General features: G+C 71.7%; 100 protein-coding genes, 5 tRNA genes and 1 riboswitch (1 of these 106 running past the window's edge). Of the genes, 26 read left to right on the top strand and 79 right to left on the bottom strand.

The genetic code is table 11. The features are described from left to right. The 3 genes in view from ACFQQJ_RS05380 to ACFQQJ_RS05370 are tightly spaced (each overlapping or abutting the next) and all read right to left on the bottom strand, a layout consistent with a single transcriptional unit that may run on beyond the window. Positions 1-434, bottom strand: partial view of a ferric reductase-like transmembrane domain-containing protein gene (locus ACFQQJ_RS05380; RefSeq protein WP_377104862.1) — the 5' portion only. The gene continues 109 nt to the left of window position 1, outside the view; the window shows 434 of its 543 coding nt (coding positions 1-434); the start codon lies at positions 432-434; its stop codon lies beyond the left edge, outside the window. Further along, on the bottom strand, positions 431-1,357 hold the full coding sequence (locus tag ACFQQJ_RS05375) for an FAD:protein FMN transferase (protein ID WP_377104859.1): 927 nt from the start codon (positions 1,355-1,357) through the stop codon (positions 431-433). The genes ACFQQJ_RS05380 and ACFQQJ_RS05375 overlap by 4 nt, the downstream gene beginning before the upstream one ends. Beyond that, positions 1,354-1,707, bottom strand: coding sequence for a hypothetical protein (locus tag ACFQQJ_RS05370; protein ID WP_377104857.1), 354 nt, complete (start codon positions 1,705-1,707; stop codon positions 1,354-1,356). The genes ACFQQJ_RS05375 and ACFQQJ_RS05370 overlap by 4 nt, the downstream gene beginning before the upstream one ends. A 140-nt stretch (positions 1,708-1,847) precedes the next feature. Here ACFQQJ_RS05370 and ACFQQJ_RS05365 point away from each other — a divergent pair, with 140 nt between their 5' ends. After that, complete coding sequence (locus ACFQQJ_RS05365; protein WP_377104855.1) at positions 1,848-2,216, top strand: hypothetical protein; 369 nt, start codon at positions 1,848-1,850, stop codon at positions 2,214-2,216. Positions 2,217-2,222: 6 nt separating this feature from the next. Here ACFQQJ_RS05365 and ACFQQJ_RS05360 read toward each other — a convergent pair whose 3' ends face one another. Together ACFQQJ_RS05360 and gltX are read right to left on the bottom strand one after the other, a co-directional pair. Continuing rightward, positions 2,223-2,957: an SDR family NAD(P)-dependent oxidoreductase gene (locus ACFQQJ_RS05360; protein ID WP_377104853.1), complete on the bottom strand. Its 735-nt coding sequence runs from the start codon at positions 2,955-2,957 to the stop codon at positions 2,223-2,225. Then, positions 2,954-4,348: a glutamate--tRNA ligase gene (gene gltX, locus ACFQQJ_RS05355; RefSeq protein ID WP_377105467.1), complete on the bottom strand. Its 1,395-nt coding sequence runs from the start codon at positions 4,346-4,348 to the stop codon at positions 2,954-2,956. Before gltX ends, ACFQQJ_RS05360 begins: the two co-directional genes overlap by 4 nt. 253 nt (positions 4,349-4,601) lie before the next feature. Here gltX and ACFQQJ_RS05350 point away from each other — a divergent pair, with 253 nt between their 5' ends. Genes ACFQQJ_RS05350 through ACFQQJ_RS05340 form a run of 3 tightly spaced genes read left to right on the top strand, consistent with a single transcriptional unit; the run spans position 4,602 to position 8,137 of the window. Continuing rightward, the gene (locus tag ACFQQJ_RS05350) at positions 4,602-6,284 is read left to right on the top strand and encodes a glutamine--tRNA ligase/YqeY domain fusion protein (protein ID WP_377104851.1); all 1,683 of its coding nucleotides are present in this window, start codon (positions 4,602-4,604) and stop codon (positions 6,282-6,284) included. A 2-nt stretch (positions 6,285-6,286) separates the two neighbouring features. After that, complete coding sequence (locus tag ACFQQJ_RS05345; protein WP_377104849.1) at positions 6,287-7,201, top strand: SDR family NAD(P)-dependent oxidoreductase; 915 nt, start codon at positions 6,287-6,289, stop codon at positions 7,199-7,201. 9 nt (positions 7,202-7,210) lie between these two features. Then, positions 7,211-8,137, top strand: coding sequence for a carbohydrate kinase (locus ACFQQJ_RS05340; protein WP_377104847.1), 927 nt, complete (start codon positions 7,211-7,213; stop codon positions 8,135-8,137). Between the two features lie 9 nt (positions 8,138-8,146). Here the strand turns inward: ACFQQJ_RS05340 and ACFQQJ_RS05335 are convergent, their stop codons facing one another. The 5 genes from ACFQQJ_RS05335 to rpsL form a co-directional block, all read right to left on the bottom strand. Further along, positions 8,147-8,659 carry a flavin reductase family protein gene (locus ACFQQJ_RS05335; protein WP_377104845.1) on the bottom strand — a complete coding sequence of 171 codons (513 nt, stop codon included), beginning with the start codon at positions 8,657-8,659 and terminating at the stop codon, positions 8,147-8,149. 208 nt (positions 8,660-8,867) lie between these two features. After that, positions 8,868-10,061, bottom strand: a complete 1,194-nt coding sequence (tuf, locus tag ACFQQJ_RS05330; protein ID WP_377104843.1) for an elongation factor Tu — start codon at positions 10,059-10,061, stop codon at positions 8,868-8,870. A 132-nt stretch (positions 10,062-10,193) separates the two neighbouring features. Then, on the bottom strand, positions 10,194-12,305 hold the full coding sequence (gene fusA / locus ACFQQJ_RS05325) for an elongation factor G (RefSeq protein ID WP_377104841.1): 2,112 nt from the start codon (positions 12,303-12,305) through the stop codon (positions 10,194-10,196). Positions 12,306-12,442: 137 nt separating this feature from the next. Then, positions 12,443-12,913, bottom strand: a complete 471-nt coding sequence (gene rpsG / locus ACFQQJ_RS05320; RefSeq protein WP_377104839.1) for a 30S ribosomal protein S7 — start codon at positions 12,911-12,913, stop codon at positions 12,443-12,445. Further along, complete coding sequence (rpsL, locus tag ACFQQJ_RS05315) at positions 12,913-13,284, bottom strand: 30S ribosomal protein S12 (RefSeq protein ID WP_020488528.1); 372 nt, start codon at positions 13,282-13,284, stop codon at positions 12,913-12,915. The genes rpsG and rpsL overlap by 1 nt, the downstream gene beginning before the upstream one ends. Positions 13,285-13,579: 295 nt before the next feature. Between rpsL and ACFQQJ_RS05310 the strand changes: the two genes are divergently transcribed. Further along, entirely contained in the window at positions 13,580-16,771 is a 3,192-nt protein-coding gene (locus tag ACFQQJ_RS05310; protein ID WP_377104836.1) for a [FeFe] hydrogenase, group A, read from the top strand. Here the strand turns inward: ACFQQJ_RS05310 and ACFQQJ_RS05305 are convergent. The 7 genes from ACFQQJ_RS05305 to ACFQQJ_RS05275 form a co-directional block, all read right to left on the bottom strand. Beyond that, entirely contained in the window at positions 16,764-17,360 is a 597-nt protein-coding gene (locus tag ACFQQJ_RS05305) for an ATP-binding cassette domain-containing protein (protein ID WP_377104834.1), read from the bottom strand. The genes ACFQQJ_RS05310 and ACFQQJ_RS05305 overlap by 8 nt on opposite strands. After that, the gene (locus ACFQQJ_RS05300) at positions 17,347-18,201 is read right to left on the bottom strand and encodes an ABC transporter permease (protein WP_377104832.1); all 855 of its coding nucleotides are present in this window, start codon (positions 18,199-18,201) and stop codon (positions 17,347-17,349) included. The genes ACFQQJ_RS05305 and ACFQQJ_RS05300 overlap by 14 nt, the downstream gene beginning before the upstream one ends. Further along, positions 18,134-19,186: an ABC transporter substrate-binding protein gene (locus tag ACFQQJ_RS05295; RefSeq protein WP_377104829.1), complete on the bottom strand. Its 1,053-nt coding sequence runs from the start codon at positions 19,184-19,186 to the stop codon at positions 18,134-18,136. The genes ACFQQJ_RS05300 and ACFQQJ_RS05295 overlap by 68 nt, the downstream gene beginning before the upstream one ends. A 9-nt stretch (positions 19,187-19,195) precedes the next feature. Further along, positions 19,196-19,657, bottom strand: coding sequence for a ribose 5-phosphate isomerase B (gene rpiB / locus ACFQQJ_RS05290; RefSeq protein WP_377104827.1), 462 nt, complete (start codon positions 19,655-19,657; stop codon positions 19,196-19,198). A 13-nt stretch (positions 19,658-19,670) separates the two neighbouring features. Beyond that, entirely contained in the window at positions 19,671-23,552 is a 3,882-nt protein-coding gene (locus ACFQQJ_RS05285) for a DNA-directed RNA polymerase subunit beta' (RefSeq protein WP_377104825.1), read from the bottom strand. A 74-nt stretch (positions 23,553-23,626) separates the two neighbouring features. Further along, positions 23,627-27,100, bottom strand: a complete 3,474-nt coding sequence (gene rpoB, locus ACFQQJ_RS05280) for a DNA-directed RNA polymerase subunit beta (protein ID WP_377104823.1) — start codon at positions 27,098-27,100, stop codon at positions 23,627-23,629. A gap of 585 nt (positions 27,101-27,685) precedes the next feature. Further along, entirely contained in the window at positions 27,686-28,960 is a 1,275-nt protein-coding gene (locus tag ACFQQJ_RS05275; protein ID WP_377104821.1) for a helix-turn-helix domain-containing protein, read from the bottom strand. Between the two features lie 112 nt (positions 28,961-29,072). Between ACFQQJ_RS05275 and ACFQQJ_RS05270 the strand changes: the two genes are divergently transcribed. Further along, the gene (locus ACFQQJ_RS05270; protein WP_377104819.1) at positions 29,073-29,219 is read left to right on the top strand and encodes a hypothetical protein; all 147 of its coding nucleotides are present in this window, start codon (positions 29,073-29,075) and stop codon (positions 29,217-29,219) included. A 207-nt stretch (positions 29,220-29,426) separates the two neighbouring features. Here the strand turns inward: ACFQQJ_RS05270 and rplL are convergent, their stop codons facing one another. From rplL to ACFQQJ_RS05185, 17 genes are all read right to left on the bottom strand, one after another. Further along, positions 29,427-29,819 (bottom strand): 50S ribosomal protein L7/L12, encoded by a 393-nt coding sequence (gene rplL, locus ACFQQJ_RS05265; RefSeq protein ID WP_377104817.1) that lies wholly within the window; start codon positions 29,817-29,819, stop codon positions 29,427-29,429. Positions 29,820-29,839: 20 nt separating this feature from the next. Next, entirely contained in the window at positions 29,840-30,427 is a 588-nt protein-coding gene (gene rplJ, locus ACFQQJ_RS05260) for a 50S ribosomal protein L10 (protein WP_377104815.1), read from the bottom strand. 284 nt (positions 30,428-30,711) lie between these two features. Then, complete coding sequence (gene rplA / locus ACFQQJ_RS05255) at positions 30,712-31,416, bottom strand: 50S ribosomal protein L1 (RefSeq protein WP_377104813.1); 705 nt, start codon at positions 31,414-31,416, stop codon at positions 30,712-30,714. 92 nt (positions 31,417-31,508) lie between these two features. Further along, positions 31,509-31,940 (bottom strand): 50S ribosomal protein L11, encoded by a 432-nt coding sequence (gene rplK, locus ACFQQJ_RS05250; protein ID WP_377104811.1) that lies wholly within the window; start codon positions 31,938-31,940, stop codon positions 31,509-31,511. A gap of 69 nt (positions 31,941-32,009) precedes the next feature. Further along, positions 32,010-32,828, bottom strand: coding sequence for a transcription termination/antitermination protein NusG (gene nusG, locus ACFQQJ_RS05245; protein ID WP_377104809.1), 819 nt, complete (start codon positions 32,826-32,828; stop codon positions 32,010-32,012). A gap of 24 nt (positions 32,829-32,852) precedes the next feature. After that, positions 32,853-33,269: a preprotein translocase subunit SecE gene (gene secE / locus ACFQQJ_RS05240; protein ID WP_377104807.1), complete on the bottom strand. Its 417-nt coding sequence runs from the start codon at positions 33,267-33,269 to the stop codon at positions 32,853-32,855. A gap of 65 nt (positions 33,270-33,334) precedes the next feature. Further along, positions 33,335-33,407 (bottom strand) — tRNA-Trp (locus ACFQQJ_RS05235). Between the two features lie 117 nt (positions 33,408-33,524). Then, positions 33,525-34,724 carry an amino acid aminotransferase gene (locus ACFQQJ_RS05230; RefSeq protein WP_377104805.1) on the bottom strand — a complete coding sequence of 400 codons (1,200 nt, stop codon included), beginning with the start codon at positions 34,722-34,724 and terminating at the stop codon, positions 33,525-33,527. Between the two features lie 33 nt (positions 34,725-34,757). Further along, positions 34,758-35,795, bottom strand: a complete 1,038-nt coding sequence (locus tag ACFQQJ_RS05225) for a UDP-N-acetylmuramate dehydrogenase (protein ID WP_377104803.1) — start codon at positions 35,793-35,795, stop codon at positions 34,758-34,760. After that, entirely contained in the window at positions 35,788-36,198 is a 411-nt protein-coding gene (locus tag ACFQQJ_RS05220) for a MaoC/PaaZ C-terminal domain-containing protein (RefSeq protein ID WP_377104801.1), read from the bottom strand. Before ACFQQJ_RS05220 ends, ACFQQJ_RS05225 begins: the two co-directional genes overlap by 8 nt. Further along, positions 36,195-36,623, bottom strand: a complete 429-nt coding sequence (locus ACFQQJ_RS05215; protein ID WP_377104799.1) for a MaoC family dehydratase N-terminal domain-containing protein — start codon at positions 36,621-36,623, stop codon at positions 36,195-36,197. Before ACFQQJ_RS05215 ends, ACFQQJ_RS05220 begins: the two co-directional genes overlap by 4 nt. A gap of 4 nt (positions 36,624-36,627) precedes the next feature. Continuing rightward, positions 36,628-37,218, bottom strand: coding sequence for a dienelactone hydrolase family protein (locus ACFQQJ_RS05210; protein WP_377104797.1), 591 nt, complete (start codon positions 37,216-37,218; stop codon positions 36,628-36,630). Positions 37,219-37,347: 129 nt separating this feature from the next. Beyond that, positions 37,348-37,518: a 50S ribosomal protein L33 gene (rpmG, locus tag ACFQQJ_RS05205; protein ID WP_377104795.1), complete on the bottom strand. Its 171-nt coding sequence runs from the start codon at positions 37,516-37,518 to the stop codon at positions 37,348-37,350. Between the two features lie 37 nt (positions 37,519-37,555). Beyond that, positions 37,556-37,628 (bottom strand) — tRNA-Met (locus tag ACFQQJ_RS05200). Between the two features lie 58 nt (positions 37,629-37,686). Continuing rightward, positions 37,687-37,759, bottom strand: a tRNA-Thr gene (locus tag ACFQQJ_RS05195). Positions 37,760-37,780: 21 nt separating this feature from the next. Further along, positions 37,781-38,704 (bottom strand): uracil-DNA glycosylase, encoded by a 924-nt coding sequence (locus tag ACFQQJ_RS05190; RefSeq protein ID WP_377104793.1) that lies wholly within the window; start codon positions 38,702-38,704, stop codon positions 37,781-37,783. Further along, positions 38,701-38,997: an MGMT family protein gene (locus ACFQQJ_RS05185; protein ID WP_377104791.1), complete on the bottom strand. Its 297-nt coding sequence runs from the start codon at positions 38,995-38,997 to the stop codon at positions 38,701-38,703. Before ACFQQJ_RS05185 ends, ACFQQJ_RS05190 begins: the two co-directional genes overlap by 4 nt. An 86-nt stretch (positions 38,998-39,083) precedes the next feature. Between ACFQQJ_RS05185 and ACFQQJ_RS05180 the strand changes: the two genes are divergently transcribed. Next, positions 39,084-40,508, top strand: a complete 1,425-nt coding sequence (locus tag ACFQQJ_RS05180; RefSeq protein WP_377104789.1) for a class II fumarate hydratase — start codon at positions 39,084-39,086, stop codon at positions 40,506-40,508. A 23-nt stretch (positions 40,509-40,531) separates the two neighbouring features. On the opposite strand, the gene ACFQQJ_RS05175 is transcribed toward ACFQQJ_RS05180, so the two are convergent. Next, a tRNA-Tyr gene (locus ACFQQJ_RS05175) sits at positions 40,532-40,613 on the bottom strand. Positions 40,614-40,732: 119 nt separating this feature from the next. On the opposite strand from ACFQQJ_RS05175, the gene ACFQQJ_RS05170 reads away from it, so the two are divergent. Genes ACFQQJ_RS05170 through ACFQQJ_RS05160 form a run of 3 tightly spaced genes read left to right on the top strand, consistent with a single transcriptional unit; the run spans position 40,733 to position 43,081 of the window. Then, entirely contained in the window at positions 40,733-41,224 is a 492-nt protein-coding gene (locus ACFQQJ_RS05170) for a YajQ family cyclic di-GMP-binding protein (protein WP_377104787.1), read from the top strand. Positions 41,225-41,231: 7 nt separating this feature from the next. Then, positions 41,232-42,260 (top strand): alanine racemase, encoded by a 1,029-nt coding sequence (locus tag ACFQQJ_RS05165; protein ID WP_377104785.1) that lies wholly within the window; start codon positions 41,232-41,234, stop codon positions 42,258-42,260. Further along, a complete protein-coding gene (locus ACFQQJ_RS05160) occupies positions 42,260-43,081 on the top strand; it encodes an exodeoxyribonuclease III (RefSeq protein WP_377104783.1) in 822 nt (273 codons plus the stop codon). Before ACFQQJ_RS05165 ends, ACFQQJ_RS05160 begins: the two co-directional genes overlap by 1 nt. Before the next feature lie 19 nt (positions 43,082-43,100). Here ACFQQJ_RS05160 and ACFQQJ_RS05155 read toward each other — a convergent pair whose 3' ends face one another. Continuing rightward, positions 43,101-44,036 (bottom strand): enoyl-CoA hydratase/isomerase family protein, encoded by a 936-nt coding sequence (locus ACFQQJ_RS05155; RefSeq protein WP_377104781.1) that lies wholly within the window; start codon positions 44,034-44,036, stop codon positions 43,101-43,103. Next, on the bottom strand, positions 44,033-45,472 hold the full coding sequence (mptB, locus tag ACFQQJ_RS05150; protein WP_377104779.1) for a polyprenol phosphomannose-dependent alpha 1,6 mannosyltransferase MptB: 1,440 nt from the start codon (positions 45,470-45,472) through the stop codon (positions 44,033-44,035). Before mptB ends, ACFQQJ_RS05155 begins: the two co-directional genes overlap by 4 nt. 523 nt (positions 45,473-45,995) lie before the next feature. Between mptB and ACFQQJ_RS05145 the strand changes: the two genes are divergently transcribed. The 7 genes from ACFQQJ_RS05145 to nhaA all read left to right on the top strand — a co-directional run bounded on the left by ACFQQJ_RS05145 (position 45,996) and on the right by nhaA (position 55,313). Further along, on the top strand, positions 45,996-47,672 hold the full coding sequence (locus ACFQQJ_RS05145) for a nitrite/sulfite reductase (protein ID WP_377104777.1): 1,677 nt from the start codon (positions 45,996-45,998) through the stop codon (positions 47,670-47,672). Then, positions 47,669-48,397, top strand: a complete 729-nt coding sequence (locus ACFQQJ_RS05140; protein WP_377104775.1) for a phosphoadenylyl-sulfate reductase — start codon at positions 47,669-47,671, stop codon at positions 48,395-48,397. The genes ACFQQJ_RS05145 and ACFQQJ_RS05140 overlap by 4 nt, the downstream gene beginning before the upstream one ends. Continuing rightward, positions 48,394-49,122, top strand: coding sequence for a sirohydrochlorin chelatase (locus ACFQQJ_RS05135; protein ID WP_377104773.1), 729 nt, complete (start codon positions 48,394-48,396; stop codon positions 49,120-49,122). Before ACFQQJ_RS05140 ends, ACFQQJ_RS05135 begins: the two co-directional genes overlap by 4 nt. Continuing rightward, positions 49,119-50,972 carry a 2-oxoacid:acceptor oxidoreductase subunit alpha gene (locus ACFQQJ_RS05130; protein WP_377104771.1) on the top strand — a complete coding sequence of 618 codons (1,854 nt, stop codon included), beginning with the start codon at positions 49,119-49,121 and terminating at the stop codon, positions 50,970-50,972. Before ACFQQJ_RS05135 ends, ACFQQJ_RS05130 begins: the two co-directional genes overlap by 4 nt. Then, a complete protein-coding gene (locus ACFQQJ_RS05125; protein WP_377104769.1) occupies positions 50,969-52,021 on the top strand; it encodes a 2-oxoacid:ferredoxin oxidoreductase subunit beta in 1,053 nt (350 codons plus the stop codon). Before ACFQQJ_RS05130 ends, ACFQQJ_RS05125 begins: the two co-directional genes overlap by 4 nt. 65 nt (positions 52,022-52,086) lie before the next feature. Further along, a complete protein-coding gene (locus tag ACFQQJ_RS05120) occupies positions 52,087-54,003 on the top strand; it encodes a M13 family metallopeptidase (RefSeq protein WP_377104767.1) in 1,917 nt (638 codons plus the stop codon). Beyond that, entirely contained in the window at positions 54,000-55,313 is a 1,314-nt protein-coding gene (gene nhaA, locus ACFQQJ_RS05115) for a Na+/H+ antiporter NhaA (RefSeq protein WP_377104765.1), read from the top strand. Before ACFQQJ_RS05120 ends, nhaA begins: the two co-directional genes overlap by 4 nt. 111 nt (positions 55,314-55,424) lie before the next feature. Here nhaA and ACFQQJ_RS05110 read toward each other — a convergent pair whose 3' ends face one another. From ACFQQJ_RS05110 to ACFQQJ_RS05025, 18 genes are read right to left on the bottom strand one after another with little or no spacing between them, the layout of a single operon-like run. Beyond that, on the bottom strand, positions 55,425-56,849 hold the full coding sequence (locus ACFQQJ_RS05110; RefSeq protein ID WP_377104763.1) for an amidase: 1,425 nt from the start codon (positions 56,847-56,849) through the stop codon (positions 55,425-55,427). Beyond that, positions 56,849-58,204, bottom strand: a complete 1,356-nt coding sequence (locus ACFQQJ_RS05105; protein ID WP_377104761.1) for an NAD(P)/FAD-dependent oxidoreductase — start codon at positions 58,202-58,204, stop codon at positions 56,849-56,851. Before ACFQQJ_RS05105 ends, ACFQQJ_RS05110 begins: the two co-directional genes overlap by 1 nt. 52 nt (positions 58,205-58,256) lie before the next feature. Next, positions 58,257-59,270 (bottom strand): polyprenyl synthetase family protein, encoded by a 1,014-nt coding sequence (locus ACFQQJ_RS05100; protein WP_377104759.1) that lies wholly within the window; start codon positions 59,268-59,270, stop codon positions 58,257-58,259. Positions 59,271-59,274: 4 nt separating this feature from the next. Then, complete coding sequence (gene nuoN / locus ACFQQJ_RS05095) at positions 59,275-60,834, bottom strand: NADH-quinone oxidoreductase subunit NuoN (protein WP_377104757.1); 1,560 nt, start codon at positions 60,832-60,834, stop codon at positions 59,275-59,277. Continuing rightward, positions 60,831-62,336, bottom strand: coding sequence for an NADH-quinone oxidoreductase subunit M (locus ACFQQJ_RS05090; protein WP_377104755.1), 1,506 nt, complete (start codon positions 62,334-62,336; stop codon positions 60,831-60,833). The genes nuoN and ACFQQJ_RS05090 overlap by 4 nt, the downstream gene beginning before the upstream one ends. A 14-nt stretch (positions 62,337-62,350) precedes the next feature. After that, the gene (gene nuoL / locus ACFQQJ_RS05085; protein WP_377104753.1) at positions 62,351-64,252 is read right to left on the bottom strand and encodes an NADH-quinone oxidoreductase subunit L; all 1,902 of its coding nucleotides are present in this window, start codon (positions 64,250-64,252) and stop codon (positions 62,351-62,353) included. Between the two features lie 13 nt (positions 64,253-64,265). Beyond that, entirely contained in the window at positions 64,266-64,565 is a 300-nt protein-coding gene (gene nuoK / locus ACFQQJ_RS05080) for an NADH-quinone oxidoreductase subunit NuoK (protein ID WP_377104752.1), read from the bottom strand. Beyond that, positions 64,562-65,368 (bottom strand): NADH-quinone oxidoreductase subunit J, encoded by an 807-nt coding sequence (locus ACFQQJ_RS05075; RefSeq protein ID WP_377104750.1) that lies wholly within the window; start codon positions 65,366-65,368, stop codon positions 64,562-64,564. Before ACFQQJ_RS05075 ends, nuoK begins: the two co-directional genes overlap by 4 nt. Then, a complete protein-coding gene (nuoI, locus tag ACFQQJ_RS05070; RefSeq protein ID WP_377104748.1) occupies positions 65,365-65,928 on the bottom strand; it encodes an NADH-quinone oxidoreductase subunit NuoI in 564 nt (187 codons plus the stop codon). The genes ACFQQJ_RS05075 and nuoI overlap by 4 nt, the downstream gene beginning before the upstream one ends. After that, on the bottom strand, positions 65,928-67,223 hold the full coding sequence (gene nuoH / locus ACFQQJ_RS05065; RefSeq protein ID WP_377104746.1) for an NADH-quinone oxidoreductase subunit NuoH: 1,296 nt from the start codon (positions 67,221-67,223) through the stop codon (positions 65,928-65,930). The genes nuoI and nuoH overlap by 1 nt, the downstream gene beginning before the upstream one ends. Then, positions 67,220-69,652 (bottom strand): NADH-quinone oxidoreductase subunit G, encoded by a 2,433-nt coding sequence (locus ACFQQJ_RS05060; RefSeq protein WP_377104744.1) that lies wholly within the window; start codon positions 69,650-69,652, stop codon positions 67,220-67,222. The genes nuoH and ACFQQJ_RS05060 overlap by 4 nt, the downstream gene beginning before the upstream one ends. Then, positions 69,649-70,971 carry an NADH-quinone oxidoreductase subunit NuoF gene (nuoF, locus tag ACFQQJ_RS05055; protein ID WP_377104742.1) on the bottom strand — a complete coding sequence of 441 codons (1,323 nt, stop codon included), beginning with the start codon at positions 70,969-70,971 and terminating at the stop codon, positions 69,649-69,651. The genes ACFQQJ_RS05060 and nuoF overlap by 4 nt, the downstream gene beginning before the upstream one ends. Beyond that, the gene (gene nuoE / locus ACFQQJ_RS05050; protein ID WP_377104740.1) at positions 70,968-71,687 is read right to left on the bottom strand and encodes an NADH-quinone oxidoreductase subunit NuoE; all 720 of its coding nucleotides are present in this window, start codon (positions 71,685-71,687) and stop codon (positions 70,968-70,970) included. The genes nuoF and nuoE overlap by 4 nt, the downstream gene beginning before the upstream one ends. Then, complete coding sequence (locus ACFQQJ_RS05045) at positions 71,684-73,030, bottom strand: NADH-quinone oxidoreductase subunit D (RefSeq protein WP_377104738.1); 1,347 nt, start codon at positions 73,028-73,030, stop codon at positions 71,684-71,686. Before ACFQQJ_RS05045 ends, nuoE begins: the two co-directional genes overlap by 4 nt. After that, positions 73,027-73,797: an NADH-quinone oxidoreductase subunit C gene (locus tag ACFQQJ_RS05040; RefSeq protein ID WP_377104736.1), complete on the bottom strand. Its 771-nt coding sequence runs from the start codon at positions 73,795-73,797 to the stop codon at positions 73,027-73,029. The genes ACFQQJ_RS05045 and ACFQQJ_RS05040 overlap by 4 nt, the downstream gene beginning before the upstream one ends. Further along, positions 73,794-74,351, bottom strand: coding sequence for an NADH-quinone oxidoreductase subunit B (locus ACFQQJ_RS05035; RefSeq protein WP_377104734.1), 558 nt, complete (start codon positions 74,349-74,351; stop codon positions 73,794-73,796). Before ACFQQJ_RS05035 ends, ACFQQJ_RS05040 begins: the two co-directional genes overlap by 4 nt. 22 nt (positions 74,352-74,373) lie before the next feature. Beyond that, the gene (locus tag ACFQQJ_RS05030; protein ID WP_377104732.1) at positions 74,374-74,733 is read right to left on the bottom strand and encodes an NADH-quinone oxidoreductase subunit A; all 360 of its coding nucleotides are present in this window, start codon (positions 74,731-74,733) and stop codon (positions 74,374-74,376) included. 43 nt (positions 74,734-74,776) lie between these two features. Further along, positions 74,777-76,072, bottom strand: a complete 1,296-nt coding sequence (locus ACFQQJ_RS05025) for a geranylgeranyl reductase family protein (protein WP_377104730.1) — start codon at positions 76,070-76,072, stop codon at positions 74,777-74,779. A 112-nt stretch (positions 76,073-76,184) separates the two neighbouring features. Here ACFQQJ_RS05025 and ACFQQJ_RS05020 point away from each other — a divergent pair, with 112 nt between their 5' ends. Continuing rightward, on the top strand, positions 76,185-77,450 hold the full coding sequence (locus ACFQQJ_RS05020; protein ID WP_377104729.1) for an isochorismate synthase MenF: 1,266 nt from the start codon (positions 76,185-76,187) through the stop codon (positions 77,448-77,450). A gap of 30 nt (positions 77,451-77,480) precedes the next feature. On the opposite strand, the gene ACFQQJ_RS05015 is transcribed toward ACFQQJ_RS05020, so the two are convergent. The 6 genes from ACFQQJ_RS05015 to ACFQQJ_RS04990 form a co-directional block, all read right to left on the bottom strand. Then, positions 77,481-78,440, bottom strand: coding sequence for an alpha/beta hydrolase family esterase (locus tag ACFQQJ_RS05015; protein ID WP_377104728.1), 960 nt, complete (start codon positions 78,438-78,440; stop codon positions 77,481-77,483). Between the two features lie 39 nt (positions 78,441-78,479). Next, positions 78,480-79,112 carry a transcriptional regulator gene (locus ACFQQJ_RS05010; RefSeq protein WP_377104727.1) on the bottom strand — a complete coding sequence of 211 codons (633 nt, stop codon included), beginning with the start codon at positions 79,110-79,112 and terminating at the stop codon, positions 78,480-78,482. Beyond that, positions 79,109-82,321: an SNF2-related protein gene (locus tag ACFQQJ_RS05005; RefSeq protein WP_377104726.1), complete on the bottom strand. Its 3,213-nt coding sequence runs from the start codon at positions 82,319-82,321 to the stop codon at positions 79,109-79,111. The genes ACFQQJ_RS05010 and ACFQQJ_RS05005 overlap by 4 nt, the downstream gene beginning before the upstream one ends. Next, positions 82,318-83,289, bottom strand: coding sequence for a CPBP family intramembrane glutamic endopeptidase (locus ACFQQJ_RS05000; protein ID WP_377104725.1), 972 nt, complete (start codon positions 83,287-83,289; stop codon positions 82,318-82,320). The genes ACFQQJ_RS05005 and ACFQQJ_RS05000 overlap by 4 nt, the downstream gene beginning before the upstream one ends. A gap of 287 nt (positions 83,290-83,576) precedes the next feature. Then, positions 83,577-85,298: a DUF6297 family protein gene (locus ACFQQJ_RS04995; protein WP_377104724.1), complete on the bottom strand. Its 1,722-nt coding sequence runs from the start codon at positions 85,296-85,298 to the stop codon at positions 83,577-83,579. Continuing rightward, on the bottom strand, positions 85,291-85,950 hold the full coding sequence (locus tag ACFQQJ_RS04990; RefSeq protein ID WP_377104723.1) for an ATP-binding cassette domain-containing protein: 660 nt from the start codon (positions 85,948-85,950) through the stop codon (positions 85,291-85,293). The genes ACFQQJ_RS04995 and ACFQQJ_RS04990 overlap by 8 nt, the downstream gene beginning before the upstream one ends. A 130-nt stretch (positions 85,951-86,080) precedes the next feature. On the opposite strand from ACFQQJ_RS04990, the gene ACFQQJ_RS04985 reads away from it, so the two are divergent. The 3 genes from ACFQQJ_RS04985 to ACFQQJ_RS04975 all read left to right on the top strand — a co-directional run bounded on the left by ACFQQJ_RS04985 (position 86,081) and on the right by ACFQQJ_RS04975 (position 89,307). Continuing rightward, entirely contained in the window at positions 86,081-86,785 is a 705-nt protein-coding gene (locus ACFQQJ_RS04985) for a demethylmenaquinone methyltransferase (RefSeq protein WP_377104722.1), read from the top strand. Further along, positions 86,785-88,461 carry a TM0106 family RecB-like putative nuclease gene (locus ACFQQJ_RS04980; RefSeq protein WP_377104721.1) on the top strand — a complete coding sequence of 559 codons (1,677 nt, stop codon included), beginning with the start codon at positions 86,785-86,787 and terminating at the stop codon, positions 88,459-88,461. The genes ACFQQJ_RS04985 and ACFQQJ_RS04980 overlap by 1 nt, the downstream gene beginning before the upstream one ends. A 105-nt stretch (positions 88,462-88,566) precedes the next feature. Next, positions 88,567-89,307, top strand: coding sequence for a GntR family transcriptional regulator (locus ACFQQJ_RS04975; protein ID WP_377104720.1), 741 nt, complete (start codon positions 88,567-88,569; stop codon positions 89,305-89,307). A 4-nt stretch (positions 89,308-89,311) separates the two neighbouring features. Here ACFQQJ_RS04975 and ACFQQJ_RS04970 read toward each other — a convergent pair whose 3' ends face one another. From ACFQQJ_RS04970 to ACFQQJ_RS04950, 5 genes are read right to left on the bottom strand one after another with little or no spacing between them, the layout of a single operon-like run. Beyond that, positions 89,312-90,055 carry a sulfite exporter TauE/SafE family protein gene (locus ACFQQJ_RS04970; protein ID WP_377104719.1) on the bottom strand — a complete coding sequence of 248 codons (744 nt, stop codon included), beginning with the start codon at positions 90,053-90,055 and terminating at the stop codon, positions 89,312-89,314. A 52-nt stretch (positions 90,056-90,107) separates the two neighbouring features. Beyond that, positions 90,108-91,727: a 2-succinyl-5-enolpyruvyl-6-hydroxy-3-cyclohexene-1-carboxylic-acid synthase gene (menD, locus tag ACFQQJ_RS04965; RefSeq protein WP_377104718.1), complete on the bottom strand. Its 1,620-nt coding sequence runs from the start codon at positions 91,725-91,727 to the stop codon at positions 90,108-90,110. Further along, positions 91,724-92,719, bottom strand: coding sequence for an o-succinylbenzoate synthase (locus ACFQQJ_RS04960; RefSeq protein WP_377104717.1), 996 nt, complete (start codon positions 92,717-92,719; stop codon positions 91,724-91,726). Before ACFQQJ_RS04960 ends, menD begins: the two co-directional genes overlap by 4 nt. Position 92,720: 1 nt before the next feature. Then, positions 92,721-93,599, bottom strand: coding sequence for a 1,4-dihydroxy-2-naphthoate polyprenyltransferase (locus tag ACFQQJ_RS04955; RefSeq protein WP_377104716.1), 879 nt, complete (start codon positions 93,597-93,599; stop codon positions 92,721-92,723). Further along, the gene (locus tag ACFQQJ_RS04950; protein ID WP_377104715.1) at positions 93,583-94,677 is read right to left on the bottom strand and encodes an AMP-binding protein; all 1,095 of its coding nucleotides are present in this window, start codon (positions 94,675-94,677) and stop codon (positions 93,583-93,585) included. Before ACFQQJ_RS04950 ends, ACFQQJ_RS04955 begins: the two co-directional genes overlap by 17 nt. A 137-nt stretch (positions 94,678-94,814) precedes the next feature. Between ACFQQJ_RS04950 and ACFQQJ_RS04945 the strand changes: the two genes are divergently transcribed. Next, the gene (locus ACFQQJ_RS04945) at positions 94,815-95,393 is read left to right on the top strand and encodes a lytic transglycosylase domain-containing protein (protein WP_377104714.1); all 579 of its coding nucleotides are present in this window, start codon (positions 94,815-94,817) and stop codon (positions 95,391-95,393) included. Between the two features lie 82 nt (positions 95,394-95,475). Here ACFQQJ_RS04945 and ACFQQJ_RS04940 read toward each other — a convergent pair whose 3' ends face one another. The 5 genes from ACFQQJ_RS04940 to ACFQQJ_RS04920 all read right to left on the bottom strand — a co-directional run bounded on the left by ACFQQJ_RS04940 (position 95,476) and on the right by ACFQQJ_RS04920 (position 100,630). After that, the gene (locus tag ACFQQJ_RS04940) at positions 95,476-96,123 is read right to left on the bottom strand and encodes a LuxR C-terminal-related transcriptional regulator (RefSeq protein WP_377104713.1); all 648 of its coding nucleotides are present in this window, start codon (positions 96,121-96,123) and stop codon (positions 95,476-95,478) included. A gap of 11 nt (positions 96,124-96,134) precedes the next feature. Beyond that, positions 96,135-98,345 carry a sensor histidine kinase gene (locus ACFQQJ_RS04935; protein WP_377104712.1) on the bottom strand — a complete coding sequence of 737 codons (2,211 nt, stop codon included), beginning with the start codon at positions 98,343-98,345 and terminating at the stop codon, positions 96,135-96,137. A gap of 2 nt (positions 98,346-98,347) precedes the next feature. Continuing rightward, positions 98,348-98,791 (bottom strand): deoxycytidylate deaminase, encoded by a 444-nt coding sequence (locus ACFQQJ_RS04930; protein ID WP_377104711.1) that lies wholly within the window; start codon positions 98,789-98,791, stop codon positions 98,348-98,350. 65 nt (positions 98,792-98,856) lie between these two features. Beyond that, complete coding sequence (locus tag ACFQQJ_RS04925) at positions 98,857-99,867, bottom strand: ABC transporter substrate-binding protein (protein ID WP_377104710.1); 1,011 nt, start codon at positions 99,865-99,867, stop codon at positions 98,857-98,859. A 1-nt stretch (position 99,868) separates the two neighbouring features. Next, entirely contained in the window at positions 99,869-100,630 is a 762-nt protein-coding gene (locus ACFQQJ_RS04920) for an ABC transporter permease (protein ID WP_377104708.1), read from the bottom strand. Positions 100,631-100,718: 88 nt separating this feature from the next. Next, positions 100,719-100,850: riboswitch (FMN riboswitch) on the bottom strand. 148 nt (positions 100,851-100,998) lie between these two features. Here ACFQQJ_RS04920 and ald point away from each other — a divergent pair. Both ald and ACFQQJ_RS04910 read left to right on the top strand, forming a co-directional pair. Continuing rightward, complete coding sequence (ald, locus tag ACFQQJ_RS04915; protein ID WP_377104706.1) at positions 100,999-102,114, top strand: alanine dehydrogenase; 1,116 nt, start codon at positions 100,999-101,001, stop codon at positions 102,112-102,114. 8 nt (positions 102,115-102,122) lie between these two features. Then, positions 102,123-103,610, top strand: a complete 1,488-nt coding sequence (locus tag ACFQQJ_RS04910) for an amidohydrolase (protein ID WP_377104704.1) — start codon at positions 102,123-102,125, stop codon at positions 103,608-103,610. Between the two features lie 6 nt (positions 103,611-103,616). Here ACFQQJ_RS04910 and ACFQQJ_RS04905 read toward each other — a convergent pair whose 3' ends face one another. Both ACFQQJ_RS04905 and ACFQQJ_RS04900 read right to left on the bottom strand, forming a co-directional pair. Next, positions 103,617-104,738 (bottom strand): trypsin-like peptidase domain-containing protein, encoded by a 1,122-nt coding sequence (locus ACFQQJ_RS04905; protein WP_377104702.1) that lies wholly within the window; start codon positions 104,736-104,738, stop codon positions 103,617-103,619. Positions 104,739-104,778: 40 nt separating this feature from the next. Continuing rightward, positions 104,779-106,104, bottom strand: coding sequence for an MFS transporter (locus tag ACFQQJ_RS04900; RefSeq protein ID WP_377104700.1), 1,326 nt, complete (start codon positions 106,102-106,104; stop codon positions 104,779-104,781). 117 nt (positions 106,105-106,221) lie between these two features. On the opposite strand from ACFQQJ_RS04900, the gene ACFQQJ_RS04895 reads away from it, so the two are divergent. Beyond that, positions 106,222-106,294 (top strand) — tRNA-Lys (locus ACFQQJ_RS04895). Between the two features lie 84 nt (positions 106,295-106,378). Here ACFQQJ_RS04895 and ACFQQJ_RS04890 read toward each other — a convergent pair. The 5 genes from ACFQQJ_RS04890 to ACFQQJ_RS04870 form a co-directional block, all read right to left on the bottom strand. Then, positions 106,379-107,653 (bottom strand): extracellular solute-binding protein, encoded by a 1,275-nt coding sequence (locus tag ACFQQJ_RS04890; protein ID WP_377105465.1) that lies wholly within the window; start codon positions 107,651-107,653, stop codon positions 106,379-106,381. A 125-nt stretch (positions 107,654-107,778) separates the two neighbouring features. Continuing rightward, positions 107,779-108,675: a carbohydrate ABC transporter permease gene (locus tag ACFQQJ_RS04885; protein WP_377104698.1), complete on the bottom strand. Its 897-nt coding sequence runs from the start codon at positions 108,673-108,675 to the stop codon at positions 107,779-107,781. After that, positions 108,672-109,652, bottom strand: coding sequence for a carbohydrate ABC transporter permease (locus ACFQQJ_RS04880; protein ID WP_377104696.1), 981 nt, complete (start codon positions 109,650-109,652; stop codon positions 108,672-108,674). The genes ACFQQJ_RS04885 and ACFQQJ_RS04880 overlap by 4 nt, the downstream gene beginning before the upstream one ends. Before the next feature lie 83 nt (positions 109,653-109,735). Next, entirely contained in the window at positions 109,736-111,124 is a 1,389-nt protein-coding gene (locus ACFQQJ_RS04875) for an ABC transporter substrate-binding protein (RefSeq protein ID WP_377104694.1), read from the bottom strand. Positions 111,125-111,453: 329 nt separating this feature from the next. Continuing rightward, on the bottom strand, positions 111,454-111,747 hold the full coding sequence (locus ACFQQJ_RS04870) for a DUF3618 domain-containing protein (protein WP_377104692.1): 294 nt from the start codon (positions 111,745-111,747) through the stop codon (positions 111,454-111,456). A gap of 69 nt (positions 111,748-111,816) precedes the next feature. Here ACFQQJ_RS04870 and ACFQQJ_RS04865 point away from each other — a divergent pair, with 69 nt between their 5' ends. Continuing rightward, positions 111,817-112,293 (top strand): peroxiredoxin, encoded by a 477-nt coding sequence (locus tag ACFQQJ_RS04865; protein WP_377104690.1) that lies wholly within the window; start codon positions 111,817-111,819, stop codon positions 112,291-112,293. Between the two features lie 10 nt (positions 112,294-112,303). Here the strand turns inward: ACFQQJ_RS04865 and ACFQQJ_RS04860 are convergent, their stop codons facing one another. Beyond that, positions 112,304-113,368: a potassium channel family protein gene (locus ACFQQJ_RS04860; RefSeq protein ID WP_377104688.1), complete on the bottom strand. Its 1,065-nt coding sequence runs from the start codon at positions 113,366-113,368 to the stop codon at positions 112,304-112,306. Between the last annotated feature and the right edge of the window lie 214 nt (positions 113,369-113,582).

Raw genomic sequence — 113,582 nt, 5'->3', positions numbered from 1 at the left:
TCGGTGCCGATCCCGAGACCGTGGACCATGGCGATGGCCCAGGCCGGGTAGCTGGCCAGGTGGATGACCCTCCACAGGGCACGGGGCATCCGTGTGCGCAGCGCGCTGGTGATCGCGATCGCCACGGTCAGGTCGAGGGCGAGGGCACCGAGCCCGAGCCATACCGGCTGGTAGAGGCCTCCCCACGGCACGAACGCGTCCCACCAGCGGATGTCGACGTAGGTGTCGACCACGGCGGAGACGACGTGCACGGTGAGCATGGCCATGGAGAGGACGGCGACGTTGCGGTGGACAACACCGCGGACGAAGCCCGGCGTCCCCCGGCCCACGCGGGAGCGCGCGCTGAGGATGCCGAGCACCACCGACAGCGTCATCAGGACGAGGAGGACCACCCCGGTCGCCCGGTTGAGGAACCACAGCTCGGGACCGTTCATTCACCGTCTCCTTCCGCCGGCCACCCGCCGGTCGTCGTCACGCGGCCCTCGATCGACACCAGCCGTGCCGCCACGCCACGCGCGGCGAGCCAGGCGACAGCCTCCTCGCCCAGCACGACCGCCGCGGTGCTGGCGACGTTCGCCGCGGTCGCCGACGGGCCCGTCGCGCTAACGGTCCGCCAGCAGGTGCGCGCCGGGGCTCCCGTCCGGGGGTCGACCACGTGGTGGTGGTCGACACCGGCGACGGTCCAGCGGCGCAGCCGCGTGGACGAGGTCGCCAGGCCCCCGTCCTCGATGGCCACCTCGGTGTCCGCCGCGGCCTCCGGGTCGTCATGGATGCGCACCGGCCACGCGGTGGGCCGGCGTCCCCCGGTAGCGACCGACACGTCCCCGCCGAGGCTGACGATGACGTTGGTGCGGTCCTCAGCGGCGATGGTCGTGCTGATCAGGTCGCCCGCCCAGGCCTTGGCCGTCGCCCCCAGGTCGAGGGCCGTGCCCGCGGGGATCCGGATCGCCTCGTCCTCGCACTCGATCGCCCGCCAGGCGTCCAGCGGCGGCGGGTCGACCCGTGTCCAGGACGCGCGGCCCGGCTGGAGGTCGGTGAAGGTCCTGTCGTAGCCGAGGCCGACGACCACGCGACCCAGAAGGGGGTGAACGAGGCCGTCGGTGTGGCCGGCGGCCTCCACGGCGGCCGCGGTGGCCGCGACGAGCAACGGATCGGCCCGGACCCAGGTGCCGGCCCCGGCGTTCACCCGGGCGAGGTCGGAGTCGGGCCGGAAGCGGCTGCAGGTCCGGTCGATCGCGGCGAGCAGGCCGCGGGCGCGCTCCTCCGCAGCGGCCACCGCCGCCGCGTCGGAGACGCTGAGCTGCACGTAGGTCCCCAGCGCGCGCCACTGCACCTGCACGGGCGCGGCTGCGGTCACGACCCGGAGGAGGTGGTCGGCGGCTTGGACGGCTTCTTCGTCGACCGGGTGCCCGTGCCCGCCTTGCCACCGCCGACGCGGATGACGCGGACGGCGGGACCGGGCCCCGGCTTGGTGACCGTCTTGATCCGGGTCACCGTGACCGCGGGTCGTTCGAGCTCCTCCAGGATCGGCTGCGCGTCGATGGCCCGCTGCCGGGCGACGGCCTTGTCGTGCTCGCGCTGGGAGTTCGCAGCGGACGCCGTCCCCATCACCGCCCCCGTGCCGGCCACGCACGCCGCGGCGACGGCTCCGGTCACGACGGAGGACACCGCGCGGTAGCGATCCCGGGTACGGGCGGAGTAGGCCATGTCCAATCCCTTCAATGGTTCCAGCCAACGCTCCCGGGACCGGCGGCAAGCCTTCCTCATGACGACGTTAAGCCCTCCTTAAGTGGGGTGACGCGCGGGCGGCGTGCCGGAAGACTGGCCCGCGAGTGAAGGAGTCACGCATGCATCTGCTCAACCCGGCCGTGGCCGTGGTGTCGGCGGTCCTGGGCACGGCGGGCGCCGCCGTCGCCTACGACGCGCTGGACGTCGCGCCGATCGTCCACCCGCAGCCGGCGGTCACGCCGGAGCGCTACACCGTGTTCCTCCCCTGCGAGCCGCCCGCGGTCCTGAAGGACGGGGCCTGCGTCACCACCGTCGTGAAGACGGTGGTGAAGACCCCCGAGCCCAGGGTTGTCATCGTGGACGTCCCGAGCCGCCCGAAGAAGGGCGGCGGTTCCTCCGACAAGGCGTCCTCCCGTCACCACGACGACGATGACGACCACGAGGACGAGGACCACGAGGACCACGAGGAGGAGGAGGACGGCGACTGATCCCGGTTACCGGGGCATGCGCCGCCACAATGCGCGCGGCACCAGCCGCGCGATCGCGAACAGCACCCGCAACGGCCAGGGGATCCACAGCTCGACGCCACGGCCGGCCCGGATCCGGCGCACCACGGCGTCGGCGACCTGGTCGGGGGTGGAGGAGAACGGGGCCGGCTCCATGCCGGCCGTCATGCGCCCGATGACGAAGCCGGGCCGGGCGATCACGAGGTGCACCCCACTGCCGTGCAGGGCGTCCGCCAGCCCGGAGGCGAACCCGTCGAGTCCGGCTTTCGCCGAGCCGTAGACGTAGTTCGCCCGGCGGACGCGCGCGCCCGCGACCGAGGAGAAGGCGACGAGCGTGCCGCTCCCCCGCGTCCGCATGCGGTCGGCGAGGACGGTGAGCAGCGCGGCCTGGGCCGTGAAGTCGGTGTGCAGGATGGCGGCCGCGGCCCGGGCGTCCCGCTCGGCGAGCGCCTGGTCGCCCAGCACCCCGAAGGCGAGGACGGCGATGTCGATCGGCCCCACGAGGCGCTCGACCGCGTCCACGACGCCGGGCTGGGCGGCGATGTCGTCGGCGTCGAAGTCGATGGTCTCGACCCGCGCGGCGCCGGCAGCGCGGCAGGCGGCGACGGCCTCGTCCATCGGGCCCGGTCGGGCCGCGAGCACGACCGTCGCACCGGCCGCGAGCCGGGTGGCCACCGCCACCCCGATCTCGCTGCGTCCCCCGAAGACGGCGACGACGCTCACAGCAGCCCGAGCAGTCGCTTCAGGCGGGTGATGCTCGAATCGCGCCCGAGCAGCTCCATCGACTCGAACAACGGCGGCGAGACGTTCGAGCCGGTGATGCCCAGGCGGACCGGGCCGAAGGCGAACTTCGGCTTGATGCCCAGGCCTTCGACCAGCGCGTCACGCAGCGCGGCCTGGATGGTGTCGGTCGTCCACTCGCCCAGGTTCGTGAGGGCCGCCAGCGCGGCGGTGACCACGCCCGCCGCGTCCGGGCCGGCCTTGGCCAGGGCATCGGGGTCGATCACCAGGTCGGCGTCCGCAGTGAACAGGTAGGACAGCTTCGGCACGGCCTCGCCCAGCAGCACCAGTCGCTCCTGCACGAGCGGGACGGCGCGCCGCAGCAGGTCGACGTCGGCCGGGGACGGCTGCGTCCACTGGCCCTCCCGGACGGCGTGGGCGACGATCCGGTCGGCGAGCTCGGCCGCATCCAGGCTGCGGATGTAGTGGCCGTTGAGCGCGTTGAGCTTGGTGAGGTCGAAGATCGGGCCCGTCGTGTTCACCTTCGCCCAGTCGAAGGCAGCGACGAACTCATCGAAGCTCGCGACGTCTGTGCCCTCGTGCACCGGCGGGTAGGCCAAGAGCTGGAGGAAGTTCCGCAGCGCCTCCGGCAGGTAGCCCTGCTCGAGGAACCAGGTGAGCCTCGCGGCCGGGTTCTTGCGCTTGGAGATCTTGGACTTGTCGGTGTTGCGCAGCAGCGGCATGTGGGCGAAAGCGGGCGCCGTCCACCCGAGCCAGCGGTACAGCAGCAGGTGCTTGGGGGTGGAGGAGATCCACTCCTCCCCGCGCACGACGTGGGTGATGCCCATCAGGTGGTCGTCCACCACTACAGCGAGGTGGTAGGTCGGGAACCCGTCCGCCTTGAGGATCACCTGGTCGTCGGGACACGGCGCGCTCACCGGGCCGCGGATGAGGTCGGTGAACTCCAGCGCCACGTCGTCGGGGATGAGCATCCGCACCACCGGCGTCTCGCTGAACCCGGGCAGCGACGCGCGCTCCTCGCGGGTCCTGCCCAGGCAGAGCCGGTCGTACCCGGTGTCCGAGGTCCGGGACGCCTGCTGCTCGGCCCGCAGCGCCGCGAGCCGCTCGGTGGAGCACCAGCAGTAGTAGGCGTGGCCGTCCGCGATCAGCCGGTCGACGAAGGGACGGTAGGTGTCGAGCCGTTCGGACTGGCGGTAGGGCGCGTACGGCCCGCCGATGTCCGGCCCCTCCGTCCAGTCCAGGCCCAGCCAGTGCAGCGTGTCGAAGATCTGCTGCTCGGAGCTGGCGACATAGCGGGCCTGGTCGGTGTCCTCGATCCGCAGCACGAAGGCGCCGCCGGTGGCCCGGGCGTAGGCGAGGTTGAACAGGGACATGTACGCCGTGCCGACGTGCGGGTCGCCGGTCGGCGACGGCGCCACGCGGAGGCGGGCTGGGCTGGCAGTCATAGCCGGATCAGCCTACCGAATCACCACCCGCCCACCCGCCCTGCATCCTCCCGCCCGCACCCCGTCCCGTTCCTGCCCCCGATCGCCACTCCCGCTACCGGAATTCCGGTGGCGGGAGTGACGATCGGGGGCAGGAACCGCGTGGGCGGGACGGGGGTGGCAGCGTGCTAACTTTTCGGCCATGACCGAGCCAGTTGCCGCCAACGACTTCATCCGTGACATCATCCGGCGCGACAACGAGCAGGGCACCTACGGCGGACGCGTCCAGACCCGGTTCCCGCCGGAGCCGAACGGCTACCTGCACATCGGGCACGCGAAGGCGATCACGGTCGACTTCGGCACGGCAGAGGAGTTCGGCGGGCTGTGCAACCTGCGCCTCGACGACACCAACCCCGACACCGAGGAGACCGAGTTCGTCGAGTCGATCGTCGCCGACATCGAGTGGCTGGGCTTCCACCCGCACCGGCTGCTGCACGCGTCCGACTACTTCGGACAGCTCTACGAGTGGGCGGAGTACCTCGTGCAGCAGGGACTGGCCTACGTCGACGACCAGGACGGCGAGACGATCTCCGCCCAGCGCGGCGGGTTCGGCAAGCCCGGGGTGGACAGTCCGTTCCGTGACCGCGGCATCGAGGAGAACCTCGACCTGCTGCGCCGGATGAAGGCCGGCGAGTTCGCGGAGGGCAGCCGGGTGCTGCGCGCGAAGATCGACATGAACCACGAGAACATGGCACTGCGCGACCCGGTGATGTACCGGATCCGGCACAGCCACCACTTCCGCACCGGCGGCGACTGGTGCATCTTCCCGACCTACGACTGGGCCCACGGCCAGAGCGACGCGATCGAAGGGGTCACCCACTCGATCTGCACGCTCGAGTTCGACACCCACCGTCCGCTCTACGACTGGTACCTCGAGCACCTGCCACTGCCGGGCGACCAGCCGCGGCAGATCGAGTTCGCGCGCCTGGAGTTCACCCACACCGTCACCAGCAAGCGGCGCCTCGCCAAGCTCGTGGCCGACGGCACGGTGGACGGCTGGGACGACGCCCGCATGCCGACGCTGCGCGGGCTCCGCCGCCGCGGCTACCCGGCGAGGGCCATCCGCGCCTTCTGCACCGAGATCGGCACCACCCGGACCAACAGCCGCCAGTCGATCGAGGCGCTGGAGGCCTACGTCCGGCGCGAGCTCAACGCCACGGCCCAGCGGCGGATGGCCGTGCTGCGCCCGCTGCGCCTGGTGATCGACAACTGGCCGACCGACGCGTCCGGTGCACCGGTGGTGGAGTACTTCGAGGTGGCGAACAACCCGGAGAACCCGGCCGACGGCACCCGCCAGGTCGCCTTCAGCGGCGAACTCTGGATCGAGCAGGACGACTTCGCCGAGGTCCCCCCGCCGAAGTACTTCCGGCTGAGCCCGGGACGCGAGGTGCGCCTGCGCGGCGCGTACCTGGTCACCGCGACCGGCGTCGACAAGGACGAGGACGGCACCCTCACCGCCGTGCACGCGACCTACGACCCGGCGACCCGGGGTGGTGACGCGCCGGACGGCCGCAAGGTGAAGTCGACCATGCACTGGGTCTCGGCCCCCCACGCCGTGGACGTCGACGTCGCGCTCTACGAGCGGCTGTTCACCGCCCAGGTCCCCGGTGAGGCCACCGGGGAGGCCCTCGACGACCTGAACCCGAACTCGCGCGAGATCGTGGTCGGCAGGGCAGAGGCCGCCGTCGCGGACGCCGCGCCCGGGCAGGTGCTCCAGTTCGAGCGGCTCGGCTACTTCGCCGCCGACCCGGACACCGCCGGGCTGTTCCACCGCACGGTCGGCCTGCGCGACGAGTGGGCGGCGATCCAGAAGCGACAGGGCTGAGCGTGGCCGCCCGGCCCGTGGTCGGCGACCGCCTGCCGCCGCTGGCCCTGCCCGACCTCACCGGCCGGCGGGTCGTGGTCACCGGCGCGAGCGCGGGGATCGGCCGGGCGACGGCCACCGCCCTCGCGGGAGCGGGCGCCGAGGTCGTGCTCGCGGTGCGCAACACCGGCAAGGGGGAGGCGACCGCCGCGGAGATCCGTCGGGGACACCCCGGCGCGCAGGTGGTCGTCGAGGAGCTCGAACTGGGCTCGCTGGCCGGCATCGCCGCGTTCGCCGCGCGGGTCGGCGCGAGGCCCGTCCACCTGCTGGTGAACAACGCCGGCACCAGCACCTCTGACCGTGACGCGCGCACCAGCGAGGGGTTCGACCTCCAGGTCGGCGTGAACTACCTCGGCGCGTGGGCCCTCACCGCGGGCCTGTGGCCGTCCCTGCGCGCCGCCGGCGACGCCCGGGTCGTGATGCTCGGTTCGATCATGGCCACCCGGGGCCGCATCGGCCCCGACTTCGGCGGGCCGGGATCGACCTACCGCTCCTACAGCGACTCCAAGCTGGCCGCGGTCGTCCTCGCCGGAGAGCTGCGCCGCCGCTCGGCCCGTGCGGACGCGGGGGTCAGCGCCGTGGCCGCCCACCCCGGCTGGTGCCAGACGGCGATCTTCGACACAGCCGGCCCGCCCGCCTGGGTCGAGACTGCCGGACGCGTCCTGCGGGCCATCCAGTCGCCCGCGGACGGCGCCCAGCCGGTGCTGCTGGCCGCCACCGACCCCCGCCCGGCCGCGTACTACGGGCCGACCCGCCTCGGCGGCTCCGCCGGCCCCGCCGGACCGGCGAAGCTGCCACCCGGCGCTCTGGAGCCCGGCGTCGGCGATCGGCTGTGGCAGGTTTCGGCGCGGCTCACAGGAGTCCCGTTCGAGCCCTAAGGTATGGCCATGAACTCCCCGGTCACCGTCGTCGGCGAAGCACTCATCGACATCGTCATCCCGCCCACCGGCGACATCGTCGAGCACGTGGGAGGGAGCCCGGCCAACGTCGCGATCGGGCTCGCCCGCCTCGGCCACGCCACCCGCCTGGCCACCCACATCGGCACCGACGAGCGCGGCGCGCGGATCTCCGCCCTGATGGACGCGGAGAACGTCGAGCTCACCGCCGGCAGCACGGACGCCGCTCGCACGCCGACCGCCGCTGCCCGCCTGGACGCGGCCGGCGTGGCGACCTACGAGTTCGACCTCGAGTGGCGGCTCGACCCCGCCCAGGTGGTCGTGCCCCGCGACGCTCACGTCCACACCGGCTCGATCGCGGCCACCCTCTCCCCCGGCGGCGACGCCGTGCTCGAGATCGTCCGCTCGGCACGCGACCACGCGACCGTCTCCTACGACCCGAACGCCCGGCCGACGCTCATGGGCAGCCCGGACGCCGCCCGGCCGGTGATCGAGAGGCTCATCGCCCTTTCCGACGTCGTGAAGGCCTCAGAGGAGGACGTCCGCTGGCTCTACGGGACCACCCCGGTGACCCAGGTGCTCGCCCACTGGGCGGCGATGGGCCCGTCCGTGTGCGCGGTCACCCAGGGCGGGGACGAGCTGGTCGTGCTGGCCGGCGGCGAGCTCCAGCGCTTCCCGACGCTGCCGACCCGCGTCGTCGACACCGTCGGCGCCGGGGACTCGTTCATGTCCGGCCTCATCTCCGGCCTGCTGGACGCGGGCCTGCTGGGCGGGCCGGACGCGCGGGAGCGCCTGCGGTTCGCCGAGTGGCCGGCCATCACGGCCGCCGTCGAGCGGGCCCTGGCCTGCGCGGCGATCACGGTGTCGCGCGCCGGGGCGAACCCGCCCACCCGCGCCGACCTCGAGATCGAGGTCTGACCCCCCGCGTCAGCCCAGCCGCGGGTAGCGCCCGCGGTGGTGCACCAGCGGTGCGCCGCCCTCGCCGGTCACGACGTGCTCGACGACGCAGGTGACCAGCTGTGACCACCCGACCTCTGCTGCCGACTCCAGGCGGACGCCGGCCCACGTGACCGCACCGGTGGGCACCGGGCCCCATTCCGTGTCGCTGAACGCGGCCTGCCGGAAGGCTCCCCCGGGCGCGGGGGCCGCCCCCCCGAACACCTCGGCGAGCCGCTCCTGTCCCTGCTCGAGGACGGTGATCGCCGCCCGCCCCGAGAACGCGAGCGCGTCGGCCAGGTCCGACAGCGGGTCGATCAGGGCGAGCACGCGTGCCGGCGTCCCGTTGGCGACCATCAGCGACGAGACGGTCAGCCCCGCCGGCCGGCGCTCGCCCGTCGCCGTCCACAGCGTCACAGCTGAGGCGAGGCGGCCGCGGAACGCGCGCACCGCGTCCCTGGCAGACGGCGGGTCCGCGAACGGGTGGGAGGAGTGGATCGTCACGTCCGGCAGGCTACCCCCACCCGTCGAGGGCCAGCCTTCGCGCCGAGGGCTCGTCCCTGGGGTGGGGCCCTCGGCGGTAAGGCTGGCCCTCGGCGGGTGGGGACGCAGAACGGCCCCTGCCGCGGGGCAGGGGCCGACAGGTGGGGACGCAGAACGGCCCCTGCCACGGGGGCAGGGGCCGAACTGAGGGATCTACGAGTGAGTCAGCTCACTTGATGATCTTGGTCACGCGGCCGGCGCCGACGGTACGACCACCCTCGCGGATGGCGAACTTCAGGCCGTCCTCCATGGCGATCGGCTTGTTCAGGTGCACGGTCATGTCGGTGTTGTCACCGGGCATCACCATGTCGGTGCCCTCGGGCAGCTGAACGACGCCGGTCACGTCGGTGGTGCGGAAGTAGAACTGCGGGCTGTAGTTGGAGAAGAACGGCTTGTGACGGCCACCCTCCTCCTTGGTCAGCACGTAGACGTTCGCGTCGAAGTCGGTGTGCGGGGTGGTCGAACCCGGCTTGATCACGACCATGCCGCGCTCGACGTCGTCCTTCTTCGTGCCACGCAGCAGCAGGCCGACGTTCTCGCCCGCGCGACCCTCGTCGAGGATCTTGCGGAACATCTCCACACCGGTGATGGTGGTGGACTGCTTCTTGTCGTGGATGCCGATGATGTCGACGGTCTCGCCGGTGCGGACGATGCCGCGCTCGATACGACCGGTGACGACGGTGCCACGACCGGTGATCGTGAAGACGTCCTCGATCGGCATCAGGAACGGCTTGTCGGTCTCGCGCTCGGGCTGCGGGATGTACTCGTCGACAGCGTCCATGAGCTCGAGGATGCTCTCGCTCCACTTGGCGTCGCCGTTCATGGCCGGGAAGGCGGCCACGCGCACGATCGGGCAGTTGTCGCCGTCGAACTCCTGCGCGCTGAGCAGCTCGCGCACCTCGAGCTCGACGAGCTCGATGAGCTCCTCGTCGTCGACCATGTCGCACTTGTTCAGCGCGACCACGATCGCCGGCACGCCCACCTGACGGGCGAGCAGCACGTGCTCACGGGTCTGCGGCATCGGGCCGTCGGTCGCGGCGACCACCAGGATCGCGCCGTCCATCTGGGCGGCACCGGTGATCATGTTCTTGACGTAGTCGGCGTGACCCGGGCAGTCGACGTGAGCGTAGTGACGCTTCTCGGTCTGGTACTCGACGTGCGCGATCGAGATCGTGATACCGCGCTGGCGCTCTTCCGGCGCCTTGTCGATCTGGTCGAACGCCGACACCGCATTGAGCTCGGGGTACTTGTCGTGGAGCACCTTCGTAATCGCCGCGGTGAGCGTGGTCTTGCCGTGGTCGATATGCCCGATGGTGCCGATGTTGCAGTGCGGCTTGGTCCGCTCGAACTTGGCCTTTGCCACTTGGGCTCCTTTTCGGATGGTCGCCACGCGGGCTCGCGGGGCGTTACTGATTCTTTGACTGCATGGTCACGGTCCGGGCCTTAGGGCACGGACCATGCCAAGTTTTCTCTACCGTGATGCCTGAGGTCAAACTCAGGCGCCGCCGCGTCCCTTCGCGATGATCTCGTCGGCAACCGACTTCGGGCATTCGCCGTAGGAGTCGAATTCCATCGAGTAGGACGCCTGGCCGGAGGTCTTCGACCGGAGGTCGCCGACGTAGCCGAACATCTCGCTCAGGGGCACCAGGGCGCGGACGACCTGGTTGCCGTGGGCCTCGGTCATGGACTGCACGTGGCCGCGGCGGCTGTTGATGTCGCCGATGACCGTACCGAGGTAGTCCTCGGGGGTGGTCACCTCGACGGCCATCAGGGGCTCGAGCAGGGCCGGGTCGGCCTTGCGCGCAGCCTCCTTGAAGACCATGGAGCCGGCGATCTTGAAGGCGAGCTCGGAGGAGTCGACGTCGTGGTAGGCGCCGTCGAGCAGCGTCACCTTGATGTCCTCCACCGGGTAGCCCGCCAGCGGGCCGAAGGCCATGGCCTCCTTGATGCCCTGGTCGACCGCGGGGATGTACTCCTTGGGGATGCGACCGCCGGTCACGGCGTTGACGAACTCGTACCCCTTGCCGGCTTCCTGCGGCTCGAGGGCGATGATCACCTTGCCGTACTGGCCCGAACCACCCGACTGCTTCTTGTGGGTGTACTCGACCTTCTCCACCGGGCGGCGGAGGGTCTCGCGGTAGGCCACCTGCGGCTTGCCGATGTTGGCCTCGACCTTGAACTCCCGCTTCATGCGGTCGATCATCACCTCGAGGTGGAGCTCGCCCATCCCGGCGATGATCGTCTGCCCGGTCTCCTCGTCGGTGTGGACGCGGAAGGTCGGGTCCTCCTCCGCCAGCCGCTGGATGGCGGTGGAGAGCTTCTCCTGGTCGGACTTGGTCTTCGGCTCGATGGCCTGCTCGATGACCGGGGCCGGGAAGTCCATCGACTCCAGCACGACCGGGTTCTGCGGGTCGCACAGGGTCTCACCGGTGGTGGTGTCCTTCAGGCCCATCACCGCGATGATCATGCCTGCGCCGATCGACTCGATCTCCTGACGCTTGTTGGCGTGCATCTGGTAGATCTTGCCGATGCGCTCCTTGCGTCCCTTGGTCGCGTTGAGCACCTGCTGACCGGCCTTCAGCACGCCGGAGTAGATCCGGATGTAGGTCAGCTTGCCCAGGTGCGGGTCGGCCGCGATCTTGAACGCGAGCATGGCCAGCGGCTCCTCGTTGGAGGTGTGCCGCTCGATCACCTGGTCGGGGTGGCCCGGCTTGAAACCCTCGATCGCCGGGATGTCCAGGGGCGAGGGCAGGTAGTCGATGACCGCGTCGAGCATGGGCTGGACGCCCTTGTTCTTGAACGAGGTGCCACAGATCACCGCGGTGATCTTGTTGGCGATCACGGCGCGCCGGATGGCGGCCTTGATCTGCGCGACGGTCAGCTCCCCGCCGGTCTCCTCGGCCTCCAGCCACGCCTCGGCGAACTCGTCGTCGTGGTCGGCCAGGGTGTGGATGAGTTCCTCGCGCGCGGTCGCGGCGGCGTCCGCCAGGTCGGCCGGGATCTCCTCGACGGTGTAGTCCTCGCCGATCTGGGTCTCGCCACGCCACATCAGCGCGCGCATCCCGACGAGGTCGACGACGCCCTGGAACCGGGACTCGGCGCCGATCGGCAGCTGAAGGACGGCGGCGACGGCGTTCAGCCGCTCGCGGATCGTCTTCACGCAGTAGTCGAACGACGCACCGGTGCGGTCCAGCTTGTTGACGTAGCAGATGCGGGGCACGCCGTACCGGGTGGCCTGGCGCCACACCGTCTGGGACTGCGGCTCCACGCCCGCGACACCGTCGAACACGGCGACCGCGCCGTCGAGGACGCGCAGGGAGCGCTCGACCTCGATGGTGAAGTCCACGTGGCCGGGGGTGTCGATGATGTTGATCTGGACGCCCTTCCAGAAGCAGGTCGTCGCGGCGGACGTGATGGTGATGCCGCGCTCCTGCTCCTGCTCCATCCAGTCCATCGTCGCGGCGCCGTCGTGCACCTCGCCGATCTTGTAGTTGATGCCGGTGTAGAACAGGACCCGCTCGGTGGTGGTGGTCTTGCCGGCATCGATGTGGGCCATGATGCCGATGTTGCGTACCTTGGCCAGATCCTGGTTGGAGTCGATCGCCACTTTGGGCTCAACCTTCCGTTCTGCTGAGAGAAGACGTCCTGCTGCGGGAGGTCCTGCGACCAGGACGCCCTGCGGTCAGGGGGCAGGGCACGGCGTGGGTCTGCCGTGCCCTGCGTGGGTTCATGCGCAGGTGTGGGTCACCAGCGGTAGTGGGCGAACGCACGGTTCGCCTCGGCCATCTTGTGGGTGTCCTCGCGCCGCTTCACCGAAGCGCCGAGGCCGTTGGAGGCGTCCAGCAGCTCGTTCATCAGCCGCTCGGTCATGGTCTTCTCGCGACGGGCGCGGGAGAAGCTCACCAGCCACCGCAGGGCGAGGGTGTTGGCCCGCGCGGGCTTCACCTCGACCGGCACCTGGTAGGTGGCGCCACCGACGCGGCGGCTCTTCACCTCGAGGGCGGGACGGATGTTGTCGAGGGCCTTCTTCAGCGTCTGGACGGGATCGACGCCGGTCTTGGCCCGGGTGCCCTCGAGCGCGTCGTAGACGATGCTCTGCGCGGTGGTCTTCTTGCCGTCCAGCAGGATCTTGCTGACCAGCTGGGAGACCAGCGGCGAGCCGTAGACCGGGTCGACGACGACGGGACGCTTCGGGGCGGGACCCTTGCGAGGCATTACTTCTCCTTCTTCGCGCCGTAGCGGCTACGGGCCTGCTTGCGGTTCTTGACGCCCTGGGTGTCGAGCGAGCCGCGGATGATCTTGTAGCGCACGCCCGGGAGGTCCTTCACACGGCCGCCGCGCACCAGCACCATCGAGTGCTCCTGCAGGTTGTGGCCGACGCCCGGGATGTAGGCGGTGACCTCCACGCCGGAGGAGAGCCGCACGCGGGCGACCTTGCGCAGCGCCGAGTTCGGCTTCTTCGGGGTGGTGGTGTACACGCGGGTGCACACGCCACGGCGCTGGGGCGAACCCTTCAGCGCCGGCGTCTTGTTCTTGCTGACCTTGTCCGTACGGCCCTTGCGGACCAACTGCTGGATAGTGGGCACCGGCTGGTATCTCTTTCCGTGAGGCTTTTGCGGGGCGCGCGCCGAGCGCCACCAGCCACCCTTGCAGGCTCAGGGGTTCCCCGAACTCGTCGAAGGGGCGGGCCGGACGCGGCGCACGCACGCATGGTTCGGTCGCCCGAACACAACGGTCAAGGCTACCGTGATGGCCCCGCAAGCGCAAAAACAGGTGCTCCGCGGACACTTCCCCGTCGCGATCGGCGCCCTGCGTCGTTGTCCATAGGAGAATATGCGTAGTGGCCGCAGCGGCGCGGCCCGGTCTCGGCGGGAGGCTGTCATGCAGGACCTGACTGGCAACGCACGCATCACGGTCACGGTGGACGGCCGCGAGGTCCACGTCAACGGCGGGCTCACCGTCCTCGAGGCGCTCCAGGCCGAGGGCATCGAGATCCCGTCGCTGTGCAACGACGTCCGGCTGGAGAGGGCCAACGGCAACTGCGGGCTGTGCGTGGTCGAGGTCGGGGCCGACCACCGCGAGGTGAAGTCCTGCATCACGCCGGTCACCGCGGGCATGGTCATCCGCACGCGGTCGGACACCATCGACGCCTACCGCAGGGTCCGCGTCGAGCAGCTGCTGTGCGACCACAACGCCGACTGCGAGCCGCCGTGCCAGCAGACCTGCCCGGCCCACATCGACATCCAGCGCTACCTCGCGCTGGTCACCGACGGGAACTTCGAGGCCGCGGTGCGGGTGATCAAGGACCGCAACCCGTTCCCGTCCGCCTGCGGCCGGGTCTGCCCGCACGCCTGCGAGGGCCAGTGCCGCCGCTCGCTGGTGGACGCGCCGGTGGCGATCAACCACGTGAAGCGCTTCGCCGCCGACTGGGACCTCGCCCGCGAGCACCCGTGGGTCCCCACCGCCGCCGAGCCGACGGGCAGGCGCATCGCCGTCGTCGGCGCCGGCCCGTCCGGGCTGAGCGCGGCCTTCTACGCCGCGATCGCCGGTCACGACGTCACGGTCTTCGAGCGCCAGCCACGTCCCGGCGGGATGATGCGCTACGGCATCCCGGAGTACCGGCTGCCCAAGGAGACGCTGGACGCCGAGATCGCGACCATCACCGCGCTCGGGGTGAAGATCATCTGCGGCAAGTCGCTGGGCACCCACCTGCGCCTGGAGGACCTGCAGCAGGACTTCGACGCGGTCTACCTGGCCATCGGTTCCTGGACCCCCACGCCGATGGGCCTGGAGGGCGAGAACTCCGAAGGCGTGTGGACGGGCATCCGCTACCTCGAGCAGGTCACCAAGGGCGTGGACCCCGACCCCGGGCCCGCCGTCGTGGTCGTGGGCGGCGGCAACACCGCGATCGACTGCGCGCGGACGGCGCTGCGGCGCGGCGCACGGCAGGTGACACTGCTCTACCGGCGCACCAGGGACGAGATGCCGGCCGAGCCGCACGAGGTCGCCGACGCGGAGGCCGAAGGCGTCGTGCTCCGCTTCCTCGCCGCCCCCACGGCCATCCGTCGCGAGGGACCGGGCCTGGTCCTGCGGTGCATGGAGATGACGCTCGGCGAACCCGACCGGTCGGGACGCCGCCGCCCGATCCCGGTGGAGGGCAGCGACTTCGAGATGTCGGCGTCGATGATCATCGGCGCGATCGGCCAGAGCACGAACACCCAGTTCCTCTACAACGACCTCCCGGTGCGGCTGAACAAGTGGGGCGACATCGACGTCGACGGCTCGACCATGGAGGCCTCCGAGGCCAAGGTGTTCGCCGGGGGCGACTGCGTGACCGGCCCGGCCACCGTCATCGAGGCCGTCGCCGCGGGTCGCCGTGCCGCCTGGGCCATCGACCAGTTCGTCACCCGCGGCTACGTCCGCGGCGAGCCGGCGGCGTACAACTGCAGCCGCGGGTCGCTGGAGGACCTGCCCCGCGACGAATTCTCGTCCCGGCCGCGGCTGGAGCGCCACCCCATGCCGTCGGTGCCCGTCGAGGAGCGCCTGGCGGGCTTCGTCGAGGTCGAGACGGGCTACACCACTGCCGAGGCCAGGGCAGAGGCGGCCCGCTGCCTGCGCTGTGGCTGCAAGGCCCGGTTCGTCTGCGACCTGCGCAAGGTCGCCACCGGTCAGCTGGTCACCTACACCGAGCCGCTGCACCTGCGTCCGCGGATCCCGGTCGTGCGCGACCACCCCTTCATCATTCGCGACCACAACAAGTGCATCTCCTGCGGACGCTGCGTCGCGGCCTGCGCGGAGATCGAGGGGCCCGGGGTGCTGGCCTTCCAGTTCCGCAACGGGCACCTGACCGTGGGCACGCACGACGGCCGCCCGCTCATCGAGACCGACTGCGTCTCGTGCGGGCAGTGCGTCACCGCCTGCCCCTGCGGCGCCCTCGACTACGTGCGGGAGCGGCCCGCGGTGTTCGCCGCGATCAACGACCCGACCAAGCTGGTCGTCGGCTTCGTCGCGCCGGCGCCGCGCAGCGTCCTCGCCGCCAAGTACGGCAAGAAGCCGGAGGAGGCCTCGCCGTTCGTGGCCGGCCTGATGCGGGCGATCGGCTTCGACCGCATCTTCGACTTCTCCTTCGCCGCCGACCTGACGATCATGGAGGAGACCACCGAGTTCCTGAACCGGGTGGCCACCGGCGGCGTGATGCCGCAGTTCACGTCCTGCTGCCCGGGCTGGGTCAACCTCGTGGAGAAGCGCTACCCAGCCCTGATCCCCCACCTGTCCAGCTGCAAGTCGCCCCAGCAGATGATGGGCGCAACGGTGAAGTCGCACTTCGCCCAGCTCTACGGGGTGTCGCTGGACGACCTCTACGTCGTCTCGATCGTGCCCTGCCTGGCCAAGAAGTACGAGGCCGCCCGGCCGGAGTTCGCCCCGGAGGGGATCCGGGACGTCGATGCCGTGCTCACCACCACCGAGTTCATGGAGATGATGGACATGGTGCGGCTCGACCCGGACGCCGTCGCCCCCGACGCCTTCGACGAGCCGTACTCGCGCGTGACCGGCGCGGGGGTGATCTTCGGCGCCTCCGGCGGCGTCGCGGAGGCCGCGCTGCGGATGGCCGTGGAGAAGCTCACCGGGCAGAAGCACCCCGACCACCTCGAGTTCACCGCCGTGCGCGGGCTGGCGGGCGTGCGCGACGCGACGATCACCGCCGGCGGCCGGACGGTGCGCGTGGCCGTGATCTCCGGCCTGGGCAACGCAGAGCCGCTCGTCGAGCGCGTGGTCGCCGGCGAGGACACCGGGTACGACCTGATCGAGATCATGGCGTGCCCCGGCGGCTGCATCGACGGGGCGGGCAACCCCGCGCCGGCCAAGGTCGGCGAGCTCCGCGAGCGCACAGAGGTGCTGTTCGACATCGACCGCACCAGCACCTACCGCCGCTCGCAGGACAACCCGGACATCCTCCGGCTGTACGAGGACTTCTACGAAGAGCCGAACTCCGAGCGGGCGCACCACCTGCTGCACACGACGTACGCGCCGTTCGCGACGGAGGCGGCCCCGCCCGTCCTGCCGGTCAACTGAGGACGGCCAGCGGGGGCCCGGCCAGCCGCACCACCCGGGCGCCCATGGCCGCCGCCTGCTCCGGCAGGTGGGTGACCAGCACGGCCAGCCGGTCCGCGCCCGCCTGCGCGACCTGGCCGGCCGCAGCGGCCCAGGCCGGCTCGTCCAGTCCGGCGAACGGCTCGTCGAGCAGAAGCAGGTCGTGTTCGGCGGCCATGGCGCGGGCGATCGCCACCCGTCGCCGCATCCCGCCGCTGAGCTCGCGCGGGAAGCGGTGCAGGCTGTCCCCCAGCCCGAGCCGGGTGAGCCACTCGCGCGCCCGCTCCCGTGCCCCGGCGTCCTGCCCGGTCACGGCGTTCTGCCAGGCGGTCTCCCACGGCAGCAGCCGGTCCTCCTGGAAGACCACCGCGACGCGGCGTCCCTCCAGTCCCGTGACGCGGCCCGACGACGGCACCTCCAGTCCGGCGAGGACCCTCAGCAGCGTGGTCTTGCCGCAGCCGGACGGGCCCAGCAGGCACACCACCCCGGTCTCGGGGAGCACGAGCGAGAAGTCCTCCAGCACCGGGCTCCCGGCACGGTAGCCGAAGCTCACCCGCTCACACGCCGGCATGGTCCCCCCTGCCCCGCGACTCCTCGGGTGCGCCCACCGACGGCAGCCACCGCCGCGCGGCCAGCCGGAACAGCCTCTCCAGCGCCAGGCTGAGCGCGACGGCGGTGATCGTCCAGGCGAACACCGCCGGGGTGTCGAGGTAGACCCGCGCGTCCTGGAGCTCCCGGCCGATCGACACCTCGGGACGGCTGATCACCTCCGCGGCCACCCCGGACTTCCAGGCGAGCCCCATGCCGGTCGTGCACGCGGACAGCAGGAAGGGGGCCAGCGACGGGATCCGCACCCGCCGCAGCGTCTGCCACCGTCCCAGGCCGAACACGCGGGCCATCTCGAGAAGTTCCGGGTCCTGGCTGCGCAGGCCCTGGGCCATCGTGTCCCAGACGACCGGAACGACCATCGCGAAGGCGATGAACGCCGGCAGCCGGCCGGTCGGGATCCAGACGAGGGCCAGGATCACGAAGGACGCGACCGGTGCGGCCCGCACCACCCTCAGTGCCGGGGAGAGGAGCGCGTCCACGACGCGGGAACGCGTGGTGAGCACGGCCGCCGCCGTTCCGGCCACGACGCCGGCCACGAACCCCGCAGCCATGCGGAGCAGCGAGAGCCCCATGACCTGCCAGAACTCCGCGGTGCCGGCCAGGCCGGCCAGCGTGGCGGCCACGACGGCCGGGGACGGCACGAGGAGCTCCTGCCCGACGACAACGCTGGCGAGCTGCCACAGGACGAGCCAGAACGCCGCCGCGGCGACGCCGGGCGCCGCGCGACGCAGCCGCTCACCGGCCGGTGACGTAGAACCGCGAATCGGGGATCGCTCCTCCCACGGAGGCCGGATCGGCGTCATGGAGCACCCGGAGGTAGCCGCGGGCGCCCGCCGCCATCTCCTCGCCGGTGAGGAAGGTCAGGTTCAGCCGCGGGATCGCCGCGCGGGCGACGGCCGCCGGGATGATGTCGAAGCGCTCGCACTCCCGGGCGGTCGCCTCCACGTCTGCGGTCGCCTGCGCCACAGAGGCGCGGTACTCGCGGAGGAAGGCATCCACCGCCTCCGGATGCCGCTCGAGGAAGTCGGAACGGACGACCACCGCGCCCATCATCAGCCGGCTGCCGTCGGTGACCGTCGCCGACCACTCCCTGGTGAGGTCGAGGGCCACCCTGACCCGGGGGTTCTTCATGGTCACCGTCGTGACGAACGGCTCGGGGAGAAGCGCGAGCCCTGCCGTGCCGTTGGCGACGAGCGTGGCGAGCTCCTCGTGCTGGGCCTTGAACACCAGGTGCACGTCGGCGTCGGGGTCGAGGCCGTTGCTGCGGAGCAGGAAGCGCAGGACGTACTCGGGGTTGGCGCCCTGGCCCGTGGCGTAGACCGTCCGGCCACGCAGATCGGACAGGGCGTGCACGCTGTCCCCGTCCTCCACGATGGAGAGCACGCCGAGAGTGGTCACCGCGAGCAGGCGGACCGCACCGCCGGTTCTCGCGTACAGCACGGCGGCGACGTTCGTGGGCAGGGCGGCGATGTCGACGTCCCCGCTGGCGACCTTGGCCGCGACCTCCTCCGGCGAGGCGGACACGGTGAAGACGTCGTCGGTGGCGGTGGTCCCGGCCGCCTGGGCTGCCATCAGGGCGACCATCCCGACCGCGGTCGGGCCCTTCAGCGCGGCCACGCGGACGGTGGGTCGCTGCGCCGCGGCCGGCGTGCCCGGGGTCGCCGCACAGCCGCCGAGGACGGCGGGCAGGAACAGGAGGACGAGGCCGAGCAGCGCGCGGGTGGCCGCCGGGGACCGGCGCGGCCGGACGGCTCCGGCGCGGGTGCCCGTGCCCGAGTCTGTCCGCACCAGCGAAGTCTAGGAGAGCTGTTCGCCTGCCGTGGCGGAATCCGACGGTTCGATGAGCCCGACGCGGCGGGCGTGGCGCCCACCCTCGAACTCGGCGGTCAGCCACTCCCGCACGATCAGGCGGGCCAGGCCCGGGCCGACCACGCGGGCGCCGACAGCGAGCACGTTGGCGTTGTTGTGCTGGCGGGCCAGCTTGGCCGAGTACGGCTCCGAGCACACCACGGCACGGATGCCGCGGATCTTGTTCGCCGCGATCGAGATCCCGACCCCGGTGCCGCAGACCAGCATCCCGAGGTCGTACTCCCCGGCCGCGACGAGGCGTCCCACCCGGGCCCCGTTCACGGGGTAGTCGACGGCCTCGCCAGGGGCGGGGCCGAGGTCGACGACCTCGTGCCCCAGCTCCCTGGCCTCGTCAGCCATCTCCTGCCGGAGGTCGACCCCGGCGTGGTCGGACGCGACGACGATCCTCACCGTGAGCCTCGGCTCAGCGGAGTTCGCCGGTGTCGTACTCGTCCAGCCCGACCGCCGTCCCGCCGACCGACAGGTCGTAGTCGTACGGATCGTAGGAGAGGTCGTACGCGGCGGCGCGGGCCTCCGCGGTGGGCTCCACCCGGATGTTCCGGTACCGGTCCAGGCCGGTGCCGGCCGGGATCAGCTTGCCCAGGATGACGTTCTCCTTGAGGCCGACCAGCGAGTCCGACTTGGCGTGGATCGCCGCGTCGGTGAGCACCTTGGTGGTCTCCTGGAAGGAGGCGGCCGACAGCCACGACTCCGTCGCAAGGGAGGCCTTCGTGATGCCCATGAGCACCGGACGGCCCTGGGCCGGCGTGCGACCCTCGGTGACCATGCGGCGGTTCTCGGACTCGAAGTGCTTCCGGTCCACGAGCTCGCCGGGCAGCATCGTCGTGTCGCCGGACTCGATCACCGTGATCCGGCGGAGCATCTGCCGGATGATGATCTCGATGTGCTTGTCGTGGATCGGGGCGCCCTGCGTCCGGTACACGGCCTGCACCTCCTCCACCAGGTGCTCCTGCACCTTGCGGAGGCCGGAGACGCGGAGCACGTCCTGCGGGTCGGGCGTGCCGGCGTAGAGCTGCTGCCCGGCCTGCACGTGGTCGCCGTCGCCGATCGAGTGGCGCACGCCGGTGGCGTCCTCCCACTCCAGGCGGACGCGCCGCGGCAGCGGGTACTCCAGGTCGGCCTCGCCGTCGTCGCGGACGATGACCAGCTTGCGGGTGCGCTCGCCCTCCTCGATCCGGACCCGGCCGGCGGACTCCGCGATCGGAGCCTTGCCCTTGGGCTGACGGGCCTCGAAGAGCTCGACCACACGCGGCAGACCCTGGGTGATGTCGTCGCCGGCCACACCACCGGTGTGGAAGGTACGCATCGTCAGCTGGGTGCCGGGCTCGCCGATGGACTGCGCCGCGACGATTCCGACGGCCTCGCCGACGTCGACCAGCTTGCCGGTGGCCAGCGAACGGCCGTAGCACATCGCGCAGGTGCCGGTGGCGGCCTCACAGGTGAGGACCGAACGGACCTTCACCTCGGTGACGCCGTTCTTCAGCAGCTTCTTGATGTTCACGTCGCCCAGGTCGACCCCGGCCTTCAGCAGCACCTTGCCCTCCGGCGTCACCACGTCGGAGGCGAGGGTGCGGGCGTAGACCGCGGTCTCGTTGTTCCGTGCCGCGCCCAGCTTGCCGGTGCGACCCTCCGCAGCGATGGCCTTGGTGAGGCCACGCTCGGTGCCACAGTCCTCCTCGCGGATGATGACGTCCTGGCTGACGTCGACCAGGCGACGGGTGAGGTAACCCGAGTCGGCGGTCCGCAGCGCGGTGTCCGCCTGACCCTTCCGTCCGCCGTGGGTGGAGATGAAGTACTCCAGGACCGAGAGGCCCTCACGGAAGTTGGACTTGATCGGGCGGGCGATGATCTCGCCCTTCGGGTTGGCCACCAGGCCCCGCATGGCGGCGATCTGGCGCATCTGGGTCATGTTCCCTCGGGCACCGGAGTGCACCATCATGAAGATGGGGTTGTCCTTGGTGAAGTTGGCCTCCATCGCACCGGTGAGCTCGGCCGTGGCGTCGGTCCACAGCTGGATGAGCTCCTGGTGACGCTCCTCCTCGGTGACCTTGCCGCGCTCGTACTGCTTGGTGATCTTGTTCGCCCGCGCCTCGTAGGACGCGATGATCTCCGGCTTGTTCGGCGGGGTCTGGACGTCGGCGATCGACACCGTGACACCGGAACGGGTGGCCCACTTGAAGCCGAGGGCCTTCAGCCGGTCGAGGGTGACCGCAACTTCGACCTTCGGGTAGCGCTCGGCCAGGTCGTTGACGATCTGGCCCAGCTTCTTCTTGCCGACCTCCTCGTTCACGTACGGGTAGTCCGTCGGCAGGGCCTCGTTGAACAGGGCGCGACCGAGCGTGGTCTGCAGGATCACGCTGCCGTCGGGACGCAGTTCCTCGCCGTCCGGCGGGACGATGCCCGTCAGGCGGATGCGGCACGGCGCGCCGATGCCCAGCTCGTGGCGGTCGAAGGCCATGTAGGCCTCGGCCACCGACGAGAACGCGCGGCCCTCGCCGGGCAGGTTCTCCCGCGCCAGCGTCAGGAAGTAGTGACCGATGATCATGTCCTGAGTGGGCAGGGTCACCGGCCGGCCGTCGGCCGGCTTGAGGATGTTGTTCGTCGACAGCATCAGGATGCGGGCCTCGGCCTGCGCCTCCGCGCTCAGCGGCAGGTGCACGGCCATCTGGTCGCCGTCGAAGTCGGCGTTGAAGGCGGTGCAGACCAGCGGGTGGAGCTGGATGGCCTTGCCCTCGATCAGCTGCGGCTCGAACGCCTGGATGCCGAGGCGGTGCAGGGTCGGTGCACGGTTCAGCAGCACCGGGTGCTCGGCGATGACCTCTTCGAGGACGTCCCACACCACGGGGCGCTGGCGCTCGACCATCCGCTTGGCGCTCTTGATGTTCTGCGCGAGGTTGAGGTCGTCCAGCCGCTTCATCACGAAGGGCTTGAACAGCTCAAGGGCCATGTTCTTGGGCAGGCCGCACTGGTGCAGCTTCAGCTGCGGGCCGACCACGATGACCGAACGGCCGGAGTAGTCGACGCGCTTGCCCAGCAGGTTCTGGCGGAACCGGCCCTGCTTGCCCTTCAGCATGTCCGAGATCGACTTGAGCGGACGGTTGCCCGGCCCGGTGACCGGACGGCCGCGGCGGCCGTTGTCGAACAGGCTGTCGACGGCCTCCTGGAGCATCCGCTTCTCGTTGTTCACGATGATCTCGGGCGCGCCCAGGTCGAGCAGACGCTTGAGCCGGTTGTTCCGGTTGATCACGCGGCGGTACAGGTCGTTCAGGTCGGACGTCGCGAAGCGGCCGCCGTCCAGCTGCACCATCGGGCGCAGGTCCGGCGGGATGACCGGGACGGCGTCCAGCACCATGCCGAGCGGGGAGTTGGTGGTGTTCAGGAACGCCGCCACCACCTTGAGCCGCTTCAGGGCGCGGGTCTTGCGCTGGCCCTTTCCGGTCTGGATGATCTCGCGCAGGTTCTCCGACTCGGCCTGGAGGTCGAAGGTGGCCAGGCGCTTCTTGATCGCCTCGGCGCCCATGTAGCCCTCGAAGTACTTCCCGAACCGGTTCTTCATCTCCCGGTAGAGGATCTCGTCACCCTCGAGGTCCTGGACCTTCAGGCCCTTGAACCGCGTCCAGACGGCCTCGAGGCGGTCGAGGTCGCGCTGCGCGCGGTCGCGCAGCTGCTTGACCTCGCGCTCGCCGCCCTCACGGACGCGCTTCTTGATGTCGGCCTTGGCGCCCTCGGCCTCGAGCTGGGCGAGGTCCTCCTCCAGCTTCTGCAGCCGGTTCTCCACGTCCGCGTCGCGGCGGTTCTCCAGCTGCTTGCGCTCCACCTCGACCTTGGCCTCGAGCGAGGGCAGGTCGCGGTGACGGGCCTCCTCGTCGACCATGGTGATCATGTACGCGGCGAAGTAGATGACCTTCTCCAGGTCCTTCGGCGCCACGTCCAGCAGGTAGCCCAGCCGGCTCGGCACGCCCTTGAAGTACCAGATGTGGGTCACCGGGGCGGCGAGCTCGATGTGCCCCATCCGCTCGCGACGCACGTTGGAGCGCGTCACCTCGACGCCACAGCGCTCGCAGATGATGCCCTTGAAGCGCACCCGCTTGTACTTGCCGCAGTAGCACTCCCAGTCCCGGGTGGGGCCGAAGATCTTCTCGCAGAACAGGCCGTCCCGCTCGGGCTTCAGCGTGCGGTAGTTGATCGTCTCGGGCTTCTTCACCTCGCCGTGCGACCACTCCCGGATCTGGTCGGCCGTGGCCAGCCCGATGCGCAGCTCGTCGTAGAAGTTCACGTCCAGCACGTTGCTTCTCTTTCTCCTGTTGCCAGGAATCCCTTGAGGGTTGATGTGGGGGGAGCCGGAGCCCTTTGGAAGGATCAGACCTCGTCGACCGAGCGGAAGGAATCCGCACCGGGTCGACGGGACAGGTCGATGCCGAACTCCTCGCTGGCGCGGAAGTCGTCCTCGGAGTCGCGGAGTTCCACCACGGTGCCGTCACTGGAGAGGACCTCCACGTTCAGGCACAGCGACTTCATCTCCTTGACCAGGACCTTGAACGACTCCGGGATGCCGGGCTCGGGGATGTTCTCGCCCTTGACGATCGCCTCGTAGACCTTCACGCGGCCGGGGACGTCGTCGGACTTGATGGTGAGCAGCTCCTGCAGGGCCCACGCGGCGCCGTAGGCCTCCAGGGCCCACACCTCCATCTCGCCGAAGCGCTGGCCGCCGAACTGTGCCTTGCCGCCCAGCGGCTGCTGGGTGATCATCGAGTACGGGCCGGTCGACCGGGCGTGGATCTTGTCGTCCACCAGGTGGTGCAGCTTCAGCATGTAGATGTAGCCGACGCCCACCCGCTCCGGGTACGGCTCGCCGGAGCGGCCGTCGAAGAGCTGGGCCTTGCCGCCGGCGTCCACCAGCTTGAGGCCGTCGCGCTGCGGCAGCCCGTGCTCGAGCAGCCCGGCGATCTCCTCCTCGTTGGCACCGTCGAACACCGGCGTCGCCAGCCGTGCGTTGCCCTCGACCCGCTCCAGGCCGACCTCGCGCAGTCGCTCGGCCCAGGCCTCCTTGATCCCGCTGATGTCCCAGCCGGCCTTGGCCACCCACCCGAGGTGGGTCTCCAGCACCTGGCCGACGTTCATCCGGGACGGCACGCCGAGCGGGTTCAGCACGATGTCGACGGGGGTGCCGTCCTCGAGGAACGGCATGTCCTCCACCGGCAGGATCTTGGAGATGACGCCCTTGTTGCCGTGACGACCGGCGAGCTTGTCACCGTCGGAGATCTTCCGCTTCTGGGCCACGTAGACGCGCACCATCTGGTTCACGCCGGGGGGAAGCTCGTCGTCCTCCTCGCGGTCGAACACGCGGACGCCGATCACGGTGCCGGTCTCGCCGTGCGGCACCTTCATCGAGGTGTCGCGGACCTCACGGGCCTTCTCGCCGAAGATGGCGCGCAGCAGGCGCTCCTCCGGGGTGAGCTCAGTCTCGCCCTTGGGCGTGACCTTGCCCACGAGGATGTCGCCGGTGCCGACCTCTGCGCCGATGCGGATGATGCCGCGCTCGTCGAGGTTGGCGAGCATGTCCTCACCGATGTTCGGGATGTCGCGCGTGATCTCCTCGGCACCCAGCTTGGTGTCGCGGGCATCGATCTCGTGCTCCTCGATGTGGATCGAGGTGAGCACGTCGTCCTGCACCAGGCGCTGGGACAGGATGATCGCGTCCTCGTAGTTGTGGCCCTCCCACGGCATGAACGCCACCAGCAGGTTGCGGCCCAGCGCCATCTCGCCACCATCGGTGCAGGCACCGTCGGCGAGCGGCGTGCCGACCTCGACCCGGGCGCCCGCGGCGACCAGCGGACGCTGGTTGATGCAGGTGGCCTGGTTCGAGCGGCGGAACTTGTCGAGCCGGTAGCTGGTGTAGGTGCCGTCGTCGTTGGTGATGTCGATGATGTCCGCGCTCACCGAGGTGACCACGCCGGCCTTGTTGGCCACCGTCACGTCACCGGCGTCCACCGCACCGCGGTACTCCATGCCGGTGCCGACCAGCGGGGCCTCGTTGCGGATCAGCGGCACGGCCTGGCGCTGCATGTTCGCGCCCATCAGGGCCCGGGACGCGTCGTCGTGCTCGAGGAACGGGATCAGGGCCGTGGCGACCGACACCATCTGGCGCGGCGACACGTCCATGTACTGCACCTCGGCCGGCGGCACCTCGTCGGCGTCGCCGTGCTTCTTCCGCACGAGCACGCGGTCCTCGAGGAAGCGTCCGTCCCCACCGACCCTGGCGTTGGCCTGGGCGATGACGAACCGGTCCTCCTCGTCGGCGGTCAGGTAGTCGATCTGGTCGGTGACGTGGCCGTCGGTGACCTTGCGGTACGGCGTCTCGATGAAGCCGAACGCGTTCACCCGGGCGAAGGACGCCAGCGAGCCGATCAGGCCGATGTTCGGGCCTTCAGGGGTCTCGATCGGGCACATGCGGCCGTAGTGGCTGTGGTGGACGTCGCGCACCTCCATGCCGGCGCGGTCCCGGGAGAGACCGCCGGGGCCGAGCGCGGACAGGCGTCGCTTGTGCGTCAGGCCGGCGACCGGGTTGGTCTGGTCCATGAACTGCGACAGCTGCGAGGTGCCGAAGAACTCCTTCAGCGCAGCCGACACCGGACGGATGTTGATCAGGGTCTGCGGCGTGATCGCCTCGATGTCCTGGGTGGTCATCCGGTCGCGGACGGTGCGCTCGAGGCGGCCGAGGCCGATGCGCAGCTGGTTCTGGATCAGCTCGCCCACGGTGCGCAGCCGGCGGTTGCCGAAGTGGTCGATGTCGTCGGTCTCGACGGGCATGTCGCCCATCTCGGTGCGGCCCTCGTGCAGCGACACGATGTAGCGGATCGCGGCGACGATGTCGTCGATCGTCAGGACCTGGGTGTCGAACGGCAGTCCGGTGCCCAGCTTCTTGTTGATCTTGTACCGCCCGACCTTCGCCAGGTCGTAGCGCTTCGGGTTGAAGTAGTAGTTCTCCAGCATCTGCTGGGCCGCCTCACGGGTCGGCGGCTCGCCCGGGCGCAGCTTCCGGTAGATGTCCAGCAACGCCTCGTCGGTGTTGGCGGTGTGGTCCTTCTCCAGCGTGAGCCGGATGGACTCGAACTCGCCGAACTCCTCCAGGATCTGCTCGTTGGTCCAGCCCAGGGCCTTGAGCAGCACGGTGACGTTCTGCTTGCGCTTGCGGTCGACGCGGACGCCCACCATGTCGCGCTTGTCGATCTCGAACTCCAGCCACGCGCCACGGCTCGGGATGATCTTGCAGGTGAAGATGTCCTTGTCCGAGGTCTTGTCCGCGGTCTGCTCGAAGTAGACGCCCGGCGAGCGGACCAGCTGGCTGACGACCACGCGCTCGGTGCCGTTGATGATGAACGTGCCCTTGTCCGTCATCAGCGGGAAGTCACCCATGAACACCGTCTGGCTCTTGATCTCGCCGGTGTCGTTGTTCATGAACTCGGCGGTGACGAAGAGCGGCGCGGCGTAGGTGAAGTCCTGGTCCTTGCACTCCTCGACGGTGTGCTTGGGCTCCTCGAACCGGTTGTCGCGGAACGACAGCGACATGGTCTGGGAGAGGTCCTCGATCGGCGAGATCTCCTCGAAGATCTCCTCCAGCCCCGACTTCGTGTTGACGTCGGTGCGGCCCTCGGCGCGAGCGGCGGCGACCCTGGCCTGCCACGTCTCGTTGCCGATCAGCCAATCGAAGGACTCGACCTGGAGATCCAGCAGATTGGGAACCTCGAGCGGTTCGTGGATCTTCGCGAAGGAGATCCGTCCGCTCGGTGAGACAACATTGGTGTTCTTCGACGCAGTGCGCGAGACGGCCAAGGTGGAGTCCTTCCGCAAGTCCCGGCGTTGAACCGGTTTCTTTGCACGCAGAACGGCCCGCGTCAAGTTCACGGGTCGTCGATGGCAATGGGCAAAGCGATAGCTTACCTTGCCCGGCGGGGCCTCGCAAACCGGCGTCCTTGCCGGCCGACCTGGCCGCCCTGGCGGTACCCGCGCGGCCACGACGGACGCTACCGCGAACCCGGCCCGTCCGCCAGACGACACGGGCCACCGCGTCCTCCCCCGCGGGCCGGCGCCGGCGGCGGCCGCAAGGGTGGGGGGTGCGGGGAATTGCGCCTCGTGGCGCCAAGGAGGAGGCCCGACCCGACCGGTGCGACGGGGATCCCAAAACAATGCCCGCACCTCATCGGTGCCGACACGTCATCGGTGCAAGGAATCGGGGCGGAAGTCCCGGACGCACGCCTCCGAAAAGGAAAGGGGTCCAGGGACGCCACAAGGCCGGTGTCTGCGGCAGGCACGGGAGGGGTATCCATACGCTGCAGAACACCGGCCCAAGTGGTGTACTCATCCGACGCATTGGGGGGGCGCCGACAAGTAGATTCCATCAGACTTGACTGGGACCTGTCAAGTCGTTGTCAAAAAATCTTTCGGGACTTCTTGCCTGGCCGCCTTCCGCCACGCGTCGACGGCCGCCCGGAGGCGTCCTTCCGACTCGTACTCGCGGGCAGCGAGCTCGAACCGCTCCCTCGCCGCGGCCGTCCGGCCCATCGCCTGGAACGCCTCGGCGAGGATCTCCTCCGAGCTTCCCCGCGAGATGTCCGCGGCACCCAGGACGGGGTCGTCCAGGACATCGGAGATGATGCGGGCCGCTTCGACGGCATCACCGTCCAGAAGGGCCAGCTTGGCCTCCACCTGCCTCAGCTCGACCACGTCGTGACTGTTGCCGAGAATCTCCAGGCCGAGCGAGGCCGTCCGCACCAGGTCCCTCACGCCGTCCTCGATACCCGCGTCCAGCAGGCATCGGGCGGCGGAGCGGTGGAAACGGAGCCACAACCGGAGGTCTCGCCGGGCGTCCAGCTGCCCTTTCGGCCCTTTCGCGCGGGCGTGGTGCTCACGCCCGACCTCCACCTTGCCCGCCATGAAGGCGGCCGTTCCGATCGTCCAGGCGATCATCCCCCGGGAGTGCTCGGAGTTCAGCCGGGGCGAGAGTTCGGCGAGGCGCAGCAGGTAAGGATCGCTCTCCTCTGCCGAGTGCCCCGCCTCGAACATTGCGCTGACAAGGGCCATCAGTGCTTCGGCGAGGATGATCGGCGGCGCGGCGGACGCCGCTTCGACCGCGCGGGCACCCAGCGCGACCGCCCAGCCGAGGTGGTCCGACGCGCGATTCGCGACCGACGCGAGGCTCAACGCCTGCGCCCGGGCCACGCCGAACTTCCGGGCCGTCTCATGCTCCGCCAGCTCCTCGGCCAGCCGCGCGGCACCGACGAAGTCACCGGAGGAGAACCGGGCCTGGGCCTGCACGTACAGGGCCTCCCAGTGGCGCCCGGTGTCGCCGGCCGCCAGCGCGATCGCTGCCGCCTGGGCCGAGTGCTGGATCGCGGCAGCCCAGTCGTGCTCCGACCAGGCCCGCTCCGCGACCAGCAGGTCCTCGATCGAGTCGGACGAGACGAGCCCGCCCGGGTCCCCCTGCGGGGACACGCCCCACTCCAGCGGCGACACACCCAGCCGGCGGGAGAGGAACTCGATCACCTCGGGTGTGGCGACCCTCCGGCCGCTCTCCAGATGGGAGATGTAGCTGCCGGAGTACTTGTCACCACCCAGCTCGGCCTGGGACAGCCCCTGCCGACGACGGGCATCCCGCAACAGCGAGCCGAACTGCACCGCGCTCGACGCGTCCACACGACCTCCTGACAAATGGTCCTCAGAAAACTCTGTCAAATGTTGACAAGCCAGTCAAGTGCCGGGTACCTTCTTGCCATTGAGCCAGTCAAACTAGGAAGGCTTTGGGGACATGACCATCGTTCGTAGGATTATCGCCGCCGCCGCGGTCGCAGGCACCCTCGCCGTGCTGCCGATCAGCGTGATCGCTACCAACAGCCAGGACGCCGGAGGCATCGTCAGCATCAACGGACAGGGCAACTGGCCGCTCAAGAGCTGAGGCGAAGCCCCTCCCCCGGGCCAACCCCCTGGCCCTTCCCCAGAAAACGTTTGAATCCACCCCCAGTAGAGTCAGAACGGCGGTTGCCTGCGAAAAGCAGACAACCGCCGTTCTGTTGTTCCGTCCGGTATTCCTGTGAGCACCAATTGCGAAAGTGGTGGCGGGCCCGAGGGCCCACCACCACTTTCTGCGTTACCGGTCAGACGGTCACTTGACGGAGACCGCGGCGCCGGCGGCCTCGAGGGCCTCCTTGGCCTTGGCGGCCGCGTCGCGCGTGACCTTCTCGAGCACGACCTTGGGAGCGGCCTCGACCAGGTCCTTGGCCTCCTTCAGGCCGAGGTTGGTGAGCGCGCGCACCTCCTTGATGACCTGGATCTTCTTGTCGCCGGCGGACTCGAGGATCACGTCGACCTCGTTGCTGACCTCTTCCTCCTCGGCAGCGGCGTCGCCACCGGCGGCGGCCGGGGCAGCGGCCACGGCGACCGGGGCGGCCGCGGTGACACCGAAGGTGTCCTCGAACAGCTTCACGAACTCGGAGAGCTCGATCAGGGTCATCTCCTTGAAGGCGTCAAGGAGCTCGTCAGTAGTGAGCTTCGCCATGTTGGGCGTCCTTTCTCTTCTTACTCGGATGCAGCGTCAGCCGCGTCGGTGGTGGCCTCAGCAGCGGGTGCTGCATCGGGTGCCGGGGTCTCCCCGGCCTGCTTCTGGGTCCTGAGGGCGTCCAGGGCGCGAGCGGCCTGGGACAGCGGCGCGGCGAACAGACCGACGGCCTTGGCCAGGTTCCCGTTCATCGCACCGGCGAGCTTGGCGAGGAGGACCTCGCGAGACTCGAGATCGGCCAGCTTCTTGACCGACTCGGCGTCCAGGACACGACCGTCCATGACGCCACCCTTGATCACCAGATGCGGGTTCGCCTTGGCGAAGTCGCGCAGACCCTTGGCCACGGTGGCAACGTCACCGCGGATGAAGGTGATCGCGGTCGGGCCGGCGAGCTGGTCGTCCAGGCCCTCGATGCCCGCTTCACGGGCCGCGATCATGGTCAGCGTGTTCTTCGTCACGGCGTAGCTGGCGTCCACACCCAAGGACCGGCGCAGAGCCTTCAGGTCCTTGACGGTGAGTCCGCGGTACTCGGTCAGCACGGCTGCCGCGGAGGTGCTGAACTGCTCGGTCAGCTCCGCGACGGCGGCTGCCTTGTCCGGCTTCGCCATGGGTCTCCTTCCCACTTCTCTTCGGATCGCCGTCGACCACGGGAAACGGAAAAGCCCCGGTGCGCGCAGGCAACCAGGGCGAAGACTCAGAGTCGAGCATTCAGGTTTCACCTGCGCGGGGTTTACCTGCCTGGCGAGCCAGGACGAGAACCAGCGGTCTACGGCGAGAGCCATCCTACGGGTCGGCCCGCTCCCCCGCCAAATCGGCCCCACAAGCCACGAGCTGTGCGTCGGCCGGTGGGCACCGGGCAACGCACAGCTCGTGGGTGGAACAGGGAGTCAGCTCACTCCGCGGCGGACGGCTTCACCTTGGTGGGGTCGACGGGGACGCCCGGGCCCATCGTCGAGGCGATGGTGGCCTTCTTCACGTAGCGGCCCTTCGAGGCGCTCGGCTTGAGGCGCAGGACCTCCTCGATGGCGGCGAAGTAGTTCTCCGCGAGCTGCTGCTCGGTGAAGGACGCCTTGCCCACGATGAAGTGGAGGTTGGCGTGGCGGTCGACGCGGAACTCGATCTTGCCGCCCTTGATGTCGGTGACCGCCTTGGCCACGTCCATGGTGACGGTGCCGGTCTTCGGGTTCGGCATCAGGCCGCGCGGGCCGAGCACGCGGCCCAGGCGGCCGACCTTGCCCATCAGGTCGGGGGTGGCGACCACGGCGTCGAAGTCGAGGTAGCCGCCGGCGATCTTGTCGATCAGCTCGTCGGCCCCGACCTCGTCTGCGCCCGCCGCCACCGCGTCCGCCGCCTTCTCACCGGTGGCGAAGACGAGGACCCTTGCCGTCTTGCCGGTGCCGTTGGGGAGGTTCACGGTGCCACGGACCATCTGGTCCGCCTTGCGGGGATCGACGCCGAGACGGAGGGCGACCTCAACGGTCTCGTCGAACTTGGCCGAGGCGTTCTTCTTGACGATCCCCAGCGCAGCCTCGGGGCTGTAGAGCTGGTCTGCGTCGAAGGTGTCGGATGCGGCCCGGTAGGCCTTGCTGCGCTTCATTCTGGTCTCTTTCAGGATGGCCGGCCCTCGTGTGGACCGGATGCCAGGCGTGGTACGGGCTCAGCGTGCCCTGCCACTGTTTCGTGTGTCGGTCAGGCCTCGACGTTGACGCCCATGGAGCGGGCGGTGCCGGCCACGATCTTCATCGCGGCGTCGATGTCGTTGGCGTTGAGGTCGGGCATCTTCGTGGTGGCGATCTCGCGCACCTGGTCCGCGGTCAGCGTGCCGACCTTGTCCTTGTGGGGACGGGCGGAGCCGCTCTTCAGCCCGGCAGCCTTCTTGATCAGTTCCGCGGCCGGCGGGGTCTTCGTGATGAAGGTGAAGGTGCGGTCCTCGAAGATGGTGATCTCGACCGGGATGATCGTGCCACGCATGGCCTCGGTCTCGGCGTTGTACCGCTTGCAGAACTCCATGATGTTCACGCCGTGCGGGCCGAGCGCGGTGCCGACCGGCGGTGCCGGAGTAGCCGCGCCCGCGTTCAGGGCCACCTTGACGATGGCGGCCACTTTCTTCTTGGGAGGCATTCTTGGTTGGGTCCTTCTGGTTGTTCCTCTTGTGCCGACCGACCGGGTGGCCGACGGCGATGCGAGCGCCTAGACCTTCTGGATCTGGCCGAGCGTCAGGTCGACCGGGGTCTCCCGGCCGAGGATCTCGACCAGCGCCTTGAGCCGCTGGCTGTTCGCATTGATCTCGGTGATGGTGGCGTGCACCCCGGCGAAGGGGCCCTGGACCACCATGACGGAGTCACCGACCTTGAAGTCGGCGATCTCGATCTTCTTGTTCGTCCGCTTGGGACCGGTGGAGGCTGCGGCCGCGCGGGCCAGCGCGGCCGGGGCGAGCATCTTCTCGACCTCGTCCAGGCTCAGCGGGACCGGGGCGTTCGCGTGGGCGACGAACCCGGTGACCGACGGGGTGTGCCGGACGGCGGCCCAGGAGGCGTCCGTGAGCTCCATACGCACCAGCACGTAGCCGGGCAGCACGGTCCGGGTGACCGACTTGCGTGCGCCGTTGCGGGTCTCGATGACCTCTTCTGTGGGCACGACGGCCTCGTAGATGTAGTCCTCCATACCGAGCGTCTTCACCCGGTTGTCCAGGTTCTGCTTCACCCGGTTCTCCATACCGGAGTACGTGTGGATGACGTACCAGTCGCCGACCTGGCTGCGCAGCTGGGTGCGGAGCTCCTCGAGGACGGCCTCCTCGTCGGTGTCGAGCACCGCCGGGACGGTGGAGTCCTCGGGCTCGACCTCGCCGAGGTTCCGCAGCATGTCGTCGGTGTCGGTGTCGGTGTCGGACGGTCCGCCGAAGTCGAGGTTCAGCTCGATGTCGTCCTCGGTACCGACCTCGGGCAGGCCGAGGTCGATCTCGATGTCGTCCGCGCCGAAGTCGTCGGTGGGCGGGGTGTTCTCAGTCACGTCCAAAACTCGCTTCCTCGTTCGTCAGCCCAGCAGCTTCAACATGAGCGTGCCGAAGCCGAGGTCCAGCACGGACACGATGGCGATCATGATCAGCACGAAGACCAGAACCACGACGAAGTACTGCTGGAGCTGGCTGCCGGTGGGCCAGACCACCTTCTTGAGCTCGGCCACGGACTCGCGGACGAACTGGACCGGCGTGGTGCGCCGGCGCTCCTCGCCCGGCTTGGCGCGCCGCTGTCGAGGCGTCGGGCGGCCCTTGGCGGACGGCTCCGCACCACCCTCGCTCCGGCGGACCGGACGAGCCTTCGCCGCGGCCAGGGCGACCTGCTCCTCCTCGGTCAGCTCCACGTCCTCCAGCCCCATGGCCTCCAGGTCGAGCTCGTCGGCGGTGGGGTCGCCAGGGACATCGGCATCCGCCAACTCCGGTTCGTCCGCCACGGGGCCGTCCTTCACTCTCGCTGTCGTGGGTGGTGCTGGCCGGTCGTCGCGAAACGGCTGCCCAGCAGGGCAAGAGGGACTTGAACCCCCAACCTGCGGTTTTGGAGACCGCTGCTCTGCCAATTGAGCTATTGCCCTTGGTGGCGACCCCACCGGCACCACCGCCGCCTTGTGGGCGCGGTCGAGCAGGTGATGGTCACCAAGTACAGGATTGTACGGGTCGGGACTGGCGAAGTCGAACCGGCGCGGACCCCCTCAGCCGATCACCGCGGCGATCGCGCGGGCCACCGTGTCGACGTTGCCGGGGTTCAGCGCGGCGACGCAGATGCGGCCCGCGTCCGTGCCGTAGACACCGTGCACCTCCCGCAGCTGCTGCATCTGGGAGACGGACAACCCGCAGTAGCTGAACATCCCGACCTGGTCGGCGATGAAGCCGAAGTCGCGGGCAGCGCCGGCCGCGGCGAGCGCCTCCACCATGGCGCCGCGCATTTCGCGGATGCGGAGCCGCATGCCCTCCAGCTCCCGCTCCCACCCCGCCCGCAGCGCGGGGTCGCCCAGCACGGTCGAGACGACGGCCGCGCCATGGGTGGGCGGGTTGGAGTAGGTGGTCCGGATCGTCACCTTCAGCTGGGAGAGCACCCGGGCGGCCTCCTCCGCGTCCGCGGCGACGACGCTGAGGCCGCCGACGCGCTCGCCGTACAGGCTGAAGCTCTTGCTGAACGAGGACGCGACCAGCATCGGGACGCCCAGCGCAGCGAAGCTGCGCACGACGGCCCCGTCGGCCTCGATGCCCTGGGCGAAGCCCTGGTAGGCGAGGTCGAGGAACGGCACGAGGCCCGCCTCGACGACCACCTCAGCCACCCGCGCCCACTCGTCCTCGGCCAGGTCGTAGCCGGTGGGGTTGTGGCAGCAGGCGTGCAGCACGACCACGGTGCCGGGCGCAGCGGCGCGCAGGTCGGCCACCATGCCGTCGACGTCCACGCCGCCGCGGGCCGCGTCGTAGTAGCGGTAGCTGCGCACCTCGAAGCCTGCGCGGGTGAACAGCGCCTGGTGGTTCTCCCAGGACGGGTCGGAGATCAGGACGGTGGGGGCGGCGTCCGTGCGGCGCAGGAACTCGGCCCCGATCCTCAGCGCGCCGGTGCCGCCCAGCCCCTGGACGGTGACCACGCGGCCGGAGGTGACCGGCTCGGAGTCCGCGCCGAAAACGAGTTCCCGGACGGCCCTGGTGTAGGCCGGCAGCCCGTCGATCGGCAGGTAGCCCCGCGGCCCGGGCGACGCGGCGAGCGCGGCCTCTGCCGTGCGGACGCAGTCCAGGAGCGGGATCTTCCCGTCCGGCCCGAGGTAGACCCCGACGCCCAGGTGCACCTTGCCCGGGCGGGTGTCAGCGACGAAGGCCTCGGTCAGGCCGAGGATCGGGTCGCGCGGCGCCAGGGGGATGTTCGCCAGGATGCTCACGGGTTGTCTTCCTTTCACGGGCCGCGGGCCAGTCTACGTGTCGAGCCCCGCGCCGATCAGCACCGGCTCGGGCACCAGACGGATTCCGTAGGCCCGCTCGACGCCGTCCCTGATCTCGGCCGCCAGCGCGAGCACGTCCGCCGTCGTCGCGCCCCCGCGGTTGGTGATCGCCAGCGTGTGGCGCGTCGACAGCCGCGCCAGGCCCGACCCGTAGCCACGGCTGAACCCGGCGTGCTCGATCAGCCACGCCGCGCTGGTCTTCACCCGTCCGTCGGGCTGCGGGTAGCGCGGTGCCTCGCGCGGCAGCCCGTCGGCGACCGCCGGCTCCACCACCGGGTTGGTGAAGAAGCTGCCCGCGCTCCAGGTGTCCCTGTCCTCGGGGTCCAGCACCATGCCCTTCCCGCGGCGCAGCGCCAGCACGGCCTCGCGCACCTCGGTCATCGGCGCCCGCGCTCCGGGCTCGACACCGAGGGTGCGGGCCAGTTCCGCGTACCGGATCGGCGTGGACAGCGTGCCGAGGCGGAACTGGAAGCTCACCGTGAGCACCACGAAGCGGTCGGGGACGGCCTTGAACAGCGAGCTCCGGTAGCCGAAGTGGCACTCGACGGCACTGCGGGTGACCACCCGCTGTCCCGCCCGGTCGAACACGCGCACCCGGGCGATCGTCTGGCTGACCTCCTGGCCGTAGGCGCCCACGTTCTGGATCGGCGTCGCGCCCACCAGCCCGGGGATGCCGGACAGGGCCTCGATGCCGACCTGGCGCGTCGCGATCGTCGTGGCGACGAAGGCGTCCCAGGGCTCGCCCGCCGCGACGGTCATGAAGGCGCCGGAGCAGGCGGCGACGTCGTCGGTGTGGACGCCGCGCAGCCGTCCGGTGTGCACCACGGTGCCGTCGAACCCGGCGTCGGCGACCACGACGTTGGAGCCGCCGCCGAGCACCAGCAGCGGGACGCCGGCGGCGTCCGCCGTCCGCACGACCTCGATCAGCTCGGCCTCGGACTCCGGCTCGACCCAGGTCCTCGCCTCCCCGCCCGTGCGGAGCGTGGTGTGGTCGGCGAGGCGCTCAGCCAAGGAGGACCTCCGCGACCGCCGCACCGAGCACCTTGGTGTCGCCGCACACGGCCTCGATGGCCACCGTCGCCACCCCGTCTGCCACCTTCGTGACGGTGCCGGCGAAGCGCACGTCCGCCCCGCCGTCCGCCGGCACGACCACGGGCTTGGTGAAGCGGACCGAGTAGCTCAGGACGCGTCCGGGGTCGCCCGCCCAGTCGGTGACCACGCGCAGCGCCGTGCCCATGGTGAGCATGCCGTGCGCGATCACGTCCGGCAGCCCCAGTGACGCGGCAGCGGCGTCGGACCAGTGGATCGGGTTGAAGTCGCCGGACGCGCCGGCGTAGCGCACCAGGTCGGCGCGGGTGAAGGTGCGGGTGAAGCCGGCCAGCGCCTGGCCCTCGGTCGCCTCGAGCGTGGTCATGCCGCCTCCTGCGCGGTGTGCATCAGGGTGGACGTCGCCGTGCACAGGGGCTCTCCCGCCGTCGTCGCCAGGTCCACGGCGATGGTGATGATCGCGGTCGCCCCCCGTGCGCGGACCTTCTCGATGGTGAGGGTCGCGGTGACCTCGTCGCCGGCCCGCAGCGGACGCCGCCACGCGAAGCGCTGGTCGACGTGGACGGTCCGGCTCAGGCTGAGGCCGAGCTCAGGGTCGGCGAACATCGCGTCCCAGGCCGCCGAGGAGAGCACCACAGCGAAGGTCGGCGGCGCGACGGCGTCGTCGCCGCCGTAGGCGGGACAGGCCGCGTCCCCGAGGGCTGCGGCGAACTCGGCGATCTTGGCGCGGCTCACCTGGTAGGCAGCGGTGGCCGGGTAGGTGCGCCCGACGTGGTCTTCGCTGATCGGCATGCGCTCAGGCTAACGGGCCGCCGACGTCCGCGAGGAACTGCCTCACCCTGCGGGTCAGCAGCTCCGCCGCCTCTGGCCGGTGGGACGGCAGGTCGGCGTCGACGAAGTAGTGCTGGTCGCCCGGGTAGAGGAACAGCTCCGCCGGCGCACCGGAGGCGACCAGCTCGCGGGCGGCGTCGAGGTCGCCCTCGTCGACGAACAGCGGGTCGGCGTCCATGCCGTGCACCTGGACCGGCACGTGGTCGGGCCAGCGCCCGAAGGTGTCGGCCGGCACGCAGGAGTAGCACAGGACGGCGCCCCGGGCACCGGGACGCGTCTGGGCGAGCATCTGCGCCCCCACCACCCCGAGGGAGAAGCCGATGTACACCAGCGCGTCCGGCAACGGCTCGGCCGCGGCCGCCGCGCGGTTGAGGACCTCGCCGAAGCCGCCGATCCGCTCCACGTGGGCGAGGCCGTCGTCGATCGTGGTGAAGGTGTGCCCGGTGAAGAGGTCGGGGAGGTGGACGGTGTGGCCGTCGGCGGCCAGCGTGTCCGCGAAGGCGCGGACGCCGGGCGTCACCCCCAGGGCGTGGTGGAACAGCAGGACCTCGGCCATCGGAGCCTCCTCTTCGGCGTGCGAGGAGAACCTACCCAACCCGGGCACGGGCGGGACGTCAGCAGTTGCCGTACCGGCCCGGAGAACGACAAAGCCGCCCGCGGTGCGGGCGGCTCGGCGTGCGAGGACTCAGCGGGTCTCGCGGTGCGCGGTGTGCGTGTGGCACTTGGGGCAGAACTTCTTCAACTCCATGCGATCGGGGTCGTTGCGCCGATTCTTCTTGGTGATGTAGTTGCGTTCCTTGCACTGGGTGCACGCCAAGGTGATCTTCGGCCGGATGTCGGCTTGCTTCTTGGCCATCGGATTCCTCTTTCCCTACGTCTGCCAACTCGCTCGGTAGCGGGAGCGGGACTTGAACCCGCGACACAGCGATTATGAGCCGCTTGCTCTACCGCCTGAGCTATCCCGCCCCAGTTCGGACTCCAGGATCGCTGGCTGACGGGCGGTAACTCCGTCGTCCGAACTCAGAGCCCCCATGCGGAATCGAACCGCAGACCTTCTCCTTACCATGGAGACGCTCTGCCGACTGAGCTATAGGGGCCGGACGGGGGTTGACACTACCTCAATCCGGCGCGCCCCCCAAATCGGCCGGACCGTCGGCTCCGGGAGGGGCCGCCGCCAGCCGGAGAGCCGTGGTCAGCACGTCGTCCAGCATGGCCGGGGTGAGCCGTCCGGTGAAGGTGTTCTGCTGGCTCGGGTGGTAGCAGCCGACCAGCGTGGTGTCGCCGATCCGCGCGACCGCGCCGTGGCCGAACCGCGGCCGGGGGCGGGGAACCACCCGTCCGGTCGACGCCAGCAGGCGCAGTGCCGCGTCCCAGGCGAAGCCGCCCAGGCAGACGACGACGCGGACCCGGGGCAGCAGGGCCAGCTCTGCCGCCAGCCATGGGGCGCACGCGTCCCTCTCCTCCGGGGTGGGGCGGTTGTCCGGTGGGGCGCACCGCACCGCTGCGACGATCCGGGCGCCGTCGAGCGCCTGCCCGTCGGCGGCGTCCACGGAGTCCGGCGTCCGGCTGAGCCCTGCGCGGTGGAGCGCGGCGAACAGCCAGTGGCCACTGCGGTCGCCGGTGAAGACGCGGCCGGTGCGGTTGCCGCCGTGGGCGGCGGGGGCGAGCCCGAGCACGAGCAGCCGGGGGTCCGCGTCGCCCCAGCCCGCGACGGGGCGTCCCCAGTAGGGCTCGGCGGCGAAGCCGGCGCGCTTGTGCACGGCGACGTCCTCGCGCCACGCCACGAGCCGCGGGCACGCCCGGCACACGCTGACCCTCGCGCTCAGCCCGGCCAGGTCGCACCCGGACGCCAGAGCGGCAACCTCCGCCGGGTCGTGGGCGACCGGCGTGGCCGCCGTGGCCGGATCGCCGGGCCAGCCGGTGCCCGGCGGGACCGGGGACGGGAACGGCACGGACGTGGCCGGGTGCGGCAGGGGAGCCCCCGGCACGACGGTGGAGCCCGAGGACGGGTCCGGAGCGGGACGGCGCGGCGGCGGTGTCATTCGAGCTCGGCCCGGAATCTGGCCAGGTCAACGCGCCCCGCCCGCACCGCGACACCCTCCTCCACCAGGCGGGCCGTCCCCTCCGCCACCAGGTGGGCGGCGATCGTCCCGTCGGCGCGCACGACCCGCCACCAGCAGGCTTCTCCCCCGCTGCCGGCGAGAACCCTGGCCACGAGTCGGGGCCCGCAGCCGACCACCCGGGCGACGTCGCCGTAGGTGCTCACGCGCCCGGCCGGGATCGCGTCCGTCGCCAGCAGGATGCTGTCGGCCAGCTCGGCCATCGTGGGCGCCATGGCCGCACTCTAGATCGTCGCCCCCGCACCCTCCAGACCGGCCCCGTCGGCCGACCTAGGGTGGGAGGGGAGGAGAGGAGCAGGCGATGGAGTACCGGATCGAGCACGACACGATGGGCGAGGTGCGGGTCCCTGCGGACGCGCTCTACGCTGCGCAGACCCAGCGGGCGGTGGAGAACTTTCCGATCTCGGGACGCGGGCTGTCGCGCCACCACATCGCCGCGCTGGCCGAGATCAAGCGGGCAGCCGCGATCGCGAACGCCGAACTCGGCGTGCTCCCCCGACGGGTGGCGGACGCGATCGTCGCCGCCGCGGACGAGGTGATCGCAGGGGACCACGACGGGGACTTCCCGGTCGACGTCTTCCAGACCGGCTCCGGGACGTCCTCCAACATGAACGCCAACGAGGTGGTCGCGACGCTGGCGACGCGCCGCCTGGGTGAGCCGGTGCACCCCAACGACCACGTGAACGCCTCGCAGTCGTCCAACGACGTGTTCCCCTCCTCGATCCACATCGCGGCCGTCGGGGCCGTGACCGGGGAACTGCTGCCCGCCCTGGACGTGCTCGCCGCCGCGCTGGAGGCGAAGTCGACGGAGTTCGCCGGGGTGGTCAAGGCGGGCCGGACGCACCTGATGGACGCCACCCCGATCACGCTCGGGCAGGAGTTCTCCGGCTACGCCGCGCAGGTGCGCCACGGCATCGACCGCGTGCGCGGCACCCTGCCGCGCCTGGCCGAGCTCCCGCTGGGCGGAACGGCCGTGGGCACCGGCATCAACACCCCGCCGGGCTTCTCGCCCCGGGTGATCGCCCTTGTCGCGGAACACACCGGTCTCCCCCTGGTCGAGGCGGCCAACCACTTCGAGGCCCAGGCCGCCCAGGACTCGCTCGTCGAGGCGTCCGGCGCCCTGCGGACGGTCGCCGTGTCGCTGGTGAAGATCGCCAACGACCTGCGCTGGATGGGTTCCGGGCCGCGGACGGGGCTGGCCGAGATCCGCCTTCCCGACCTGCAACCCGGGTCCTCGATCATGCCGGGCAAGGTGAACCCTGTGCTGCCGGAGGCCACCGTGATGGTGGCAGCCCAGGTGATCGGGAACGACGCGGCGATCACCTTCGCCGGTGCCCAGGGCAACTTCGACCTGCTGGTGATGCTTCCGGTGATGGCGCGGAACCTGCTGGAGTCGGTCACGCTCGTCGCGAACGTGTCGCGGCTGCTGGCCACGCGCTGCGTCGACGGGGTCGAGGCCGACGTCGAGCGCTGCCGCGTCCTCGCCGAATCCTCGCCGTCGATCGTCACGCCGCTGAACCGGCTGATCGGCTACGAGGCGTCGGCGCGGATCGCCAAGCACGCGGTGAAGCGCGGACTGACGATCGCCGACGCCGTGCGCGACCTCGGCCACGTGGACCGCGGAGAACTCAGCGAGGAGCAGCTCGCGACCGCCCTCGACGTGACGGCGATGACCGGTGCCCACGCCCCGTCACTGAGCCAGGAAAAGGCCCCTGACCAGGGGTGATACCTGATCAGGGGCCTCGCGCGTGGCAGGTGTAGGGTTCGAACCTACGTAGGCTTAGCCGACGGTTTTACAGACCGCTCCCTTTGGCCACTCGGGCAACCTGCCGTGCCCGGACACTGTAGCAAAACAGCGTCCCGGCAACGAATCGGGGCGGGCGGGCTCCGATTGCGGTCCGGGCTGGGATTCTGGTGGCATTGGGCGGTACCCGGAGGCAGGAGACGCAGGTGGCAGCAGAGAGCTCGTTCGACATCGTCAGCAAGGTCGACCACCAGGAGGTGGACAACGCCCTGAACATGGCCGCCAAGGAGGTGCGCACCCGCTTCGACTTCAAGAACGTGGACGCGTCCATCCGGTGGTCGGGTGAGGCGATCGAGATGGAGGCCAACGGCGAGGAGCGGGTGAAGGCGATCCTCGACGTGTTCCAGACCATGCTCGTGCGCCGAAAGATCGACCTGCTGGCCCTCGACGCCGGGGAGCCGCGGCTGTCGGGGAAGCTGTGGAAGCTGACCGCCACCGTCAAGCAGGGCATCGACCGGGAGACCGCGCAGAAGATCTCCAAGCTGATCCGCGACCAGGGCCCCAAGGGCGTGCGCACCCAGGTGCAGGGTGAGGAACTGCGCGTGTTCTCCAAGAAGCGGGACGACCTCCAGGCCGTGCAGAAGCTCGTCCGCGACGCCGACCTCGGCGTCGCCGTGCAGTTCGACAACTACCGCTGAGCCCGGCATGGGCGACACCCCCCACCTCCGGCTGGACGTCGAGGTCCTCGACCGGAACATCGCGGCGATGGCGCAGCGTGCGGGTGCGGCCGGCGCCCGCCTGCGGCCGCACGCCAAGACCCACAAGTGCCCGCAGGTCGGACGCCGCCAGCTGGCGGCGGGCGCGGACGGCCTCACGGTGGCGACCATCGGCGAGGCCGAGGTCTTCGCCGACGCCGGTGTCACCGACCTGTTCATCGCCTACCCGCTGTGGGTGGACGCGGACGCGGCGTCCCGGCTGCGGGCCCTCGCCGGCCGCGTGCGGCTGGCCGTGGGCTGCGACTCCGCCGTGGCAGGGGCCAACCTCGCCGGGCTACCGCTGGAGGTGATGGTCGAGGTCGACTCCGGCCACCACCGCACCGGCGTCCGCCCGGCCGACGCGGGCACCCTCGCCGCTGCGCTGGCCGGCTCAGGGCTGACCGTCCGCGGCGCCTTCACCTTCCCCGGCCACAGCTACGCCCCCGGCGCGGGCCGGGGAGCGGCGCAGGAGGAGGCGGCTGCCCTGGCCGAGGCTGCCCGGGCGATGGCCGCCGCCGGCGTGCCGGCCGGCGTCACCAGCGGGGGCTCCACCCCGTCGGTGGCGTTCGCCGGGCCAGGGGTCGTGGACGAGCTGCGGCCCGGCGTGTACGTGTTCGGGGACGCCCAGCAGGTGGAGCTCGGCACGATCGGGTTCGACGAGGTCGCGCTCACCGTCGTGGCAACCGTCGTGTCGCTGGCCGGCGGTCGCGTGGTCACCGACGCCGGAAGCAAGGCGCTGGGGGCCGACCGCGCCGGGTGGGCGTCCGGCTACGGGCGGGTGCTCGGCGAGCCGGACGCGCGCGTGGTCGCGCTGTCGGAGCACCACTCGACGATCAGCTGGCCGGGGCCGCTGCCCGCCCTCGGCAGCCGGGTGCTCGTGGTTCCCAACCACGTGTGCAACACGGTGAACCTCGCCCGGGAGTACCACCTGTCGTCCGGCGGGACGTGGCCCGTCGCGGCGCGCGGGCGCAACTGCTGATGCGGGTCGCCACCGTCAACGTCAACGGCATCCGGGCAGCCGTGCGCCGCGGGTTCGCCGACTGGCTGGCCACCCGCGACTGCGACCTCGTCGCCCTCCAGGAGGTGCGTGCCCCCTCGGACCTGGTGCCGCCGGAGGCGCTGGCCGGCTACCACTACTGCTACCACCCCGGGGACCGCGCGGGGCGCAACGGCGTCGCACTGCTCAGCCGGGCCGCGCCGCTCGCGATCCGCGAGGGCTTCGGCAACCCGGCCTTCGACGCCGAGGGCCGCTACGTCGAGGCCGACCTCGACCTCAACGGCTGGCGGCTCACCGTGGGCTCGCTGTACCTGCCCAAGGGCGGGCGAGCCGACGACAGCGCGGCCGAACTCGCCCGCTACACCAGGAAGCTGCGGTTCCTGCGTTCCTTCCGTCCCTACCTCACCCGCGCGCGGCTGCGCGCCCGCGAGCAGGGCAGGGAGTTCCTGGTGATGGGCGACTTCAACATCGCCCACACCCGGCTCGACCTGCGCAACTGGCGTACCAACGGCCGCAGCGTCGGCTTCCTGCCGGAGGAACGGGAGTGGTTCGGCTCGGTCCTCGGCCCGCGGCGGCTGGTGGACGTGGTGCGCCGCCTGCACCCCGGCGAGGACGGCCCCTACTCGTGGTGGAGCTGGATGGGCAACGCGTTCACCACCGACACCGGCTGGCGGATCGACTACCAGCTGGCGACGCCGGCCCTGGCGGCCGCAGCCACCGCCGCCGGCACCGACCGCGCGGCGAACTACGACGCCCGGATGAGCGACCACGCCCCCGTGGTCGTCGACTACGCCGACCGCTGACCCGGCGGGCGGCGTCTGGTCACAGGGGGGCGAAGTAACCGAGGACCTCGTCGCGCGGCACGTCCTCGACGCGCGCGTGCGACCAGCGCGGCGACCGGTCACGGTCGACGAGCTGGGCGCGGACGCCCTCGGCGAAGTCCGGCCCGGTCGAGAGGCGGACGGCGAGCGCGAGCTCCTGCGGCAGGAGGTCGGGCAGCGCGGTGATCGTCGCGGCCCTGCGGAGTGCCTCGAGGCTGACCGCCACCGACAGCGGGCTGCGCCGGCGCAGCTCCGCGGCGGCCGCCCGCGCCCCGGCCGACGGGTGCTCCTCGAGCCGGGCCAGGATCACCGCCGGGTCGTTCCCGGCGTAGCACTCGTCGATCCACTCCCCCGCCAGCCCGGGGTCGGGGGCCGGCAACGGGCCGGAGGCCTCGTCGGCGAGCCCGAGGCGGAGCGCGTCCGCGGCGTTCACCGACGCTCCGGTCAGCGCGAGGTGCGTGCCCACCTCCCCGGGCATCCGGGCCAGCAGCGGGGTCATGAACACGTCGGGAAAGAGCCCGATCTGCGTCTCCGGCATGGCGAGCCGGCTGGTCGCGTCCACGACACGGTGCGAGCCGTGCGCGCTCAGGCCGAGCCCGCCGCCCATCGTGATGCCGGTCATGACCGCCCGGTACGGCTTGGGGAAGCCGGCGATCTTCAGGTCGACCCCGTACTCGGCGTCGAAGAACTCCCGCACGCCGCTGCCCGCCAGCGCGCGCTCGCGCAGCGCCCGGACGTCCGCACCCGCGCACAGCCCGCGGTCCCCCGCGCCGGTCAGTTCGACGGAGGCCACCGCGTCGTCGCCGGCCAGCTCGTCGAGCACCCGGTCCAGGGTGTGCATCATCGGCACCGTGAGGGCGTTGATCTGCCGGGGGCGGTTGAGGCGGACGTGCGCGACGCCGTCCACCACGTCCACGAGCAGTTCCTGGTCGCTCACGGGCTCTGGGTCCCTCCCCCGGCGGACGCCAGGTGCAGCTTGCGGTCCTGCCCGTGCCGGTACAGCAGGACGAGGATCAGCGCGAGGCCGGCGAAGCCGAGGGCGAACGCGTCGTTGCGCCAGGCGAGGTTGCCGGCACCGTAGGCCAGCAGCACCGTGGTCAGCGTGACCGCCGTGCCCGTGATGCGCTCGGTCGGCTTGGTCAGGGGCAGCAGCAGGCCGCCCCAGGTGAGGTACCAGCTGTTGAGGGCGATGCCGCCGAAGGCGAACAGCAGGTAGGCCCAGCTGAGGAAGGTGACCGGCCGCCGCCGGCCGACGGTGAGGGCCAGCCAGCCGATGCCGACCACCGTGAGCAGCAGCCCGAGGTAGCGCAGCACGTCCATGGCCACCTGGCCCGCCGCGGGCTGGCCGAGGAACTCCAGCAGGTACTTCAGGCCCGCCCCGACGAGGGTGAACGGGGCGAGGGTCACGACCTTGCCCGGGACATCGGCCGCCGACACCCAGCCGAAGCCCAGCCCTGTGGCCAGGGAGATCGCCACGAAGGTGGCGACCGCCACGCCGAGGGAGAGGCTCAGCCGCCAGAGCGCGCGCGAGGTGTCCCGCCAGCGGAACGTCCGCCAGGGGTGACCGATCAGCGCGACAGGGTAGAAGGCGAGGATGGCCGGCTGCTTGATGCAGGCCGCCACCCCGACCAGCGCCGCCGCCCACCAGAACTTGCCGTTGTACGCCCACCACAGGGCGAGCACGACCAGGCCCATCATCAGGGCGTCGTTGTGCGCCCCGCCGACGAAGTCGATGATCACCAGCGGGTTCACCGTCGAGAACCAGGCGACCATCTGCACGTCGGCACCCATCCGGTGGCCGAGGCGCGGCAGGTAGTAGGCGATCAGCGCCACCCCGAGCAGCGCCGGGATGCGCATGGCCATCGCCGAGTAGTACGGGTTGTTGCCGGCCAGGATGACCAGGCCGTGGAACATCTCCAGGCTGAGCGGCGGGTACATCGCTGTCGTGTAGCGCCACAGCCACGCTGCCTGGTCGGCGAACGGCCCAGGGAGTACGGAGATCGGGTTGGTGTAGGGGTTCAGCCCGTTGCGCAGGAGCCAGCCCTCCGCGGCGTAGGCGTACGCGTCGTGGCTGAAGATCGGCGGCGCCAGCAGCAGAGGAAGGCTCCACAGCAGGGTGATCGGCCAGTGCTTGACCTCGTGGTAGAGGCTCGGACGCAGCCGGAACCACGCCTCGACGAGCAGGGCGACACCGGCGACGACCAGCGCCGTGCCGAAGGTCTCTGCCACCGGGTTGTCCAGGCCGAGGGCACGCATCGGGTCCCACCACGGGCTGTTCTGCGGCAGGTAGGCGGGCGTCAGCGAGCCGACGAACAACAGCGCGGAGCCCAGCAGCCCGCGGCGGACGGGGCGGTACTCCCACGCACGGGCCACGTCGGCCCGCCAGCCGGCCCAGCGCGCGCGTCGCCACTCCCGGCGGGCACGGCGATCCCCGCGACGACTCCCGGGGGCCCCGGGCGACCGGGTCGCCGCCTCTCCCGCCGTTCCTGGTGGCACGCCCCGCAGCTTACCGAGGGCCGCTGCCCGCGTCCGGCACGGGCGGCGCCCGTTCCGGACCGGAGCGCCACTGCCCGGGGTTCCCACGAAGGCGCGGCCCGGCACCGGTCGCCCCCGTGATCGAGCGAAGCGCCGAGCGCCTGGCCGCAGTTCCGTGCCAACGCCGTCCGTCCACCCCTCGAACGGGCCGTGCACGGATCCGGATGCTGCCGTGTTAGGGTCTCGCCCATGGTCGAGCCCGCCTTCGTGGTGTCCGCGCTGGGGAATAACCCCGCCGGTTCGATGTGTTGCGCGTCCTGACGCGCCCGTAACCCCTTTCGGAACCCCGGGCTGAGCAGCCCGGTGCGGTGACTCCCACCCTGCTGGGCCGAACAGTCCACGACAGCCTCGGTGAGGAACCATGACCACCAGCACCCCCGCAGCCCGGAGCAACGGCCAGTGGGCCGTCGACGGCACCACCCCGCTGAATGCGAATGAGGAATTCAAGGCCGCCGACAACGGGCTGAGCGTCCGGCAGCGCGTCCTCGACATCTACGCCCGCGAGGGCTTCGACTCCATCCCCGCTGACGACCTGCACGGGCGGCTGCGCTGGTGGGGCCTGTACACCCAGCGTCGCCAGGACATCGACGGGAGCCGCACCGGCACGCTGGGGCCGGACGAACTGTCGGACCGCTACTTCATGATGCGCGTCCGCCTCGACGGCGGGGCGGTCACCACCGGCCAGCTGCGCACCCTCGCCGGAATCTCCACCGACTTCGCGCGGGGCACCGCCGACATCTCCGACCGCCAGAACATCCAGTACCACTGGATCCGCATCGAGGACGTCCCCGCGATCTGGGAGCGCCTGGAGGCCGCCGGCATGCAGACCACGGAGGCGTGCGGCGACACCCCCCGGGTGATCCTCGGCTCCCCGGTCGCCGGCATCGCGGCGGACGAGATCGTCGACCCGACTCCGGTGATCGCGGAGATCGTCGAACGGTTCATCGGCGACCCCGCACTGTCCAACCTCCCGCGCAAGTTCAAGTCGGCGATCACCGGGCACCCCAGCCTCGACGTCGTGCACGAGATCAACGACATCTCGCTGGTGGGTGTCGTGCACCCGGAACTCGGTGCCGGCTACGACCTGTGGGTGGGCGGCGGGCTGAGCGTGAGCCCGCGGCTGGCCGAGCGCCTGGGCGCCTTCGTCACCCCCGCCCAGGCCGCGGAGGTCTGGCACGGGGTGATCTCGATCTTCCGGGACTACGGGTACCGCCGGCTGCGGAACAAGGCCCGGCTGAAGTTCCTGCTCGCCGACTGGGGCGCCGCGCGGTTCCGCGAGGTGCTCGAGACCGAGTACCTGGGCTACCGGCTCGCCGACGGCCCGGCCCCCGCGGTCAACGGGGGGCCCGGCGACCACATCGGCGTGCACGCCCAGAAGGACGGGCGCCGCTACGTGGGCCTCGCCCCGACCGTGGGACGCGTCTCCGGCGACATCCTCTCCGCCCTCGCGGACGCCGCCGAGGCTGCGGGCTCCGCCCGCGTCCGGTTCACGCCCCACCAGAAGCTGCTCGTGCTGGACGTCGATCCCGGCCGGGTCGACGCCCTGCTGGCGGCGGTCGAGCCCCTGGGCCTCACCGCGAACCCGAGCCCGTTCCGCCGCTCGACGATGGCCTGCACGGGCATCGAGTACTGCAAGCTGGCGTTCGTCGAGACCAAGCAGACGGCGGCCGACACCATCACCGCCCTCGAGCAGCGGCTCGCCGACGTGGAACTCGACCGGCCGATCAGCCTGCACCTCAACGGCTGCCCCAACTCCTGCGCCCGCATCCAGGTGGCCGACATCGGCCTGAAGGGCCAGCTGATGAAGAGCGCGGACGGCGCGGACGAGTTCGCCTACCAGGTGCACCTGGGCGGCGGCCTGGCGTCGGTCGACCGCGAGGACGCCGGCCTGGGACGCACCGTCCGCGGCCTCAAGGTGGCCGCCGCCGACCTGCCGGACTACGTCGAGCGGGTGACGAGGGCCTTCGTCGCCGGCCGGGAGCCCGGGGAGTCCTTCGCCGCCTGGTCGCACCGGGCCGCAGACGAGGTGCTGCGATGACGACGCTCACCACCCACGGTCCCGGGCGCACCCGGACGCCCGACGAGCTGCGCACCCTCGCGGAGGAGGCCGGGCGCGAGCTGGCCGGCGCCCCGGCCACAGAGGTCGTCGCCTGGGCCGCCCGCACCTTCGGCGACGCGCTCGCTGTGGCCTGCTCGATGGCCGGCGACACCGTGCTGCCCCACCTGGTGTCCCAGGTGGCCCCGGGCGTCGACGTGCTGTTCCTCGAGACCGGCTACCACTTCGCGGAGACGATCGGCACGAGGGACGCGCTCGCCGGCGTGATCGACGCCCGGATCATCGACGTCCTTCCGCTGCAGAGCGTCGCGGAGCAGGACGCCGAGTACGGGCCGCGGCTGCACGACCGCAACCCGACCCTGTGCTGCCAATTGCGCAAGGTCGACCCGATCAACGCCGAACTGGCCGGGTACGAGGCGTGGGTGACCGGGATCCGTCGGGAGGACAACGCCCTGCGCGCCAACGCGGGAGTGGTGGAGTGGGACGCCGCCCACCAGATGGTGAAGGTGAACCCCCTGGCGGCCTGGACCTTCGACGAGCTGCTCGAGTACGCCGGAACCCACCAGGTGCCGGTGAACCTCCTGCTCACCGACGGCTACCCGTCCATCGGCTGCGCGCCCTGCACCCGCCGGGTCGAGCCCGGCGAGGACCCGAGGGCCGGCCGCTGGGCCGGCCTGGCCAAGACCGAGTGCGGGCTGCACCTGTGAGCCGCCAGGACGGGCCGGACCTGGTCCTCGCCCTGCACGGCACCCGCAGCGAAGCCGGCCAGCTGGTCGCCGGCGCGCTGGTGGCCGCGGTCGCGTCCCGGCTCCCGGGAGTGCGCGTGCACCTCGGCTGGGCCGACGTGCTGACCCCGACGCTGACCGACGTGCTCGCCCGCCTCGGCGACGCGGTGGTCGTGCCGTGCTTCCTCACCGCCGGCTACCACGTGACCAGCGACCTGCCGGCAGCGGTGGAGGCCGCGGGGGGCCGCGCGATGCTCGCGCCGCTGATCGGTCCCGGCCTGCTCGCCGCGGTGGCGGACCGGGTGCGCGAGGCCGGCGTCGGCGACGCGGTCGTGCTCGCCGCGGCAGGCTCGCGCCGGGCCCGGTCGGTGGCTGAGGTCGGGCGGGCCGCCGGTGCGCTCGCGCTGCTGCTCGGCGTGCCGGTCGTCCCCGCGTTCGTCACCTCCGCCCGCCCCGGCGTCGGCGAGGCCGTCGCGGCCCTGCGGGCGGACGGGCACCGGCGCGTGGTGGTCGCGTCCTATCTGCTCGCGCCGGGCGTCTTCGCCGACCGGCTGCACGAGGCGGGCGCCGACGCGGTGTCGGCGCCCATCGGCGTCCACCCCCTCGTGGTGGAAGCCGCGATCAGCGCCTACTCTTGCGTGGTTGCTGAGGAACACGACACGGCCGCCGCGCTGGCGACGGCACCAGGAGTTGAACGCATCGCATGACCACCGTGACCACCGTCGACCATGTCGTGATCCGCTTCGCCGGGGACTCCGGCGACGGCATGCAGCTGACCGGCGACCGCTTCACCCACGACACGGCCGCGGCCGGCAACGACTTCTCGACCCTGCCCAATTTCCCGGCGGAGATCCGCGCGCCGCAGGGCACCGTCGCGGGGGTGTCGAGCTTCCAGCTGCACTTCGCCGACTTCGACATCCGCACCCCCGGCGACCGGCCCGACGTGCTGGTCGCGATGAACCCCGCCGCGCTCAAGGCCAACCTGGGCGACCTGCCCCGGGGTGGGCTGATCATCGCCGACACCGCCGACTTCACCCCCCGCAACCTCGCCAAGGTCGGCTACGCCTCCGATCCGCTCGCCGACGGAAGCCTCGCCGACTACCAGGTGCACGCGCTCGACCTGTCCGGTCAGGCCACCGCTGCGGTCGCGAGCCTGGGCCTGGGACGCAAGGACGCCGCGCGCACCAAGAACATGTACGCCCTCGGGCTGCTCGACTGGCTGTACCACCGCCCGGTGGAGGGCACGATCGCCTTCCTGGAGAAGAAGTTCGCCGCGGCGCCGCAGGTACGCGACGCCAACATCGCCGCACTGAAGGCCGGCTACGCCTTCGGCGAGACGACCGAGGTGTTCGCGAACCGCTACAAGGTGGCGCCCGCGCCGGCCCCGGCCGGCACCTACCGCCAGGTGTCCGGCAACCGTGCGCTCGCCTACGGCCTGATGGCCGGTGCGGCGAAGGCGGGGCTCCAGCTGTTCCTCGGCGCCTACCCGATCACGCCCGCGTCCGACGTGCTGCACCACCTCGCGGCGGCCAAGGACGCCGGTGTGCTCACCTTCCAGGCTGAGGACGAGATCGCCGCCGTCGGCGCGGCCCTGGGCGCGTCCTTCGCCGGCCAGCTGGGCGTGACGGCGACCTCCGGCCCGGGCCTGGCGCTGAAGATGGAGACGATCGGGCTGGCTGTGATGCTCGAGCTGCCGCTGGTGATCTGCGACATCCAGCGGGCCGGTCCGGCGACCGGCATGCCCACCAAGACCGAGCAGGCCGACCTGACCCAGGCGCTGTTCGGACGCCACGGCGAGGCGCCGCTGCCGGTCATCGCCGCCCAGTCGCCCGGCGACTGCTTCGCGGCGGCCTACGAGGCGGTGAAGATCGCGATCGACTACCGCACCCCGGTGATCCTGCTCTCCGACGGCTACCTCGCCAACGGTGCCGAGCCGTGGCCGGTGCCCGACCTCGCGGCCCTCCCGCCGATCGACCCGGCGTTCGCGACCGGGCCGAACCGCCCCGACGGCGGGTTCTGGCCCTACCTGCGCGACGACAAGCTGGCCCGCGCCTGGGCCGTGCCCGGCACCCCGGGCCTGGAGCACCGGATCGGCGGGATCGAGAAGGCGGACGGCACCGGTGCGGTGTCCTACGACCCGGCGAACCACGAGTTCATGGTGAACCTGCGCAAGCAGAAGGTCGACAACATCCAGGCCGTCGTGCCGCCGGTGGAGGTCGACGACCCCAGTGGCCGCGCCAAGGTCCTCGTGCTCGGCTGGGGTTCGACCTACGGGCCGATCTCCGCCGCCGCGCGCCGCGTCCGTACTGCCGGACGCCGGGTCGCCACCGCCCACCTGCGGCACCTGAACCCGCTGCCGGCGAACCTGGGCGAGGTGCTGCGTGCCTACGACCGCGTGATCGTGCCGGAGATGAACCTGGGCCAGCTGGCCATGGTGCTGCGTGCCACCTACCTGGTGGACGTCCAGAGCTACAGCCGGGTGCGGGGACTGCCGATCTCGCTGTCGGAGCTGGCGGCAGACCTGGTCGCCCTGATCGACGAGGAGGACGCGGAATGACCGCCACCACACCGGCCGGCACCGGCCTGGCCGGAGTGCCGCTCAGCGTCACGCCGCTCAGCCGCAAGGACTTCACCTCCGACCAGGAGGTGCGCTGGTGCCCCGGGTGCGGCGACTACGCCGTCCTGGCCACCTTCCAGGGCCTGATGCCGACGCTCGGCATCCGCAGGGAGAACACGGTCATCGTCTCCGGCATCGGCTGCTCCTCGCGGTTCCCGTACTACGTCGACAGCTACGGCATGCACTCGATCCACGGCCGTGCGCCGGCGATCGCCACCGGTGTGGCCATGACGCGCCCGGACCTGGCCGTCTGGGTGGTCACCGGCGACGGTGACGCGCTCAGCATCGGCGGCAACCACCTGATCCACGCGCTGCGCCGGAACGTGAACATCACGATCATGCTGTTCAACAACCGCATCTACGGCCTGACCAAGGGCCAGTACTCGCCCACGTCCGAGCAGGGCAAGGTGACGAAGTCGACCCCGGCCGGCTCCGTGGACCGCCCGTTCAACCCGCTGTCGCTCGCGCTGGGCGCGGAGGCGACCTTCGTCGCGCGGACGGTGGACTCGCACCGGGCGCACCTCACCGAGGTGCTCACCGCAGCGATCAGCCACCGCGGCGCCTCGATCGTCGAGATCTACCAGAACTGCCCGATCTTCAACGACGGCGCCTTCGACGCCCTCAAGGGCGCGGACGGCGGGCTGATCCCGCTGCGCCACGGCGAGCCCATCACGTTCGGACAGGACGGCTCCCGCGGCGTCGTCCGCGGCCCGGACGGCACGCTGCGCATCGTCGACGTCGCCGAGGTGGGCCTGGGGAACGTCCTGGTGCACGACGCGCACGCCGACGACCCGGGGACGGCGTTCGCCCTGTCGCGGCTCACCGACACCGAGGCACTGCACACGTCACCGATCGGCATCCTGCGCGACGTGGAGCGTCCGACCTACGACGACCTGGCCAGGGAACAGCTCACCGTGCACGAGGATCCGGAAGAGCGGTTGGCCGGCCTCCAGGCGATGATCACCGGCGGCGACACCTGGACCGTCTAGGGGACGCTGTCCGCGCCCACGCCGAGCCGAGCGACCCGGCGAGCAGTACCGGCTAGCCTTTCGGGGTGACCAGCTTCGACCTCGACCCGACCGTCCGGCCCCAGGACGACCTCTTCCGCCACGTGAACGGCCGGTGGCTCGCCGACGTGGAGATCCCGGCGGACAAGCACGCCGCCGGCGCCTTCGTCGACCTGCGGGACGCCTCCGAGCGGGCCATCCGCGACATCGTCACCGGGCTGTCCGGCTCCGCTCCCGGCACGGAGGCGTACCTGGTGGAGCACATGTACGGCAGCTTCATGGACACCGAGCGCATCGACGCCGCCGGCCTGGAACCGCTGCGCCCGTTGCTCGCGGAGATCGACGCCATCGGCACGGTGGACGACCTGCTCGACTACTTCGGACGCAGCCTGCGGCGCGGCACCGGCGCCCCGATCGGGCTGGACGTGGACGCCGACCCCGGCGATCCGACGCGGTACGCGCTGTTCGCCGGGCAGTCCGGCATCGGACTCCCCGACGAGGAGTACTACCGGCTGGAGCAGCACGCGGCCATCCTGTCGGCCTACCGCGACCACGTGGACGAGACGCTGACCCTCGCCGGTCTCACCTCCAGCGGTGCCGGGCCGATCGTCGCGCTGGAGGCCGCTGTCGCCGCCCTGCACTGGGACAAGGTGCGCACCCGCGACCTGCGCCAGATGTACAACCCGACCTCCCCTGCCGACCTCGACGCCTCCGGCGTCCCCTGGACCCGGGTGCTCGCGGCGGCGGGGGTTCCCGCCGTCGACCAGGTGATCGTGGCGCAGCCGTCCTTCTTCAGCGAGGTCGCCGCCCTGCTCACCGCGTCCCGCCTGGACGACTGGAAGCAGTGGTGCCGCTGGTCGCTGGTGTCGGCCCTGTCGCCGTACCTGCCCGATCCGCTGGTGCAGGCCCGCTTCGACTTCTACGGCACGGTCCTCCAGGGTGTCCCGCAGCTGCGGGAGCGCTGGAAGCGGGGTGTGGACCTGGTCGAGCGCACGCTCGGCGAGGCCGTCGGCAAGCTGTACGTCGAACGGCACTTCCCCCCGGCGGCCAAGGACCGGATGGACACCCTCGTGGCGAACCTGCTCGAGGCCTACCGCCGCTCGATCTCCGACCTGGACTGGATGACCGCTGACACGCGGGCGGAGGCACTGAACAAGCTGGCCCACTTCACCCCGAAGATCGGCTACCCCGACGTGTGGAAGGACTACTCCGCGCTGGAGATCGCCCCCGGCGACCTCCTGGGCAACGTCCTGCGGGCGGCCGACTTCCACACCAGTGACGAACTGGGCAAGCTCACCGGGCCGATCCGCTCCTGGGAGTGGCTGATGACCCCCCAGACCGTCAACGCCTACTACCACCCGCTGCGCAACGAGATCGTCTTCCCCGCGGCCATCCTCCAGCCGCCGTTCTTCGACTTCGAAGCCGACGACGCCGTGAACTACGGCGCGATCGGCGCGGTGATCGGCCACGAGATCGGGCACGGGTTCGACGACCAGGGCTCCACGTGCGACGGCGAGGGACGCCTGCGGGACTGGTGGACGCCGCAGGACCGCGAGGCCTTCACCGAGCGGACCAGCGCGCTCATCGGCCAGTACTCCGCCCTGGCGCCGCGGCAGCTGCCGGACGTGCACGTCAACGGCGAGCTGACCATCGGCGAGAACATCGGCGACCTCGGGGGCGCGGCGATCGCCTACGACGCCTGGCAGCTGTCCCTCGACGCCGAGCCCGGGCCGATCGACGGCATCCCCGCCCCCCAGCGCTTCTTCCTGTCCTGGGCGCAGGCCTGGCAGACCAAGCGCCGCGACGAGGCGCTGCGCCAGCAGATCGCGACCGACCCGCACTCGCCGGAGGAGTTCCGGTGCAACCAGGTCGTCCGGAACCTGCCGTCGTTCTATGCGGCGTTCGGCGTCACCGAGGCCGACGCCCTGTGGCTGCCGACGGAGGAGAGGGTGAAGATCTGGTGAGCAACCGACCGGTCCCCGTCACCCTCGCGCGGGGTGCCTACGCAGAGTTCCTCCGCGTCCGCGAGATCCTGCGACGGGAGTCGGTCGGCGGCATCCTGCTCCTCGTGGCGGCCCTCGCGGCCATGCTGTTCGCCAACCTGGCCCCCGAGACGTACTTCGGGCTGCGCGACGCCCACGTCGGCGGCACGGTGCTGGGCATCGACCTCGACCTGTCCCTGGGCCACTGGGCAGCGGACGGGCTGCTGGCCGTCTTCTTCTTCCTGGTCGGCCTCGAACTCAAGCACGAGTTCGTGGTCGGCGACCTGAGGGACATCCGCACCGCCCTCGTCCCTGTGGTCGCCGCCTTCGGCGGCGCGGCCGTCCCCGCGGTGATCTTCGTCGCGTTCACCGCGGCCGACCCGGCGGCCCGGGCCGGCTGGGCCATCCCTGCGGCGACCGACATCGCCTTCGCGCTGGCAGTGCTGGCGGTGATCAGTTCGCACCTTCCGGCCGCCCTGCGCACGTTCCTGCTCACGCTGGCCGTTGCCGACGACCTGATCGCGATCGCCATCATCGCGGTGTTCTACTCCAAGGACCTCCAGCTTCCCCTCCTGGCCGCGGAGTTCGTCCCGCTGGCGCTGTTCGCCGTGGTCGCGTACCGGTTCCAGGGCTTCCTGGCCCGACACTGGTGGGCGCCGTGGCTGCTGCTGGCGCCGCTCGCCGCGGCCACGTGGGTGCTGAGCTACGCCTCCGGCGTCCACGCCACCGTCGCGGGCGTCCTGCTGGCCTTCTGCGTGCCCGTGCGGCCGCCGGCCGGCAGTGACCACGACCACGGCCTGGCCGGCATCCTCGAGCACCGGATCCGGCCGTTCTCCGCGGGCGTCGCCGTCCCGGTGTTCGCGTTCTTCTCCGCCGGCGTGGCGCTCGGCGGCTGGCAGGGCTTCTTCTCTGCCGTCACCAGCCCGCTCGGGCTGGGCGTCATCGTGGGCCTGGTGGTGGGCAAGGCGGTCGGCATCACGGGCTCCACCTGGCTGGTCACCCGGTTGCGGCACGCCCGCCTCGACCCCGACCTGGGCTGGATCGACGTGTTCGGCATCGCGGTACTGGGCGGCATCGGCTTCACGGTCTCGCTGCTGGTCAGCGAACTGAGCTTCGGCCAGGGCTCGCCGAACGACGACATCGGCAAGGTGTCGATCCTCACCGCCTCCGTGCTGGCGGCCGTCCTGGCCTCCGTCGTGCTCGGCCTGCGCAACCGGCACTACCGCCAGGTGGAGGCCGAGGAGGCCCGCGACGACGACGCCGACGGCGTACCAGACAAGTTCACGTCGTGACGCGCGAGCGTCGCGACGGGGACGCAGTCTCGACGAGGGCCGCGCGAGCGGGCCGAGGAACAGACACCTTCACGTCGTGACGCGCGAGCGTCGCGACGGGACGATCGAGCATCAGGTGGGGTCCGCGGCCAGGAACGGGTGGTGCCAGCCGACGGTTGCCTCGAGCTGGGCGGACACCGCGAGCAGGGTGTCCTCCTCGCCGAAGCGACCGCCCAGCATCACGCCGATGGGGAGCGTCCGCCCGTCCACCACCGCCGTGTGCAGCGGCAACGAGATCGCCGGGCGGCCGGTGAGGTTGTAGACGCTGGTCCAGGGCGTGAAGCGGGTCTGGGCGGCGAAGTCGGCGGCCGGGTCGTCGTCGTCGCGCAGGGAACCCACCGGTGCCGGGGGCTGGGCGAGCGTCGGGGTGAGCACCAGGTCGAACCCGTCCCAGGCCAGGGCGGTGTCGACCGTCAGGCGCTGCACGGCGCCGAGGGCGTCGGCGAAGGCCACCCCTCCGGTTCGCCGGCCCTCCTCGCGCAGCCACCGGGTGAGCGGACGCAGCAACGCCTCGGCCTCGGGCGGCAGCGGGATCGACGCCGCGCCGACCGACCACAGCGCGCCGAACGCCTGCCAGCGGTCGACGGCGAACGGCACGGGCGCCTCGTCGACGTCGTGGCCGAGCCCGGCAAGGGTGACCGCGGTGGCGCGGACGGCGTCCAGGCACGCGGGGTGGACGTCGGCCTCGGCGATCACCGGCGTGGTCAGGACGCCGACCCGCAGGCGGCCGGGATCCCGGCGCGTGGCCTCGAGGAAGCTGGTCCGGGGCGCGGGCACCCGGTACGTCTCCCCCACCCCGTGCCCCGACAGCACGTCGAGCGCGACGGCCGTGTCGGCGACCGTCCGGCTCAGGACGCCGTCGGTGGCGAGGCCGGCCCCCGGCACCCGGAGCCTGCCGGCACTGACACGCCCACGGCTGGCCTTCAGCCCCACCAGACCGCAGGCCGAGGCCGGGATGCGGATCGACCCGCCGCCGTCGGAGCCGTGGGCGATCGGCGCCAGGCCCGTCGCCACCGCCGCCGCCGCGCCCCCGCTGGAGCCCCCGGCCGAGCGGCGCAGGTCCCACGGGGTGCGGGCCGGGGGCGCCCCGTCCGGCTCGGTGTAGCAGGGCAGCCCGAACTCGGGCGTGGCTGTCTTGCCAGTCATCACGGTGCCGGCGGCCGCCAGCCAGCCCACGATGTCGTCGTCGACGTCGGCGACCGTGCCGCGCATCGCTGCCGACCCCGCCTCCCAGCCGACGCCGGCGACCGGATTGAGGTCCTTGACCGGGCACGGGACGCCGAGCAGGGGCGCGTCCGAGCCCCCGCGGGCGACGGCGTCGTCGAGGTGCGCCGCACGCTCCAGGGCGAGCTCCGGGGTCAGGCGGGCGAAGGCGCCCACGACCGGGGAGAGCCGCTCGGAGCGGGCGAGGTGCGCACCCGCGACCGCCGTCGCGGTGAGGTCTCCCTCGCGCACCGCGCGGGCGGTGGCGAGCGCGTCGAGCTGAGTGGGTTCCATCAGTGCTTGATCTTGCCAGGCTCCAGCGTGCCGCCGATCGTCGGCTGGAACTCCGGCCCGAGCTGCTTCACCGCGAGGCGCCCGACGAGCTGCTGCTCGGTGGTCACACGCTCCGAGCGCCCCCGTCCGACGAAGGTGATGAACCAGTGCAGGAGCGTGGTCACCCGGTTCTTGAAGCCGACCAGGTACAGCAGGTGGACGAACAGCCAGGCCGACCACGCGACGAAGCCGGTGAGCCGCAGCCGGCCGACCTTCGCGACCGCGCCGAAACGGCTGATCACCGCCATCGAGCCCTTGTCGTGGTACCGGAACGGCGCCGTCACCGGACGACCGGTCACCTCACCGGCGATCTTCGACGCGGCGTACCGGCCGCCCTGGATGGCCACCTGGGCCACCCCGGGGAGCCCGTTCAGGCTGATCATGTCGCCCACGACGAACACCTCCGGGCGGCCCGGCAGCGTGAGGTCGTCGTTCACCTCCACCCGGCCCGCCCGGTCGATCCCCGCGCCCGACTGCTCGGCGAGCGTCCTGCCCAGCGGGCTGGCCTGCACCCCGGCGGCCCAGACCTTGCAGCCCGCGCTGATCCGCTCGGTCCGCCCGTCGGAGTACTTCACGTCCAGCCCCGTGGCGTCGACGTTGGTGACCAGCGCGCCCAGCAGCACCTCGACGCCGTTGCGCTCGAGTTCCGCGCGGGCGGCTGCCGACAGCTCCGGGCCGAACGGCGGCAGCACGGCGTCCGCCCCGTCGAGCAGGAGCACCCGGGCCGTCGTCGTGTCGATGCGGCGGAAGCTGCGGCGCAGCGTGTGGTGGGTGAGCTCGGCGATCTGGCCGGCCATCTCGACCCCGGTCGGCCCGGCGCCCACGACGACGTAGGTGAGCAGCCTCCGGCGCTCGTCCGCGTCCTCGCTGAGCTCGGCCATCTCCAGGGAGCCGAAGATCCGGGCGCGCAGCTCGAGCGCGTCGTCGATGCTCTTCATGCCGGGGGCGAAGGTCGCGAACTGGTCGTTGCCGAAGTACGACTGGCCGGCGCCGGCGGCGACCACGAGGTAGTCGTACTTCAGGGCGATGGTCTTCGACAGCTTCTCGGCCACGACCACCCTGCTGTCGAGGTTAATCCGGGTCACCTCGGCGAGCAGCACCGTGGCGTTGCGCTGGTTCCGCAGGATGTCCCGGGTGGCCGGCGCGATCTCGCCGGTGGACAGGATGCCGGTCGCGACCTGGTAGAGCAGCGGCTGGAACAGGTGCGCCACCGTCCTGGAGACGAGGGTGACGTCGACCTCGGACTTCGCCAGCGCCTGGGCGGCGAAGAGCCCGCCGAAGCCGGAACCGATGACGACAACGTGTGGACGGGCCATGGGACCTCCGTTCGTGGAACTGGTTCCCGGAACTGAGGCAACCCTAACCCGGTCAGGAGGATCGCGATATGACCCCGTCGCACAGGGCGGACAGCGCAGCCTTCGCCGGGCCCTCCGGCAGCGGGTCCAGCAGCGAGCGGGCCACCTCCGCCCGACGGGTCACCTCGTCGCGGGCCTCGGTCATCGCGGGGTGGGCCCGCATCAGGCCGAGAGCCTCGGCGAGGTCGGCCTCCGCGGACAGGTCCGCGTCCAGCAGGGAGAGGAGGCGCGCGTCCCCCGCGTCCGAGCTGCGGCGGGCCAGCAGCGTGGGCAGGGTCGGGACGCCGGCCCGCAGGTCGGTGCCCGGGGTCTTGCCCGAGGAGTCGCTGTCGATGTCGATGATGTCGTCACTGAGCTGGAAGACCACGCCGATCTCCTCGCCGTAGGCCGCCAGCGCGTCGAGCACCGGACGCGGGGCGCCGGCCACCATGCCGCCGAAGATCGCGGACGCGGCGATCAGAGAGCCCGTCTTGTCGGCGAGCACGTTCAGGTAGTGGTCGAGCAGGTCGGCCCCGGGCAGCGGCCCGCGGGTCTCCGCGATCTGGCCCTGGACCAGGCGGGCGAAGGTGTCCGACTGGAGGCGCACGTAGTCGGTGCCGAGCGTCGACACGATCGAGGAAGCCCGGGAGAACAGGAAGTCGCCGACGAGGATGGCCACCGTGTTGTCCCAGCGACGGTTGGCCGTCGGGGCCCCGCGGCGCAGCTCGGCCTCGTCCATGACGTCGTCGTGGTAGAGGCTCGCGACGTGGGTGAGTTCCATCACCAGGGCCGCGCGGACGATCGCGTCCTCGTCCGGCTCCTCGGCGATCAGGCCGGCCAGCACCACCAGCAGCGGACGGAACCGCTTGCCGCCGGCCTGGATGATGTGCCGGGCGGCCTCGGTGACGAAGTCGGTCTCTGCGACCGCGGCCTCGGCCAGGCCCTCCTCGATACGCTCGAGCAGGCCGTTCACCCGCTCGACGAAATCGCCAGGCAGGTCCCCGACGAGGTCTGCTGGCTGGGTCGCGACGGGCACGCCGGAAAGCATAGCCTCAGCGCAGGAACGTGCTGGCCGAGGTCACCAGGTCCAGCAGCGGCCCGGGGAACAGTCCGAGGTAGGCCGACAGGGCGGCACCCAGCGCCACCGGCACCCAGGTCAGGCCACTGGCCCGTCCGACCGCCACGCCTGCGACCGGCTCGGAGAAGAACATCAGCACGATCACGCGCAGGTAGACGTACGCCGCCACCAGGCTGGCCGCCACCGCGGCGATGACCAGCCACGAGTAGCCGCCCTGCCAGGCCGCGGAGAACACCGCCCACTTGCCGATGAAGCCACCGGTCAGCGGGATGCCCGCGAAGCTCAGCATGAGCAGGGCGAAGATGCCCGCCAGCAGCGGGTTCTTGCGTCCCAGGCCGGCCCAGCTGGAGATGGCGTGGGCCTCTCCGGTGGAGTCGCGCACCATGGTGACGATGGCGAACGCCGCCACGGTCGCGAAGCCGTAGGCGATCAGGTAGAAGACGATCGAGCCGAAGCTGTTCACGCGTCCCTGCACACCCGCGGTGGCGCCGACCACCGCGACCAGGATGAACCCGGCGTGCGAGATCGAGCTGTAGGCCAGCAGGCGCTTGATGTCGGTCTGGGTCAGCGCCACCACGACGCCGAGCGCCATGGTGAGCACCGCGACGACGGCCAGCAGCGGCTGCCAGCTCCACCGCTCGGCGCCGAGGGCGACGTAGAACACGCGGACGGTCGCACCGACCGCGGCGAGCTTCGTGCAGATCGCCATGAAGCCCGTGACCGGCGTGGGCGCGCCGACGTACACGTCCGGCACCCAGTTGTGGAACGGAACCGCGCCGATCTTGAACAGCAGCCCGATCGCCAGGAACGCCATGCCCGTGTACAGCAGGCCGCGCCCGTAGACCGGGTTCGCGATGGCGTCGTTGATCGCGCCGAGCTCGAACGAGCCGGAGAAGCCGTAGACCAGCGCGACGCCGAACAGGAAGAACGCGGAGCTGAGCGCCCCGAGCAGGAAGTACTTCAGCGCGGCCTCCTGGCTGAGCAGGCGGCGACGGCGCGCCATCCCGCTGAGCAGGTACAGCGGCAGCGACATGACCTCGAGGGCGATGAAGGCGGTGATCAGGTCGTTGGCGGCGACGAAGACCATCATCCCGGCGAGGGAGAACAGCGCGAGCGGGAAGACCTCGGTGTGCTCGTGGCGCGCGGTGGTGGCCTCGGCCTCGGCCGGGCTGCCCGGCACGGACGCCGCGGAGGCGGCGAACGCGGTGACCCCGTTGCCGAGGTCACGCTCGGCGAAGACCAGCAGGCTGAGCAGGCCGAACACCAGCAGGGACGCCCACATCAGGTAGCTCGGGCCGTCCAGGCTGATCGCACCCATGGCCATCAGGCCCAGGCTGTTGCGGGGCTGCGACCAGCTCAGCACCAGCAGCACGAACGCGGCGAGGATCGACAGCTCGAACAGCACGACCTGCGCGAGGAAGCGCCACACGCGGGGCACGAGGGCCTCGATCAGGATGCCGACGCAGGCGGCCAGGAGCACGACCAGGACGGGGCTCAGCTGCAGCCACTCGAAGGTGGGCGCGGTGATGGTCACTTGGCTTCCTCTCCCGGCTTCGGGTCCGTTACCCCGACGTGGCTCATGGTGGACTGCGCGACCGGCTCGATGACGGTGAGCGCCAGGTTCGGCAGGAAGCCGAGCAGCAGGATCAGCGCCAGGACGGGAGCGGCCACCCACTTCTCGCGGGCCGTCGCGTCACGGGTGAACGTGCGGGCGACGTCGTCGGTGACCGGGCCGGTCATGCTGCGCTGGTACATGCGCAGGATGTAGACCGCTGCCAGCACGGTGCCGAGGGCGGCGATCGCCGCCACCACCGGCTGCCGCGACCAGGTGCCGGCCAGCACCATGAACTCGGAGACGAAGCTCGACATGCCCGGCAGCGCCAGGCCCGACAGGCCCGCCATCAGGAACAGCCCGGTGAGCACCGGCGCGACCTTCTGGACACCACCGAAGTCGCTGACCAGCGCTGAGCCGCGACGGCTGATCAGGAACCCGATCACCAGGAACAGCGCCGCGGTCGAGAAGCCGTGGTTGACCATGTAGAAGATCGAGCCGGAGATGCCGGTGCTGGTGAAGGTGTAGATGCCGAGCACCATGAACCCGAAGTGGCTGATCGAGGTGTAGGCCACCAGGCGCAGCAGGTTGTTGCTGCCGATGGCGGCAACCGCGCCGTAGATGATGCTGACCAGCGCGAGCACGACCATCGCCGGGGCCACCCACTGGCTCGCCTCGGGGAACAGCCACAGGCAGAACTTGATCATCCCGAAGGTGCCGATCTTGTCCAGGATGCCGACCAGCAGCACGGACGTGCCCGGCGTCGACTCCTCCGCCGCCGTCGGCAGCCAGGTGTGCACCGGCACCATCGGGGCCTTCACGATGAACGCGAACAGGAACCCGGCCATCAGCCACCGGCCGACCTCCGGGCTCAGCGTGAGCTGGGAGAGCTCGCCCAGCAGGTAGGTCGGGGAGCCCGTGAGGTCCGCGGAAACCGCGTACAGGCCCACGACGGACGCCAGCATGACCAGGCCACCGGCGAGGCTGAACAGCAGGAACTTGACCGCGGCGTAGGAACGCCTCGCGCCGCCGAACCCGCCGATCAGGAAGTACATCGGGATCAGCGTTGCCTCGAAGAAGAGGTAGAACAGCAGGACGTCCTGGGCGAGGAAGACGAACAGCGAGAGGCTCTCCAGGGCGAGGACGAGGCCGAAGAACGCCTGCGGCGTCCAGCGTCCGCGGGTGCCCACCTTCCACTCCGCCAGCAGCACCACGGGCACGAGGATGACGGTGAGCAGCACCATCACCAGCGACATCCCGTCGAGCCCGACCGCCCACCAGGCGCCGAACGCCGGGATCCAGGGCGCCAGCTCGCCGAGGGTGGCGCCCCCGGCGTAGAGCACAGCCACGGCCACGCCGACGACGGCGGTGAGCAGGGCGAACACCATGCCGACGCCGCGCGCGATCTGCTTCACCGGCAGGCACAGGACGGCGGCACCCACCAGCGGCACGAGGCCGAGGAACGTGAGCCAGGGGAACGTCATGATCATCTCCTCCCTCAGCCCAGCTGGGTGAGGATCAGCACCGCGCCGACCAGCAGGACGCCGATCGTCATGGTGAGGGCGTACGCGCGGACCTGGCCGGTCTGCAGGCGCCGTGTCCGGGCGGACAGGCCCGAGAACACCGTGCCGATGCCGTCCGCGCCGACGTCGAGGACCCGGCTGTCGTTGGCCACCAGGCCGCGGGCGAGCACGAGCGTGGGCTGCACCACCAGGGCGTCGTTGATCGCGTCGCCGAACAGGTCGTTGCGTCCGGCGATCGTGATCGGGTTGCGGGAGGCGGGCGCGGTGTCGGGCACCGGCTTCGTCCCGAACAGCCACCACGCCAGGCCGACGCCGGCGGCGACGAGCAGCATGGTGAGCCAGCCGATCGGCGTGGGCAGCCACTCGACCTCGTGCGCGTGCGCGCCGGTCGCGGGCTCCAGCCACTCCTGGATCCAGCCGTTCATGACCACGCCGGCCACCACGCTGAAGAACGCGAGGATGACCAGCGGCACCGTCATCACCTTCGGCGACTCGTGCGGGTGGACGCCGTCACGCCAGCGCTTCTCGCCGAAGAAGGTCATCAGCATCAGGCGGGTCATGTAGAACGCGGTCACGCCCGCGCCCAGGAGGGCGGCGACCCCGGCCACCGTGCTGACCTCGAAGGCCGCCTCGATGATGTGGTCCTTGGAGAAGTAGCCGGCCAGCGGCGGGATGCCGATGATCGCGAGGTACCCCATCGCGAAGGTCCAGAAGGTGACCCGGGTGACGTTCCACAGGGCGCCGTAGTGGCGCATGTTCACGTCGTCGTCCATGGCGTGCATCACCGAGCCGGCGCCGAGGAACATGTTGGCCTTGAAGAAGCCGTGGGTGAGCAGGTGGAAGATCGCGAAGGCGTAGCCGACCGGCCCCAGCCCGGCGGCGAGCATCATGTAGCCGATCTGGCTCATCGTCGAACCGGCCAGCACCTTCTTGATGTCGTCCTTGCTCGTGCCGATCCAGGCGCCGACGAGCAGCGTCACGGTACCGACGAGCACGACGGCCGTGGTCGCGGCGGCGGACATCTCGAAGATCGCGTGGCTGCGGACCACGAGGTACACGCCCGCGGTCACCATCGTCGCGGCGTGGATCAGCGCCGACACCGGGGTCGGGCCCTCCATGGCGTCCAGGAGCCAGGCCTGGAGGGGCACCTGCGCGGACTTGCCGCAGGCGCCGAGGAGCAGCAGCAGGCCCATCGTCGTGGACCAGAACGGGTCGAGCTTCGCCGCACCCTCGTTGACCGCGACGAAGGCGGAGCTGCCGAACAGCGCCAGCATGCTCATCACGGCCATCGTCATGCCGAGGTCGCCGACGCGGTTCATCACGAAGGCCTTCTTCGCCGCAGCGGCCGCGGACGGCTTGTGCTGCCAGAAGCCGATCAGCAGGTAGGACGCCAGGCCCACGCCCTCCCAGCCGACGAAGAGCACCAGGTAGTTGTCGGCGAGCACCAGGATCAGCATCGCCGCGATGAACAGGTTCAGGTAGGCGAAGAAGCGGCGGCGGCGCTCGTCGTGGGCCATGTAGCCCACCGAGTAGATGTGGATCAGCGAGCCGACGCCGGTGATCAGCAGGGCGAAGAGGATCGACAACTGGTCGACCAGCAGGCCCGCCTGCACCTTCCACATGCCGGTGGTGATCCAGTCGAAGAGCGGGACGGTGACCGCGCGGGCCTCCGGCCCGGCCAGCAGCTGGTGGGCGAACAGGCAGCTCGCCAGGCTGAACGACACCAGCACGGCCCCGACGGCGAGCCAGTGGCCCACCCGGTCGAGGATCCGTCCGCCGATGAGGAGGAACGCGGCGACCACGGCCGGCACGGCGATCATCAGCCACGCGTAGCTGAACATGCCGGTCGCGGGAACCAGGGTTTCCAGGGTGATCATCTGAGTGCGCCCCTCACAGCTTCAGCAGGTTCGCCGCGTCCACAGAGGTGGAGCGCCGGGTGCGGTAGATGGTGATGATGATGCTCAGGCCGACCACGACCTCCGCCGCGGCGACCACCATCACGAAGAAGGTGGCGACCTGGCCGTCGAGCCCGCCGCGCGCCAGCGCGAAGGCGACCATGACGAGGTTCGCGGCGTTCAGCATCAGCTCGACCGACATGAAGGCCACCAGCGCGTTGCGCCGGATCATCACCCCGATGGTCCCGATGGTGAACAGGATCGCGGCCAGGTACAGGTAGTTGTCTGGGCTCACTGGTCGTCCTCCTCGGCACGGGGACCCTCGATGGCTTCGAAGGCTTCAGCGGTGGTGCGGCTCAGGGCGGGGGCGTCCAGGATCACGCCGCGGCTGGCGAGCGCTGCCGAGACGGACGCCTCGCTCACCGTGCCGTCGGGCAGCAGGGCAGGGGTCGCGATCCCGTTGTGGCGGGCCAGGACGCCGGAGTTCGGCAGCGAGCCCGGGTGCGCCCCGGACGCCGCGTAGTCGCGCAGGCGCTTCTCCGCCAGGTCGCGCTGGGTCACCTTCGGTCGGGTGCGGGCGTGCTGGCCCAGCACCATGGCACCGACCGCTGCCGTGATCAGCAGGGCGGAGGTGAGCTCGAAGGCGAACACGTAGCGACCGAAGATCAGGGCGGCCAGCGACTCGACGTTGCCGCCGTGCGCGGCGTTGGCCTGGTCGAGCCCGACCTGGGGGCCGCCGGCGAGCGCCCCGCCGATCCCGAAGACGATCAGCCCGAGCATGCCGGCGCCGGCCAGCCAGGCGGCGACCTTCTGGCCCTTCAGCGTCTCGACCACCGAGTCGGGGGTGTCGACGCCGACCAGCATCAGGACGAACAGGAACAGCATCATGATCGCGCCGGTGTAGACGATGATCTGCACGAACGTCAGGAACATCGCGTTCAGCGAGGCGTAGAGCACGGCCAGGTTCACCATCACGAACGCCATGCTCAGCGCGGCGTACACGGCCTTGCGGAAGAACAGCAGGCCGAGCGCACCGAGCACCATCAGCGGCGCGACGATCCAGAAGGTGACCTCCTGGCCGGTGACGAGCGGGATCATCGGGTGCCTCCAGCGGAGTCGCCGACCACGGGGGTGCGGTTGTCGGGCTTGCCGGTCGCCGGCAGGCCGAGGAAGTAGGCCTTCTCGTCCTCGCCCAGACGGCGCGGGTGCGGCGGCTCCTCCATGCCCGGCAGGAGCGGGGCCAGCAAGCGGTCCTTGGTGTAGATCATCTTCTCCCTGCTGGTGTCGGCCAGCTTGAAGTCGTTGGTCATCGTGAGCGCCCGCGTCGGGCACGCCTCGATGCACAGGCCGCACAGGATGCAGCGCAGGTAGTTGATCTGGTACACCCGGCCGTACCGCTCACCCGGGCTGTAGCGGGCGTCCTCGGTGTTGTCCGCACCCTCGACGTAGATCGCGTCCGCGGGGCAGGCCCACGCGCACAGCTCGCAGCCGACGCACTTCTCCAGCCCGTCCGGCCAGCGGTTCAGCTGGTGCCGGCCGTGGAAGCGCGGCGCGGTGATCTTCTCCTTGCCCTTCTCCGGGTAGCCCTGGGTGAAGGTCTTGCGGAACATCGTCCTGAAGGTGACGCCGAAGCCGGCCCACGGGTCGAAGATGCCCATTACTGCTCCTCTCCGGCGGGACGCTCCGGTTCTGCGGTGGACGGGACCACGCCGGTGAGCTCCGGGAGCACCTGGCCCGGCATCGGCGGGACGGGGTAGCCGCCCGCGAAGGCGTCGAACGGCCCGTCGTCCTCCTCCTCGGGGACGGGCTCTGGCTTCTCCCCGATCAGCAGGACGGCCACGATCACCAGGGCGACGGCGATGATCACGCCCCACAGGATCGGGCCCTGCTGGAGCAGGTTCTCCTGACGCAGCGCCTGGAAGGTCGCGATCACGATGATCCACGCCAGCGCGACCGGGATCAGGCCCTTCCAGCCCAGCTTCATGAACTGGTCGTAGCGGAACCGCGGCAGCGTGCCGCGCAGCCAGACGAACATCGAGATGAACAGCTGGACCTTGATCACGAACCAGATCGGGCCGAGCCAGGGGTTGTTCAGCGGTTCGATCGCGTTGAGCGGCCAGATCGGCAGGTAGCCGCCCATGAACAGCGTGGTGGCGATCGCAGAGACCGTGGCCATGTTGATGTACTCGGCCAGGAAGTAGACCGCGTACCGGAAGCCGGAGTACTCGGTGATGTAGCCGGAGACCAGCTCGGACTCCGCCTCGGGGAGGTCGAACGGCGCGCGGTTGGTCTCGCCGACCATCGAGATCACGTAGATCACGAAGGACGGCAGGAGCAGCAGCCAGTACCAGGTCTGGAGCTTGATGTCGACGCCGAACGGCAGCAGCGGCGTCCGCTGGGCCTCGACGATCTGGTGGGTGGACATCGAGCCGGCGTAGAGGAAGACCGACACCAGGGCCAGGCCCATCGCGATCTCGTAGGAGATCATCTGCGCGCTGGAGCGCAGGCCGCCGAGCAGCGAGTACGGGGAGTTGGACGACCACCCGGCCAGCACGAAGCCGTAGATGCCGACCGAGGTCACCGCCAGCAGCACGAGCACGCCGACTGGCAGGTCGGTGAGCTGGAGGTAGGTCTTGACGCCGAACATCTCGACCTCACCGCCGAACGGGATGACAGCCCAGGCCGTGAAGGCGGCGGTGCCGGCGATCATCGGGGCGAGGGTGAACAGCACCCGGTCGACCATGGAGGGCATGAAGTCCTCCTTGATCAGGAGCTTCATGCCGTCGGCGAGCGCCTGCCCGAGGCCCAGGGGGCCGTTCATGATCGGGCCCAGGCGATGCTGCATCTTGCCGACAAGGCGCCGCTCGTACCAGACGTTGAAGATCGTCCAGACCAGCAGGACGACGAACAGGACGACGACCTTGATCAGGACCAGCCACCACGGATCGTTCATTCCGCGCCTCCCACGCTCAGCGTCACCTCGTCACCGAAGACCACGCCCAGTTCGCCGAGCGGGGTGCCGGGCGAGTTCTGCGGCACCCACACGGTGCCCTCGGCCATGCCCGGGGTGACCGCGACCGGGAGGCTGTACCAGCCCGCGCCGCCGCTCACCGCCACCTGGTCTCCGTCCACGACGCCCAGCGCGGTGGCCAGCGCCGGGCTCACCCGGGCCAGCGACGGCTTCGCCGTGGCCGCGAGGGCCGCCTCGTTGTCCTGGCCGCGCCCGCCGTCGATCAGCTGTCGCCAGGTGGCCAGGCGGACGGTCGCCTCGCCTTCGGTGACCCTGACCGGCTTCGCGGGCTTCGTCGCGGCCTTGCGCGCGGGCTTCTTCTGCGCGGCCGGTGCCGCCGACCACGTGCCCAGCTCGGTGAGTTCCGTGAGCGCCTGCTGCGGGGTGCGGACGCCCAGCGGCGTGCCCAGTGCGTCGGCCAGCGCCGCGAGCACGCGAAGGTCGGTCATCGGCGTGTTCGGCTGCCGGATCACGGTGTTCACCCGTCCCGGACGGTGCTCCCAGTTCAGGAAGGTGCCGGCGTGCTCCTCGATCAGCGCGACCGGGAAGACCACGTCGGCCCGCTCGGTGACCTCGGACAGCCGGTTCTCCAGGCTGACCACGAACCCGGCCTCCTCCAGCCCGGCGCGGGCGGCGGCGGCATCGGCGAAGTCCGCCGGCTCCACGCCCGCGACGACCAGCGCCTTCAGCTCACCGGACGCGGCCGCGGCGAGCATCGCCGCAGCCTCCAGCCCGTCGCCGGTGGGCAGGGCCCCGACCTCCCAGGCAGCGGCGAGGTCGACCCGCGCGGCGCTGTCGGCCAGCGGACGGCCACCGGGCAGCAGCCCGGGCAGGCACCCGGCCTCGACCGCACCCCGGTCGCCCGCGCGACGCGGCACCCAGGCCAGCCGCGCGCCGGTTGCGTCCGCGACCTCTGCCGCGGCGGCCAGCGCGCCGGGGGCGAGCGCCGCACGCTCCCCCACCAGCAGGACGTCGCCGGCAGAGAGCTCCAGCGCGCGCAGGGCAGCGGCCTCCTCGCCCGGCACCGTCGCCAGGACGGCGGCGTTCAGCTTGGCGATGCCGTTGCTGGCGAACGGGGCGATCGCGGTGACCTTCAGGCCCTTCTTGCGCACGGCCTTGCGGAGCCGGAGGAACACCAGCGGCGACTCCTCCTCCGGCTCGAAGCCCACGAGCACCACGTGCGATGCGGTCTCCAGGTCGGCGTAGGTGACCGCATCGGCGAGGGTGCGGCCCGCCACGCGGGTGGCCAGGAACTGCGCCTCGTCCACGCCCGCGGGGCGGGAACGGAAGTCGATGCTGTTCGTGCCGAGCACGGCGCGGGCGAACTTGCTGTAGCCGTAGGCGTCCTCGAGCGTGAGGCGCCCACCGGTCAGCACGCCGACGCTGTTGCCGGCCGCGGCCAGCCCGGCGACGGCGGCGTCGATCGCCTCGGGCCAGGAGGCCACGCGCAGCGCGCCGTCCTCGCGGATCAGCGGCCGGGTGAGCCGGTCGTCTCCACGGGCGGAGACGAAGGCGAAGCGGCCCTTGTCACAGTTCCACTCCTCGTTCACCTCCGCGAACTCGCCGGCGAGCCGGCGCTTCACCTGGAAGTGCCGCTGGTCCGTACGCAGCCGGCAGCCGCTCGCGCAGTGCTCGCAGGTGACGTCGGTGCTGACCAGGTCGAACGGGCGGCTCTGGAACCGGTACGACGCCGAGGTGAGGGCGCCGACGGGGCAGATCTGCACGACGTTGCCGGAGAAGTAGGAGTCGTAGGGGTGGTCGGCGTAGCGGCCCACCTGCTGGAGGGCGCCGCGCTCGACCAGGGCGATGAACGGGTCGCCGGAGATCTGCTCGGAGAACCGGGTGCAGCGCGCGCAGAGCACGCAGCGCTCGCGGTCGAGGAGGATCTGCGCGGAGATCGGCACCGGCTTGGGGAACGTCCGCTTCACGCCCTCGTAGCGGGACTCGCCGCGCCCGTTGGACAGCGCCTGGTTCTGCAGCGGGCACTCCCCGCCCTTGTCGCAGATCGGGCAGTCGAGCGGGTGGTTGATCAGCAGGAACTCCAGCATGCCGGTCTGGGCCTTGGCCGCGACCGGCGAGGTGAGCTGGGTCCGGATCTGCATGCCGGGCGCGCACTCCAGGGTGCAGGACGCCTGCGGCTTGGGCATGCCCCGGCCGTTGCCCATGTCGGGCACCTCGACCATGCACTGCCGGCACGCGCCGACGGGGTCGAGAAGCGGGTGGTCGCAGAACCGCGGGATCGCGATCCCGATCATCTCCGCGGCACGGATGGCCAGCGTGCCCTTCGGCACCTGCACCTCGGTGCCGTCGATGGTGACGGTGATGGTCTCCACCGGCGCCACCGGGCCGGTGGGCTTCGTGACCACGCTCATGCGTGCACCTCAACCTTCTCCTGCACCTCGAACAGGGCGCTGCGGCCGTACGGGAAGAGCTCCCAGGCGGGCGTGGTGCGGCCGGCCTCGAACTCGGAGCGGAAGTGCCGCACCGCGCTGGTGACGCAGGCGACCGCCCCGTCCGCGAGCGCGCAGAACGACTTGCCGCCCATGTTGTCGCAGATGTCGAGGAGCTTCTCCACGTCCCCGTCCTGCGCGGTGCCCGCCTCGAAGCTCTTCAGCAGCTGCACCAGCCACCAGTTGCCCTCGCGGCAGGGCGTGCACTTGCCGCAGGACTCGTGCTTGTAGAACTCCACCCAGCGCAGCGTCGTGCGCACCACGGAGGTGGTCTCGTCGAACACCTGGAGGGCCTTGGTGCCCAGCATCGACCCGACGCCGCCCATGCCCTCGTAGTCCAGCGGGACGTCCAGGTGCTCCGCGGTGAGGATCGGGGTGGAGGAACCGCCCGGCGTCCAGAACTTCAGCTCGTGGCCGTCCCTGATGCCACCGGACAGCTCGAGCAGCTGCCGCAGCGTGATCCCCAGCGGCGCCTCGAACTGGCCGGGACGCTTCACGTGCCCCGACAGCGAGTACAGGGTCATGCCCTTGGACTTCTCGGTGCCCATCGAGCCGAACCACGCCGACCCGTTCTTCACGATCGACGGGACGCTGGAGATCGACTCCACGTTGTTGATCACCGTCGGCGACGCGTACAGGCCCGCCACCGCGGGGAACGGCGGACGCAGCCGCGGCTGGCCACGGCGACCCTCGAGCGAGTCGAGCAGCGCCGTCTCCTCGCCGCAGATGTAGGCGCCGGCGCCGGCGTGCACGATGATGTCGAGGTCGTACCCGGAACCGAGGATGTCCTTGCCGAGGTAGCCCTTGTCGTAGGCCTCTGCGACCGCCTGCTGCATCCGCCGGATGACGTGCAGCACCTCACCCCGGATGTACACGAACGCGGTGTGGCAGTCGATCGCGTAGGAGGCGATGATCATGCCCTCCACCAGCGTGTGCGGGCTGGCAAGCAGCAGCGGCATGTCCTTGCAGGTGCCCGGCTCGGACTCGTCGGCGTTCACGACGAGGTACTTCGGGTTCGGGTTGTCCTTCGGCACGAAGCTCCACTTCATGCCGGTCGGGAAGCCCGCGCCGCCGCGCCCGCGCAGGCCGGAGTCCTTCACCAGGTCGGTGACCTCGGACGGGGTCATCTTCAGCGCGGTGGCGACGGCCTCGTAGCCGCCGGCCTTCCGGTGGGCCTCGAGCGTCCAGGACTTCTCGGTTCCCCAGTTCGCCGAGAGGACGGGAGTCAGCGTGTCGGTCACTTGGCGTCCTCCGGCTTCGGCGCGGCCCAGGAGTTCGCGTCCGCGATCGTCTTGCCCAGCAGGGACGCCTCGCCCGCGCTGGGGCCCTCGTCCGCGCGGCCGTCCGGGAACCCGGCGAGCACGCGCTCGGCCTCGCGCCAGCTGGTGATCGTCGCGCCGCGGGTCGAGCGGACCTCCTTGCCGGCGGCCAGGTCGTCGAGCAGCGCGTCGGCCTTCTGCGGGGTCATGTTGTCCATGAACTCCCAGTTGACCATCATCACCGGGGCGAAGTCGCAGGCCGCGTTGCACTCGACCCGCTCCAGGCTGAACCGGCCGTCGGCCGTGGTCTCGTCCGGGCCGATGCCCAGCTTCTCCGAGACCCGGTCGAGCAGGGCGTCCCCGCCCATCACCGCGCACAGCGCCGTGGTGCAGACCCCCACGTGGTGGGTGCCGCCCGGACGGCGCCGGTACATCGTGTAGAAGGTGGCGACACCGGACACCTGCGCCGTGGTGATGCCGAGCACGTCTGCGCAGGCCTGGATGCCGGCCGGGGAGATCCGGCCGTCGACGCTCTGCACCAGGTGCAGCATCGGCAGCAGCGCCGAGCGCGGCTGCGGGTACCGGCCGGCGAGCTCGCGCAGCTCCGCCATCGTGGTCTCGTCGATGCTCGTCGAGGTGTCGGTCATGTCCACCTCGCCCGAATCCGGGAAGAAGGACTGGAACTCGTGGCCGCTCATCGGTCGACGCCTCCCATCACGGGGTCGAGGGAGCCGATGGCCACCACGACGTCGGCGATCATGCCGCCCTCGCACTGGATCGGCACGGACTGGAGGTGGTTGAACCCGGGGTCGCGCATGTGGACGCGGAACGGACGGGTGCCGCCGTCGGACACGACGTGGCACGCCAGCTCGCCCTTGGGGCCCTCGATCGGCACGTAGGCCTGGCCGGGCGGCACGCGGAAGCCCTCGGTCACCAGCTTGAAGTGGTGGATCAGCGCCTCCATGGACTCGCCCATGATGTGCGCGATGTGCTCGTGGCTGTTGCCCTGGCCGTCCGGACCGAGCGCCAGCGTGGCGGGCCAGGCGATCTTCGGGTCGTCGATCATCACCGGCTGCCCGGTGGAGGCCTCCAGCCGGTCGGTGGCCTGCTTGACGATCTTCAGGCTCTCCCACATCTCGTCCAGCCGCACGCGGAAGCGGCCGTAGGCGTCCGAGGTGTCCCAGGTGATCACGTCGAAGTCGTAGGTCTCGTAGCCGCTGTAGGGCTGCTGCTTGCGCAGGTCCCACGCGTAGCCGGTGGAGCGCAGCACCGGGCCGGTGACGCCGAGGGCGAAGCACGCGCTCAGGTCCTGGTAGCCGATGCCGCACATGCGGCCCTTGAAGATCGGGTTCTCGTTGCAGAACGCCGCGTACTCGGGCAGGTGCTTCTCGAGCCAGCCGATCAGGTCGCGCAGCTGCGCGATGCCGGTCTCGGGCAGGTCGAGAGCGACGCCGCCGGGACGGATGTAGGCGTGGTTCATGCGCAGGCCGGTGACGGCCTCGAAGAAGTCGAGGATCATCTCGCGCTCGCGGAAGCCGATCGTCATCACCGTGAGGGCGCCGATCTCCATGCCGCCGGTGCCGATGGCGACCAGGTGGGACGCGATCCGGCACAGCTCCATCATCAGCACGCGGATGTCGTTGGCGCGCTGCGGGATCTGGTCCTCGATACCGAGCAGCCGCTCGACAGCCAGGCAGTACGCGGCCTCGTTGAAGATCGGGGCGACGTAGTCCATCCGCGTCACGAACGTGGTGCCCTGGGTCCAGGACCGGTACTCCATGTTCTTCTCGATGCCGGTGTGCAGGAAGCCGATGCCCGGGCGGATGCTGGTGACCGTCTCGCCGTCGCACTCCACCATCAGCCGCAGCACGCCGTGCGTGGACGGGTGCTGGGGGCCCATGTTGATGACGAGGACCTCGTCGCCGCGCTCGGCCTGCTCGCTCGCGATGTCGGCCCAGTCGCCGCCGCCGACGGCGGTGTAGACGGTGCCCTCTGTCTCCTCGCCCGGGTTGGCGTAGAGGTCGCGGTCCTCGGCGCTCATCGGTAGTCCCTCCGCTGGTCGACCGGCGGCACGGTGGTGCCCTTGTACTCGATCGGGATACCGCCGAGCGGGTAGTCCTTGCGCTGCGGGTGCCCGACCCAGTCGTCCGGCATCAGGATCCGCGTGAGGTGCGGGTGGCCGTCGAAGATGATGCCGAACATGTCCCAGGTCTCGCGCTCGTGCCAGTCCGCCGCCGGGTAGGTGGCCACGACGCTCGGCACGTGGGGGTCGCCGTCGGGGCAGGTCGTCTCCACGCGCAGCCGGCGGTTGTGGGTCATCGACTGGAGGTGGTAGGCGACGTGCAACTCCGCGCCGGCGTCCTCGGGGTAGTGGACGCCGGAGACCGACGCGCAGAACTCGAAGCGCAGCAGCGCGTCGTCGCGCAGCGTCTGCATGACCTCGGCGAGCTTCTCGCGGGAGACGTGGAAGGTGAGCTCGCCACGGTCGAGGACGACCGAGACGATCGGGTCCTCCACCAGCGCCAGCAGCCGGGAGTGGACGTCGTCGTACCAGGAGCCGTACGGCGGCTCGGACGGTGCCGGCCAGCCGGTCACCCGGACGATCCGGCTGTAGCCGGAGGTGTCCCCGGTGCCCGTGCTCCACATGCCCTTCGTGGTGGCGATCGGCTTGGCGTCGGTGGGTGCGGCGGGCACGAGGTCCGGGTTCGGCTGCGCGTCCTCGCGCTCGACGCCGGCCTTCGGCGACGCCTCCGGCGCGGTGACCTTCTCGTCGACCGTCTTCTCCTCGCCGGGAACCTTGTCGCTCATCGCAGGAGGCCCTTCATCTCGTGGGTGGCCGGCGCGACCAGCGCCGCCGCCTCCGCCGCCTCCCAGGCCTCCAGCTCGTTGCGGGCCATCGGCCGCTTCGCCACGATGTCCTTCTTCAGCTTGAACATCGCGTCGATCAGCATGTCGGGGCGCGGCGGGCAGCCGGGCACGTAGACGTCCACGGGCACGAGGTGGTCGCCACCCTGGACGATCGCGTAGTTGTTGAACATGCCGCCGGAGGAGGCGCACACGCCCATCGCCATCACCCACTTCGGGTTGGGCATCTGGTCGTAGACCTGCCGCAGCACGGGGGCCATCTTCTGGCTGATCCGGCCGGAGATGATCATCAGGTCGGCCTGGCGGGGTGAGGCCCGGAAGACCTCCTGGCCCCAGCGGCCGGCGTCGAACCGCGGCGCGCCGTAGGTCATCATCTCGATCGCGCAGCACGCGAGGCCGAACGTCGCCGGCCACAGGGACGCCTGCCGCATCCAGCCGAACACCCCTTCGAGGGTGGTCAGAACGACGCCCTGGGGGATCTTGTCCTCAATGCCCATATCAGCCAGCCCTAACCGTTTCTCAGTCCCACTCCAGGCCCCCGCGACGCCACACGTAGGCGTACGCGATGAAGACCGTGGCCATGAACAGCACCATCTCGAACAGGGCGAACAGGCCCAGCTGCGAGAAGGTCACCGCCCACGGGTAGAGGAAGATGGTCTCGATGTCGAACACGATGAACAACATCGCGATGATGTAGTACTTGATCGGGAACCGGCCGCCGCCCATCGGCTGGGGCGTGGGCTCGATGCCGCACTCGTACGAGCTGTACTTGACCTTGTTCCAGCGCCGCGGGCCGAGGAACGCGCTCAGCAGGATGGAGATCGCCAGGAACCCGGCGGCCAGAGCCATGATGCCCAGCAGCGGAATGTAGGGGCTCATCTGCGTGGGGTTCCCTTCTGCGTCGAGAGGCGCACCGGTGTGGTCATGCTGAGGGTGCCATCTTTGCGACGGTGGTGATGACCTTGTCCATCCAATCACCATCCCGGGTGTCGTAGAGGTGGGCGAGCAGTTTCATCGTGAACCGCATCAGCGTGGGCCGCGGTAGACCGTAGCGGGTGCACAGGTGCATCACCTGCGGGTGCTCGATCAGGGAGACGAACACCTGACCGAGCCGGAAGTACCCGCCCCACTCCGCCTTCAGTCGTGCCGGGTAGCCCCGCAGCGCGCGCTCGGCACTGGGGGTGCCGAAGCCCCGGAAGTGGGCGTCCGCGATGGCGTCCGCCGCCATCTCCGCCGCCTCCATCGCGTAGGAGATGCCCTCGCCGTTGAACGGCGAGATCATGCCGCCGGAGTCGCCGACCAGCAGCAGGCCGCGCGTGTAGGCCGGCTGGCGGTTGAAGCTCATCGGCAGCGCCGCGCCCAGGGTCGGGCCGACCTGGTTCTCGGGGCGGAAGCCCCACTCCGGCGGGGTGTTCGCCAGCCACCGCCCGAACATCTCGCGGTAGTTCAGCTTCGCCGGCTCCGAGCTGGACCCGACCGTGCCCAGGCCGACGTTGACGGTGCCGTCCCCCATGCCGAAGACCCAGCCGTACCCGGGGAGCAGGTTCGACTCGCCCGGCTTGCCGTCCCACAGCTCCAGCCAGGACTCCATGTAGTCGTCGTGGGTGCGGGGGCTGGTGAAGTAGGCACGGACGGCGACGCCCATCGGGCGGTCGGTGCGCTTGGCGAGCCCCATGGACAGCGCCAGCCGGGCGGAGTTGCCGTCCGCGGCGATGACCACCGGTGCCCGGAAGCTGCGCCCGTCCTTGCTGGTGACCCCGACGATCCGGTCGGTGCGCGGGTCGATGATCGGCGCGGTCACGTTGGTCCGCTCGAACAGCCGGGCCCCGCCGGACACCGCGCGGTCGGCGAGGATCTTGTCGAACTCCGCCCGCGCCCGCACCAGCCCGTACGGCGGGAACTCGGCCAGTTCCGGCCAGGGCAGCTCGAACGGCTCGGTGCGCCCGCCGTAGACCCGCAGGCCCTTGTTGCGGACCCAGCCCGCCTCCTCGCTGGTGTCGATGCCCAGCCGGATCAACTGCTTGACCGCGCGCGGGGTCAGGCCGTCGCCGCAGACCTTCTCCCTGGGGAAGGTCGCCTTCTCGAGGAGGACGACGTCGAGTCCGCGATCGGCGAGGTGCGCCGCGGCCGTGGACCCGCCGGGCCCCGCCCCGACGACGATCACGTCGGCACCGATGGCGGAGCCGCTGGCCGGTCGGGCCGGCATCGGCTCTGGCATGCGCGCTCCTGGAAGCAGGTAGGGGGACTCGGGCAAGTCTAGGCAGAACACGTCGAGAGGGCCATTTGGCGCCCCGGTCGGGCGGTGTCCGGGGAGCGACTATCCTGCCAGCGTGATCCATCACCCGCCGGGCCCGCAGTGGCGCGCGACGACCGTGGAGATCGATGATCCCGGCGACCTCGCGTCCTACCTGCCCCCGACCGGCGGGCACGCCTGGCTGCGCCGGGGCGACGGCATGGTCGGCATCGGGGAGGTCGCCCGCTTCGAGGGCGGGACGGCGGCAGAGGCCGACGAGTGGTGGGAGCAGGTGTGCTCCCGCATGGAGCAGGAGACAGAGCTGCCGGAGGTCTCCGGTGTCGGGCCGATCGCCTTCGCGTCCTTCGTGTTCGACCCCGACCACTCCGACCACCGCTCGGTGGTGATCGTCCCGCGGCTGGTGATCGGGCGCCGCAAGGGGCGCTCGTGGCTGACCGCGATCGGCGCCGCGTCCGGACGGGAACCCGCGCTCCCCGCCGCGGAGGCCGCACCGCCGGTCCCTGCCGGCACGCGTGGAGTGGGCACGAGCCTCGACACCGACGCCTGGCAGGCGATCGTGCGGGAGGCTGTGGGACGGATCGGCGCCGGCCTGCTCGACAAGGTGGTGCTTGCTCGGGCCGTCACCCTCGAGGCGCCGGAGCCGCTCGACGCGCGCTCCCTGGTCACCGGGCTCGCGCAGCGCTACCCCACCTGCTGGACCTACCACGTGGACGGGCTGGTCGGAGCGTCCCCGGAGATGCTCATCCGGCGCGAGGACGGGCTGGCGACCTCGCGGGTGCTGGCCGGGACCATCCGGCGCAACGGCGGCGAGGAGCTGGACCTGAAGCTCGCCCAGGCCCTGGCCCGGTCGGGCAAGAACCTGGCCGAGCACGAACTGGCCGTCGACTCCGTCGCCCGCGCGCTCGAGCCCTTCTGCTCCGGCATGAACGTGCCCGACGCCCCGTACGTGCTCGAACTGCCCAACGTGCTGCACCTCGCCTCGGACGTCACGGCCGTGGTGCACCCCGGGGTGAGCGTGCTTCGGCTGGCCGGGGAGCTGCACCCCTCCGCCGCGGTCTGCGGGACGCCCACCGTCGCCGCCCGCGCCACCATCGCCGAACTCGAGCACCTCGACCGGGGCCGCTACTCCGGCCCGGTCGGCTGGCTCGACACCGGCGGCGACGGCGAGTTCGCGATCGCGCTGCGCTGTGGCCTGATCGACCCCGACGACCGCCGCCGGATCACGATCTACGCCGGCTGCGGGATCGTCGCGGAGTCCGACCCGGTGGAGGAGTACGCAGAGACCGAGGCGAAGTTGTTGCCCATGATGGAGGCCCTCGGCGTCGACACCGCCGGGCACTGAGCCCGTCGCCGCAGGTCGGCGACCGCCTGGTCAGGCGCCGCGGCGGTGCGCCTCCAGCCAGTCGAGGGCGGCCCCGGTGAACGCCGCGGTGAAGCGCGGCGCGTGGCTGCCGCCGGCGATCGTCCAGAGCGCGATGCCCGCGCCGTCCCGGCAGCCGTCCCACCCGGTCGGGGTGAGGTCGTCGCCGGCGATCCCATCGTCGGCGTCCAGCCGGGCTCCCGTGGTCGGGTCCTGCGCACAACCGTCCGCCTCGCGCCAGCGTCCCACGGTCGCTTCGGCCCCCGTGAAGGGGTTGCCGTTGATGTCCCCGCCGTCGTAACCGACGGTCTCGTCCGCGTCGCCGTGCACCTGGAGGACGCTCACCGGACGCGCGGGAGCGCAGTCGGTGCCGGTGTCGAGCGCTCCGGCGACCGAGACGATCGCCGCGATCCGGTCCGCGTGCCCGCACGCCAGCCGGTGGGCGAGGAACCCGCCGTTGGAGTGGCCGACCACGAACACCCGTCCGGGGTCGACCGGGTGGGCCGCCGCGACGGCGTCGATCACGCGGAGGATGTGGCCCTTGTCGTCCACGCCGGAGTCGTGGAAGTCGCAGCACGCCCGCCCGGCGTTCCAGAAGGTGTTGCCCTCGCTGTCCGTGCTCGCCTGCGGCGCGGCCACCAGGATCCCCCTGCGGCCGGCGGCCGGGGACAGTCCGAGGAACTCGACCACTCCGGCCGCCTGGCCGGTGTAGCCGTGCAGCGCCACCACGAGGGCGGCCGGCGCCTCCGGCGCGCGATCGGGGAGGTACAGCAGGACGGGCCGGCCGTCGACATCCAGGGTCAGGGGCGCGGGGCCGGCGTCCGGGGTGGCGGGGGTGGGCGACGCCGGGACGCGGGTCGCGGACGAGACGGGGGTCACCGCACCGGCCCCGGCACAGCCGCCCAGAGCCACCGCAGCGGCGAGCGCGGCGACGACGAGTCGCCCGGCTCCCCTCCCGACCCTTCGGCTCACCGTTCCAGCCTCGCACACGCCACGGTCCGGCACACGGGGCTAGGAGTCCGCGCCGCGCGGGATGCCCAGGGTGGCGAGCAGGTCCTCGTGGAACTGGATCCACACCAGCTGGCAGGACGCCCGGTCGGGCGCGTCCAGCCAGTCGTGGCGTCCCCGCTTCACCCGTGCCAGCGCGGCGGCGTGCAGGCCGGCGTAGCCGTCGAACCGGACCAGCACGTCGGTGAGGGTCGCGCACAGCGCGGCGAGCTCGTCGTCACAGGCCTCCAGCTCGACCAGCACGCGGTCGTCCCACACCGGGTCGGTGTGGTCGTTGGCCGCCAGCCGGTCCCAGCGCGTCGCGCGCAGCTGCCAGTCGGTGCAGGCCTGCCCGTGGCGGCGGTTGACCGGCAGGAACGCGGCGTGCACCGCGGCGACCACGTCGCGCGCACCGGCGGCGTCCAGCTCCTCCGCGAGCAGGCGTTCCTCCTCCTGCCTCCCGCGTGCGGTCATCGACCACGTCTCGCCGAAGCCGTCGTGCCGGCGCACCCAGCCGTAGGCCTGCGCGTCCAGCAGGTGCTCGCGGACCTCGGCGGACGGCAGGCCGAAGCGTTGCGCGACGGCGTCCACGGACGGGCCGCCCAGCACCCGGACGCCGTGCAGGGCCAGCAGCGCGGGGGCGGACCGGCGGCTCATGCCCGGTCCCCCGCCGGGGACGGCTCGAGGAGGCCGCGGATGTCGTCGGCCGTCAGCGGCGCGGCCAGGTCGCCCGCCTCCCCGACGACCTTGGCGAACAGATCGCGCTTGCGCTCCTGCAGTGCCACCACCTTCTCCTCGATCGTGTCCTCGGAGACCATCCGGTACACCATCACGTGCTTGTCCTGCCCGATGCGGTGGGTGCGGTCGATCGCCTGGAGCTCCGCAGCGGGATTCCACCACGGGTCGAGGATGAACACGTAGTCCGCCTCGGTGAGGGTGAGCCCGAAGCCGCCGGCCTTCAGGCTGATCAGGAAGACGGGGTCCGAGCCGGTCCGGAATGCCTCGATCCGTGCCGCGCGGTCGCGGGTCCGCCCGTCGAGGTAGGACGCACCGATGCCCTCCTCGCGCAACCGGTCGCGCACCAGCCCCAGGTAGCCGGTGAACTGGCTGAAGACCAGCGCCCGGTGGCCCTCGGCGGCGAGCTCTGTGACCAGTTCGACCAGGGCGTCGATCTTCGCGGAGACCGCAGGGTGCCCCGGGACCACCAGCGCCGGTGACAGCGCCAGCTGGCGCAGCAGGGTGAGCGAGGCGAGGATCGTGATCCGGTTGCGGCGCAGGTCGCCCACCAGGCCGAGCACCTTCTTGCGCTCGGCGGCCAGCTGCCGGTCGTAGAGGCGGCGGTGGCCCGGCGCCAGTGGCACCCGCAGCACCTGCTCCTGCTTCGGCGGCAGCTCCGCGGCCACGCTCTCCTTGGTGCGGCGCAGCATCAGCGGCCGGACGCGCCGGTGCAGCCGTCCCAGCGCCGACGGGTCGCTGCCGGTCTCGATCGGTCGACGGTAGGCGTCGGTGAAGCGGACGGGGTCGGGGAACAGCCCGGGTGCGACGATCGACAGCAGCGACCACAGGTCCATCAGGTTGTTCACCAGCGGCGTGCCGGTGATCGCGAAGCGGGCGCGTGCCCGCAGCCGGCGGACGGCCGTGTGCACGCGGGACTGCCGGTTCTTCACGAACTGCGCCTCGTCGAGGAACACCGCGCCCCAGGTGCGCTCCGCGTACTCGTCGGCGTCCAGCCGCAGCAGCGTGTAGGAGGTGACGACCAGGTCCGCCGACGCGGCGACGTCGGCCAGGGACCGCGTCCGCTTCTTCGACGACTGCTCGACCACCTCCACCCGCAGCCCCGGAGCGAAGCGCGCGGCCTCCGCGGCCCACGTCCCCAGGACCGAGGTGGGTGCCACCACCAGGACCGGTTCGTCGAGGCGTCCGGTCTCGGCGAGGGCGCACGCCAGCGCCAGCGCCTGCACGGTCTTGCCCAGCCCCATGTCGTCGGCGAGGATCCCGCCGAGCCGGGCGCCGTGCAGGAAGTGCAACCAGCGGAAGCCGACCTCCTGGTAGGGCCTCAGCGCTGCCTGCAACCCGGCGGGCACCGGGGCGGACGGCAGCTCGTGGGTGTCGAGCAGGGCCGACACCGCCGCAGACCAGGCCGCCGACTGGCCGGCCACCACCCCGGCCGAGCGCAGGTCGTCCCACAGCCCCGCGTGCACAGGACGCAGCCGCAGCCCCTGCCCGTCGGTCAGCTGGAGCGCCTCGGCCTCCTCGATCAGCACGCGCAGCTGGTCGAGCTCGGGCCGCTCCAGGCTGAACCAGGTGCCAGAGGGCAGGATCAGGTGGTCCTGCCCGGTGGCGAGCGCGGTGAACAGCTCGCGGTACTCCACCGGTTCGCCGTCGACGCTGACGGTGACGGCGAGGTTGAACCAGTCCGTCCCCGGCCCGGGGTCGGTGACCGCCAGCTCCACCCGGGGCGCCTCGGACGCCGGCCGGTACGGACGGCGCTCGCCGGTCACCTCGACGACCACGCCGAGCGCGACGAGGCGGTCGAGCCACTCCCCGGCGAACGCCGCTGTCGCCGCCCCGGTGAGCACTGCGGTCGGCACCGGCCGCCGGCCGGCGCCGCCGTCCCGCTCCGGCCACGGGCCCTGCGGCAGGGCCTCGAGCAGGGCGCGCTCCGCCTCCGTGTCACGGTGTGCGGCCTGCTCCCCTCCGGGGGCCAGCGGCACGTCGACGGCCTGCTCCCCCACCTGGTAGCGGAACGCCCAGGCCAGGGTGGTCACGTGGTCGTCGCCGAAGCCGACCCGCAGCAGCACCCGGGGCGGGGCGAGCTCGGGCAGCTCGACGTCGTCGGCGACCGAGAGGTCGACGAGGTGGCGCAGGGCCGGCAGGAACCGGGCGGCGAAGGCCGTGACGTCCGCGGCCGGGATCGCCAGGCGCGGGTACTGCAGCAGCAGGGCCTGCTGCCCCTGACCGAGCGGCTCGCCGAAGGGCACCAGCAGCAGCTCGCCGTCGTCCTCCACGGCCAGCCCGTGCGGCGGAGAGCCGAGCAGGTTCGCGACCCGGACCGGCCAGTGCCGCTCCCCCGTCGTGGCGACGGTTCGCAGCACCAGTCCGTCCCCGTCGCGCTCGAGGGTCGCGCCGACCCCTGCCGTCTCCTCGGCCAGGCGCACGGGCGGGGTGCCCGGTCCGGTGACGAGCTCGACCCCGGCCGCGCCGGCCCGTGCCAGCCACGACCAGGCGGACGCGTCCAGCTCGCCGAGGTCGAGCACGTCGGCGGCCCGGGAGTAGAGGCTGTACCCCGTGCGCTGCTCGCGCGTGCGGGCGAGGCCGGCCAGCACCTCCCGGTGCGCCTCGAGGTGCTCGCCGCCCCACGGGTGCCGCACGCTCTCCCAGGTGATGCCGGTGCGCACCCAGCGGCCGGACCGGCCCCAGGCCAGGGGACGCAGCTGGATCGCGCCCGACGGCGCGCGCGTCACTTGGACGGCGAGGCGCCGGCCACCGGGGGGACGTGCCTGCGCGGTGACCTGGGCGAGGGCACGCTGCCACGCGGGGGTGAGCGCACGCAGGTTCACCGTCCGTATGTGCCACAGCAGGGCCGCGGCGTGCTTGCAGTCGTGGCCCACCGGGCACGAGCACGAGGTCGTGATCAGGCCCGTGGCGGCGTGGTGGCGGGCGACGGTCTGGTAGGCCCGGGCGGTCGACCCCGTGACCTGCGCCTGGATCAGGCTGCCCCCGGTCCCGGACCCGGTGGCGATGTGGCCGACCCGTCCCTGGCGGACGTACTCCTGCCCGCGGGCGAGCGTCACCTCGCCGAACAGCTCCACCAGCCGGCGCTCGCTCAGCTGGTGCACCCACTCCGGGTACGTCGCCGGGCTCATCGGACCCGGCCGGCCCACTTCCGGGTGGACACCCAGAACAGCGCGGCGACCACGGCCACGACCAGCGCCCCGACCAGGCCGGCCGGCGCGGCGATCACCGGGATCGGGTCGACGATCACCACGAGGAAGACACCGGCGAAGGCGTTCACGGAGCCGTGCAGCACGGCGGGGGCGAGCACGGACCCGGTGACCTCACGCGCGCGCCACAGCAGGAACGACATCGGCACGCAGAACGCGACCATGAACGCGGTGCCGAGACGCGCGTAGCCGCCGTAGTTCAGCCCCATCAGGATCAGCGGCGCGTGCCACACGCCCCACAGGACGCCGGTGATCACGTTGGCCCGGAACGGACCGAGGGGGCGCAGCTCGTCGGCCAGCCAGCCGCGCCAGCCGTACTCCTCGCCGAAGGCGAAGACCGCGTTGATCGTGAAGCCCGCGACGAGGGCCGAGACGAAGGTGATGCCGAGCAGCGGCCACAGCGAGGGGATGCCGGCGCTGACGCCCGCCACCTGGTCCGCGTCCATGCCGGGCAGCAGCAGCAGGGTGTTGGCCAGCAGGTCCTCCTGGGTGAACAGGACGCGGCCGACGCCGTTGAGGTCGAGCCGGTTGCCCAGCAGCCAGCTGAGGCCGACCATCCCGGCCATCAGCGCCGCGACCACGGGGACGGCCACGGCGACCAGCGTGGGCAGCGTGCGTCCGATGTGGCGAAAGGTGTCGCGGATGAGCGGCGTGCGCCGGTCCAGGCGCTCGACCACCAGGGCCGCCACGAGGGGCGCCGGCATGTAGGCGACGGCGAGCACGACGGTCACCAGGCTGATCCCCTGGCCGGCGGCGAGGTTGCGGTTGCCGGTGGCCCACAGGCCGGCGGCGAGCAGGCACACCCAGCCGAACGCCAGCCCGTAGAACAGGGCCACCCGCGACCAGCGGACCCTCTGCTTCTCCGCCACCGGCGCCTCGGTCTCGATCACGGACCAACCGTAGCCGTCCCCGCCGACGGGGCGGGGCAAGGACTACACCCAGGCGCCCGCGTGCATCACCCGTGAGGCGATGCCTGAGGCCGCGGCCGCGCTCCTGCTCGACCTGGACGGGACCCTCGTCAGCCCGCCCCCGGTTCGCGCAGCCCCGCCCCGGTTCGCCCCCGAACGCAACTCCTGCTGCCGGAATTCCGGCGGCAGGAGTTGCACTCGGGGGCGGGAACGGGCCGGGCCCGGCGGGGACGGGCCGGGGGCCGGCGGGGACGGGCCGGGGGCCGGCGTCAGCGGCCGGGGCGCGGGATCTTCGTGGGGGCCGCCTTGGCCTGCTTGGCGGCGGCGAGGTCGCGCTGGGCGGCCTCCTGCTCTGCGCGGAGGTCGTCCATGTTGAAGCTGCCTCGCAGCCCGACGAACACGATGACGGCGATCCCGAGCGACCAGTACATCGGCAGCTGGAGGATCAGCGGACCGGTCACCAGCAGCACCATGTCGAGGCCGCGGAAGAGGTTGAAGATCAGCCCGGGCGGGAGCGCTCCGGAAGCGGTGGCCATCATCGGCGTCTGGTAGTCGACCTTCTTCGCGGTCACCCAGCGGACGGCGCCGAAGAGCCCGGCGAGGGCCGTGATCAGCGCCACGCCCAGGCCGTTGGTGACGCTGCGGTCCGCGCCCGTGCTGGCGATGCCGATGAACGCGGGCGTCGCGGCGAGGCCCCACAGCAGCGCCAGCACCGCCGGAACGGCCATGGACGCGGTACGCAGCTGCGCGGTCTTGAACGGGAACGACCGGGCCAGCCCACCGGTACGGGTGAGCACGCGCAGGCTGCCGAGGAACGGGACGAGGCCCGCGACGAGGGCCAGGCCGCTGATCAGCGGGTTGAGCTGGCTCATCCGAAGGGCGTCGGCCGCGTAGGGCACCAGCAGGCTCATCGCGAGCCCGAGGAACGCGGACGGGTTCCGCTTCAGCCGCTCGACGTCCCGCCAGACGAGGGCCATCAGGCCGAGGCCCGCGCCCCGGGTGGGCCGGACGTGGCCCTTCTCCGCCATCCGGCGCTCCACGAGGATGTCGCGGATCAGGCCGAAGTCGAGGGCGAACATCGCGCCCTGCATGCCGCTGACCAGCGAGCCGCCGGACACCAGCCGGGCCCGGCGGATCTGCTCCAGCCGGGACACGGCCAGCCGGAGCAGGACGACGAGCGCCACGAGGGCTGCCGCGGCTACGCCTGCGAGCGCCCACGCGGCGCCCCCGGCCTCAGAGACGACAGACCCGGGGAGCCACCCGGCGGCCACAGAGACCACGACCAGCAGGACGCCCAGCGCCGCAGCGCCGAACACCGCCTGAAGCGCCTTGGTCACCACGACCCGTTCCCTCGGCTGCTCGGAGGCGGCGAACGCGACCAGGGCCGCACTGCCGGCCGCCGCGGCCGCCGCCCACGCCAGCACCTGCAGCCAGGTGAGGCCCGACAGGGCCCCGACGAGCCCTGTCGCCAGGCCCGCGATCCCGAAGGAGAGCGCGAGCGGCGGGACGAGGCGTCCGCGCAGCAGGCGACGCCGGCTGATCGGCGCGTCCATCAGCCACGACCCCTCCGCGGCCGACGCCAGCACGGGGCCGAACAACCGGGCGAGGCCGAGCGCCAGCGCCCAGCAGGCGAACAGCGTCGCCGTGGGCAGCAGGAGCCGTCCGGACACGCACGACTCGGTGTCGCACCCGACGAGGCTGCCCTGGGCGCGCAGGACGACGGACGTGGCCATCGCGCCGATCATCACGACGCTGAAGAGCATCACGTAGCTGTCCTGGATCACCTGTCCGATGGTCCGGGTGGCGCGACCGTGGCGCCAGAGCTTCATCTCGGCGTGCAGGTCCTTCTCGTCCACCGGCAGCGGCTCGGCGTCCGGCAGGAAGTAGAACGTCCGCTCCGGCCCGTCGGGGACGGGCACCGCGACCGGCACGTCCGGCCCGGCGTCCGCGGCGGGCGTCGCCCGGATCAGCCTGCGGGACTTCTTACTCATCGGCGAGGACCTCTGCGCGGTCGCCCAGCCGCACGATCCGCGTGGCGACCCGCTCCACGAGCATCGGCTCGTGGCTCGCCATGACGATGGCGAGGCCCCGCGCGCGCTCGGCGACCAGCCGCGCGGCCAGCCACTCCACGCCCTCGGTGTCGAGGCGCTGTTCCGGCTCGTCGAGGATCAGCAGCTTGCGCGGGCGGATGAACGCCGTGGCGAGAGCGAGGCGGCGGCGCTGGCCGGAGGAGAGCGTGCCGGGCAGCTGGCCCGACTGCGGCACCAGCTGCACCTCCTGGAGCACCTCGTCGACCGCGTCGTCCGCATCCGGGATGCCGTGGGCGCGCGCGAGCAGGTCGAGGTGCTCGACGACGCTGAGGTCGGGGAAGAAGTCGAGGTCGTCGATCACGGTGGCGACGTCGCGCCGGATCTGGGGGTTGGTCTCGCTCACCGGCACGCCGTTGACCTCGACGGTGCCGTCGTCGGGCCGGTCGGCACCCACCAGGCACCGAAGGACGGTCGACTTGCCCGCGCCGTTGCGCCCGGTGAGCGCGACGGCCTCGCCGGGGGCGACCTCGAGGTTGAAGCCGTCGACGATCACCACCGGCCCGAAGGCCTTTTTCAGGTTGGTGACCTTGAGCACTGGGGTCTTTCGCGCCATGGCCTCGATTCTCCCCCATCCTCGAAGCACTTCCCGCCACCGACCGTCCCCGTCGTACCGGGACGCCGCTGCGCGCCGGCGACGGTGGCGGTGGCGCCGGCATGTCCGTCGGGCGTGGCAGGCTATCCCCGTGCGTGCAACAGGTGAGGCCCGGGCGACCCTGGCGAGAAGGCGGGCCGACGTGGCCGCCATGTTCGACGGGGTGGCCCCCCGGTACGACCTCGTGAACGACGTGCTCTCCCTCGGCCAGGACCGGCGCTGGCGCGCGGAGACGGTCGCCGCCGTCGCCCCGCGCCCCGGCCAGCGCATCCTCGACCTCGCCGCGGGAACCGGCACGTCCAGCCGGCCGTTCGCCGACGCCGGCGCCCTCGTGGTGGCCGCGGACCTCAGTGAGGGCATGCTGTCGGTGGGCAAGCAGCGCCAGCCGGACCTCGCCTTCGTGAATGCGGACGCGCTCAGCCTGCCGTTCGCCGACGGGGCCTTCGACGCGGTCACCATCAGCTTCGGGCTGCGCAACGTCGAGAACGTGGACGCGGCCCTCGCCGAGTTGCGCCGGGTCACCCGGCCCGGCGGGCGGATCGTGATCTGCGAGTTCTCCACCCCGACGTGGAAGCCGTTCCGCGAGACCTACCGCAACTACCTGGTCCGCGCGCTGCCCCGCATCGCCGGCCTGACGTCGTCCAACCCGGCGGCCTACGACTACCTGGCCGAGTCGATCCTCGCCTGGCCCGACCAGCGGGCGCTCGCCGACCTCATGTTCGACGCCGGGTGGCGAGGGGTGGGCTGGAAGAACCTGAGCGGCGGCGTCGTTGCGCTGCACCGGGCCCACGCCTGATGTTCACGCTGGACGCCTACGCCGCGCGCAGCTGCCCGCTGAAGGTCCACCACGCCTTCCACCCCGGCCTCACCCGGCCTGCGCCGACGGGCACGGGCAACCGGATCCCCGGTGCCGCGGAGTTCCTCTCCTCCGCCTACGCCGCGATCCTCGCCGGCGCCCCGGGGACGGTCGACCTGCGCGGGCTGGCCGAAGAGCCGAGCGAGGCCCAGGAGGCGGCCTGCCTCGCCGCGATGGCCGACGGCGCCCCGGTGATCGTGGGCGGGCTCCTCCCCCGCGACTGGGAGGGCCACCGCGCGGGGCGTCCCGACCTCCTGGTGCGCGACGCCGCCGGCGGCTACCTGCCCGGCCTCGTGAAGTACCAGCGCATGGTCGACCCGCGCCGCGACGACCTGCCGTTCGCCTACGCTGACCTCTCCGACCTCACCCGGCGGCGCATCACGACCGGCTGGCGGTACCGATGGCACTGGCGGTGGGGCAACGCGCTCCAGCTGGCGCACCTGTGGCGGTTGCTGGCCGCCCACGGGCTGGAGGCCGCCGGGGGCCCCGCAGGGCTCGCGGTGGGCAGCGACGACTTCGGCGGCGATGGCCCCCGCGCGAGCCTGATCGACCTCGAGGAGGCGGCCGCGCCCCCCGCGGCGGGCCAGCTCGGCGGTCCGGTCGAGGAGGCCGAGGTCCCCGCCCCGGTCAGTGCGCTCGACCGTTACGACCACGAGTTCGCCCTGCGGGTGGAGCTGGCCGAGGCGGCTCGTGACGCCGCGCCGGACGATCCCCCGCTGCTGGTGCCGATCGTCAGCTACGAGTGCGCCCACTGCCTGTGGTGGCCGGTGTGCCGTCCGCTGCTGGACGACGACGACCTCAGCCTGCGGATCAACAAGTCGCCCCTGGACGCCCGCGAGATCACGGTGCTGCGGGAGGCCGGCGTGGCGACGGTGGCCCAGCTCGCGGCCAGCGACCTCGACGCGCTGTTGCCCGACTACCTGCCGCAGGTGGCCCACCGGCTGGGGGCGGAGGAGCGGCTGCGGCTCGCGCAGCGGCGCTCGCTGCTGTTGCGCGACGGCGTCGAGCTCGAGCGGACGACGCGGGGGCCGATCGACCTGCCGGTCGCTGAGCTCGAGATCGACGTGGATGTGGAGACGTCGCGGGACGACCGGGTGTACCTGTGGGGGTTCTGGGTGTCCCGCGACGGTGGCGAGGGCAGCTACCACGAGTTCAGCAGCTTCACCGAGCTGGACGACGCGGGCGAGCTGGAGCTGGCCCGCCGGGCGATGGCCTGGCTGCGCGAGCTGGTCGGTGCGGCCGACGCCCGGGTCTACCACTACTCCGACTACGAGGTCGTCCGGCTGGCGCGGCTCACCCGGCCCGGCGACGAGGTGATGGAGTGGGCGATCGGCTTCGCCCGCGACCACTTCTTCGACCTGTTCTCGACCGTCCGCCAGCACTTCTTCGGCACCAACGGCCTCGGCCTGAAGGTGGTCGCCTCCGCCGGCGCGGGCTTCCACTGGCGGGACGAGGACCCGGGCGGCCTCAACAGCATGCGCTGGTTCGAGGAGGCCGTCCGGCACCCGTCCGCGGAGGTCCGCGAGCAGGCCCGCACCCGCGTCCTGGAGTACAACGAGGACGACGTGCGCGCCACCCGCGAGCTGCGCCGGTGGCTGCGCGGGCTCGACACCTGACCCACCCGACGCCGCGGGCACGCCGTCGGCACCCCGGTAGGCGGACCTGTCGCCTTTCGCGGCATTCTCCAGCCGGTGAGTTCGCACTCGCCTAGGCTGCCCGGCATGGCCGCCCAGATCCCGGTGAGCATCGACCGCCGTAGCCCGGTGCCGCTGTCGCACCAGCTGGCCCAACAGCTCGCCGCGGCGATCGACACCGGCGTGCTGAAGCCGGGGGACGCGTTCGAGAACGAGCTCGCCCTCGCCGAGCGCCTCGAGGTGTCCAGGCCGACGGTGCGGCGCGCGATCGGCGACCTGGCGGCCCGCGGGCTGCTGGTACGCCGGCGCGGGATCGGCACGACGGTGGCCAAGGCGGTGGTGCACCGTCGCAAGGACCTCGCCGGGCTGTTCGACGACCTGGTGCGCGAGGGACGGACACCACTCACCGAGGTGCTCGCGTTCGAGCCGGGGCGGTCCAACCCCGAGGTGGCAGGCATCCTCGGGCTCGAACCGGACACCCCGCTGGTGCACCTCGAGCGCCTGCGGTCGGTCGAGGAGGGGCCCGTGGCCGTCCTGCGCAACTGGCTGCCGCCGCAGTGGGCCGGTATCGACCCCGGGGAGCTGACCGGGCGCGGGCTGTTCAGCATCCTGCGCAGCCACGGGGTGGTTCCCGCCGTCGCGCAGCAGGCGATCGGCGCCCGGCCGGCCGACGAGGCGGAGCGCCGCCTGCTACGCCTGGGCCACGACGTCGCCGTGCTGACGATGTCCCGGCACACGTACGACGCGGCCGGGACGCCGGTGGAGTTCGCCGACCACTGCTACCGTCACGACCGCTACCGGTTCGACGTCACCGTGTACGCCACCTGAGGCCTCAGGCCAGCAGCAGGTAGAGCGCCGTCGCCGCCACGAACACCGTCACCAGCCGCTCGAAGACCACCTGGTCGACCCGGGTGATCGTGGCGCGCCCGACCGCCGTGCCCACGAGCACCAGCGGCGCCAGCACCAGCGCGATCAGCGCGGTGTCGGGTCGCACGATGCCGATGCCGACCGACAGCGGCAGCTTGGTGAGGTTCACCGCGAAGAAGAACCAGGCGGTCGTGCCGAGGAAGCGGAGCTTGTCGTAGCGCCGGGCCAGCAGGTACAGGTTCATCGGCGGGCCGCCCGCGTTGGCGACCATGGTGGTGAAGCCGGCGAGCCCGCCGTACGCGACGCCGACGACCGGACGGTGGGCGGCGAGCCGGTCGGGCCACAGCCCCAGCACCAGCAGGACGAGCAGGATCACAGCGATCGTGCGCCGGAGCACCAGCGGGTCGACGAGCGTGAGGAAGAGCGAGCCCACGCCGATGCCGGCCAGGACCGGGACGGCGAGCCGGCCGATCAGGCGCCAGTCGACGTCGTGCCGGTACGTCCACACCGCCACCAGGTCGCCGGTGAGGAGCATCACCAGCACCACGCCCGTGGAGTCCCTGGTCGGCAGCACCAGGGCGGCCAGCACCACCGCGACCATCGCGACCCCGCCGATCCCGGTCTTGGCGAAGCCGATCAGCAGCGCGCAGGCCGCCAGCACCAGCCACGCGCCGACCGACAGGCCGGTCAGGGACGTCAGGGCAGGCACCCCCCTAGGTAATCACGCCGCGCCAGGGCGCCGCGTCCTGTCCCGGGCCGGCTCAGTCGTCCTGGAGCCGCCGGTCCATGCCCGGGCGCGCGGACCGGTCGACGTCCACCACGAGCACCTCGATGCCGCGGACGGGTGCGGCGAGGGCCGCGCGTACCGCTTCCGTCGACGACAGCCGCCGGGCCGCCACCCCGTAGCCGGCGGCGAGGGCGACCGGGTCGACGCCGGTCGGGGTCGCGAACACCCGCTCGAAGGCTGCGGCGAACCGTTCCTGCCCGTACTCGAGCCCGGCGAAGATGCTGCCGCCCCGGTCGTCGGCCACGACGACCCGCAGGTCGGGCCGGGGCTCGGACCCGCCGATGGCCAGCGCCCCGGCGTCGTGGCCGAACGCGAGGTCGCCGCACAGCAGCGTGACTGGGCGGCCGAGCGCGAGCGCCGCCCCGGTGGCGGAAGAGACCGTCCCGTCGATGCCGGCGAGCCCCCGGTTGGCGAGCACCAGCGGCGGATCGGACCGGACCGGGGCCAGGTCGGCGTCGCGGACGGGACTGGAACTGGCGAGGAAGAGCGCCTCGCCGGCGGGGACCGCACCGACGACCAGCCGGGCCAACTCCGGTCCGGCGAGGGCGCCGTGGGGGCCGGTGACGGCGGCGACCCGGGCGGCCGCGGCCGTGTCCGCGGCGCGCCACTCCTCCAGCCAGCCCGGCTCCCCCGGCTCGAGGGTGACGGCAGCGGCAACCAGGCCCGCGCGCCACCCCGGATCGACGTAGTCCGGCCCGCCGGCCACTACGACCACCTCGACCTCTTCCCGGGCGAGGAGCGCGGACACCGGCCGCGACAGCGTGGGCCGCCCGAACACCACCACCCGTTCGACCCTGGACGCCAGGGGGCCGGCCAGCAGCAGCCGCCCGCACGCCAGGGCGTTCGGCCCGGACCGGGCGTTGCTGGACGGCTCCGCGACCAGCGGCAGTCCGGCGGCCTCCGCCAGGCGGCGGGCCGTGGCGCCGGTCGCGGGCGTCGCGTCCCCGCAGACGACAACCGTGCGGGGCGCTCCGGCGAGGTCCAGCGGGTGCGGGGCCGGTCGCGCGCCGGCGCGCACGGGTCGTCCCGGCTCGGGCGGGGCCACGACGCCCTCCGCGGGCACGAGCGGCAGCCCGAGTTCGATGTTGGCCTGCGCCGGGCCGGGGTTCCCCGACAGGGCACCCTCGGCGGCGAGCGCGGCACGCGCGGCCTGCGCGGCCCACGACGGCGGCGGCGCGGCGGAGCTGATCCGGGCGAGGTGCCGCACGAAGCCACCGAAGAGGCCGGCCTGGTCCGTCGTCTGGTTGGCGCCGCTGCCGACCAGCGCTGCCGGGCGGTCGGCGGAGACGACCAGCAGCGGAACCCCGGCGTGGTGGGCCTCCATCACCGCGGGCAACAGGTTGCCCACGGCCGTCCCCGAGGTGGTCACGACGGGGACGCAGCGGCCGGACGCCTTGGCCAGCCCGAGCGCGAGGAAACCGGCCACGCGCTCGTCGACGCGGACGTGGAGGCGCAGCAGGCCGGCGCGCGCCGCAGCCTCCGCGGCCAGGGCCAGGGGCGCGCTGCGGGAGCCGGGGGCGAGCACGAGCTCTGTGACGCCCTGGGCGACGAGTTGCCCGACCACGGCCCGGGCACACGCCACGGAATCGCTCACCGCTCCCCCTCCGTCGCCGGTTCGTCGTCGTCGGCCGCGGGTGCGCCCGCGACCGTGGCCAGCCGTCGCAGCCAGCCGCGCGTCGCCGCGCCGCCCGCGCGCCACTCGCCATTGTCGTCCACCGCCACCGGCCGCACGGCGATTTCCCCGTCCACCGCGACGAGCGGGTCGGCGGTGACGTCCCTGGTGAACATCGTCGCCGTGTTGAGCCCGCAGGCGTACGGCAGCTCCGGCAGCGCCGCGGCGAGCGCCACGCCGGCGGCGAGCCCGACCGAGCTCTCCAGCGCGGAGGACACCACGACGGGCAGCCCGAGGCGCTCGGCGAGCTCGAGGCAGGCGCGGACGCCGCCGAGCGGCTGGACCTTGAGCACCGCGATGTCGGCCGCCTCCTCCGCGACGACCCGCTCGGGGTCGCCGCTGCGCCGGATGCTCTCGTCCGCGGCGATCGGGACGTCGGTCCCCGACCGCGCCAGCCGGCGGCGGAGGTCGGCGAGCTCGGCCACGGACGCGCACGGCTGCTCGGCGTACTCCAGCCCGAAGCGGGCCAGCGCGGCCAGGTTGCGGTGCGCGGTGTCGACGTCCCAGTGGCCGTTCACGTCCACCCGGATCCGGCCGGACGGCCCGAGGGCGTCGCGGACGGCCTCCACGCGGGCCAGGTCGTCGGCGAAGGCCTGGCCGGGCTCGGCGACCTTCACCTTGGCCGTCCGGCAGCCGGACGCGGTGACGAGGGCGTGCGCCTGCTCGGGCCCGATCGCGGGCACCGTCGCGTTCACCGGGACCCGGTCACGGACGGGCGCGGGGAAGCCGACCTCGGCCGCCTCGACCGCCGCGCCCCACCAGGGGTCGATCTCCGGGGCCAGGTACTCCGCGAACGGGCTCCACTCCGCCCAGCCGCGCGACCCGCGGACGAGCAGGCCCTCCCGCACGGTGATCCCCCGGAACCGGTGGCGGAGCGGCAGCGCGTAGGCGACGGCCTCGAGCGGGGTGAACACGTCAGCGGGCGATCATCAGCCCGACGAGCAGCCCGGCGGCGCAGGCGAGTTCCGCGAGCCCCGTGCGCTTGAGGACGGGGATCAGCCCGCGGCCCGTGACGCCGCGGAGCACCTCCCGGACCGGGCCGACCAGGGCGACCAGCATGAACCACCCGAGCAGCGCCCACCACGAACTGGTCGCGGCCACCCCGAAGACGCCGACGGCGGCGAGGCCGAGCAGGCCGACGAAGAAGCGCCGCGTCCCCGCGTCCCCCAACCGCGTGGCGAGCGTCCGCTTCCCCGCGGCGCGGTCGCCCTCGAGGTCGCGGAGGTTGTTGGCGACCAGGATCGCGCAGGCCAGGGCGCCGATCGCCACGGCGGTCCACCAGGTCGCGGCAGAGACCGCGCCGACCTGGATGAACACCGTCCCGGTGACCGCGACCAGGCCGAAGAAGACGAAGACGAACAGCTCGCCCAGGCCCAGGTAGCCGTAGGGACGGCTGCCGCCGGTGTAGTACCAGGCGGCGGCGATGGCCGCCGCACCGACCGCGAGCAGCCACCAGTACCCGGTGATCACCACGACGGCGAGGCCGGCGACGGCCGCGAGGCCGAAGCACGCGAACGCCGCCGCGCGCACGCGGAGGGGGTCGACCAGGCCCGCGCCCACCAGCCGCAGGGGCCCGACGCGGGCGGCGTCCGTGCCCCGGATGCCGTCGGAGTAGTCGTTGGCGAAGTTGACGCCCACCTGGAGCGCGAGCGCCACGACCAGCGCGAGCCCGGCCAGCAGGGGCGAGAAGGAGTCCTCGAACCAGGCCACGGCGCTGCCGGCCAGCACCGGGGCCAGCGCTGCGGGAAGGGTGCGCGGACGGGCCCCCTCCACCCACTCAGCCAGTGTCGCCATCGCCGTCCGCCTCCTGCCAGGACCGGAGCAGTGCCGTCCGGTCGATCTTGCCAACCGATGTGTACGCCACCGTGGGGACGTGCCGCAATTCGCGCGGCAGCGCCGCCGCGCCCACGCGTGCGGACAGGGCACCGCGCACCTCGTCGAGGCCGAGCCGGCCGGCCGTCACCGCGACGATGCGGACGCCCCAGCGCGGGTCGGGGACGGCGAGGACGGCCACCGCGCCGGCTCCGAACGCCGCGTCGCAGGCGGCCTGTGCCGCCGCGAGGTCGACCTTGTGGCCACCGGTGACCACCACGTCGTCGAGCCGACCGAGCACGCGGAGCCGCCCGTCGCGCCACTCGCCACGGTCGGTGGTGCGCACGACGTCGCCGCGCAGGACCTCCGCGGTGAGGTCGGGCCGCAGGCGGTAGCCGAGGAAGGCCATCGGGCCCCCGAGCAGCACCCGCTCGCCCTCGAACGCGACGCGGACCCCGTCGAGCGGGAGCCCGTCGTAGACGCAACCTCCGCAGGTCTCGCTCATCCCGTAGGTGACCACCACCGGGACACCCGCGTCCGTGGCCCGCTCGCGCACGTGCGGCGGCACCGCCCCGCCCCCGACGAGCACGGCGGCGTAGCGGCCGAGCGCCGCCACGAGGTCGGGGCGGTCGAGGGCACGGTCGAGCTGGGCGGACACCAGGGAGAGGTACGTGCGGTCCTCGGGACGCGGCAGGTCGGCGAGGTCGGTCCGGGCGAAGCGCACCCGCGTCCCCGCCACGACCGCCCGGGCGATCGTCATCACGCCGGCCACGTGCTGGGTGGGCAGCGCGCAGACCCACTCCCCCGGGCCGCCGAGGCGGTCGTGGGTCGCGCCGGCGGCGAACCGGATGGCGTCCGCGCCCAGCACGACGGCCTTGGGCTCGCCGGTGGAGCCGGAGGTGGTGACCACGACCGCGGCGCCGGGCTCGGTGACCGGCCGGTCCACCGCCAGCGCGGGCAGGAGCCGGGCGTCCGGCACCGGGGCGACCGGGGCGCCACCCTCCAGCGCGTCCGCGAGGCCGCCGACCAGGTCGGGACCGCTCAACAGGCGCAGGTGCACGGCCCCACCCTAACCAGCCGGCGCGCCCCCTCTCAGGATCTGCCGAACCCCTTTCCGCCCCGCGCAACGCCAATCGCCGCATCCACCTGGCGAGCCTGAAGTTCACCTGAGAGGTTTCTTATGAAAGACTCCTCGCCGTGCTGAGTTCCCGCGTCGTCCGGCTGGCCCTGGTGGTGGTCGGGACGCTGGTCGGGCTGACACCGGCCGTGCCCAGTGGTCTCGTGGCGGCCTCCGCCGCCCCCGTCGCGGCCGCGTACAGCGACCCCGGCACCCGCAGCACCCGCACCGATGACCTCGCGGCCTACCGTCGGGCGCTGATGAGCAAGCAGAGCTCTGCGATCGGCATCCGCAACGCGACCATCAAGGCGCTGTATGAGCAGAAGGTGAAGGAACTCGGCTACGAACCCTCGATCACCGACCCGCGCGAGATGGCACGCCAGATGATGCGCAACCTCTACGGCTGGGGCGAGGACCAGTTCGCCTGCTACGACGCGGTCATCATGCGCGAGAGCAGATGGAACCCGTACGCGGACAACCCGCACTCCAGCGCCTACGGCATCCCCCAGGCGCTGCCCGGCAGCCGGATGGCGGCCTTCGGCGCCGACTGGCGCACCAACCCGGCCACCCAGATCCGGTGGGGGCTGGACTACGTCGACCAGCGCTACGGCACGCCGTGCGGCGCCTGGTCGTTCAAGCGCGGCCACGGCTGGTACTGAGGTCCAGGAAGGCCCTCCGTCCCCGACGACGAAACGAACCCCCGGCCGTGGCCGGGGGTTCGCTGCTGTCAGGGCGTCCGCGTCACTGGTGCGGTTCGACGGGCGGGACGATGCCGTCCTCGATCGCCCGGCGGAACAGGTCGAGCTTGCTGGCCGCGGGGCGGTTCACGTTGGTGTACTTCACGCGGATGCGCTTGAGGTACTCCTTCACGCTGTTCTCGGTGATCGTCAGCCGCTCGGCCACCTCGGGCACCTCGAAGCCGCCGGCGTAGAGCGCCAGCACCTCGCGCTCGCGGGGGCCGAGGTTCGCCGCCACGTAGGACGCGTCACCCTCGATGGCGGCCAGGATCTCCTGGCTGATCACCACCTGTCCCTCGGCGACCGCCTCGATGGAGGCGAGCGTCACCGAGATCGGCTCGGCCTTGCGGCACACGCCCGCGGCACCGCCGGCGAGCGCGCGGCGCAGCAGCCGGACGTTGTCGGCGATGGAGTAGACGAGCACCTTGTAGCCGGACTCGATGAGCCGCTCGGTGTTGTCCAGGGGATCCGAGCCGTCGTCGAGCTGCAGGTCGAGCAGCACGACGTCGGCCTGCACCCCCTTCTCCAGGAACTCGGGTACCGTGCCCGCCCCGTCCACAAGCGTGACCTGATGACCGGGGTGGTTCTGCAGCGCCACGGACATGCCGAGGCGGATGGCTTCGTGGTCGTCAATGACTGCGGTGGTGATCATCGTTTCCCAGCCTAACGTGTACTGACCCGGCCACTGGCATCGAGTCCGACCAATTCGCTTGTCCCGTCATCGCGGACGGCCAGCACCGTCACGACGTCCTCGTAGCCCTCGGGCGCCGCACGGGCGACGACGCGCTTGGTGCTGGAGTCGGTGAGGAGCCGCCCCAGGTGGCGGGTGAGGGCCGCCCGGACGTCCTCCGGCAGCCGGGTGCCCCGGCTGTCGACGAGCCGCACGTCCACCCCGCGGCCACGGGCGACCTCGATGGCGTCGGAGGTGAGCTCGGTCACGAGGTTGCCGGCGCGCATGGCATCCCGCAGCCGGCTCTCCTGCGCGAGGCAGGCGGCGCGCTCCTCGTCGGAGAGCTCGTGGTCGGCGTCGGCGATGCGGGTCAGCAGCGGGCCCACCTGGGCACGGAGCTGGGTCAGCCAGACGTCGCGCAGCACGAGCTTGGAGAAGCTCTGGGCGATCGCCTTGTTCGCCGCGGCCGACGACCGGCGGGACGCGTTGAGCCGGTCGGCCATGTCGATCAGCCAGGTCTGGAGGAGCTGCGCGACCAGCATCCACGAGAAGGGCGTGAAGCCCACCCGCAGCGTGTCGCCGACGCCCATGTCGTGGGTGACCGCCCAGACCGCGGAGATCACCGCGAACAACCCCACGCCGGTCCAGGCGACGCGTTCCTGCCCCCGCACGAGGACGGTCACCAGCAGCACCATCACCACGCTGCTGTGCCAGGTGGCGTAGCCCGGCCAGTGCCCGTTGGGGAGGACGGCCTGCACGATCAGGGTCACCGCGACGAGCAGCACCACCACGAGGATCGCGTCCCTGGCCTTCATCGGGTTCTCGTCGGTGCGGGACAGGGTGAGCCAGGTCGCCAGGGCGGCGAGGCCCTGGGCGGCGAAGACGGGCCAGATCGACGTCACCTGGTCGAGGCTCGTCCAGCCCAGCAGGAACTGCAGGCCCACGAGCACCCAGACCAGCCGCACGAGCAGGGGCCGGGAGAGGTCGGGGATGTCGGCGAGGACGCGTCCCGCGCGCTTGCGCTTGGGCAGCTCCGTCTCGCCGGTGACCGTGGTCTCGTCCGGCACCCAGCTCAGATTGACGACGGTGCCGTGCCCGGGTGAGGAGTGGATCTCCGCCTTGCCGCCGATCGCCCACATCCGGTAGACCACAGAGACCTGGAGGCCGAGCCGGCGCTTGGGCACGAGGTCGGGGTCGAAGCCGACGCCGTTGTCGGCGATGGAGATACTGATCGCGCCCTTCTGCGGGCTGGTCAGCGTGACCTCGACCTCCTCGGCGCCCGAATGCTTGGCGACGTTGAGGGCCACCTCGCGCACGACCATGCCGAGGGTGCTGGCCACCTGCTGGGGGACGGCGAGTTCGGACACCTGGGAGACGAATCGTGCCTGCGGCACCAGCGCGCTCACCACGTCTGTGACCAGCCAGGTGAGCTGGTCGCCGGTCACCGGGAGCCGGGTCTCCGTCGGGGCCTCCGCCTGGGCGAGCCGGTCGACGGCCCGCTGGGCCTGCGCGGCCACGTGGGCGTCGCCGGGAGCGTGCGCGGCAGCGACGAGGGTGGTCATCACCTCGTCGTGGACGATGCCGTCGAGGCGGTGCCGCTCCTCGAGGAGGGCCTCCTCGATCGCGGCGTCCGTGGCCTCCTTGCGGGTGGCGGCCTCCGCCTCGTCCAGCTCCTTGAAGGCGTTGCTGACCACGCCGAGGGCGACGATCACCACCGAAGCGTTCATCACCAGGTTGATCATGTCCTGGAAGGCGCCGAGCAGGGACGCGCCCTGGCCCGACGGCGTCATCCGCACCACGGCGAAGAGCAGGCCGGACGCGATCGCGTACGCGAAGCCCCAGCCCGTGCCGGTCGTGACGGCCAGGCAGATCGCGGCGACGCCGAGGGTCATCCACAGCCACGGGCTGCTCTGGGCGACCTCGTCGGACTGCCACGCTGCCGGCCAGGTGATCAGGCCGAAGGTGACCACGGTCACGTAGGAGAGGGCGAAGGAACGGAGCTGCCAGCCGAGGAAGCTGGCGACCATCATGCCGATGCTGGCCGCGATGATGCCGCCGCCGACGATGACCGTCCACCACAGCGCGAGGTCGGGGATCTGGCCGACGGCGGCCAGCGAGGCGGGGATGAGCGTGCCGAGACAGAACAGCGCCACGCCCCGGTCGACCCAGGCGGACAGCTGTGAGGTCTTCGGCTTGGCGTTCACCACTACCGGCTCCAGTCCACCAGTCCGTCGGCGTCGTGCTCCCCGTCCGGCCAGACGGCCCGGACGATGCCCGCGGCGGCGAGCGCCTTCCGGCACCCGGGGCAGGGCGGGTCGGTGATGTAGGCCGTGGCGCCCTTGGTGTCACGGGTGGAGAACAGCAGCGCGTTCACCTCTGCGTGGATGGCGATGCAGAAGCCCGGGGTCCCGGGCCGGTCGTAGTCGCCCAGTCCGGGGACCTCGTCGTAGCCGAGCTGCCCGCGCGGGCACGCCCCCTCCAGGCAGTCGGGACGCCCAGGGGCGGCACCGTTGTAGCCGGTGGCGATGATCCTGCGGTCGAGCACAAGGACGGCCCCCACCTTGCGGCGGGTGCACTTCGCGCGGCCGGCGACGGCGCTCGCGATGGTGAGGAAGTACTCGTCCCATCCCGGTACCCGGTGCTCGCTCATCAGCCTCCTTCGTCGAGGGTCATTCTCCCAACGATGTCCAGAGGGTATCGGCCGCCGCGCCCGTTCTAGCCCAGGTACGCGTTCGAGAAGGCGGGTGTCGGGTCGACTCGGCCCTTGGTGAGCCCCTGTGCCGCCATGAAGTCGGCCATCGCCGTCCACTGGGCGGCGTCGAGGGTGCCGTCCACGCTGCCCCCGCCGGTCCACAGGGGCGCGGTGGCCGCGAGGGTGGCCTTCGCGGACTCCTGCGCCGAGGCGGCGGACAGGCCCGGGACGTAGGTCGCCGACACCTCCAGCGCGTGGGCCTGGTCGGTGACGGCCGTGCGGATCCCGGCGAGGGTGCCGGCGACGACCGCCTTCACGACGTCGGGGTGGGCCTCGGCGTAGGCGCGGGTGGTGGCCACGCAGATGCCGACGAGGGGCACCTGCCCGGGGGCGATGGCGAGGCTGCGGGTGGCGAAGCCGGCCAGCGCGAACTGCACCGCCTCGTTGTTGCTGAAGCCGACGATCGCGTCCACCTTGCCGGTGGAGAGGGCCGCCTGCTGGGTGTAGCCGATCTCCTGCACCTGGACGTCGGACTCGGCCAGCCCCGCAGAGCGGAGCGCCACCTGGAGGCCGAACCAGTTCTCGCCGTACCGGCCGGGGATGCCGATGGAGTGGCCCTTGAGATCGGCGAGGGTCGTGATCGGCGAACCGTCGGGCACGATGACCTGCACCGGGTAGCTGCGGTAGTAGGCGGCGACGGCCACCAGGTCCACGCCCTCACCGCGCGCCTGGAGCAGCTCGTCACCCCCGGCGACCACGAAGTCCTCCTGCCCCGCGGCGATCGCGGTGAACAGTCCCTCCGACGTGCCGTGGTGGCGCAGGGTCGGCCGCACGCCGGCAGCGGCGAAGTCCCCGTCCGCCTCGGCGACGTAGAAGGGGCTGAACTGCACGTTGGGGATGTAGGTGAGCCCGATCACCGGGGCCGGCAGCTCCGGCGTTCCGGACGGGGAGCTCGCCACGGGCGCGGGCTGGGCGCACCCGGCCAGCAGCAGGGCCGCGGCCGCAGCGCCCGCGAGGAAGTGTCGTCGTCTCATGTCAGCTGGCCTCTCGGGTTCTCTGCAGGGATTCGATGATGCGGGAGTTGCGCTCCCAGAGGTGGATCAGGGCGTAGGCGGCCGAGGCGATGACGGCCAGCACGAGGATCGTGGCGAACATGCCGGCGGTGTCGGAGGACTGCCGCTGGACGGTGAGCACCGTGCCCAGGCCGACACCACCCATCACCATCTCGCCGACGATCGCGCCGGTGACGGCGAGCGTGACGCCGTTGCGGACGCCGCCGAGGATCGAGGGCAGTGCCATCGGAAGCTCGACGTGGAGCAGGAGCCGCGCGCTGGAGGCGCCGTCGATGCGACCGGCGTCGACGACGTCACCGTCCACGTGGCGAAGGCCGACCACAGCGGAGATCAGGATCGGGAAGAAGACGATCAGCGCGCAGAGCACCACCACGGGCACCAGTCCGAAACCCAGCCACAGCACCAGCAGGGGGGCGAGGGCGATCGCGGGGATGGCCTGGGTGGCGCCGAGGAACGGGTTCACCGCCGCGGCCGCCCAGCGGGAGCGGTGGATGAGCACGGCCAGGGGCAGCGCGACGGCTGTGCCGAGCAGCGCACCGCCGAACGCCTCGACGAGGGTGAGCCAGACGTAGCCCCAGTAGGCGGGGTCGGAGAGGTTGGACGCGAGGCTGGCGGCGACGGCGCCCGGCGTGGGCAGCAACAGGGATCCCCCGCCGGCGAGCGCGGCCCAGCCGCAGAGCAGCACGACGCCCAGCAGCACGGGAGCGAGCACCTCGCGCCTCATCCGACCTCCGACCCGGTAACCGATCCAGCGTTCACCGGGGCAGGCGGGATGCGCGAACGGGCCACCGCGCGCGGAAACCGCGCGGCGACCGCGTGCTGCCTCCCATCCGGACTTTCACCGTCGGTCCTGGAGTTCCACCAGGTCAACCGGTCCCGCAAGCGGGGCCGGGTCGCGGACTGTCACCGCCGGTTCGGAATTACACCGACCCCGGAGCACGTTCGTGGACAGTCTATTACCCGCGGAGGTCCGGCCGCGCCACGGCGTCCATCCACGCGCGTGCGCCACGCCACGCCGGGGGCCCCGGTGTAGGAGACTTGTGCCGTCCGCGGCCGAGGAGGGCCGCGCCTGTGCGCAGAAAGGGATCGCCAATGCGCGTCGCCGTCCCGTCCGAGATCAAGAACCACGAGTACCGCGTCGCCATCACGCCGGTGGGGGTCGCCGAACTGGTCGCCCACGGCCACGAGGTGTTCGTCCAGGCCGGAGCAGGGCTCGGGTCGTCCATCTCCGACGCCGAGTACGTGGCGCAGGGCGCCACCATCCTGCCGACCGCCGAGGAGACCTGGGCCGCCGGCGAGATGGTGCTGAAGGTGAAGGAACCGGTCGCCGCCGAGTTCGGGCACTTGCGGGAGGACCTGCTCCTGTTCACCTACCTCCACCTCGCCGCGGACCGCGCGGGCACCGACGCGCTGCTCGGCGCGGGCACGACGGCCATCGCGTACGAGACCGTGCAGCTGCCGTCCGGCCTGCTGCCCCTGCTCTACCCGATGTCCGAGGTCGCCGGCTGCCTGGCGCCCCAGGTCGGCGCCCACGCGATGATGAAGGCCCAGGGCGGGCGGGGTGTGCTGATGGGGTGCGTCGGCGGCGTCGCCAACGCCAAGGTGGTCGTGCTCGGCGGCGGCACGGCCGGCCAGAACGCGGCGAACGTCGCCCTCGGCATGGGCGCGGACGTGACGATCCTCGACACCGACCTCGACAAGCTGCGCACGACCTTCTGGCGCTACGAGAACCGGGTGCACGGCATCGTGTCCTCCCGGCTGGCGATCCGCGAGCAGGTGCTGGCCGCCGACATGGTGATCGGAACCGTGCTGATCCCCGGCGCGAAGGCCCCCAAGCTCGTCACCAACGAGATGGTCGCTCAGATGAAGCCCGGCTCGGTGCTCGTGGACGTGGCGATCGACCAGGGCGGCTGCTTCGAGGACTCCCGTCCGACCACGCACTCCGACCCGACCTTCATGGTCCACGACTCGGTCTTCTACTGCGTCGCGAACATGCCCGGCGCGGTGCCGAACACCTCCACCTGGGCCCTCACCAACGCCACGCTGTCCTACGTGCTCCAGCTCGCGGACAAGGGCTGGAAGCGGGCGCTGAAGGAGAACCACCCGCTGGCGCTCGGCCTGAACACCCACGCCGGGCAGATCACCTACCCCGCTGTCGCGGACGCCTTCGGGCTGCCGTACACCCGCGTGGACGACGTGCTCGACTGATCCCGGCGGTGCTGCTCGCCAACGCCCGGCCCGTCCGCCTCGGCGCGACGGGGCCGGGCGCGCCCGTTTCCGTCCGGACTCGTGGCGGGCGCGTCGTCGCCGTCGGCGCGCACCTGCGGCGCGAGCCCGGCGAGGAGCTGGTGGACGCCGCGGGACGCTGGCTGCTGCCGGGCCTGTGGGACGCGCACGTCCACCTCGGGCAGTGGGCGCGGCGCCGGACGCGGCTCGACCTCGCCGGCACGGCGAGTGCCGCCGAGGCGCTGAACAGGGTCCGCGGGGCCGTCGCGGCGTCCCCGGTCGCCGCGACCGTGCTGGTCGGCGTCGGCCACCGTCCGGCCACCTGGGCCGAACCACCCACCGTGAGCGCGCTGGACGAGGCCACCGGTCCCCTGCCGGTCGTGCTGGTGAGCGGCGACGCCCACGGCGGCTGGCTGAACTCGGCGGCGCTGGGCCGCTTCGGCCTGCCGTGGCGCGACAGCCCCGTGGTGGAGGCCGAATGGTTCGACGCCCTCCCCGCGATCCTGGCCGCGGAGGACGAGCTCGTCGGGCCGGGGGCGTACACGGACGCGCTGCGCGCCGCGGCGGCGCGAGGGATCGTGGGCGTCGTCGACTACGAGTTCGAGCCCGGGTTCGCCGCCTGGCCACGACGGTACGCCACTGTCGGCGTCGGGGTCCGCGTCCGCACCTCGACCTATCCCCGCGACCTGGACGCGGCGATCGCCGGTGGCGTCCGCACCGGCGACGCCCTCGCCACGGTGGAGGGCGTGCCGATGGTCACGATGGGCTCGCTGAAGATCATCAGCGACGGGTCGCTGAACACCCGCACGGCCGCATGCGCCGACCCCTATCCCACGGGCGGCCACGGCGTGCAGAACGTCTCCCCCGCCGACCTCCGCGACCTGTTGGGGCGGGCACGCGCGCACGGCCTCACCGTGGCGCTGCACGCCATCGGCGACGCCGCGGCCGCGGCGGCGCTCGACGCCTTCGCCACCACCGGCGCCGAGGGCACCATCGAGCACGCCCAGCTGCTGCCCGCCGGGGCACCGGGACGGATGGCAACGCTGGGGCTCGCCGCGAGCGTCCAGCCCGCCCACCTGCTCGACGACCGCCACGTGACCGCGTCCGTGTGGGGACCCGACCGCGCCCGGCGCAGCTTCCCGCTGCGCGACCTGGCCGACGCCGGCGTGGAGCTCCTGATGGGCTCCGACGCGCCGGTGGCACCACTGGACCCGTGGCTGGCAGTGGCCGCGGCCGTGCACCGCGGCGACCCCGACGACCCGCCCTGGTTCCCCGCACAGGCACTGCGGCCGGCCGAAGCGCTGCGCGCGAGCACGGGCGGCCGGGACGAGGTCGCGCCCGGGGCGCCAGCCGACCTCGTCCTGCTGGACGCCGACCCGCTCGCCCCCGGCGCCCCGGCGGAAGTGGCCCGGGCGCTGCGCGCGATGCCGGTCGCGGCCACGTGGGTGGCCGGCCGCCCCCTGCACCGCACGTTCTGAGCCGGGTCAGCCGCAGGGCGTCGGCGTCCCGGTCGGCGAGGTCGACTCGAGCAACCAGACTCCCCCGACCAGCGCGAGGCGATAGGCGGCTTCCGCCTCCGCGCAGGCTCCGGGCCCGGCACTGCGCAGGCGTGCCCGCACGGTGGCGGTGTCGCCGTCCCGGAGCGAGGACGCGACCTCCAGCCGCTGCCATGCCACGGCACTGTTCGCCGCCGCCCAGCGCTCCCGTCCACCCTCACGGGCCTGGGCCGCAGGCGTGAGCAGGCCCCAGGCCGCCCCGAGCCGGCCGCTGCTGACGCTCTCGCCGTAGAGCCACAGGCTGTGGGCTGGCTCCGGCACCGCACCGTCGGCGAGCACGATGGCCGGCCCCGGGCCGGGAGCCGGGCGGTCCCCGTCGCAGGGCGCCACAGGAAGCGGGGCCTGCGAACTCCACTGCGCCACGCTCTGCGCCAGCGATGCCGTGTCGATCGCGAGCGTCACGGTGGCGGCACTGTCCCGGCCGCCTCGCCCACCGATGGTCGCGACCACCATGCCGAGGACCCGCCCGTCCGGGGCGATCGCCGGACCGCCGCTGCTGCCGGGCGCCAGCGTCGTGTCGACCGTGACCAGGTCGCGCAACGGGTGGTCGTTCACGACGGCCCGGTCGGTGACCGAGGTGATCCGGGTCAGCGCGACGCCCGGTTCCGACTCGCCGAGCGGGAGTCCCAGCGTCGCGACTTCGGTTCCCGGAGCCGCGACGGCCGGGCCGGCGAGGACGAGCGGCGCGACGGGCAGGACCGCGGCGGTGCGCAGCAGCGCGGTGTCGCGGGCCGCGTCGAGGCCGACGACGTCCGCGAGCACCGGTGCCCGGCCGGACAGGCGCAGGCTGACCTGGTGCGCCCCGGCGACCACGTGCGCCGCGGTGAGCACCAGGCGCTCGCCGACCACGAAGCCGGAGCCGGACAGCGGACGGCCCGCGCAGGAGGTGCCGAGCACCCGACCCACCGAGGCGGACGCCGCCGGCAGCACCGGGGCGAAGGCGGACCCCTCGACGGGGACGACGGGCAGCAGCGGGCGGGCGAAGAGCGAGCAGCCGGTGAGCAGGACGGCACCGGCGATCGCCCCCAGGGTGCGGGTCGCGCTGCGCATCGTGTCCTCCGCGCCCCACCTTAGGGGCGGCGCGCGTCGCTCAGGCCGCCGGTGCCGCCTCCGGCTCGATCCGGGAGTAGCGGCGGCTGAGCAGCCGGTAGGAGCGGGTGAGGAAGGCCCCACCGGTGAGGGCCAGCCCCAGGACGCCCGCCAGCACGAAGACGAGGGCGATCCCGCGGGCGTTGCCCTCCCCCAGCAGCGGCCCGAGCGTCTCCCGGCCCTGCTCGGAGTTGGCGTAGGGGATGAGCCCGTACTGGGCGACCGGCCCGATGATGAAGGCACTCACCGGGGCGGCGGCCACCTCCACGGTCTGGGCGAGGCCGAACACGCGTCCCTGCTTCTCGTACGGCACGACCTTCTGCAGCACGGTCTGCTCGGCCGCCTCCGCCACGGGGATCAGCGCCATGTAGGCCAGGATGCCGACGGCGGTCAGCCAGATGTTCTCGCGGATGGTGAACAGGATCGACACCGTCCACATCACCACGTTGGCCAGCAGCAGGGCACGCAACGGACGGGTACCCAGGCCCATCCTCGCCACCCACGCCGCGCCGATCATGAACCCGAAGCTGAGCACGCCCCACAGCAGTCCCCAGACCTCCACGGAGACCAGGTTCAGGCCGTAGGGGTCCATCAGCGCCATGAAGACCCCGCCGAGCAGGTTGTTGAAGGTGGCGAAGAGCACCAGGCCCATCAGGCCGGGGACGGCGAGCACCGCCCGGAACGCACCGGGGAAGTCCACGGCGTGCGGCGCGCCCTCGGCGTGGACGATCTCGGGCTCGGGGATCGACACCGTGAGCAGGTGGAGCAGCGACACCACCGTGAAGGCCACGGCGATGGCCATCGTCCACGTCATGCCCAGCCGGCCGACGGCGAGCCCGGAGAACACGGACGTGATCGCGAAGCCCAGGCCGTTGACCATGCCGACCATGCCGTTCATGTTCGCCCGGCGCCCCTCGGGGACGAGCAGCGTCACGCAGGTCGACAGCGCGATCCCTCGGGCGCTCTCGACGATCGCGCCGAGAAGGATCAGCAGGACGAAGCCCCAGAACGCGAGGCTCCCGATCTCGAGCAGCGAGCGGGTGGGCACGAGCAGGAAGAACGCGAAGGCCGCGGTGTAGGCGACCGCCGTGACGGTGGTGGCGACCACCATCACCCGCTTCTTGCGCCACCGGTCGACCCAGGTGCCGAACGGCACGCCGACCACCGCGACCATGAGCATGTACGCGCCGCCGATGGTCGCGGTCGCGACCACGGACCGCGTCTCGAGGTACACCCAGAACGTGAGCGCGAACCACAGGAAGCTCGTCGTCACGTTGGCGATCAGGGTGTTCACGAGCACGCCGTAGAAGCTGCGGGTGTGGTCCATCGGCGGCTCCCTCCTGGTGGAGCCGACATCATGGCACGGGCCGCTGACAGTGCGCCGGTCCGGGCGGGGCGCCCGATTTCGTTCTTGCCGCGCGCGTGGGGTAGAGTCTCTGCCTGCGCGCCGCTAGCTCAACTGGCAGAGCAGCTGGCTCTTAACTAGCGGGTTCGGGGTTCGAGTCCCTGGCGGCGCACAACAGGTCCCCGGCGGGTAACCGCCGGGGATCGCTGCGTCCGGGGGTGGACGACCGGTGCCTCCCGGCGCGGCGGGAGCCTGATCAGCCGAAGGTGCGGCCCATCCGCTCCTCGAGGTCGGCGAGCGCGTCGGCCGGTGCCCGCTCCCCCCTGAGGGCGGGCAGGCAGGTCTCCTGCACGTCCTTGGTGAACTGGCGGTACTTCGTGGTCACCGGCAGCGGGCGGGCCGTGGCGAGCACCGCGTTCAGCGTCTTGAGCCGCGGCACCTCCTTCAGCAGGGCCGCATCCGTGGCGAGCTCGGTCAGCACCGGCCCGCCGGCCCCTTCCAGGACGAGTTCGCGCTGGACCGGCGGGGACGCAAGGTACCGGACGAACTCCCCGGCGGTGCCCTTGTTCCGCGCCTGGGCGGAGATGCCGAGGTTCCGTCCGCCGAGGACGGCCACCCCCTCGCCGTCGCGTCCCGGCAGCGGTGCGCTGCCCGTCCCGACAACCGCGGAGGCCCCGGCCTCGATCGAAGCGCCCGCGCTCCACCAGTCGCGGAGGAACACCAGCGAGCCGGAGGCGAAGGCACGACGGGCACCGTCGCCCGACCAGGTCAGCGCCGCCTCCGGCGTCGCCCCGGACGACACGTCCGCTGCGAGCCAGGACAGGCCTGCGGCCGCCGCGGGCGTGTTCACCGACGGCGTCCCGTCCGCGGTCACCAGCGACCCCCCGCCCGACCAGATCGCCTCGGCGAGGTTGCTGGTGAGGTCCGGGTGCGGCCCGAGCTGCCCGGCGTAGCACCAGCGGGCCGGTCCGCGTGCCATGAGCCGGCTGCACGCCGCGCGCAGCTGCGTCCAGGTTGTCGGCGGGGGTGCGTCGAGGCGGTCCAGCAGGTCGGTGCGGTAGTACAGGACGCCCGCATCGAGCAGGACGGGGTAGGCGGCCAGCTGTCCCTCGTGGGTGGCGGAGGCGACCGCAGCGGGGGCCAGCCCGTCGGTCGGGAACGCCGCGGCGGGAAGCGTGGCCAGCCAGCCGTTGGCCGCGAACTCCGCGGTCGCCGCCGGCTCCAGCAGCTCGACGGTGTACTCACCGCTGCCGGCCTGCGCCCGCGCGGCCTGGTCGGCAGCCCGCTGCCCGTCGCGGGTGGGCAGCTCCACGACGGTCACGGGCTCGTCGGGGTGGGCCTCGTTCCAGTCCGCGACGACCCGGGCGAAGCGTTCCCCCTCCCCGCTGCCGACGGCGAGGCTCACCGGGCCCCGCTCGCTCCAGCCGGCGTCGGCCACCGGGCTCGGGGTGGGGGGTTCGGGTGTCGTGCAGCCGCTCGCGACCAGGGCGGCGAGCGCGCAGAAGGCCAGCAGGCGTCGTCCTGCCGTCATCCCCACCGTGTGCCCTCCCTGCGCCGTGTCCGGACCCAGCCTAGGCCGAACGGCGGGGCGGGCACCGGAAAGCACCAGGGGCCCCGCCTCCGCGGGGCCCCTGGGTACGGCACTGTGCCGGACGCTCAGCCCTTCACGCCACCGGCCAGCAGGCCGCGGACGAAGTAGCGCTGGAGCGAGAGGAACACGACCATCGGCACGACCATCGACACGAACGCACCTGCCGCCAGCAGGTACCACCGGCTGCCGAAGCTGCCCGACAGCGTCGCGATCACCCGGGTGATCGGCGAGTACTCGGGACCGGCGAACACCAGCGCGACGAGCAGGTCGTTCCACACCCAGAGGAACTGGAAGATCGCGAACGACGCGATCGCCGGCACCAGCAGGGGCAGCAGCACCTGGAAGAACACCCGCACGTGGCCGGCGCCGTCCACCCGTGCCGCCTCGATGAGCGAGCGCGGGATCTCCTTCATGAAGTTGTGCAGAAGGAAGATCGCCAGCGGCAGTCCGAAGATGGTGTGCGACAGCCACACCGTCCAGAACGTGCCGTCCAGGCCCCACTGCACGTACTGGCTGAGCAGCGGGATCAGGGTGACCTGGATGGGCACCACCTGCAGCGCGAACACGAACGCGAACAGCGCGTTGCGCCCCCGGAAGTCGATCCAGGCGAAGGCGTACGCCGCGAGCAGCGCGAGCATGATCGGGATCAGCACCGCCGGGATCGTGATGATGAAGGAGTTGAAGAACGAGTCGGCGACGTTGCTGGTACCCAGGACGTCGACGTAGTTCTTCGTGGTGAACTCGGGATCGGCGAACACCGTCCACCAGCCTGTCCGCCGCACGTCCGCCGCCGGGCGGAAGGACGTGATCAGCAGGCCTGCGGTGGGGACCGTCCAGAAGATCGCGATCAGCACCGCGATGATCGAGGCGGCGGGCGAGCTCAGCCGGGTCTTGGCGTCGACGGCACGCTGCTCCTTGCGGGTCAGCTTGCGCGGGGTCTCCACGCGGGTGTCGAGGCTCATCGCTCCCCCTCCGAGATCCGCATCTGACGGACGTTGTAGATGATGATCGGCGCGATCATCACGAACAGGATGACGGCGAGCGCCGCACCGATCTGCGGCTGCCCCTGGTTGAAGCTCTGGATGTAGAACTCGTTCGCGATGATCGAGGTGTTGAAGTTGCCGCCGGTCATCGTGTACACGACATCGAAGGCCTTCAGGGTGCCCATCGCGATCGTGGTCAGCACCACGACGATGGCCGGGCGGACGCTCGGCACGGTGACCCACCAGAACAGCTTCATCCCGGTGACGCCGTCGACCTTGGCGGCCTCGATGATCTCGTCCGGGATGGCCTTGATCGCCGCGGACAGCACGGTCATCGCAAAGCCTGCCTGGATCCAGATCATCACCATGATCAGCATGAAGGTGTTCAGCGGCGGGTTCAGCAGCCACTGCTGGGGCTCCAGCCCCAGCCACACCATGACCTGGTTCATCAGGCCGATCTGCGGCTGCGAGGCGGGCTTGTACTCGTAGACGAACTTCCAGATGATCGAGGCGCCCACCATCGAGATCGCCATCGGCAGGAAGATCAGCGTCTTGGCAAACTTCTCGACCCGGGTGCGGTCGACCAGCACCGCGTAGACCAGGCCGAGGGCGGTGGCGATCGTCGGCACGAAGGCCACCCACAGCAGGGTGTTGATGATGACCGTGACGAAGGTCTCGTCAGTGAAGATGCGGACGTAGTTCTCCAGTCCGACGAAATCGGCACCGGTTCGGCTGAAGAACGAGTTCTTGATCGTCAGCATGCCGGGCCACAGCAGGCCGAACGTGATCAGCAGCACGGCGGGGCCGAGATAGCCGGCGACCGGGACCCACTTCGGCAGCTTGGGACGGTCCACCACGGCGAGGACCAGGCCCATCACCAGGGCGAAGAGCAGGATGGCCAGGATCATCACCGCGAATTTCTCGGGCAATGTCTCCGGCTTGAGTAACCAAAGCATCGTTGCCTTTCCTCTCGAGCGGAGAGCGGAGGGTCCGGGCTCGGCGACGAGCCCGGACCCCTCGATGTCAGCCTATGGCCGGATTACTTGGCCGGCCAGGACTTCTCGATGGCGTCGGCCACGTCCTGGCTGCTCTTGCCCAGGGCGATCCAGTCGGTCATCTGCTTCCAGAACGACCCGGCGCCGACAGCGGACGGCATGAGGTCGGAACCGTCGAAGCGGAACACGGCCTTCGGGTCGGAGAGGATCTGGTAGGACAGCTTGTCGACCGGCTGCACCAGCTTGTTGATGTCGAGCTTCTTGTTGGCGGACAGCCAGCCACCGTTGGGGGTGGCGTCAGCCTTCGCGTTGCTCCACTCGGGGCTGGCCAGGTACGCCTGGAAGGCCTTGACCTCGGGACGATCGGCGAAGATCGCTGCGAACTCGCCACCGCCGAGGACCGGCTTCTGGTCGGCGTTGATGCTCGGCAGGTAGAAGGCCCAGACGTCGCCGTCCTCGCCGACCTTCACGCCCTCGCCCCAGTTGGCCTGGTAGAAGGACGCCTGGCGGTGCATGTAGCAGGCGCCGTCGAGGATCGGCAGGCCGGCCTCGGTGAAGGAGGTGGTAGCGATGGTCTTCACGCCGCCCAGTCCGCCGTTGACGTACTTGTCGTTGCGCAGGATAGTGCCGGCCTTGTCGATCGCCGCGACGACCTTCGCGTCGTTGAAGGCGATGGAGTGGTCGACCCACTGGTCGTAGACCTCGGGACCGTTCACGCGGAGCATGATGTCCTCGATCCAGTCGGTGGCCGGCCAGCCGGTCGCGCCGCCGGACTCGATGCCCGCGCACCACGGCTTGACGTCACCGCTGGGGTTGTCCGCGACGATCTTGTCGGACAGGGCGATCATCTCGTCCCACGTGGTGGGGATGGTGTAGCCCTTGTCGGCGAACATCTTCGGGGAGTACCACACGAAGGACTTCACGTTGGCGCCCACCGGCACGGCGTAGAACTTGCCGTCGACGGAGCCGTAGCCCTTCCAGGCCGGGTCGTAGTAGGTCTCGACGTTCTTCACGGCCAGGTCGCCGGCCTCGATGACCTTGCCCGCGTTGTCGCGCACGAGGGTCTGCAGGAGGCCCGGCTGCGGGATGTAGGCGACATCGGGAGCGTTGCCGGCCTTGATGCGGACGGGGAGCTGGGCCTCGAAGTCACGCGAGCCCTCGTACTTGATCGTGGCGCCGGTGCACTCTTCGAACGGCTTGTAGGAGTCGATGTGCGGCTTCGCCTCCGAGTCGCTGGCGATCGAGGTGAAGATCGTGACGGTCTTGCCGGTCAGGTCGCCGTAGTCCTTGAACGCGGCGCACTTCTCGTCCGTCGCTGCAGAGCTGGCGCTGCCGGACGGGGCCGGGGTGCCACCGCTGCAGGCGGCGAGCGTAAGGAGCGCAGTCGCCGACGCGGCGACAACCAGCCCGCGTGCGATTCGTGCTTGTGACATTCAGTCCTCGCTTCTGAAGAATCTGGGCGCCCACGTTGGCAACCCTGAGAGCACTCTAGGCACGACGGGCCGCCTGTGGGCAGGGCCTTTCCCGGATTGTTATGGAACTCCAACCACCCCACCGCGATGTTGTGGGATCTGAATGGATTCAGTTGGGGTTTATCGATTCAAAATTGGCGCGTCGAAGAAGGTAAAACGAGTGACCTGAGTCGAAAACAAGCCGTGATCAGAGCGCTCTCGGACCCGGTGCACCCATGCCTCGGCAGGGTCGGAGAGCCCGGTCGCCGGGGCGTGGCGTGCCGGCCCGGAGACCCGGGGGAAGGGGTCGGTCAGCGACCGCGAAGGATCGACCGGACGATCAGTGCGAACGTCACCGCGCCGCCGACGGCGGCGGCCAGCAGGGCGACCCGCTCGGTGCGCAGGTTCCCCCGTTCGTCCACGACCTGGGAGCGTGCCTGCTCGAAGGTGCCCTGGGCGAACTGCCGGGCGTCGGCGACGGTGTTGGCGACGATCGCCTTCGGGTGCACCTGGTTGATCAGGCCCTCGACGCTGGCCGCGAGGCGCTGGCGGGCCGCGTCGAGCTCGGCCTCGATCTCCTCGCGCGTGCGGGTTGCCTGTGTCATGTGTCCTCCCAGCGGACGGCGTGTCGGGTCCGCACCAGCCTATGCCAGCCCGCTCGCTAGGGTGTCGGCATGAGCCAGCTGCAGCCGGGCGATCCCGCGCCCGCCTTCACCCTCCCGACCGCGTCCGACGGCGCTGTCTCCCTCTCCGACTACGCCGGCGGACGGGTCATCGTCTACTTCTTCCCCGCCGCCATGACGCCGGGCTGCTCCCTCGAGGCGATGGACTTCGACGCGGCGATGGGCGACCTCTCCGCCGCCGGCTACCACGTCGTCGGCATCTCGCCGGACAGCGCGGAGAAGCTCGCCCGGTTCGCCGCGCGGGACAACCTCCGGTTCCCGCTCCTCGCCGACCCGCAGCGCGATGTCCTCAGCGCGTACGGGGCCTTCGGGGAGAAGACGCTCTACGGCAAGAAGGTGGAGGGCGTCATCCGCTCCACCTTCATCGTCGACGTCGACGACGACGGCGAGGGACGCATCGACATGGCGCAGTACAACGTTCGCGCGACCGGCCACGTGGCGAAGCTGCGGCGCGAGCTGGGCGTCTGAGCAGCCGCCGTCAGGCCTGCGCCTGCCACGACCGGGACCCGGCGAAGCCGTCGCCGGCCGCGAACTGGTCCAGCACCTCGGTGGCGCCCGAGACGATCAGGTGCTCGCCCGGCTGCACCAGGCGTCCGTCCGGCGGGGTGGGCTCGTACTCCCCCGGCGCGTGCAGCACGGCCAGGGTGAGGATGCCCTCGGCACGCAGCTCGCCGATCGTGCGCCCGGCCAGGCGGCCGCCGGGCTCCGCGGCCACCTCCTCCATGCTGAAGGCGACCTCGGCGCGGGTCAGGGCCGCGTCGATGAACTCGATCACGCCGGGACGCAGCGCCAGGTTCACGATCCGGCGTCCGGCCATCGTGTAGGGAGAGACCGCACGGTCGGCACCGGCCTGGATGAGCTTCGAGATCACCGTCTCCGCACCGGCCCGTCCGACGATGAACAGCCCGGGGTTCAGTGATCGGGCCGTCAGGGTGACGTAGACGTTCTGTGCGTCGGAGTCGATCGCCGCCACCAGTCCCCTGGCGCGCTCGACCCCTGCCTGGCGCAGGACCTCCTCGGTGGCCCCGTCACCGTGCACCACGAGGTAGCCGGCGGCTTCCGCCCGCTGCAGCGAGTCCTCGCGGACGTCGATGACCACCACCTGGTGCCCGTCCGCCAGCAGGTCGCTGGCCACCATGGAGCCCACCCGGCCGTAGCCGCAGACCACCCAGTGGCCCCGGAGCCCGTCGATCATCCGGCTCATCCGCTTCGCCTTCCTCCTGCCGCTCGCGACGTCGGTGATCACGTTCTCCGCGACGACGCCCACCGTCCCGAAGATGACGCCGATCGCAGACAACGCCATGAGCATGGTCCACACCCGGCCGGCCAGGTCGAGCTCGTGCACCTCGCGGAAGCCCACCGTGGTCATCGTGGTGACCGCCATGTAGAGCCCGTCGAGGAACGTCCAGCCCTCCAGCACCATGTAGCCGAGGGCGCCGATGAGGGCCAGCGCGACGACCGCCAGCAGCCAGCCCAGGACGGGCCGGCTGGCCAGAGCCCTTCTTGCGGGGGCGGCGCCCTTCGGGCGTCCGAGCAGCCTCACGGCCGCATCCTAGGCCGCGCGAGCCCCTCCCGGGCCCTCCCTCGCAAACCCCCGTCCCACCCCACCCACCTCCCCACTCCCCCTGCGGCTCCCCACCCCCACCGCACCCCACCCCGCGGTCGCTGCCGAGTGCAACTCCCGCTACCGGAATTCCGGTAGCGGGAGTTGCACTCGGCAGCAGGAACGGGTGGTGGGGTGGGTTGGGTGGGTTGGG

The sequence above is a fragment of the Propionicimonas sp. T2.31MG-18 genome, from assembly GCF_964266745.1.
Taxonomy (GTDB): domain Bacteria; phylum Actinomycetota; class Actinomycetes; order Propionibacteriales; family Propionibacteriaceae; genus Propionicimonas.
The sequence above is the reverse complement of the archived record's forward strand: the minus strand, read 5'-3'. Positions and strand labels throughout refer to the sequence as shown.

Bases quoted from the DNA above. Each gene is read 5' to 3' on its own strand.
- ACFQQJ_RS05030 (WP_377104732.1), bottom strand. From the start codon at position 74,733: ATGAGCCCCTACATTCCGCTGCTGGGCATCATGGCTCTGGCCGCCGGG.
- ACFQQJ_RS05160 (WP_377104783.1), top strand. From the start codon at position 42,260: ATGCGGGTCGCCACCGTCAACGTCAACGGCATCCGGGCAGCCGTGCGC.
- ACFQQJ_RS04880 (WP_377104696.1), bottom strand. From the start codon at position 109,652: ATGCTTTGGTTACTCAAGCCGGAGACATTGCCCGAGAAATTCGCGGTG.
- ACFQQJ_RS04990 (WP_377104723.1), bottom strand. From the start codon at position 85,950: ATGGCGCGAAAGACCCCAGTGCTCAAGGTCACCAACCTGAAAAAGGCC.
- ACFQQJ_RS04955 (WP_377104716.1), bottom strand. From the start codon at position 93,599: ATGGCGACACTGGCTGAGTGGGTGGAGGGGGCCCGTCCGCGCACCCTT.
- nuoH (WP_377104746.1), bottom strand. From the start codon at position 67,223: ATGAACGATCCGTGGTGGCTGGTCCTGATCAAGGTCGTCGTCCTGTTC.
- nuoI (WP_377104748.1), bottom strand. From the start codon at position 65,928: ATGGGCATCTTCGACCCGTGGGCCGGCTTCGGCGTCACCTTCAGGACG.
- ACFQQJ_RS04920 (WP_377104708.1), bottom strand. From the start codon at position 100,630: ATGAGGCGCGAGGTGCTCGCTCCCGTGCTGCTGGGCGTCGTGCTGCTC.
- ACFQQJ_RS05365 (WP_377104855.1), top strand. From the start codon at position 1,848: ATGCATCTGCTCAACCCGGCCGTGGCCGTGGTGTCGGCGGTCCTGGGC.
- ACFQQJ_RS05100 (WP_377104759.1), bottom strand. From the start codon at position 59,270: ATGCTTTCCGGCGTGCCCGTCGCGACCCAGCCAGCAGACCTCGTCGGG.
- ACFQQJ_RS05125 (WP_377104769.1), top strand. From the start codon at position 50,969: ATGACCGCCACCACACCGGCCGGCACCGGCCTGGCCGGAGTGCCGCTC.
- ACFQQJ_RS05035 (WP_377104734.1), bottom strand. From the start codon at position 74,351: ATGGGCATTGAGGACAAGATCCCCCAGGGCGTCGTTCTGACCACCCTC.
- ACFQQJ_RS05005 (WP_377104726.1), bottom strand. From the start codon at position 82,321: ATGAGCCCGGCGACGTACCCGGAGTGGGTGCACCAGCTGAGCGAGCGC.
- ACFQQJ_RS05090 (WP_377104755.1), bottom strand. From the start codon at position 62,336: ATGACGTTCCCCTGGCTCACGTTCCTCGGCCTCGTGCCGCTGGTGGGT.
- ACFQQJ_RS05140 (WP_377104775.1), top strand. From the start codon at position 47,669: ATGACGACGCTCACCACCCACGGTCCCGGGCGCACCCGGACGCCCGAC.
- rplL (WP_377104817.1), bottom strand. From the start codon at position 29,819: ATGGCGAAGCTCACTACTGACGAGCTCCTTGACGCCTTCAAGGAGATG.
- rpmG (WP_377104795.1), bottom strand. From the start codon at position 37,518: ATGGCCAAGAAGCAAGCCGACATCCGGCCGAAGATCACCTTGGCGTGC.
- ACFQQJ_RS04980 (WP_377104721.1), top strand. From the start codon at position 86,785: ATGTTCACGCTGGACGCCTACGCCGCGCGCAGCTGCCCGCTGAAGGTC.
- rplK (WP_377104811.1), bottom strand. From the start codon at position 31,940: ATGCCTCCCAAGAAGAAAGTGGCCGCCATCGTCAAGGTGGCCCTGAAC.
- ACFQQJ_RS04885 (WP_377104698.1), bottom strand. From the start codon at position 108,675: ATGAGCCTCGACACCCGCGTGGAGACCCCGCGCAAGCTGACCCGCAAG.
- ACFQQJ_RS04940 (WP_377104713.1), bottom strand. From the start codon at position 96,123: ATGATCACCACCGCAGTCATTGACGACCACGAAGCCATCCGCCTCGGC.
- ACFQQJ_RS05270 (WP_377104819.1), top strand. From the start codon at position 29,073: ATGACCATCGTTCGTAGGATTATCGCCGCCGCCGCGGTCGCAGGCACC.
- ACFQQJ_RS04865 (WP_377104690.1), top strand. From the start codon at position 111,817: ATGAGCCAGCTGCAGCCGGGCGATCCCGCGCCCGCCTTCACCCTCCCG.
- ACFQQJ_RS05110 (WP_377104763.1), bottom strand. From the start codon at position 56,849: ATGGAACCCACTCAGCTCGACGCGCTCGCCACCGCCCGCGCGGTGCGC.
- ACFQQJ_RS05210 (WP_377104797.1), bottom strand. From the start codon at position 37,218: ATGGCCGAGGTCCTGCTGTTCCACCACGCCCTGGGGGTGACGCCCGGC.
- ACFQQJ_RS05215 (WP_377104799.1), bottom strand. From the start codon at position 36,623: ATGCCGATCAGCGAAGACCACGTCGGGCGCACCTACCCGGCCACCGCT.
- ACFQQJ_RS05130 (WP_377104771.1), top strand. From the start codon at position 49,119: ATGACCACCGTGACCACCGTCGACCATGTCGTGATCCGCTTCGCCGGG.
- ACFQQJ_RS05105 (WP_377104761.1), bottom strand. From the start codon at position 58,204: ATGGCCCGTCCACACGTTGTCGTCATCGGTTCCGGCTTCGGCGGGCTC.
- ACFQQJ_RS05075 (WP_377104750.1), bottom strand. From the start codon at position 65,368: ATGATCCCGCTCGTCACCGGCCAGGAGGTCACCTTCTGGATCGTCGCG.
- nuoE (WP_377104740.1), bottom strand. From the start codon at position 71,687: ATGAGCGGCCACGAGTTCCAGTCCTTCTTCCCGGATTCGGGCGAGGTG.
- ACFQQJ_RS05300 (WP_377104832.1), bottom strand. From the start codon at position 18,201: ATGACGCCGATCCGGCCTCCGTGGGAGGAGCGATCCCCGATTCGCGGT.
- ACFQQJ_RS04900 (WP_377104700.1), bottom strand. From the start codon at position 106,104: ATGGACCACACCCGCAGCTTCTACGGCGTGCTCGTGAACACCCTGATC.
- ACFQQJ_RS05370 (WP_377104857.1), bottom strand. From the start codon at position 1,707: ATGGCCTACTCCGCCCGTACCCGGGATCGCTACCGCGCGGTGTCCTCC.
- ACFQQJ_RS05180 (WP_377104789.1), top strand. From the start codon at position 39,084: ATGGAGTACCGGATCGAGCACGACACGATGGGCGAGGTGCGGGTCCCT.
- ACFQQJ_RS05350 (WP_377104851.1), top strand. From the start codon at position 4,602: ATGACCGAGCCAGTTGCCGCCAACGACTTCATCCGTGACATCATCCGG.
- ACFQQJ_RS05190 (WP_377104793.1), bottom strand. From the start codon at position 38,704: ATGACACCGCCGCCGCGCCGTCCCGCTCCGGACCCGTCCTCGGGCTCC.
- ACFQQJ_RS05045 (WP_377104738.1), bottom strand. From the start codon at position 73,030: ATGAGCGCCGAGGACCGCGACCTCTACGCCAACCCGGGCGAGGAGACA.
- ACFQQJ_RS04925 (WP_377104710.1), bottom strand. From the start codon at position 99,867: ATGAGACGACGACACTTCCTCGCGGGCGCTGCGGCCGCGGCCCTGCTG.
- ACFQQJ_RS05340 (WP_377104847.1), top strand. From the start codon at position 7,211: ATGAACTCCCCGGTCACCGTCGTCGGCGAAGCACTCATCGACATCGTC.
- rpsG (WP_377104839.1), bottom strand. From the start codon at position 12,913: ATGCCTCGCAAGGGTCCCGCCCCGAAGCGTCCCGTCGTCGTCGACCCG.
- ald (WP_377104706.1), top strand. From the start codon at position 100,999: ATGCGCGTCGCCGTCCCGTCCGAGATCAAGAACCACGAGTACCGCGTC.
- gltX (WP_377105467.1), bottom strand. From the start codon at position 4,348: ATGTCCCTGTTCAACCTCGCCTACGCCCGGGCCACCGGCGGCGCCTTC.
- ACFQQJ_RS05060 (WP_377104744.1), bottom strand. From the start codon at position 69,652: ATGAGCGTGGTCACGAAGCCCACCGGCCCGGTGGCGCCGGTGGAGACC.
- ACFQQJ_RS04870 (WP_377104692.1), bottom strand. From the start codon at position 111,747: ATGACACAGGCAACCCGCACGCGCGAGGAGATCGAGGCCGAGCTCGAC.
- nuoL (WP_377104753.1), bottom strand. From the start codon at position 64,252: ATGATCACCCTGGAAACCCTGGTTCCCGCGACCGGCATGTTCAGCTAC.
- ACFQQJ_RS05165 (WP_377104785.1), top strand. From the start codon at position 41,232: ATGGGCGACACCCCCCACCTCCGGCTGGACGTCGAGGTCCTCGACCGG.
- ACFQQJ_RS05025 (WP_377104730.1), bottom strand. From the start codon at position 76,072: ATGCCAGAGCCGATGCCGGCCCGACCGGCCAGCGGCTCCGCCATCGGT.
- ACFQQJ_RS05040 (WP_377104736.1), bottom strand. From the start codon at position 73,797: ATGAGCGACAAGGTTCCCGGCGAGGAGAAGACGGTCGACGAGAAGGTC.
- ACFQQJ_RS04905 (WP_377104702.1), bottom strand. From the start codon at position 104,738: ATGCGCAGCGCGACCCGCACCCTGGGGGCGATCGCCGGTGCCGTCCTG.
- ACFQQJ_RS04995 (WP_377104724.1), bottom strand. From the start codon at position 85,298: ATGAGTAAGAAGTCCCGCAGGCTGATCCGGGCGACGCCCGCCGCGGAC.
- rplJ (WP_377104815.1), bottom strand. From the start codon at position 30,427: ATGGCGAAGCCGGACAAGGCAGCCGCCGTCGCGGAGCTGACCGAGCAG.
- ACFQQJ_RS04930 (WP_377104711.1), bottom strand. From the start codon at position 98,791: ATGAGCGAGCACCGGGTACCGGGATGGGACGAGTACTTCCTCACCATC.
- ACFQQJ_RS05185 (WP_377104791.1), bottom strand. From the start codon at position 38,997: ATGGCGCCCACGATGGCCGAGCTGGCCGACAGCATCCTGCTGGCGACG.
- ACFQQJ_RS04875 (WP_377104694.1), bottom strand. From the start codon at position 111,124: ATGTCACAAGCACGAATCGCACGCGGGCTGGTTGTCGCCGCGTCGGCG.
- ACFQQJ_RS04975 (WP_377104720.1), top strand. From the start codon at position 88,567: ATGGCCGCCCAGATCCCGGTGAGCATCGACCGCCGTAGCCCGGTGCCG.
- ACFQQJ_RS05310 (WP_377104836.1), top strand. From the start codon at position 13,580: ATGCAGGACCTGACTGGCAACGCACGCATCACGGTCACGGTGGACGGC.
- ACFQQJ_RS05305 (WP_377104834.1), bottom strand. From the start codon at position 17,360: ATGCCGGCGTGTGAGCGGGTGAGCTTCGGCTACCGTGCCGGGAGCCCG.
- ACFQQJ_RS05145 (WP_377104777.1), top strand. From the start codon at position 45,996: ATGACCACCAGCACCCCCGCAGCCCGGAGCAACGGCCAGTGGGCCGTC.
- ACFQQJ_RS04890 (WP_377105465.1), bottom strand. From the start codon at position 107,653: ATGACGGCAGGACGACGCCTGCTGGCCTTCTGCGCGCTCGCCGCCCTG.
- ACFQQJ_RS05010 (WP_377104727.1), bottom strand. From the start codon at position 79,112: ATGAGCCGCCGGTCCGCCCCCGCGCTGCTGGCCCTGCACGGCGTCCGG.
- ACFQQJ_RS05220 (WP_377104801.1), bottom strand. From the start codon at position 36,198: ATGACCACGCTCGAGGCGACCGAGGGCCAGGCGCTGGCCGGCTTCACC.
- rplA (WP_377104813.1), bottom strand. From the start codon at position 31,416: ATGAAGCGCAGCAAGGCCTACCGGGCCGCATCCGACACCTTCGACGCA.